Source organism: Saccharicrinis fermentans DSM 9555 = JCM 21142 (assembly GCF_000517085.1).
Lineage (GTDB): Bacteria > Bacteroidota > Bacteroidia > Bacteroidales > Marinilabiliaceae > Saccharicrinis > Saccharicrinis fermentans.
In genome coordinates this window covers 1,450,210-1,565,552 of record NZ_KI912107.1, presented here as the reverse complement: position 1 = coordinate 1,565,552, position 115,343 = coordinate 1,450,210, and the positions used below count along the sequence as shown (strand labels likewise).

At 35.8% G+C, this 115,343-nt stretch carries 92 protein-coding genes, 2 tRNA genes and 1 pseudogene (2 of these 95 only partly in view); 49 read left to right on the top strand and 46 right to left on the bottom strand.

What is annotated here, in order from left to right; all coding sequences use genetic code 11:
* From CYTFE_RS25270 to CYTFE_RS0106290, 5 genes are all read left to right on the top strand, one after another.
* Window positions 1-668 carry the 3' portion of a lipoprotein N-acyltransferase Lnb domain-containing protein gene (locus CYTFE_RS25270; protein ID WP_044212304.1) on the top strand. It extends 496 nt beyond the left edge of the window, so the window shows 668 of its 1,164 coding nt (coding positions 497-1,164); its start codon lies off the left edge, out of view; its stop codon occupies window positions 666-668.
* Window positions 669-670: 2 nt separating this feature from the next.
* Window positions 671-1,180, top strand: a complete 510-nt coding sequence (locus CYTFE_RS25265; protein WP_052343036.1) for a TlpA family protein disulfide reductase — start codon at window positions 671-673, stop codon at window positions 1,178-1,180.
* An 81-nt stretch (window positions 1,181-1,261) separates the two neighbouring features.
* Entirely contained in the window at window positions 1,262-1,852 is a 591-nt protein-coding gene (locus CYTFE_RS0106300; RefSeq protein WP_027471125.1) for a thioredoxin family protein, read from the top strand.
* Between the two features lie 200 nt (window positions 1,853-2,052).
* The gene (locus CYTFE_RS25260; protein WP_044212303.1) at window positions 2,053-3,375 is read left to right on the top strand and encodes a serine hydrolase domain-containing protein; all 1,323 of its coding nucleotides are present in this window, start codon (window positions 2,053-2,055) and stop codon (window positions 3,373-3,375) included.
* Between the two features lie 75 nt (window positions 3,376-3,450).
* Entirely contained in the window at window positions 3,451-3,933 is a 483-nt protein-coding gene (locus tag CYTFE_RS0106290; RefSeq protein ID WP_044212302.1) for a globin domain-containing protein, read from the top strand.
* A 122-nt stretch (window positions 3,934-4,055) separates the two neighbouring features.
* Here the strand turns inward: CYTFE_RS0106290 and CYTFE_RS0106285 are convergent, their stop codons facing one another.
* A complete protein-coding gene (locus CYTFE_RS0106285; protein ID WP_235208055.1) occupies window positions 4,056-5,222 on the bottom strand; it encodes a tetratricopeptide repeat protein in 1,167 nt (388 codons plus the stop codon).
* Window positions 5,223-5,266: 44 nt separating this feature from the next.
* The gene (gene gyrA, locus CYTFE_RS0106280) at window positions 5,267-7,837 is read right to left on the bottom strand and encodes a DNA gyrase subunit A (protein ID WP_027471122.1); all 2,571 of its coding nucleotides are present in this window, start codon (window positions 7,835-7,837) and stop codon (window positions 5,267-5,269) included.
* A gap of 342 nt (window positions 7,838-8,179) precedes the next feature.
* Here gyrA and CYTFE_RS0106275 point away from each other — a divergent pair, with 342 nt between their 5' ends.
* Window positions 8,180-10,711 carry an ATP-dependent Clp protease ATP-binding subunit gene (locus CYTFE_RS0106275; protein ID WP_027471121.1) on the top strand — a complete coding sequence of 844 codons (2,532 nt, stop codon included), beginning with the start codon at window positions 8,180-8,182 and terminating at the stop codon, window positions 10,709-10,711.
* A 123-nt stretch (window positions 10,712-10,834) separates the two neighbouring features.
* On the opposite strand, the gene CYTFE_RS0106270 is transcribed toward CYTFE_RS0106275, so the two are convergent.
* The gene (locus CYTFE_RS0106270) at window positions 10,835-11,788 is read right to left on the bottom strand and encodes a PhoH family protein (RefSeq protein ID WP_027471120.1); all 954 of its coding nucleotides are present in this window, start codon (window positions 11,786-11,788) and stop codon (window positions 10,835-10,837) included.
* 105 nt (window positions 11,789-11,893) lie between these two features.
* Between CYTFE_RS0106270 and mazG the strand changes: the two genes are divergently transcribed.
* Complete coding sequence (mazG, locus tag CYTFE_RS0106265) at window positions 11,894-12,667, top strand: nucleoside triphosphate pyrophosphohydrolase (protein ID WP_027471119.1); 774 nt, start codon at window positions 11,894-11,896, stop codon at window positions 12,665-12,667.
* A 122-nt stretch (window positions 12,668-12,789) separates the two neighbouring features.
* On the opposite strand, the gene CYTFE_RS0106260 is transcribed toward mazG, so the two are convergent.
* Window positions 12,790-15,105, bottom strand: coding sequence for a TonB-dependent receptor plug domain-containing protein (locus CYTFE_RS0106260; protein ID WP_027471118.1), 2,316 nt, complete (start codon window positions 15,103-15,105; stop codon window positions 12,790-12,792).
* 146 nt (window positions 15,106-15,251) lie between these two features.
* Window positions 15,252-15,749 (bottom strand): YfiR family protein, encoded by a 498-nt coding sequence (locus CYTFE_RS0106255; protein WP_161636230.1) that lies wholly within the window; start codon window positions 15,747-15,749, stop codon window positions 15,252-15,254.
* 296 nt (window positions 15,750-16,045) lie between these two features.
* Here CYTFE_RS0106255 and CYTFE_RS31050 point away from each other — a divergent pair, with 296 nt between their 5' ends.
* The 3 genes from CYTFE_RS31050 (at window position 16,046) to CYTFE_RS0106245 (ending at window position 20,649) form a co-directional block, all read left to right on the top strand.
* Window positions 16,046-16,330 carry a type 1 periplasmic-binding domain-containing protein gene (locus CYTFE_RS31050; protein WP_235208048.1) on the top strand — a complete coding sequence of 95 codons (285 nt, stop codon included), beginning with the start codon at window positions 16,046-16,048 and terminating at the stop codon, window positions 16,328-16,330.
* Complete coding sequence (locus CYTFE_RS25255; RefSeq protein WP_235208046.1) at window positions 16,308-17,039, top strand: sugar ABC transporter substrate-binding protein; 732 nt, start codon at window positions 16,308-16,310, stop codon at window positions 17,037-17,039. Before CYTFE_RS31050 ends, CYTFE_RS25255 begins: the two co-directional genes overlap by 23 nt.
* Window positions 17,040-17,358: 319 nt before the next feature.
* Window positions 17,359-20,649 (top strand): UvrD-helicase domain-containing protein, encoded by a 3,291-nt coding sequence (locus tag CYTFE_RS0106245; RefSeq protein ID WP_027471116.1) that lies wholly within the window; start codon window positions 17,359-17,361, stop codon window positions 20,647-20,649.
* Window positions 20,650-20,697: 48 nt separating this feature from the next.
* Here CYTFE_RS0106245 and CYTFE_RS30695 read toward each other — a convergent pair whose 3' ends face one another.
* Entirely contained in the window at window positions 20,698-21,774 is a 1,077-nt protein-coding gene (locus tag CYTFE_RS30695; protein WP_044212297.1) for a septation protein IspZ, read from the bottom strand.
* A 160-nt stretch (window positions 21,775-21,934) separates the two neighbouring features.
* On the opposite strand from CYTFE_RS30695, the gene CYTFE_RS0106235 reads away from it, so the two are divergent.
* Both CYTFE_RS0106235 and CYTFE_RS0106230 read left to right on the top strand, forming a co-directional pair.
* The gene (locus tag CYTFE_RS0106235) at window positions 21,935-23,143 is read left to right on the top strand and encodes a 6-phosphofructokinase (protein ID WP_027471114.1); all 1,209 of its coding nucleotides are present in this window, start codon (window positions 21,935-21,937) and stop codon (window positions 23,141-23,143) included.
* Window positions 23,144-23,320: 177 nt separating this feature from the next.
* Entirely contained in the window at window positions 23,321-24,307 is a 987-nt protein-coding gene (locus tag CYTFE_RS0106230) for a glycosyltransferase (protein ID WP_027471113.1), read from the top strand.
* Here the strand turns inward: CYTFE_RS0106230 and CYTFE_RS0106225 are convergent.
* Entirely contained in the window at window positions 24,304-24,516 is a 213-nt protein-coding gene (locus tag CYTFE_RS0106225; RefSeq protein ID WP_027471112.1) for a hypothetical protein, read from the bottom strand. The two genes, CYTFE_RS0106230 and CYTFE_RS0106225, sit on opposite strands and share 4 nt — an antisense overlap.
* 166 nt (window positions 24,517-24,682) lie before the next feature.
* Complete coding sequence (locus tag CYTFE_RS0106220) at window positions 24,683-25,273, bottom strand: RNA polymerase sigma factor (RefSeq protein WP_027471111.1); 591 nt, start codon at window positions 25,271-25,273, stop codon at window positions 24,683-24,685.
* 435 nt (window positions 25,274-25,708) lie between these two features.
* On the opposite strand from CYTFE_RS0106220, the gene asnB reads away from it, so the two are divergent.
* Window positions 25,709-27,349: an asparagine synthase B gene (gene asnB, locus CYTFE_RS0106215; protein WP_235208044.1), complete on the top strand. Its 1,641-nt coding sequence runs from the start codon at window positions 25,709-25,711 to the stop codon at window positions 27,347-27,349.
* Window positions 27,350-27,502: 153 nt separating this feature from the next.
* On the opposite strand, the gene CYTFE_RS0106210 is transcribed toward asnB, so the two are convergent.
* From CYTFE_RS0106210 to folP, 3 genes are all read right to left on the bottom strand, one after another.
* Window positions 27,503-28,363, bottom strand: coding sequence for a TIGR01777 family oxidoreductase (locus CYTFE_RS0106210; protein ID WP_027471109.1), 861 nt, complete (start codon window positions 28,361-28,363; stop codon window positions 27,503-27,505).
* 86 nt (window positions 28,364-28,449) lie between these two features.
* Window positions 28,450-29,220, bottom strand: a complete 771-nt coding sequence (gene cdaA / locus CYTFE_RS0106205; protein ID WP_027471108.1) for a diadenylate cyclase CdaA — start codon at window positions 29,218-29,220, stop codon at window positions 28,450-28,452.
* Window positions 29,221-29,249: 29 nt separating this feature from the next.
* Entirely contained in the window at window positions 29,250-30,215 is a 966-nt protein-coding gene (gene folP / locus CYTFE_RS0106200) for a dihydropteroate synthase (RefSeq protein WP_244880311.1), read from the bottom strand.
* A 303-nt stretch (window positions 30,216-30,518) separates the two neighbouring features.
* On the opposite strand from folP, the gene CYTFE_RS0106195 reads away from it, so the two are divergent.
* The 5 genes from CYTFE_RS0106195 to CYTFE_RS0106175 all read left to right on the top strand — a co-directional run bounded on the left by CYTFE_RS0106195 (window position 30,519) and on the right by CYTFE_RS0106175 (window position 37,001).
* Window positions 30,519-31,862 (top strand): TolC family protein, encoded by a 1,344-nt coding sequence (locus CYTFE_RS0106195; protein ID WP_162150072.1) that lies wholly within the window; start codon window positions 30,519-30,521, stop codon window positions 31,860-31,862.
* 33 nt (window positions 31,863-31,895) lie between these two features.
* Complete coding sequence (locus CYTFE_RS0106190) at window positions 31,896-32,966, top strand: efflux RND transporter periplasmic adaptor subunit (RefSeq protein WP_044212294.1); 1,071 nt, start codon at window positions 31,896-31,898, stop codon at window positions 32,964-32,966.
* Window positions 32,967-33,088: 122 nt separating this feature from the next.
* Window positions 33,089-36,334 carry an efflux RND transporter permease subunit gene (locus CYTFE_RS25250; RefSeq protein WP_044212293.1) on the top strand — a complete coding sequence of 1,082 codons (3,246 nt, stop codon included), beginning with the start codon at window positions 33,089-33,091 and terminating at the stop codon, window positions 36,332-36,334.
* 89 nt (window positions 36,335-36,423) lie between these two features.
* On the top strand, window positions 36,424-36,732 hold the full coding sequence (locus tag CYTFE_RS0106180; RefSeq protein WP_027471104.1) for a hypothetical protein: 309 nt from the start codon (window positions 36,424-36,426) through the stop codon (window positions 36,730-36,732).
* Between the two features lie 83 nt (window positions 36,733-36,815).
* Window positions 36,816-37,001 carry a YgaP family membrane protein gene (locus tag CYTFE_RS0106175; RefSeq protein ID WP_027471103.1) on the top strand — a complete coding sequence of 62 codons (186 nt, stop codon included), beginning with the start codon at window positions 36,816-36,818 and terminating at the stop codon, window positions 36,999-37,001.
* A 92-nt stretch (window positions 37,002-37,093) separates the two neighbouring features.
* Here CYTFE_RS0106175 and CYTFE_RS0106170 read toward each other — a convergent pair whose 3' ends face one another.
* Window positions 37,094-37,300: a (2Fe-2S)-binding protein gene (locus CYTFE_RS0106170; RefSeq protein WP_044212292.1), complete on the bottom strand. Its 207-nt coding sequence runs from the start codon at window positions 37,298-37,300 to the stop codon at window positions 37,094-37,096.
* Window positions 37,301-37,607: 307 nt separating this feature from the next.
* Here CYTFE_RS0106170 and CYTFE_RS0106165 point away from each other — a divergent pair, with 307 nt between their 5' ends.
* The 8 genes from CYTFE_RS0106165 (at window position 37,608) to CYTFE_RS0106130 (ending at window position 46,250) form a co-directional block, all read left to right on the top strand.
* Window positions 37,608-38,603, top strand: coding sequence for an AAA family ATPase (locus tag CYTFE_RS0106165; RefSeq protein ID WP_027471101.1), 996 nt, complete (start codon window positions 37,608-37,610; stop codon window positions 38,601-38,603).
* A gap of 85 nt (window positions 38,604-38,688) precedes the next feature.
* Entirely contained in the window at window positions 38,689-39,555 is an 867-nt protein-coding gene (locus CYTFE_RS0106160; RefSeq protein WP_027471100.1) for a DUF58 domain-containing protein, read from the top strand.
* Window positions 39,555-40,601: a hypothetical protein gene (locus tag CYTFE_RS0106155; protein ID WP_235208031.1), complete on the top strand. Its 1,047-nt coding sequence runs from the start codon at window positions 39,555-39,557 to the stop codon at window positions 40,599-40,601. Before CYTFE_RS0106160 ends, CYTFE_RS0106155 begins: the two co-directional genes overlap by 1 nt.
* Window positions 40,602-40,628: 27 nt before the next feature.
* A complete protein-coding gene (locus tag CYTFE_RS0106150) occupies window positions 40,629-41,621 on the top strand; it encodes a vWA domain-containing protein (protein ID WP_200871245.1) in 993 nt (330 codons plus the stop codon).
* A 16-nt stretch (window positions 41,622-41,637) separates the two neighbouring features.
* Entirely contained in the window at window positions 41,638-42,678 is a 1,041-nt protein-coding gene (locus tag CYTFE_RS0106145; RefSeq protein WP_027471097.1) for a vWA domain-containing protein, read from the top strand.
* Window positions 42,675-43,604, top strand: coding sequence for a tetratricopeptide repeat protein (locus CYTFE_RS0106140; protein WP_027471096.1), 930 nt, complete (start codon window positions 42,675-42,677; stop codon window positions 43,602-43,604). Before CYTFE_RS0106145 ends, CYTFE_RS0106140 begins: the two co-directional genes overlap by 4 nt.
* A 64-nt stretch (window positions 43,605-43,668) precedes the next feature.
* Window positions 43,669-45,492, top strand: coding sequence for a BatD family protein (locus CYTFE_RS0106135; protein WP_027471095.1), 1,824 nt, complete (start codon window positions 43,669-43,671; stop codon window positions 45,490-45,492).
* Between the two features lie 8 nt (window positions 45,493-45,500).
* Complete coding sequence (locus CYTFE_RS0106130; protein WP_027471094.1) at window positions 45,501-46,250, top strand: tetratricopeptide repeat protein; 750 nt, start codon at window positions 45,501-45,503, stop codon at window positions 46,248-46,250.
* Window positions 46,251-46,346: 96 nt separating this feature from the next.
* Here the strand turns inward: CYTFE_RS0106130 and CYTFE_RS0106125 are convergent, their stop codons facing one another.
* On the bottom strand, window positions 46,347-46,670 hold the full coding sequence (locus CYTFE_RS0106125; RefSeq protein ID WP_044212291.1) for an STAS domain-containing protein: 324 nt from the start codon (window positions 46,668-46,670) through the stop codon (window positions 46,347-46,349).
* Between the two features lie 15 nt (window positions 46,671-46,685).
* Window positions 46,686-47,165, bottom strand: a complete 480-nt coding sequence (locus CYTFE_RS0106120) for an Hpt domain-containing protein (RefSeq protein ID WP_027471092.1) — start codon at window positions 47,163-47,165, stop codon at window positions 46,686-46,688.
* A 331-nt stretch (window positions 47,166-47,496) separates the two neighbouring features.
* On the opposite strand from CYTFE_RS0106120, the gene gcvT reads away from it, so the two are divergent.
* From gcvT to CYTFE_RS0106080, 8 genes are all read left to right on the top strand, one after another.
* Window positions 47,497-48,579 carry a glycine cleavage system aminomethyltransferase GcvT gene (gene gcvT / locus CYTFE_RS0106115; RefSeq protein ID WP_027471091.1) on the top strand — a complete coding sequence of 361 codons (1,083 nt, stop codon included), beginning with the start codon at window positions 47,497-47,499 and terminating at the stop codon, window positions 48,577-48,579.
* Window positions 48,580-49,247: 668 nt separating this feature from the next.
* A complete protein-coding gene (serC, locus tag CYTFE_RS0106110) occupies window positions 49,248-50,318 on the top strand; it encodes a 3-phosphoserine/phosphohydroxythreonine transaminase (protein WP_027471090.1) in 1,071 nt (356 codons plus the stop codon).
* Window positions 50,319-50,465: 147 nt separating this feature from the next.
* Complete coding sequence (locus CYTFE_RS0106105) at window positions 50,466-51,386, top strand: 3-phosphoglycerate dehydrogenase (RefSeq protein ID WP_027471089.1); 921 nt, start codon at window positions 50,466-50,468, stop codon at window positions 51,384-51,386.
* A 319-nt stretch (window positions 51,387-51,705) separates the two neighbouring features.
* A complete protein-coding gene (locus CYTFE_RS0106100) occupies window positions 51,706-52,956 on the top strand; it encodes a DUF1015 domain-containing protein (RefSeq protein ID WP_027471088.1) in 1,251 nt (416 codons plus the stop codon).
* A 184-nt stretch (window positions 52,957-53,140) separates the two neighbouring features.
* Window positions 53,141-53,812 (top strand): YggS family pyridoxal phosphate-dependent enzyme, encoded by a 672-nt coding sequence (locus CYTFE_RS0106095; protein WP_027471087.1) that lies wholly within the window; start codon window positions 53,141-53,143, stop codon window positions 53,810-53,812.
* A gap of 75 nt (window positions 53,813-53,887) precedes the next feature.
* Window positions 53,888-54,874, top strand: coding sequence for a dihydroorotate dehydrogenase-like protein (locus CYTFE_RS0106090; protein WP_027471086.1), 987 nt, complete (start codon window positions 53,888-53,890; stop codon window positions 54,872-54,874).
* A 259-nt stretch (window positions 54,875-55,133) separates the two neighbouring features.
* Window positions 55,134-56,072, top strand: coding sequence for a hypothetical protein (locus CYTFE_RS0106085; RefSeq protein WP_027471085.1), 939 nt, complete (start codon window positions 55,134-55,136; stop codon window positions 56,070-56,072).
* A gap of 21 nt (window positions 56,073-56,093) precedes the next feature.
* Window positions 56,094-56,552, top strand: coding sequence for a hypothetical protein (locus tag CYTFE_RS0106080; protein WP_044212290.1), 459 nt, complete (start codon window positions 56,094-56,096; stop codon window positions 56,550-56,552).
* A gap of 132 nt (window positions 56,553-56,684) precedes the next feature.
* On the opposite strand, the gene uvrA is transcribed toward CYTFE_RS0106080, so the two are convergent.
* The 19 genes and pseudogenes from uvrA to CYTFE_RS0105980 all read right to left on the bottom strand — a co-directional run bounded on the left by uvrA (window position 56,685) and on the right by CYTFE_RS0105980 (window position 85,313).
* Entirely contained in the window at window positions 56,685-59,483 is a 2,799-nt protein-coding gene (gene uvrA / locus CYTFE_RS0106075; protein ID WP_044262621.1) for an excinuclease ABC subunit UvrA, read from the bottom strand.
* Window positions 59,484-59,679: 196 nt separating this feature from the next.
* A complete protein-coding gene (locus tag CYTFE_RS0106070) occupies window positions 59,680-60,615 on the bottom strand; it encodes a glycosyltransferase family 2 protein (protein WP_027471082.1) in 936 nt (311 codons plus the stop codon).
* Between the two features lie 18 nt (window positions 60,616-60,633).
* The gene (locus CYTFE_RS0106065) at window positions 60,634-62,277 is read right to left on the bottom strand and encodes an ArnT family glycosyltransferase (protein WP_027471081.1); all 1,644 of its coding nucleotides are present in this window, start codon (window positions 62,275-62,277) and stop codon (window positions 60,634-60,636) included.
* Window positions 62,278-62,516: 239 nt separating this feature from the next.
* Window positions 62,517-63,677, bottom strand: a complete 1,161-nt coding sequence (locus tag CYTFE_RS0106060; protein WP_027471080.1) for an iron-containing alcohol dehydrogenase — start codon at window positions 63,675-63,677, stop codon at window positions 62,517-62,519.
* Window positions 63,678-63,836: 159 nt separating this feature from the next.
* Window positions 63,837-64,525: pseudogene (locus CYTFE_RS25245) on the bottom strand (oxidoreductase).
* Between the two features lie 172 nt (window positions 64,526-64,697).
* Window positions 64,698-65,510, bottom strand: a complete 813-nt coding sequence (locus CYTFE_RS0106050) for a type 1 glutamine amidotransferase domain-containing protein (protein ID WP_027471079.1) — start codon at window positions 65,508-65,510, stop codon at window positions 64,698-64,700.
* 76 nt (window positions 65,511-65,586) lie between these two features.
* Window positions 65,587-66,168, bottom strand: coding sequence for a TetR/AcrR family transcriptional regulator (locus CYTFE_RS0106045; RefSeq protein WP_200871242.1), 582 nt, complete (start codon window positions 66,166-66,168; stop codon window positions 65,587-65,589).
* Window positions 66,169-66,652: 484 nt separating this feature from the next.
* A complete protein-coding gene (locus tag CYTFE_RS0106040) occupies window positions 66,653-67,345 on the bottom strand; it encodes a hypothetical protein (protein ID WP_027471077.1) in 693 nt (230 codons plus the stop codon).
* Between the two features lie 101 nt (window positions 67,346-67,446).
* Window positions 67,447-67,797 carry a helix-turn-helix domain-containing protein gene (locus CYTFE_RS25240; protein WP_044212288.1) on the bottom strand — a complete coding sequence of 117 codons (351 nt, stop codon included), beginning with the start codon at window positions 67,795-67,797 and terminating at the stop codon, window positions 67,447-67,449.
* A 50-nt stretch (window positions 67,798-67,847) separates the two neighbouring features.
* Complete coding sequence (locus CYTFE_RS0106030) at window positions 67,848-72,563, bottom strand: efflux RND transporter permease subunit (protein WP_027471076.1); 4,716 nt, start codon at window positions 72,561-72,563, stop codon at window positions 67,848-67,850.
* Window positions 72,564-72,835: 272 nt separating this feature from the next.
* Window positions 72,836-75,910, bottom strand: a complete 3,075-nt coding sequence (locus CYTFE_RS0106020; protein ID WP_027471074.1) for an efflux RND transporter permease subunit — start codon at window positions 75,908-75,910, stop codon at window positions 72,836-72,838.
* Between the two features lie 77 nt (window positions 75,911-75,987).
* Window positions 75,988-77,043 carry an efflux RND transporter periplasmic adaptor subunit gene (locus tag CYTFE_RS0106015; protein ID WP_027471073.1) on the bottom strand — a complete coding sequence of 352 codons (1,056 nt, stop codon included), beginning with the start codon at window positions 77,041-77,043 and terminating at the stop codon, window positions 75,988-75,990.
* Between the two features lie 10 nt (window positions 77,044-77,053).
* Entirely contained in the window at window positions 77,054-78,532 is a 1,479-nt protein-coding gene (locus CYTFE_RS0106010) for a TolC family protein (RefSeq protein ID WP_027471072.1), read from the bottom strand.
* A 20-nt stretch (window positions 78,533-78,552) separates the two neighbouring features.
* A complete protein-coding gene (locus CYTFE_RS0106005; RefSeq protein ID WP_027471071.1) occupies window positions 78,553-81,882 on the bottom strand; it encodes a golvesin C-terminal-like domain-containing protein in 3,330 nt (1,109 codons plus the stop codon).
* A gap of 75 nt (window positions 81,883-81,957) precedes the next feature.
* Window positions 81,958-82,857 carry an ABC transporter ATP-binding protein gene (locus CYTFE_RS0106000; protein WP_027471070.1) on the bottom strand — a complete coding sequence of 300 codons (900 nt, stop codon included), beginning with the start codon at window positions 82,855-82,857 and terminating at the stop codon, window positions 81,958-81,960.
* 198 nt (window positions 82,858-83,055) lie between these two features.
* Complete coding sequence (locus CYTFE_RS0105995) at window positions 83,056-83,634, bottom strand: Spy/CpxP family protein refolding chaperone (protein WP_027471069.1); 579 nt, start codon at window positions 83,632-83,634, stop codon at window positions 83,056-83,058.
* A gap of 156 nt (window positions 83,635-83,790) precedes the next feature.
* Window positions 83,791-84,330, bottom strand: coding sequence for a Spy/CpxP family protein refolding chaperone (locus CYTFE_RS0105990; RefSeq protein ID WP_027471068.1), 540 nt, complete (start codon window positions 84,328-84,330; stop codon window positions 83,791-83,793).
* Between the two features lie 9 nt (window positions 84,331-84,339).
* Entirely contained in the window at window positions 84,340-84,720 is a 381-nt protein-coding gene (locus CYTFE_RS0105985; RefSeq protein WP_027471067.1) for a hypothetical protein, read from the bottom strand.
* Window positions 84,721-84,734: 14 nt separating this feature from the next.
* The gene (locus tag CYTFE_RS0105980) at window positions 84,735-85,313 is read right to left on the bottom strand and encodes an RNA polymerase sigma factor (protein ID WP_044212286.1); all 579 of its coding nucleotides are present in this window, start codon (window positions 85,311-85,313) and stop codon (window positions 84,735-84,737) included.
* A 471-nt stretch (window positions 85,314-85,784) separates the two neighbouring features.
* On the opposite strand from CYTFE_RS0105980, the gene CYTFE_RS0105975 reads away from it, so the two are divergent.
* On the top strand, window positions 85,785-88,004 hold the full coding sequence (locus CYTFE_RS0105975) for a sensor histidine kinase (protein ID WP_044212307.1): 2,220 nt from the start codon (window positions 85,785-85,787) through the stop codon (window positions 88,002-88,004).
* 32 nt (window positions 88,005-88,036) lie between these two features.
* On the opposite strand, the gene CYTFE_RS0105970 is transcribed toward CYTFE_RS0105975, so the two are convergent.
* Window positions 88,037-89,035, bottom strand: coding sequence for a Smr/MutS family protein (locus tag CYTFE_RS0105970; protein WP_027471064.1), 999 nt, complete (start codon window positions 89,033-89,035; stop codon window positions 88,037-88,039).
* 459 nt (window positions 89,036-89,494) lie between these two features.
* Between CYTFE_RS0105970 and CYTFE_RS0105965 the strand changes: the two genes are divergently transcribed.
* A complete protein-coding gene (locus CYTFE_RS0105965) occupies window positions 89,495-90,727 on the top strand; it encodes an S-adenosylmethionine:tRNA ribosyltransferase-isomerase (protein ID WP_235208019.1) in 1,233 nt (410 codons plus the stop codon).
* A 187-nt stretch (window positions 90,728-90,914) separates the two neighbouring features.
* Entirely contained in the window at window positions 90,915-92,447 is a 1,533-nt protein-coding gene (locus CYTFE_RS0105960; protein ID WP_027471062.1) for an AbgT family transporter, read from the top strand.
* 335 nt (window positions 92,448-92,782) lie between these two features.
* Here CYTFE_RS0105960 and CYTFE_RS0105955 read toward each other — a convergent pair whose 3' ends face one another.
* Window positions 92,783-95,272 carry an AsmA family protein gene (locus CYTFE_RS0105955; RefSeq protein WP_027471061.1) on the bottom strand — a complete coding sequence of 830 codons (2,490 nt, stop codon included), beginning with the start codon at window positions 95,270-95,272 and terminating at the stop codon, window positions 92,783-92,785.
* 223 nt (window positions 95,273-95,495) lie between these two features.
* Between CYTFE_RS0105955 and CYTFE_RS0105950 the strand changes: the two genes are divergently transcribed.
* On the top strand, window positions 95,496-96,134 hold the full coding sequence (locus tag CYTFE_RS0105950; RefSeq protein WP_044212285.1) for a carbonic anhydrase: 639 nt from the start codon (window positions 95,496-95,498) through the stop codon (window positions 96,132-96,134).
* 145 nt (window positions 96,135-96,279) lie between these two features.
* On the opposite strand, the gene CYTFE_RS0105945 is transcribed toward CYTFE_RS0105950, so the two are convergent.
* On the bottom strand, window positions 96,280-97,227 hold the full coding sequence (locus tag CYTFE_RS0105945; protein ID WP_027471059.1) for a phosphoribosylaminoimidazolesuccinocarboxamide synthase: 948 nt from the start codon (window positions 97,225-97,227) through the stop codon (window positions 96,280-96,282).
* Between the two features lie 23 nt (window positions 97,228-97,250).
* Window positions 97,251-98,129, bottom strand: coding sequence for an outer membrane protein assembly factor BamD (locus CYTFE_RS28460; RefSeq protein ID WP_154665622.1), 879 nt, complete (start codon window positions 98,127-98,129; stop codon window positions 97,251-97,253).
* A 192-nt stretch (window positions 98,130-98,321) separates the two neighbouring features.
* Between CYTFE_RS28460 and CYTFE_RS0105935 the strand changes: the two genes are divergently transcribed.
* From CYTFE_RS0105935 to CYTFE_RS25225, 3 genes are all read left to right on the top strand, one after another.
* Window positions 98,322-98,394, top strand: a tRNA-Trp gene (locus tag CYTFE_RS0105935).
* A 12-nt stretch (window positions 98,395-98,406) separates the two neighbouring features.
* A tRNA-Ser gene (locus CYTFE_RS0105930) sits at window positions 98,407-98,493 on the top strand.
* A gap of 102 nt (window positions 98,494-98,595) precedes the next feature.
* A complete protein-coding gene (locus CYTFE_RS25225; RefSeq protein WP_200871239.1) occupies window positions 98,596-99,087 on the top strand; it encodes a tyrosine-type recombinase/integrase in 492 nt (163 codons plus the stop codon).
* An 8-nt stretch (window positions 99,088-99,095) separates the two neighbouring features.
* On the opposite strand, the gene CYTFE_RS0105920 is transcribed toward CYTFE_RS25225, so the two are convergent.
* On the bottom strand, window positions 99,096-99,728 hold the full coding sequence (locus tag CYTFE_RS0105920) for a TetR/AcrR family transcriptional regulator (protein ID WP_027471058.1): 633 nt from the start codon (window positions 99,726-99,728) through the stop codon (window positions 99,096-99,098).
* 113 nt (window positions 99,729-99,841) lie between these two features.
* Window positions 99,842-101,122 (bottom strand): aminotransferase class I/II-fold pyridoxal phosphate-dependent enzyme, encoded by a 1,281-nt coding sequence (locus CYTFE_RS0105915; protein WP_027471057.1) that lies wholly within the window; start codon window positions 101,120-101,122, stop codon window positions 99,842-99,844.
* Window positions 101,123-101,410: 288 nt separating this feature from the next.
* Here CYTFE_RS0105915 and CYTFE_RS30480 point away from each other — a divergent pair, with 288 nt between their 5' ends.
* The 6 genes from CYTFE_RS30480 (at window position 101,411) to tnpC (ending at window position 107,201) form a co-directional block, all read left to right on the top strand.
* Window positions 101,411-102,592, top strand: coding sequence for a hypothetical protein (locus CYTFE_RS30480; protein WP_152541691.1), 1,182 nt, complete (start codon window positions 101,411-101,413; stop codon window positions 102,590-102,592).
* A gap of 74 nt (window positions 102,593-102,666) precedes the next feature.
* A complete protein-coding gene (locus CYTFE_RS0105905) occupies window positions 102,667-102,936 on the top strand; it encodes a hypothetical protein (protein ID WP_200871237.1) in 270 nt (89 codons plus the stop codon).
* Between the two features lie 231 nt (window positions 102,937-103,167).
* Entirely contained in the window at window positions 103,168-104,112 is a 945-nt protein-coding gene (locus tag CYTFE_RS0105900) for a hypothetical protein (RefSeq protein ID WP_027471054.1), read from the top strand.
* 614 nt (window positions 104,113-104,726) lie between these two features.
* Window positions 104,727-105,077, top strand: coding sequence for an IS66 family insertion sequence element accessory protein TnpA (gene tnpA / locus CYTFE_RS0105895; protein WP_044262614.1), 351 nt, complete (start codon window positions 104,727-104,729; stop codon window positions 105,075-105,077).
* 5 nt (window positions 105,078-105,082) lie between these two features.
* Window positions 105,083-105,418, top strand: coding sequence for an IS66 family insertion sequence element accessory protein TnpB (gene tnpB / locus CYTFE_RS0105890; protein WP_027470460.1), 336 nt, complete (start codon window positions 105,083-105,085; stop codon window positions 105,416-105,418).
* 94 nt (window positions 105,419-105,512) lie between these two features.
* Window positions 105,513-107,201, top strand: a complete 1,689-nt coding sequence (gene tnpC / locus CYTFE_RS0105885) for an IS66 family transposase (RefSeq protein WP_044262612.1) — start codon at window positions 105,513-105,515, stop codon at window positions 107,199-107,201.
* Window positions 107,202-107,325: 124 nt separating this feature from the next.
* Here tnpC and CYTFE_RS0105880 read toward each other — a convergent pair whose 3' ends face one another.
* Both CYTFE_RS0105880 and CYTFE_RS0105875 read right to left on the bottom strand, forming a co-directional pair.
* Window positions 107,326-108,357 carry an L-dopachrome tautomerase-related protein gene (locus tag CYTFE_RS0105880; protein WP_027471051.1) on the bottom strand — a complete coding sequence of 344 codons (1,032 nt, stop codon included), beginning with the start codon at window positions 108,355-108,357 and terminating at the stop codon, window positions 107,326-107,328.
* An 11-nt stretch (window positions 108,358-108,368) separates the two neighbouring features.
* A complete protein-coding gene (locus CYTFE_RS0105875; RefSeq protein ID WP_027471050.1) occupies window positions 108,369-108,878 on the bottom strand; it encodes a lactoylglutathione lyase family protein in 510 nt (169 codons plus the stop codon).
* A 165-nt stretch (window positions 108,879-109,043) separates the two neighbouring features.
* Here CYTFE_RS0105875 and CYTFE_RS0105870 point away from each other — a divergent pair, with 165 nt between their 5' ends.
* On the top strand, window positions 109,044-109,322 hold the full coding sequence (locus CYTFE_RS0105870; RefSeq protein WP_044214208.1) for a winged helix-turn-helix transcriptional regulator: 279 nt from the start codon (window positions 109,044-109,046) through the stop codon (window positions 109,320-109,322).
* Window positions 109,323-109,370: 48 nt separating this feature from the next.
* On the opposite strand, the gene CYTFE_RS0105865 is transcribed toward CYTFE_RS0105870, so the two are convergent.
* From CYTFE_RS0105865 to CYTFE_RS0105845, 5 genes are all read right to left on the bottom strand, one after another.
* Complete coding sequence (locus CYTFE_RS0105865) at window positions 109,371-110,294, bottom strand: CapA family protein (RefSeq protein WP_027471048.1); 924 nt, start codon at window positions 110,292-110,294, stop codon at window positions 109,371-109,373.
* 18 nt (window positions 110,295-110,312) lie between these two features.
* Window positions 110,313-112,778 carry a DUF3160 domain-containing protein gene (locus CYTFE_RS0105860; RefSeq protein WP_027471047.1) on the bottom strand — a complete coding sequence of 822 codons (2,466 nt, stop codon included), beginning with the start codon at window positions 112,776-112,778 and terminating at the stop codon, window positions 110,313-110,315.
* Window positions 112,779-112,782: 4 nt separating this feature from the next.
* Complete coding sequence (locus tag CYTFE_RS0105855) at window positions 112,783-113,337, bottom strand: hypothetical protein (protein WP_052343029.1); 555 nt, start codon at window positions 113,335-113,337, stop codon at window positions 112,783-112,785.
* Window positions 113,338-113,644: 307 nt separating this feature from the next.
* A complete protein-coding gene (gene ybaK / locus CYTFE_RS0105850) occupies window positions 113,645-114,127 on the bottom strand; it encodes a Cys-tRNA(Pro) deacylase (protein ID WP_027471045.1) in 483 nt (160 codons plus the stop codon).
* 129 nt (window positions 114,128-114,256) lie between these two features.
* Complete coding sequence (locus CYTFE_RS0105845) at window positions 114,257-114,601, bottom strand: winged helix-turn-helix transcriptional regulator (RefSeq protein WP_027471044.1); 345 nt, start codon at window positions 114,599-114,601, stop codon at window positions 114,257-114,259.
* A gap of 28 nt (window positions 114,602-114,629) precedes the next feature.
* Between CYTFE_RS0105845 and CYTFE_RS0105840 the strand changes: the two genes are divergently transcribed.
* Window positions 114,630-115,343 carry the 5' portion of an NAD(P)H-dependent oxidoreductase gene (locus CYTFE_RS0105840; protein ID WP_211238152.1) on the top strand. 39 nt of this gene lie beyond the right edge of the window, so only the first 714 of its 753 coding nucleotides appear in the window; it begins with the start codon at window positions 114,630-114,632; its stop codon lies beyond the right edge, outside the window.

The following is a 115,343-nucleotide window of genomic DNA, read 5'->3' as shown; positions in this document are numbered from 1 at the left end:
ATAACAGCGCGCAGGAGGTATCTTTCAGAACTTATCTGCACCATTATTTGAGTTACTCTCCTTGGATTGAAACGGGGTTAAATTTATTATTAGGACTACCTGCGGATAAAATAGCAACGCGTAAAGAATCTACTTTTCTTCCGGATTTTTTATTGCAAGCTTTTGATCATGCGGTAATTAAAAGTGACAGTGCCACAAGTGCACTGGTCATTGAAAAAAGGGAACTATTGAGTCTGAATACACCTTCTAGTCTGCACAAGACCTTTTATACTCCCATGTTCATCTGCTCAGTAATTTTACTGGTGGTGCTGGTGCTTAGCTTTGTATTAAATAGTAATATTCTAGTTTATCTGGATCGTTTTTTATTTTTTATTACCGGATTGGTGGGTATACTGGTTGCATATCTTTGGTTTGTTACAGACCATAGTGTACCGGCCAATAACTTAAACATTCTTTGGGCATTGCCTACCTTTGTATATTTGGCCTTTTCTAAGTTTAATTCAAAGTTTTCAAAAATACTGATATATATTCATTTAGTTTGTCTTTGTGTTTTTCTATTAGGGTGGAAGTTTATTCCGCAAGCTTTTCCGATGGCAACAATTCCCATGGCTTTGTTGTTAGTGTTTAGATTGTATTTAAAACGGAATAGAAACACCAAATTTGTATAACAATGATTTTAAATTTTAGAAGAGAAAAAACAAGGCTTGTCGTATTTTTTATTTTTCTGGCAGCTGTTACTCATTCATTTGCACAAAATAATACTCCTGCGGTCATTGACTTTAAACAATTAAATCATAAGATTGAAGGCATTAGTCAGGATTCAATTTTGGTTGTTAACTTCTGGGCAACTTGGTGTAAGCCTTGTGTAGAAGAAATGCCTATTATTGAAAGTATTACCTCCTTGCAAGGAGAAGTACCTATTAAAGTCTTATTGGTTAGTCTAGACTTTCCTGAAAAAATTGAAAGTAAGTTGGTTCCTTTTATGAAAAAAAAGGTAATACTAAGCGAAGTAGTTGTGCTGGATGAAAGAAATCCCAATGACTGGATTCCTGAAATTGATGATAAGTGGAGTGGCGGTATTCCGGCTTGTTTATTTATTTATAAAAATAAAAGAATTTTTCATGAAGGACAGGTCACCCTTGAATTTATTGAAGATACATTGAACTCTTTATCGCTTTAGGTGTTTTTCTGCTAGTTTATTATGGTTTGATCCATAAGTATGTCTGTATATTAATTTCACTATTCACTAAAAGTAGTACACATGAAAAGACTAGTATTATTAGCCATTTTTGCCTTTGTTGTAATGATGGGCCATGCACAGTTAAGTATTGGTGATGTTGCACCTGATTTTAAACTTAAAAGTACCGATAACAAAAGTGTTTCTTTAAAGCAATATAGCGCTGAAAAAGGTGTTATATTGGTTTTTACCTGTAATCATTGTCCTTATGCTAAATTATACGAAGATAGGATTATTGCTTTAGATAAAGAATATAAAACAAAGGGCTTTCCGGTAATCGCTATTAATCCCAATAATCCTGAGGAATTTGAGGAAGATTCTTTTGAAAATATGATAAAAAGAGCCAAAGACAAAGGATTTACTTTTCCGTATCTGGTGGATGATCAAGGATTATATGCCAAGTATGGTGCTACAAAAACACCACATATTTATTTACTTAAGAATGATGCCGGTAAATTTAAAGTAAGTTATATTGGTGCCATCGACGATTCTCCAAGAGATGCTTCGCGCGTAAAAGAAAAATACCTGGCTCAGGCCATAGATGCCGAACTTTCAGGAAAAGAACCTAAAGTAAAAGAAACAAAGGCCATAGGTTGTAGTATTAAAGCATATTGAAAAATTGAACAAATTTGATTTTCGGTAAAACAATGCATAAATTAGTGATAATAACCTGTAATTCTGCTTGTTAAAATAACTTTTCAGAGAAGGCTACGTATATAGAACAAATTAATATTTGTTGGTAATGTTTAGGCATTGATATTTTGTGGTTTAGATTGCTTTTACTTATTTTTGCCTTCAATAAACGGGGAGATTGGATGAAATTTATATATAAGGCTAACCTTGCACTATTAGGGGTTATTTCATTAAGCATTGCTAATTTAACATTTTTTAATTCTGGTGATTCTTTCGGTGGAGATTTTGTTCCACCGACACCTTCTGTCGCTTCTCACAGAATTCCAAATGCATTTTCTGATCAAGAAAGATTCGAGGTCATTGATAATAATGTCACTCGTTTTCTTAAAAAAAATCAATTGGCCGGTGCCTCTGTGTCTGTAGTAAAAGACGGTAAACTTGTGTTTACCAAGGGGTATGGCTATGCCGATAAGGAAAAATCGATTCAAGTGCAACCGTATAATTTGTTTCGTATCGCTAGTGTTTCAAAATTAGTGACGGCTGTGGCGGTAATGAAACTGGTTGAAGATAAAAAGTTAACGCTAAATAGTTATGTATTTGGAAAAAATGGCATTTTGAATGATTCTATTTTTCTGGGATATAAAGACCCTAAGATGGAGCATATTACAGTTAGGCAATTGCTTAATCATTCTGCTGGATTTACCAATAGATATGGAGATCCAATGTTTATTCCAACAGTTATTGCCAAAAAAATGAATATTGATTTTCCCGTACAAAAGGAAGATATTATTCGTTTTATGCTGACTAAACGTTTACATTACCCGCCAGGAACAATGTCTTCTTATAGCAATTTTGGTTATGCTATCCTTGAGGAGGTTATAGAAAAAACTTCGGGTATGGATTATGAACGCTTTGTGAAAACCAATGTGTTGTATCCTTTAGAAATTTTTGATATGCAAATTGGAGGAAGTTATCCTTCGGAACGTCGTGACTTGGAAGTGAAATATTATGAGCCTGAGGATGCTTATTTGGTTGAGGATCACATGGGAAATGACCAAAAAGTACCCAGATGTTATGGAGGCAACGACATTAAAACTCTCGGAGCTGCAGGTGGTTGGATAGCTTCAACAACGGATTTGCTCAGGCTGATTGTTGCTATCGATGGATTTGATACTCCTAGTGACATATTATCCAGTAATAGTATTCATGAAATGAGCACAACAGAGCTTGTTGGTGGTAGTCCACTTGGATGGCGCGGTGTAAAAAAACATTACTGGTATAGAACAGGAACCTTGGCTGGTACATCTGCTTTGGTAGTTCGTCAGGACGATGGCTTGTCTTATGCCATTGTATTTAATACCAATTCATGGAAAGGGCCGAAATTTGCCAATGATGTAAAATACATGATGGATCATACACTTGCCAAAGTGAATGAATGGCCGGACTACAATTTATTTGATCTTAGAAATCAAGGAATACCACGTCGCAAAAGCATTGTCTTCTAAACATTTTCATTCTTCTCGGTGTTTACAATGCATCAAAAAGCTTTTGTTTTTTTGTATAGGGTAAAATAAGATCATATGGTAGATATAACAGAATTCAAAATAACACAATTACCTTTTGGAGAAAGAAGAACCAATCATAAACCGGATATAAGTATTTATCAGTATTTAGAGGAAGAGGGTGTTCGGAAAATGGTCAGTGATCATTACGAATTATTGGTAGATAGCGAGATTAAAGATATTTTTCCACCTCGCGGTGAAATGCTCGAGGGGGCTAAAAAGAGATCCGCAGACTTTTTTGTCCAGCGTTTTGGAGGTCCTGAATATTATAAAATGACTCGAGGTAACCCAATGTTGGCTAGTCGGCATTTACCCTTTAAAATAACACCTAAAACAAGATTGGTTTGGCTTGATTGCTATAGACAGGTGCTGTCGAAAATAGACAATGTACCTGATGATTTGATTTTATCATTCTGGCACTGGCTGGACGAGTTTTCTAATTGGATGGTAAATCAACATGATGAACCAAGTTTTAAGTTAGGTTTTAATATTCAAAAATAATGGATAAGCACCTGAAATACTGGTGCTTTTTGTTTTTATACATTTGTCTCATAGTTGATATTATGTTATTTTGATATATAAAAATATATCCGACCCATTTGAGCCGGATATATTTTTATACTTTATAATGCTTTCAATTTTTCATTTACTTCCTTGTACTTATCCATCATTTCAAAACGATAGTATAATGTTTTAAGACTTTCCAATACAGCCGCTTCATCTGGTTTAATACTTGTAGCTCGTTCAAAGAATGGCAATGACTCTTTAAACGTTGCTTCAGCAATGGCTTTCTTGGCCTCAAACTTTTTAAAGTCAGTTTCAGCATTCGCTACGTTCATTTGCTCAACTCCTTTATTAAAGTACATAACACCTAAATTATAAAGCGCATTAAAATACTCTGAATCAATTTCTAGGCATTTGTTATAGTCTGCTAATGCTGCATCAAAATTTTTGCTATTATCATTCAATACGGCCCTGGCATAGTAAAAAGACGGATTATTCTTGTCACTTTCAATGGCTTTATTTAAATAATCTAAAGCTTTATCATTTTGCTTTGTTTCAAGATAATAGTTGATCAACTGGGTTAAAATTCGGTTATCCTCAGGATAAGTTTCAAAACCTCTGATCAAGTTATCACCCATCTTGGCTGAATCCCCTTTTTCGGCATACATTTGGTGCATTAACAAAACTGCATCACCACCACCATATTTTACCGAGATGGCTTTATCAAAATATTTTTCTGCCATTTCCCAGTTTTTACCATTATAAGCTGCCAAAGCGGTATTAAATACGATGGCTGTATCCAGTTTTTCACCCTGAATCTCTACCATATATTCATTTTCGTTCAGTCTTAGCAAACCGTCAAAGGCAGTAACAGCTGTGGCAAAATCTTCTTTATTAAAGGCCTCAACACCTGCATTGGTCAATTGATTACCAAAAAACAATAGTGCTTGTCCAATTTCTTTTTTGTACTTGCCTATTTTTTTTCCTTTGGCATCACCTTTTTTATCCAATTCAATGGCTTTTTGGTAATACTCATAAGCTTTTATAATCCCTTTATCGTCTTTACCGTCCTGACCAAGTTTTGTATAAACTTTTGCAGCCACAATGTAGGTTTTAGGGTTGTTTTTACTTTTCTCGTGTACCATTGCTGCATCTATAGCCTCTTTGGCTTTAACCGCATCACCTTGATCCAGTAAGGTAGTAGCTGTAGTAATTTTTCCGTTCTGAGCTATCGCCGCAGAAAATGTAAGCACAGCTGCTAAAAATAAAACTGTTTTTTTCATCATATTAAGTTTTTATGTGTGTATTTACACCTCAAAAATAATATACTTTATTCTTGATCGTTGTTAATTGTTTCGTCGTTATTATCTGTGTTTTCTTTGTTATCTGTGTTTTCGTTTATTGGATTCTCTCCTGTATTTTCTTCATCCACATTTTCACTTATAACTTCCTCTTCTTTAAAAGCAGAAACTTTTGCTACAGAAGCAATCTGGTCATTGTTTCTCAAATTAATTACTTTAACTCCCTGGGTAGCTCTCCCGGTGGTTCTTAATTCAGACAAGGCCAAACGTATAGTGATTCCCGATTTATTGATAATCATTAAATCATTATCATCGGTTACATTTTTAATGGATATAAGTTCACCGGTCTTATCTGTAATTTTCATTGTTTTTACACCTTTACCACCTCGGTTGGTAATACGGTAATCTTCAATTTTAGATCTTTTTCCAAATCCTTTTTCAGATACTACTAGAACATCTTCTTGGGTTATATCTTTTACACATATCATGCCAACCACTTCATCCTTAGTTGTATCCAAAGCTATACCCCTCACTCCTAGGCCTGTACGCCCGATACACCTAACTTTACTTTCGTTAAATCGGATGGCCCGACCCGAACGAGTTGCCATTAATATTTCGTTTACCCCATTGGTTAATCTGGCTTGTATTAGTTCATCATCTTCTTTAATGGTGATGGCATTCACTCCATTTACACGAGGACGCGAATAGTCAGCCAACAACGATTTTTTGATAATACCTTTTTTGGTTCCCATTATAATATAATGGTTATTGATATAGTCTTGATCGTTTAATTTTTTGACTTTTATAAATGCTTTTACGCAATCATCAGGTTCAATATTCAATAAGTTTTGAATTGCTCTTCCTTTTGTATTCTTGGCTCCCTCTGGAATTTCGTATACTTTCAGCCAGAAACAACGTCCTTTTGCAGTGAAAAACAGCATGGTGTTGTGCATGGTTGCAGGATACAAATGTTCAATAAAGTCCTCGTCACGTGTTGTACTTCCTTTAGAGCCTACTCCTCCCCTAGATTGTGTTCTAAATTCTGCCAACGGAGTTCTTTTTATATAACCCATGTGCGAAATAGTAATAATCATTTCATCATCGGCATAAAAATCTTCTGGATTGAATTCTTCTGATGAGTAAACAATCTCCGTTTTCCTATCATCTCCATATTTTTCCCTGATGACGATTAGTTCATCGGTAATAATTTCCATTCGTCTGGGTTCGTTGGCCAAGATATCTTTCAAATCCGCAATTTCTTTTAATAAATCGTCATATTCACCGCGTAATTTATCTTGTTCAAGTCCTGTTAATTGGCGCAAGCGCATATCCACAATGGCACGTGCCTGAATGTCTGTTAGTTCAAAGCGTTCAATTAATTTTTCACGTGCAATATCCGGACTGGAAGCTGCTCTGATAATTTTGATTACTTCGTCAATATTATCACTTGCAATAATCAATCCTTCAAGTATATGAGCTCTTTTTTCTGCTTGTTCCAACTCATATTGTGTACGACGGATAACTACGTCGTGACGGTGTTCCACGAAATTACTGATTAAACCTTTAAGGTTAAGCATTTGTGGACGACCTTTTACCAGTGCAATATTATTAACACTGAAAGACGATTGAAGAGCAGTTAATTTGTAGAGATTATTTAAAACAACATTGGCAATGGCATCCCGTTTTAAATCAACAACGATACGCATTCCATCTCTATCGGACTCGTCATTAACATTGGAAATACCTTCTATTTTCTTTTCATTGACAAGCTCTGCTATTTTAATAATTAACTCAGCTTTGTTTACCAAATAAGGAATTTCTGTAACAACTATTTTTTCTCTGCCATTTTTATCACTTTCAACCTCTGCTTTGGCACGAACAACTACTTTACCCCTACCTGTTTCAAAGGCATCTTTTACACCTTTATAACCATAAATAATACCACCTGTAGGAAAATCAGGCGCTTTTACATATTCTAAAAGGCCATCTATATCAATATCATTGTTTTCAATATAAGCAATGGTAGCATTGATGATCTCAGTTAAATTATGAGGTGGCATATTGGTTGCCATACCAACCGCGATTCCAGAAGCTCCGTTAACCAAGAGGTTAGGTATTCTGGTAGGTAAAACGGTTGGCTCCTGCATGGAGTCATCAAAGTTCAATTGAAAATCAACAGTTCTTTTATCTATATCGATCAGCGTTTCTTCTGCTATCTTATTCAAACGTGCCTCAGTGTAACGCATTGCTGCAGGACTGTCACCATCAACAGAACCAAAGTTACCCTGCCCATCTACTAGCGGGTAGCGTAGCGACCAATCTTGCGCCATACGTACCATTGCATAATAAACCGATGTATCACCGTGTGGATGGTACTTACCCAGTACTTCCCCAACGATTCTTGCAGATTTTTTATATGGCTTGGAGGAAGTAACTCCTAAATCACTCATTCCGTAAAGAACACGCCTATGTACAGGTTTAAAGCCGTCCCTAACATCAGGCAATGCTCTAGAAACAATAACCGACATCGAATAGTCGATGTAGGCCGATTTCATTTCTTCCTCAATATTTATTTTTATAATTTTCTCTCCTTCAGCCATTTAATATAAAATTATGAATTAGAATATACAAACGAAAACAGGCCTATATAAGCCTGTTTTTTGGACGGCCTAATTTAGTCATTTATGTGCTAATAATAAAGCGAAAAAGTATACAATTTATTAACAGGGAATAAACATTCTGAAATTCGCATTATTATTGTTATTTTTAGGGTTAATTGTGCGGAAAAATTAAAATAAATTGTAATTTTAAATAAACAAGATATTACTTTTATAGACCAATTACGGTAAATTTGGCATGAGATCGTTAAATGAACCTGTTGAAATGTCAGGATTGAACTTAATTGTACGGTAATTGTAGTAAAACAAGAAAAGATATATTAAATGAATTTGAATTTTACCCAAAGAATTAACGATGTAATAGGTTTTTCAAAAGAAGAAGCCGAAAGGTTGGGTAACCCCTATATTTCTCCGGAACACCTTTTACTGGGTCTTTTAAGGGAAGGTGAAGGTACGGCCATAGAGATATTGGAACAACTAAGGGTTGATCTTCATAACCTAAAAAGCAGCATTGAATCAAAGTTAAAAACAAATGTAGTATTGGAGCATACAGAACATATACCTTTATTAAAATCATCGGAAAGAATATTGCGATTGATTTATTTGGAGGCTCGTTCGTTAAAAAGTAAGAATATTAATACGGGGCATTTACTTTTGGCTTTATTAAAGGACAACAATGGATTTATACCTGAACTTATGACAGAAGAAAAAATTAACTACGAAAAAGTAAAAGGATTAATGGCTAACAACGAACCATTGGCCAAGGCTGATTTGCCGGAGGACGATGATCAAGACAGTCCATTTTCCTCAGGAGGAGGTGCCGACGCACCTCGCTCATCTGGAGGATCCAAAGGTTCAGATACACCTGTTCTGGACAATTTTGGTATCGATATGACACAGGCTGCCGAAGAAGGGAAGCTTGACCCAATTGTAGGTCGTGAAGGTGAAATAGAGCGTTTGGCACAAATTTTAAGTCGAAGAAAAAAGAATAACCCCATATTAATAGGAGAACCAGGGGTCGGTAAATCGGCTATCGCAGAAGGTTTGGCTATTCGTATACACCAAAAGAAAGTATCACGTGTACTTTTTGATAAACGAGTGGTAACCCTTGACCTGGCATCCATCGTTGCGGGAACTAAATACAGGGGGCAGTTCGAAGAAAGAATGAAAGCTATCTTAAACGAACTATCTAAGAATCCGAATATCATCTTATTTATTGATGAGATACATACTATTGTAGGTGCTGGTGGTGCTACGGGTTCTCTGGATGCAGCGAATATGCTGAAGCCTGCACTGGCTCGTGGCGAAATCCAATGTATTGGAGCTACTACATTAGACGAGTATCGTCAGCATATAGAAAAAGATGGTGCCCTGGAAAGACGTTTCCAAAAAGTAATGGTGGAACCAACAAGTATTGAAGAGACCGTAGAAATACTAAATAATATCAAGGAGAAATACGAGGATCACCATAATGTTACTTTTACCAAAGAAGCAATTGAGGCTTGTGTAAAACTGACCGAGCGATATATCACAGACCGCCACCTGCCTGACAAGGCTATTGACGCTCTGGACGAGGCCGGATCACGCGTACATATTTCCAATATCATTGTTCCAGAAACCATATTAAAGCTGGAAGAGCAAATAGAGGAAACGAAAGAAAACAAAATTAAAGCTGTAAAAGCACAGAACTTTGAACTGGCCGCGAGCTTTAGAGATAAGGAAAAAACTTATCTGGAAGATTTGAACAATGCTAAGTTTAAATGGGAACAAGAGCTCCAGCAGCATCGTGAGATTGTTGATGTAGAAAAAGTGGCTGAAGTTGTTGCCATGATGACCGGCATTCCTGTTCAAAGAGTTGCGCAAGCCGAAGGTTTCAGACTTTTGCAAATGGGAGACCAGTTGAAAGGTAGTGTCATTGGCCAAGAAGAAGCTATTCAAAAAATTGTAAAAGCCATACAGCGTAACCGTGCTGGACTTAAGGATCCCAACAGACCTATTGGTTCTTTTGTATTTCTGGGACCAACTGGTGTTGGTAAAACTCACCTGGCTAAAGTACTGGCCAAGTATTTATTTGACTCTACGGATGCTCTAATTCGTATCGATATGAGTGAATATATGGAGAAATTTTCTGTTTCGAGATTGGTTGGTGCACCTCCGGGATATGTTGGATACGAAGAGGGTGGACAGTTGACCGAGAAAGTAAGAAGAAGACCTTATTCTGTAATTCTGTTAGATGAGATTGAAAAAGCACACCCTGATGTGTTTAATTTGTTACTGCAAGTATTGGATGAAGGTAGATTAACCGATAGTTTAGGTCGCAAGGTAGACTTTAAAAATACGATCATTATCATGACATCCAATATTGGTAGTCGCGAGTTAAAAGATTTTGGTAGAGGGGTTGGTTTCCAAACAAGTAGTAGAGAGTCTGATTCAGATCATGCACGCCATGTAATTCAAAAAGCCCTTAAAAAGGCATTTGCCCCTGAGTTTATTAATCGTATAGATGACGTTATTGTATTTAACACCCTTGATAAGGAGCATATCTTCAAAATTATTGATATTGAACTTAAAGGTTTGTACACGCGTGTTGAATCATTGGGTTATAAATTAGAACTGACCGAAAAGGCTAAAGACTTTATTGCCAAGAAAGGATTTGATACCAACTTTGGTGCTAGACCTTTAAAAAGGGCAATTCAAAAATATCTCGAAGACGAAATGGCAGAGGTTATTATTCAGGCTTCGGTTACGGAGGGAGATATTATAAAGGTGGACTTCAATGAAAAGGATGAAAAAATATTTACATCCATTGAAAAGAAGATAAAAGCATTAAAAGATTCTAATACGAGCGAAAATTAATTATTTGCGACCTATTTATTCGCAATAAATATATTAAAAGGCTGTCCGGCAATAAAATGAATGGACAGCCTTTTTTTATTTTATACATAAGACAACTCAAAACCCTTGATCTTCCAATTCTGACTATTCTTTCCTTTTTGCTGGTTTTTCTTTATCGTAGGCCTCTACAATTCTTTGCACCAAGGGATGACGAACAATATCCCGGACATCAAAGTTTATTATTTTTATACCTTCCACATCATTTAGAATTCGCATGGCTTGCACTAAACCCGACATGGATTTTCTTGGCAGATCAATTTGAGTAACATCACCAGTAATTACATATTTGGTGCTTTGTCCCATACGTGTTAAAAACATCTTGATTTGATTTACAGTGGTATTCTGAGCTTCATCCAGAATAACAAAGGCTTCGTTCAAGGTTCGTCCACGCATAAAAGCCAATGGTGCAATTTGAATGGTACCATTTTCCATATAGTCCTTTAGCTTTGCTGCGGGAATCATATCCTGCAAGGCATCATATAAAGGTTGTAAATACGGGTCAATCTTTTCTTTCATGTCTCCAGGCAAAAAACCAAGTTTTTCTCCGGCCTCAACAGCTGGTCTACTTAAGATTATCTTGCGCACCTCCCTCCTCTTTAATGCCCTAACAGCCAACGCAATGGCTGTATATGTTTTTCCCGATCCAGCTGGTCCTACTGCAAAAATAAGGTCGTTTTTCTCGTATTCCCTCACAAAAAGTTGTTGATTGGCAGTTCTACCTTTAATAGGTTTCCCATTTATGCCATAAAGGATTACATCATCATTTTCTTTACTCTTGCCAACAGTTCCACTTTCAATAATCTCTAAAATGGAATGTTCACTCAACACATTATATTCATTATAGTGATTAAGTAATAAGTGAACTTTTTCTTCAAAAAAAGCAACTTCTTCTTCTTCTCCCATCGCTTTGAGCCAATCACCGCGTGCAATAATACGTAATTTGGGATATTTGTTTCTGATTAAATCTAGTTTTACATTCTGAACGCCTAAAAATTCAATTAAGTCAACAGAATCAAGGTATATTAATTTTTCTATCATATATAATCTGGTAATAAAGAATACAAATTAACAACAATTATTAATAAAGTGGATGCTTATAATTACATTTGAACTTAATAATATGTCATTTTCAAATTTAAACAGATGCAAGATAAGTTAACAGCATTCGAAGAATTGCTCCATATAATGGATGAATTGCGAGAAAAATGTCCTTGGGATAAGAAACAAACCAAAGAAACACTGCGGACTCTTACGATTGAAGAAACCTACGAATTGGCCGATGCCATCATAAAAAATGATGCGACACTCATAAAAAAAGAATTGGGCGATTTATTATTGCATATTGTGTTTTATTCAAAAATTGGAGAGGAAAACCAGCAGTTTAGTATTAAGGATGTGATTGACTCACTCAATGAAAAACTGATATATCGTCACCCTCATATATTTAGTGATACAAAAGTAAAAAATGCCAAAGAAGTAGAAGAAAACTGGGAGCGCTTAAAATTGAAGGAAAAAGGTGGTAATAAATCTGTTTTAGAAGGAGTCCCCGAGTCCTTACCTGCCTTAATTAAAGCACATCGAATTCAAGATAAAGCGCGAGGAGTGGGCTTTGATTGGGAAAATCGCGAACAAGTCTGGGATAAAGTGCAGGAGGAACTACATGAGGTTAAAGACGAAATCAACAACGGTGACCAAGATAAAATAGAAGCTGAATTTGGTGATTTATTGTTTTCAATCATTAATACGGCCAGATTATATGGTGTAAATCCAGAAAACGCACTCGAAAGAACCAATCGCAAGTTTATACAACGATTTAATTTTCTGGAAAATAAAACAATAAAACAAGGTAGGGATTTAAAAACGATGACACTGGAAGAAATGGATCAAATTTGGGAAGAAGCAAAAAAACAGGAGTAATTAGTGCTTATTGAATAGCTCACTATTGTACCATCCCTATAATTATGTTTTATATAAGATTCTATATTACAGAGAGGCTGCTTAAAATGTTTTTCTTCTTTTTAAACAGCCTCTGCTTAGTTTTAAAATTTTATATGAAGCCCTCCCAAATAAGTTGCTCCGGTTTTATCAGTAAATAAAAATTCCTGTGAATCGCTATGGGATATATTCCGTGCATTCACATATAGTTTGATCCAATCATTTAATTGGTAAGATGCTTTTAGGTTACCACTCAGTTTGGGATCTATTTCAATATTGTAAAATTGATTTCCTTTGGTATAAAAGGATTTTTGCTTACTATATCCGTAAAACGAAACATTAAAATTCCATTTTGGAGTTGGGGCATAATTGATGAGTGCACCTCCATACCATTTGGGAGTATAGTCATGGTCGAATGATAAATAACTTGGATTTTCGGCCAGGGATTGCTGATCGATATTTTCTCCGGTTAGTGCTTCGTATTGGTCTGCATTACTTACCTCGTAATCATGTAGCGAGGTGTTTTGAATAGTAGCAAAAACTGCGGTATTAAATTTTTTATTCATCACATATTTTATACTTGCGGTAAGTCCTATTTGCTGCGATTTTAGATCCATATTTTGCATGGACTCAATGATAACCGTTTGTTCGGCTGCTTGCGTAGGTTCAGTAACTTCTTCCCCAGCAGTAAGCTTCTGCTCACTTACTAATTCAGCGTAATTTTTTGTTTTATTATAAAAAAGAGATACATCCACTTGCAGGTTTTGCATGAACTTATGCCTGAGCCCCATTTCAATCATTTTCATTTCTTGTGGGTCGAGCGCTTCGTTACCTATTTTTTTTAGGGTATTGGTTCCTGTTGATTCTTCTACACCTGTGGGCATTGGTATTTGGATAGTTTTATCCATATATGTATTTAAAACAAAAGGACTGGAGTTGGATTTAGAAGCGACCATACGTAATAATGTATTTTCACCCGCCTTATACGAAGTTGAAAATTGATAAGCACTGTAACCACGTTGAGGTTGATAAAAATAGCCTTGCATCCAAGCTCCTGCTAAGCGTAATTTACCAAAAGCCGTGTAGTCTAATCTTACGCTTCCTTGAACAGTCCCTAACTCAGCTGTGCCATTTAATAAACCTGTATTAGAATTCACATCTACATAGTCTTCATCCGAATAATGAGCATAGTTCGCATCAAAACCCGGATGAATATTCAGTTTTTTATATTTAAAAAGATATCCAACTTTAGCATTCACTTCTCTATAATCGTATTCATATCCTGTAAGACCTTGTACCGCATTTAATTTGCCAAAAACACTTGATAAATGCCCTTCAAATTTACCAATGTTGATATTCAAACTATTACTGAAGGATGATGATTTACGTGTTGAAAGCACTGATCCAATATCCATATAGGCCGTTTGTACCGAAGAAGACTGAAAAGAAGCATCATAGGCAAGACTTGCCTTTTCAGAAGGCGAAAAGCTGAGTCCTAAATTTAAGGCACCTTGTTCCTTTGCTTTAGCATAATCACGCATAAATTCGTCTGCAATAAAAGTAGTGTCCATCATCGCATTTAGCTCGCCTACTTCATCCCCACTAATATATTTCTGCTCTTGAGGAATGTAATAAGTATCTTGAAAGCGATCCATTTTCTGATAATTACCGGATAAACGAATTCCCCAGTTACTTTTTCCATAGACCATAGATGCAGATGTGATGGTTGAATGCTGGCTTCCTTCCTGAATATCAAAATCGGTATGAATACCTTCTTGCTTATTTTTTTTTGTAATAAAATGAATTACGCCAGATACCGCATTGGGGCCATAGAGCGCCGCTGAAGGACCATAGATAATCTCAATTTTACTAACATCATTCACACTGATGGGAAGATTTTCCCAAAAAGTAGCTCCCAAAAAATTATTATATACTGGTCTATTGTCAATCATAACCAAGGTTGTGGAGTTAACCGTATTTTCGAAATCGGAACCAGGGGATATATAATCGTTTCCCCGAATATGAACATCGTAATTTCCGTTTGTTTTTTCTCTAACGATTATACCAGGAGCGAGCTTTAAAGCCTCGGGGATAGAGCGTACACCTGATTTAGATAACTCATCTGCCGTTATAACAGTCGTAGCCAATGGCGCATTAAAGATGTCCTCCTCCATTTTGGAGGCCGTTGATTGTGTTGGGTTTAATATCAGGTTATATAATTCTTCGATGGAAGATAATTTTAACTCTTTCACCAATTGTATTAAATCTTCAAAAGGCAACTGTAATAAATCCTCTTGCGTCATTCCTCTCATTTGCTCCAGTGTCAATTCTTCTATATTTACTGTTTGTGAATGATCCTGGGCATAAACCACACACTGTGCGGTGAATACTGCAATAAAAAGTAATATGTATTTATTCATCTGTTTAAATTTATCTTTCAATGGTTATATGAAACTCGTCACCTTAGTCATTCTCTTGTGCAAGAAAAATTTTCTCATAGCTCATTTCATATTTTCTATTTTTTTATTACCTGCACCCAATTCCTTATTGAAGTGCACCCCTAAGCTTACTCGATAACCACGCCTAGATTTAGCAATGAACTAGAAATAGCAAGTTGATGTTCTTTGATTGTATTTGGATATATTTCGAACTTAATTTCTTTGGAGTTATCAATGAAATTAATTCCTGCTCCTTTTAAACCTGCTTTATCTCCGATAAGTAATACAGGTTTTGATTTAATTATCGTTTGGATATCTCCTATTTTGGAAGAAGAAGATCGTCCTAGATACAGTACATGAACTTCATTTTCTTGGATACTTGAGGGGGTTAAAGTGATAATTTCAATGGTCTTACCTCCAATCTTCTGTTTTTTAGATAAAATTTCCAATTCTTTTTGCAACTCTTTGGACCCAACCACTCCTATCTTAAAATTATCGGAACTTGGAGGCCAATTGACTCTTTTAACAATGTTGTAGATAAACAAGGCCTGAAATTTATAATTTTGAGCATTTACTGGTAGCAATGAACCAATCAGCAACAAAATTGCAAGTGTTTTTTTAATCATTTGATATCCATTTTTGTTTGTTTTTTTGTGTTCTTCTGATGAACAAAAGTTCATTTTTAGAACTAATACAAAAAACAATATCTATTAACTGCTCCGTTTTATCGACTATTAAGTTGTTTCTGATATTAAAAACAAAGCAACCTTTCGCCATTCAAATAAGCAGAATAGCTCCCTTTAAATGTTTTTCAAAATGCAGTTATGATCGATAGAAATTATATTTTCTTAGGTAGCCCTTTACTTTGTCTATCATTTTTTGTAAATTATTTAAATATATATATCCCTTAAACATCCCTATTATGAAGACTCTACAAACATTATTAATCATCGCTTTGGGAACATTACTGCTAAATAGTTGCCAACACAAGCCCAAAGTGGGTTTACTAATGGATACTTTAGAAAGGGATCGTTGGAAAAAAGATATGAAGCTGATTGAAGAAAAAGTTGGGGAGCTGGGGGGGCATTTTTTTGTGGCAATAGCCGATGCTGATCCGGACAAACAGGAAGAACAAGCCCGGGAGATGATTGAAAATGGCATCGAAGTCCTTATTATTGTTCCTGTTGACTCAAAAAAAAGCAGGTGACATAGTTAGGAATGCACACCAAAACTATGTACCTGTTATATCATACGACCGACTCATTAAGGATTGTAATCTCGATTATTATATATCGACTGATAATATTGCCATCGGTGAATTACAAGCCAATTATTTGACAAAAATAAAACCCATGGGAAAATATGGTATTGTAGGCGGATCATTGATTGATCATAATGCTCACCTCCTTAACTTGGGACAAATGAATATATTACAGCCTTTTATTGAAAAAGGAGATATTGAAATTGTTTTTAACAAATATTCCAATTCATGGTCGTTACATGAAGGTTATAGAATCACCAACGAATATTTGAACAATACGAATAGTGACTTAGATGCGGTTATTGCAGGCAATGATGCCATTGCCTCAGGCGTTATCAGTGCGCTTAAAGAGCACGATATGGATGGCAAAGTGCTGGTAGCCGGACAAGATGCCGATATTGAAGCCATCCGAAATATAGCCAGTGGACTGCAAACAATAACCATCTATAAACCCATTGAATCGATGGCTTATGCTGCTGCCAATGCCGCTATCAAAATAGCCTGCGGTGAGGCCCCTTCAAATATGAACATCACTATTCACAACGGAAAAAAGCTTGTCCCTGCCATCTTGTTGCCGGCCCAAATAGTGCACCGCCAAAACATTAAAATGACAGTAGTTTCTGAAGGTTTTGTTTTAGAAGAAGATATAAAGTAAGAACAGGAGATATTTAGTCTTTGCAAGAAAACTCCAAATACAACATTATTCGCATTTTTGAAACAGCCATTTACAATCAGTAAACTCCTTGGATTCAAAAAATGTCGAAAGTCTTGTCTTTAAAGCTTTCTTATCAAAGACAGAAAAAACACTGGTTTTCTTGCAGCCATTATTTAAAAGACAGGTAGTTATTTTTTTGCTGTATTCGTAGTAATCGAACTTAAAGAATAATTTGGTAGCAACACTTTGGGATGGTTTGCAACTACCTGTCTTTTTTTTAGAAAACAATTGCTACTTTAGCCATAAAATAGCAATAAACATGTCAAAACTTAAAATATACAAGGCTTCGGCCGGATCAGGAAAAACCTTCACCTTAACCAAAGAATTTCTTTTTCTTTTATATAAGAGTCCTACGAACTACATACATACGCTTGCGGTTACTTTTACTAATAAGGCTACCGCCGAAATGAAAAGTCGTATCCTTGAAAAATTGTTTGAAATATCTACAAACAAAACAGATGATTATGTAAGTGATCTAATGAAAGAATTTAAACTGGAAGATCAGGAAATAAGGCAAAAGGCCCAGGTTATATTAAGTTACCTACTCCATGATTTCTCAAATTTTTCGGTAAGTACCATAGATAGTTTTTTTCAGAAAATCATACGATCTTTTGCGCGTGAAGCTGGTCTGGAAAGCGGTTTTAAAATTGAACTTAACACCCCCAAGATATTACAAAAAGCCATTGACCACCTATTGATGAAGGTGGATTTACCAGAATATTCCCATCTCAAAGATTGGTTAGTTCAATTTGCAGAACAAAAGCTTAACCAAGGAAAAAGTTGGAATTTAAGCAATGACCTTCATAAATTGGGCTCAGAAATTTTCAATGAACTCTTTCAGTTAGAAAGTCGTGCCATCTTTGATGTTATTAGCCAAAAAGGAAAAATGCAGGATTACCTGAATAATATCCAAGCTATTGTGCATCAATTTGAATCAGAAATAAAATCGATTGGTGAGCAAGGAAGTGCCGCAATAATTAAAAGTGGATTGAAATACGATTTATTTACCGGTAAAAGTCGTACACCTCTCAAGTATTTCGAGAGGCTAAAAAATGTAGAAAAACCAGAACCTGGTGCATCGGTTCTAAAATTAATCGATGCATCCGAAAAATGGGGACGAAAAGATAATACACCGGCTATTAACCAACAAATTTCTGAAGTATATCCTTTACTCAACATGCTCTTAAAGAAAGCTATTGATTACATTGAACGGGAATATGAGAATTATACTACAGCCAAAGTAATTAGTCAAAATTATTTTGCCTTGGGCATTATTGCAGATATAGCCAATGAAGTTCGTGCCATTTGTCGTGATGAAAACATATTTTTGATTGCAGATTCATCCCACTTTTTAAACAAGATCATCGATCAAAATGATACACCTTTTATTTATGAGAAAATTGGAACACGTTATCAAAATTTTATGATTGATGAGTTTCAAGATACCTCCAAATTGCAGTGGTTAAACTTTAAACCTCTTGTTGATAATTCTTTATCAAGTGATGACACGAGTTTAATTGTGGGTGATGTAAAACAATCTATTTACCGTTGGCGTAATTCCGACTGGAACCTACTGGCCAGTAAAGTAGAACATGATTTTATTCAGCATGGAAGCGAGGCGCTTACCCTGAATAAAAACTGGAGAAGTCTATCAAATATTATAAGTTTTAACAATTCTCTTTTTGTATCCGGCGCAAAATACATTCAAAACGATTTTAATCAACAATTCTCAGGTTTACTCAAGGGCGAAGATACGATAGCCGAGTTTAGCTCCAAGATTTCCCATGCATATGCAGATGTTTTTCAGGAGCTACCGGCAAATAAAGACCTCAATAAAGGGCATGTGAAAGCCATGTTTTTCGATCGAGACAAAGAAAAAAGTTATGATGAACGCATGCTTTTTGAAATGGTGAAAAACATTGAAAATTTAGTGGACAAAGGCTATAACTATCATGACTTTTGTATTTTAGTACGAAAAAAGGGAGAAGGCGAAACCATTGCCAACGCCTTATTATCAGGGGCCTACTCTATTCAAGGCAAAGCCATTCCTGTTATTTCCAATGAATCATTGTTCTTGTCCGGTTCTTCAGCGGTTCATTTTATGGTGGCACAAATTAAATTCTTACAAAATCCCAATAATCTTATCCTGAAGGCCGAAATGGTCTTAAATAGACAATTACTGCATAATAAAGAACAAAAAGGGGCATATGAAGTAGGTAAGTATTTTGATTTTGAGACAGAGATTGGTTTTGCAAAACAAGAATTTGATTGGATCAATGAGTTGCTAACCCAACGCCAAAAACCCTTACTTGAATTGGTGGAACTGCTGGCACATAATTTACCAGAGGAGATTCAGGAACAACAGGGGGTTTTTATACAGGGATTTATCAATTGCACCAATCAATTTATCAAAGATTATTATCCTGATCTAACGGCATTTATTGATTGGTGGGATGATAAAGGAAATATGGAAGCCGTTGCTGTACCTGATGATCAGGATGCAATAAAAATAATGACGATTCACAAGTCTAAAGGTCTGGAATTTAAAGTTGTATTTTTACCCTATTGTAACTGGAAACTGGATACTGAAATAAAAAGTAATATTATTTGGTGCAGACCCGATATAGCACCTTTTGATGAAATTAAATTATTGCCCGTTACTTATACTTCAAAATTACAAAATACAATATTTAAAGAAGAGTATTTTCAGGAACGCCTATATCAATATGTTGATAGCTTAAATTTGCTTTATGTTGCACTTACCCGTTGTTGTGAGGTCTTAATAACCTTTGGCAATACACCATCTTCTAATAATAAAGATAAATTAAAAAGTGTGTCCGACTTAATGTATTTTACCATTCAAAATCATCATTTAACAGACACGGATAATAGAGGTTTTATTGATTTGGCCTCTTCATGGGATGCAGAAAATAATTGCTTTAGTTATGGTGAAATACCAGAGCAAATATCAAACACGAAGGACGAAGATATTATATTAGGTGAAATACTAAAACCTTTTACCAATAAGCTATTAAACGATGACAAGATAGCTATTAAAGCGGATAATGAAGGGTATTTTTCCAATACAGGTGGACAGAGTAAGATTAATTATGGAAAGCTAATGCATGAAGCTTTTGAATATATTCATACCAAAGATGATATTGAAATGGCTCTGACAAGAATGATTTTTGATGGTAAAATATCAGAAATGGAAAAAGAAATGTTGAAAAATCAAATTTCTGATTTGATTTCTAAACCTGATACACAAAAATGGTTTCATCCGAAACATCAGATAAAAGCAGAAAATACCATTTTATCCCCCCGAGGAACTTATCGTCCGGACCGCGTTGTGTTTTTAGAGAACGAAGTTCATATCATTGACTATAAATTTGGCGATATTGAAGAAGCAAAATATGAAAAACAGGTATTGCAGTATATCCGACAAGTACAAAACATGGGACATACATCTGTCAAAGGTTTTATTTGGTATGTGACACTGGATAAAATTATTCCGGTCTGCCATGAGGCAACGCAAGGCCGTTTGTTTTAGAATATTTTATTTATCCCATATTTATTTTTACGAGGTGCTTTTGCCAACCTATTTACTTTGTCTTTGCAAGTAGGTCTTAAGCATCTCGAATTCATACTCAAAGTTGGGTGTTAAAATGCCTTTTCCTAAACAGCGTTCAATTTCCCTGATGGTCCAGAACCTTCCTTCATCCACTTCTAAATGATTAACATTTATAGGCTTGTCAGTTATCGAAACAAAAGCAAAAACCAACTCCTGTTCTATTTCACTTTTCCATTTATACTGCTTAAAGGCTGTTACTGAAAAACCTTGCAATCCTATTTCTTCCTGCGCTTCTCTTTTCATGGCCGTATCAACCGATTCATCAGCAGCAACATGGCCTCCCACAGCTGTATCCCATTTTCCGGGCTGAATCAATTTATGATGCGCACGCTTTTGTAGATACAGCTCTCCCTTAGAATTAAGTACTTGCACATGAACTACCGGATGCAAAATCATAGAACCATTATGGGCGATACTACGAGGCATTTTGCCTTCTATTACTCCCTCGTTATTTACGATAGGCAGCCATTCTTCGTTTTTATATTTACTTTGTGCCCTACGTTTTTTATACAATTCAAAAATAAAATACAATCCAAATAAGATATAAAAACCAGGTCCACTAATAGTTACCCACATATTTTTACTCATAGCAATGGCCGCAACAAAAACCAAAATAGTATGTAGTACGAAAATCCAAAATAAAACCTTCATACTCTTCAGCATTTCATACTGTTGCCATTGATTTATTTGAATACCTTTTAAATACCGACCACTCATGGCCATCATTAAATTGTGTTTTCCATAAGCAGAAATACCAAGTAGCGCGCATAAAATACTTCCAATGACACCGGGTTTAAGTTTAAAAAACAAATCATCTTCTAACAGCAAAGATATTCCGCCCATAATTACCAGTAGACCAACATCAAATAAAATAAATTTATCTGGTTTTTGCTTTTGAATGAAGCTGTAAACAATTTCTATTATCCCTAAACCGATGGCAAACAGTAAACCAATTTCTGTACCCCAAATACTATCTGCAATAACAAAAATGATGAGTGGGGCTAGTCCGGGTAGTAGTTTTTTGATAAGATCAATGACATTCATGTACAATTCTATTTGGGGACCAAAAATAGTGAAATCAGTCCAATATATTCAACAACAGCCACAAATATATATTGCACGATGTATGATGTCATATAATTATTTTATACCTTTAAAAAACAAACAGTTACAAACACTATCACTTTCATTAAATCATTTGAATATGAATAAAAATAAACTAACCATAGGTATACTTACCGGAGGAGGTGATGTGCCTGGTCTTAATCCTGCCATTAGAGCAGTAACACTGCGAGCTATTCGTGAAGGTTATAAGGTAATAGGAATTAAAAATGGATGGAAAGGAGCTATAAGTATTGACCGATCTAAATCCGTTGAAGAACAAACATACTGTATTCCTCTAACAGAACTGACGGTCAATAAAATTGGTCGTACTGGAGGTACCTTTTTGCATTCCAGCAGAACCAAGGCCACTAAGGTGGCATTGAATGAAGTACCCGAACACCTAAAGTCCATTTATAAAGATGAGTTTAATGATCTAACAAATGAAGCCGTTGCGAATTTAAAACACATCGGTATTGACTATCTGATTCCAATTGGCGGAGATGACACCTTAAGTTATGCGGTTCGATTGCATCAGGAGGGTATCAAGGTAGTTGGCATTCCCAAAACTATGGATGGTGATGTACCTGGAACTGAATATTGTATTGGTTTTAGCACTTGTGTTACTCGAACCATTGAATTAACCCATGAACTAAGAACATGTGCAGGCTCCCACGAGCGTTTTTTGGTTTTAGAAGTATTTGGACGAAACGCAGGATTTTCAGCTTTGCTCCCGACAATTGGTGGTGCTGCCGACCGTTGCGTGATACCTGAATATTCCATAAACACCGAAAAGTTAACCGCATTAATGGTAGAAGATCGAAGAAATAACCCCAGCAATTATTCTGTTGTCTTGGTATCTGAAGGCGCATCTTTTGATGGCTCCGAAATTGTATACGCCAATGCAGAAACAGATGCGTTTGGACATAAAAAACTTGGAGGAATAGGTGAGCAGATAGGTAACGAACTAAAAAAACACTCTTCTAAGTACAATAATGGACACGAAATCAATATCATACATCAAAAACTAGGATATCTTGTTCGTTCAGGGCAACCAGATGCTTTAGATTCGATTATTCCAACAACTTATGGCAATATGGCACTTGACTTAATAAAAAAAGGAGTGTCTGGATGTATGGTTTGTGTAAAAGATGGAAAATTTGATTATGTTCCCATTGAAACGGTTCAAAAAAATGAAAGAGGAGAAAGCATAAAAAAGGTAAACGTAGCCAAATATTACGACACCAATAGATATAGACCTATTTACCAAGACATAATAGGCTCTCCCATGTTATTCTTAACCAAAGATTGATGTGCCTTACATGTTGTTAACCAATAGAGTGTAGGGCAATTTAGGTTGCTGATAAAACAGTAACCTAAATTGCCAATAAACGAAGAGTATTTTCTTCACACACTATAAAAGTAACTTTCCCTTTGTGAATATGCATGGTTAGTTTACATTTGTTACACAATTAACAATAAAGTACCCATGCCCAAGTATTCTGTAATTATTCCGGTTTATAACCGCCCTCAGGAAATAGATGAATTACTACATAGTTTAACACGCGTTCACTATAAAGATTTTGAAGTGATCGTTATAGAAGATGGTTCCACATTATCTGCAGAAAGCGTGTGTATACAGTATCAACATCAACTCCATTTAAGGTATCAATTTCAAGAAAATACGGGGCCTGGTCCAGCTCGAAATAAAGGAGCAGAACTGGCTACAGGTGAATATTTTTTATTTTTTGATTCAGACTGCCTGATTCCTCCTGCGTATTTTAACTATGTGGACAGTCATCTGAATAAGGTAGATTGTTTTGGAGGACCTGACAAGGCACATGCATCATTTAATACCATTCAGAAAGCAATCAGTTATTCCATGACCTCCACATTAACAACAGGGGGCATTAGAGGAGGGGAAAAAAAATTAGATACGTTTTATCCACGTAGTTTTAATATGGGTATTAAAAAGGATGTTTTTAGAAGCCTAGGAGGATTTGAACGACTTCGCTTTGGTGAAGATCTTGATTTTAGCATGCGTATTTTAGAGGCAGGATACAGCACTAAACTCATTAATGAAGCAGCAGTATTTCATAAACGCAGAAATAATTTCCGATCATTTTTTAAACAAGTCTTCAATTCTGGAATTGCAAGAATTAATTTACAATACCGTCATCCGGGATCACTAAAATTGGTTCATGCAATCCCTGCCATGTTTACTTTGGGTTACGCTATTTATATCCTAATTGGATTCTTTGTACCTATTCTACTGCCACTTACGCTACTACCATGGCTTATTTTTTTTATAGACGCTGCCATTCAAACAAAAAGTATAAGAGTTGCCATGAGTGCCAGTGTAGCCGCAATGGTTCAGATTGTTGGATATGGATCAGGATTTTTGACCGCCATATTCAAGCGTATGATCTTCAAAAGAAAGGAATTTACTGCCTATGAGAAAAACTTTTATAACTAATTAGTGCCCCACCGAAATAGTTTAGTTCCATTGTACAACGAAGAAGATTGATGATTTTTAGAATATTGTAATATTGAATCTACTATTCTTTGAGGAGGCTCTAAACTTTCATCATCGAAAAAACTATCAGGTAATTTGTCGAAGAAATCGATCATAGCCAGGCTATACTCCTCCAGCTTAGACAAATCTTGCGTGAAAATTGAATTCATAGGCGTTTCTTTCTCATTTCAAATCGTACAATTTGTTACACCACAACACACTATTATGTAACAAAATAAGTGAGCTTTAAAGAAGCTTTAAAGCAAAAATAATATCGGTATCAAACTTAACACACAGTTAAAAAACGCCCTTTACACTAAATTTATTGTAAAAAAATCAAATTGTTAGTGAAATATTTTTTTCTTCCACCATGGCACGCATATTAATCAAGGCGTAGCGCATTCTTCCAAGCGCAGTATTTATACTCACTCCGGTCTCTTCAGCTATCTCTTTAAAGCTCAAGCCCATAAAATGCCTTAAACGCACAACTTCCTTTTGTTTGTCTGGCAATTGCTCCAACAATTCCACCACCTCAGTTAAAACCTGAGAATATACCATTTTATCTTCTACATTGGCCTCTGAATATTTGGCAGAGTTTAATAGATCGTAATTGTTGGCATCATTACTTACCACTTGCATGTGCTTCTGCTTACGATAAAAATCAATGATTAAATTGTGAGCAATTCTCATCACCCAAGAAGGAAACCTACCATTTTCAACATATTTTCCCCTTTTCAGGTTTTGAAGCACCTTAATAAAGGTGTCCTGAAAGACATCTTCGGCCAATTCTTGCTGCTTGACCATCATTAAAATATACGAATAGATTTTATTCTTATGCCGACTCATTAGAACGTGCAAACAATCTTCTTGCCCTGACATGAACGACTTTACCAATTCATCATCAGACATTCTCTGAATGTTTTTCATGCTTAAAAAATTTATAAATTAAGCGTAAACGTATGCAATAGGCATTTAATTTTAGGGTGAATATTACAATTTGAAGTTTACAAAAAACTAAAAAAATATTTAAAATCCAATTCTTTGTGTCTTTTTCTTTTCTTTTTATCAATATTAAACAACAAATACAAACATGCTTGACATGGTTCAAATATAAAATCCTATAGCTAAAAAGATACAGGTTTAAATATTTCTAGACCAACCCCCACCCTATCGGCTATCTCATTCGATAAAATGGATAATTATTAAGTACACCCCTTTAAATTATGTATATATACATTTAATCATACACTTTTTACCAGCACCACCCCAGTATGATCTCAACTACTATATTGATAGCATTATTAGCAATGTGGTAATAAATCGTAATTTTATATTGCATATTTATTATAAATAGTTACTTTTATGCCCACATTAATAAAATACAACAACTATAATATATTAAAATCATCAGACCATATGTGCGGATTTGCAGTTTACACAGGAAGTGATATGATGGACAAACTATTGTTTGCCAGTGAGTTTAACAGAATTGAATACAGAGGTCCGGATAATTCTATCATCCGAGACCTGGGAAAAGAAGGATGGATGGGCTTCCATCGCTTGAGTATTATGGATGTTTCAAGCAACGGAAATCAGCCCCTTGTGTACAAAAATATTAATTTAGTATGTAATGGTGAGGTTTATAATTTTCAACAACTACGCAAAAAGTATGAACATAAATATGAATTCAAATCAACGAGTGATTGTGAAGTAATCATTCCTTTATTCTTAGACAAAGGAATTGAAGAAACAGCAAAATCTTTAGATGCTGAATTTGTATTTGTGATATATGATTCTGTGGCAAAGAAATATTTTGCAGCCAGAGATCCCATTGGAATTCGCCCTTTGTTTTATGGTTATTCGGCACAGGGTGAAATTATGTTTTCCAGTGAAATGAAGACATTACATCCTCTTTGTCAGGAAATAAAACCATTTCCTCCGGGGCATTATTATGCAGACGGAAAATTTGTTTGTTATAAAGATATATCTAAAGTTGAAAAATTCGTAGATCACGATTTAGACGAGATCTTAAAAAACATCAACAAGAAATTAACTGTTGGTATTGAAAAAAGATTACAGGCAGATGTTCCGGTGGGTTTTCTTTGTAGTGGAGGATTGGACTCCAGTTTAGTTTGTGCTGTTGCGGCGAAAATGCTAGATAAGCCTATCAAAACCTTTGCTGTGGGTATTGAAGATGATCCCATTGATACTAAATATGCCAGAATAGTAGCGGATTATCTGGGTGCAGACCATACTGAAGTATTGTTTACACGACAACAGATATTTGATACGTTAAGTACGCTGATATATAATACAGAAACGTGGGATATCACCACCATTAGAGCATCTATGGGTATGTACCTAATTTGTAAGTACATTAGTGAAAACACGGATGTAAAAGTATTGATGACAGGTGAAATTGCAGATGAGATTCTGGGTTATAAATATACTGACTTCGCTCCCACCCCTGAGGCTTTTCAACAAGAAGCCGAAAAGCGAATTCGTGAAATCCATATGTACGATGTACTAAGAGCTGACAGATGCATTTCATCCTGTGGCCTTGAAGCGCGTGTACCATTTGGAGATTTAGATTTTGTGGATTATATCATGAGTATTGATCCCGCCAAAAAAATGAATACATATGGAGAAGGTAAATATTTGTTACGTGCAGCCTTTGAAGGTGATTACCTGCCTCAGGAAATTCTACATCGCGACAAGGCGGCATTCTCCGATGCTGTTGGACATAGTTCGGTTGATTATTTAAAAGCATATGCTGAAGAAATGTACACAGACGATGATTTGGAAAATGCAAAAACAAAGTATCCAAGCAATACTCCTTTCACAAAAGAATCTTTGATGTATCGTGATATCTTTGAAAAACATTTCCCAGGAAGAGATCAGGTCATTAAGTCATTTTGGATGCCTAACAAAGAATGGGAGAACTGTGATGTGGACGATCCTAGTGCACGTGTTCTTCCGAACTACGGTAAGAGTGGTGAATAATTCAGGAAATTGATATTTAAAATATGAAAAGGGAGATCATAATGGTCTCCTTTTTTTATATTTAGCCCGAAAAATCATAATAAAATCGATAACTATTTTCAGATACAGTTTTAGGATAATGATCTTCCTCTTAATATGATGGATGATCAACGCTCACTTACTTACCAAATCGTTTAGCATATCATCTACAGTAGGAAATTGAAAGGGAAAATTCAAATCCAGCAAGCGCTGAGGCTTTACTTTTTGTCCCTTTGTTAGTACGCTAGCTCCATCTCCCAATACCAACTTCATCATAGAGGCAGAAGCTTTCATAAAAACAGGACGCTTTAGTTTTTCACCTAATTTTTTTGAGAAATATCGATTAGAGACAATATCTGGCGCCACTAAATTATAAACACCATTTGATTCAGGATTTTTAAGAATATACCAAATTGCAGAAAGAAAATCATTGATATGAATACAAGGAAAAGGCTGCAATCCATTCCCCACAACAGCACCCAATCCCATCTTAAAGCTAGGTAACATCTTGGCTAAAGCTCCTTGCTTATGGTCTAATACTACGCCAATACGCATAACGGCCAACTTAATATCCATGGACAATAATGGCACCAAAGCTGCTTCCCACTCCTTACAGACTGATGCTAAAAAATCATTACCAAATCTGTCTGAAAATTCATCATGTTCATATATGTCATCATATATGCCCACCGCAGAACAAGAAAGAACAATTGCGGGTTTGTGATTAACCAATCCAACAGCTTCAACCAGTTTTTGGGTGGTATGCACCCTGCTGTCGTGAATAATCCTTTTGTAACGAGATGTCCATTTTTTAAAAATAGGAGCACCAGCCAGATTAATTAACATATCTGCCCCTTCAATAATATTGGCAATTGCGTTGGGACTTTCCTTAAAATCTTGACGGGTTATATTTACTACCTCAAATCCATTTTCTTTAAAAAAAAGACTAATTCTGGAACCTAAAAAACCAGTTCCTCCGGTCAAGCAAATCTTCATAACAGCACAGAGATTTTATATTTTAGCAATGCTTAAATGTAGAAAATATTTTTAACATAAGACTTGCGAATCTATAAAATATTTTTTTAATATTCTTGGGCTAAAAGCTTTTCTAATTCATCTGGGGTTACACCATGGTTTATTTCGCCTGCATGAAAATAAGAAATTTTACCTGTTTCTTCTGACACCACAATTGCCGAGGCATCAGTTGCTTCCGTTACCCCTAGTGCCGCCCGATGTCTTAAACCTAGTTTTTTAGGCAAGTCAAAGCTCTGCGAAACAGGCAATATACAACCTGCTGCTTTAATTTTATTCTGAGCAACAATGACCGCTCCATCGTGTAATGGACTATTTTTAAAAAATATATTCTCTAATAGTCGACTTGAAATCACGGCATTAACCAATTCACCGGTCTGCACATAATCCAGCAATTCTGATTTTTTAGAAATAACAATCAGTGCTCCTGTCTTTGTTTTAGCCAAATTCTGACAAGTTCGCACAATGGGTTTGTTATAAATATTCATCACACCTGTTGAGGGTGTCGAAAATATTTTTTCAAATGAAAAACGGTTGGCTATATTATATTTGGTTCCTAAAAGTAGAAAAAAACGTCTTATTTCTTGTTGAAATACCACAATTAAAGCAATAACACCAACGTTAACGATGTTATCAATAATAGCGGTTGACAGCTCCATATTCAAAAACTTGATAAAGAGCCAAAATGCAATAAAAGCAAACAATCCAAAAAAGATATTTTGCGCCACCGTACCTCTAATCAGCTTATAGAGCCGATACATCAAGTATGCCACAAGAGTAATATCAATTAAGTCAATGAAGCGTATATCTAAAAATGTCATGTTATCCTTTTGTTTTTGATTGTCTTAAGTTAATGCAAACTCTTTAATTTTTCATATAGACCAATACATTCTTTGGCTTCTTTTACATCATGCACTCGTAAAATATTGGCTCCCTTCTCCAAAGCCAACATATGCAAGGCAGTGGTTCCGTTTAAAGCTTCTTGGGGTGAGCTATTCAATAGTTTATATATCATTGATTTTCGCGATATACCAACCAATATGGGTAGCCCCAACAATCTAAACTCATAGAGTCGATTAAGTAATTCATAATTATGATCCAATGATTTCCCAAATCCGAAACCAGGATCAATGATAACATCGTGCACTCCCAGTAAATCTAGCCTCTTTTTCTTTTCTGCCAAATAATCAATTACCTCAAAGACAACATCATTTTTATACCTCACATTTTGCTGCATATTCTGTGGTGTTCCTTTCATATGCATCATAACATAAGGCACATTCAGCTTGGCAATGGTAGAAAACATCTTATCATCCATTTCCCCTGCCGAAATATCATTAATAATATCCACCTGAAAAGTTTCCACCACCCCTTTGGCGATTCCAGAACGAAATGTATCCACTGAAAGAATAATTTCAGGAAACTGATTTCTAATTAATTCCAAAACAGAAAACAATCGCTCTTGTTCTTCTTTCTCCGTAATATCCAAAGCTCCGGGACGGGATGAATATGCCCCAATGTCAATGATATCAGCTCCTTCCTCCAACATACCATTGATCCTTTTCAGAACAAACTTATGATCATTGTATTTACCACCATCAAAAAAAGAATCGGGCGTTATATTTAAAATACCCATTACCAACGGGCTCGATGTATTTATAAAGCGACCATTACAGTTTATGGAATGAGCGGTGCTTAAATATTGTGCTTTTTTATCCATGTACGACAGTTCTATGATGTAAAAGTAGTTTAATCGTGATAATTTAAAAAATGCCTGGTCATTACTATTGGAACGATCGGTCAATATGACTTCCAATTTCCTTCATATTCACTTAAATATTGACATTTTGGCAGATTTTAATTTTTCTTTTTATTCATGAAAGTTTAAGTATTTTCATTACCTTAATAGTACTTTAAATCCTGTAAATGAAAAGACTACGATTTTAAAAATATACAATCTACATTAATACATATCTAATTATTTGGATATATGTATTTATGGATTTATATTTGAACCCAGAAAAACAACAAATTTGAATATAATTTAAGATGAGCCATCGCAACAATTTCTTTACAAAAGGAATCTATGGACATTAACATAAAATTTAAACCAAATATAATGATGGATACAAAACAAACAATAATCGTTACCCTATTGCTGTACTTTATCACGAATTTATCAGTAAAAGCGCAGGATTCAGCGAGCATTTTCACGCTGCATGAAATTTTAGAAATAGCGAATAATAACAACACAGAAATACGAAAGAGTTTATACGACATCGAAAGTGCAAAGGCTGATAATCAAAAAGCAAGAGCCACCTATTTACCTTCAGTGGAAGTTTCAGGCACCTATTATTCTACGACGGATCCTTTGAATGCTTTTGGATTCAAATTGCAGCAAGCCATTGTTACGCAAGCAGATTTTAACCCCGATGAATTAAATGATCCGGGAAATATAAATAATTTTCATACACAAATTAAGGTAGAGCAACCATTCATTAATGTAGATGCATGGATGGGAAAGAATGCCGCTATAAAAAAAGTAAAAGCGATCCATTTAAAAAGTGAATACACTAAAAAGCATATTCATTATGTATTGAAACAAACGTATTACGCCTTACAGTTGGCAAAAGGAAGAATAACAGTAATTGAAAAAGCACGCAAAGCTTCGGAGGCTTATTTAAAAATGGCACAAGACAACATGGAACAAGGGTATATGAAAGAAGCGGATGTATTGGCCATAAAAGTAAGGACCTTGGAACTGGAGGCACAATTAAAAGCCGCAATAAACCAAGAACAATCCATGAAAGAATCCCTTAACTTTCTAATAGGAAGAGATATTCATTTACCCTTAGAGGTTGCTGACTCAATTCACAAAGTAGATTTTTCCTTTACTGGCTTTAACTCGGTAAATAACAGAGCAGATGTACTGGCAATGCAGTATGGCATGGAAGCCAGACGGCTGATGAAAAAAAGCGACGCATTTAGCTTTGCCCCCAGGATTAACGCTTTTGCTTTATATAATATGTACGATGCAGATCTGGGTGGTTTTGATGCCGACAGCTATATGTTCGGTATTCATCTACAGTGGAAATTATTTAATGGCGGAAAAAACATTGGTAAATTCAATAAATCAAAGGCCGCGTTTCATAAATCAGAAATAGAATATAAGGAATACCTGGACAAAGGAAATATGGAACTTTTGCAGGCTCAAAGAGATATTGCAGTAAACGAAAGTCAATTAATAACTTATAAAACAGCAGCAGAACAAGCGCGTGAATCATTACGAATTAGAACGAATCGCTATAAAGAAGGAATGGAAAGAACTTCTGACTTATTAATGGCTGAGGCTACATCAGCCGAAAATGAGTTGAAACACTTGAACGCCATCTATAATTATAATATTTCTGTATTCCGGTATGAGCTACTATCTTCGGAATCAACACAATATACTAACAATTAATAAAAATAGTAAATAATAAAACTCAATATAACTATGAATCAGTCTAAATTATTCATGCTAGTAACAGTTGTAGCAATAATACTACACGGTTGTGGCAGTCACGAAACAGAAGAAAGCAATAAAGCAGGCGCTTTGGTTAAAACATCACAGGTTAGGGCATCAGAGGTGCCTAAAACGTACCAATATTCCGGCACTATCGCAGCTGTAAAAAAATCAACAATAAGTACTCGTATTATGGGGCAAATAGATCAGATATATGCACACGAGGGAGATCGGGTAGAAAAGGGACAATTGTTATTGGCCATAAGAAGTAATGATATAATGGCAAAAAAAAGTCAGGTTGAAGCTGGTATTATTGAGGCTGATGCGGCTTATAAAAATGCAGAACGGGATTACAATAGAATAAGTAATTTGTATAAACAAGCAAGTGCTACGCAAAAAGAATTGGACGATGTAAGTATGCATTTTAATATGGCAAAGGCCAGACTAGAAGTGGCTCAAAAAGCAAAAGCTGAGGTAGAAGAAATGATGACATATGCCCATATACGTGCCCCCTATGCTGGTGTAATTACCAATCTTTTTGTGGATGCAGGTGATATGGCCAATCCTGGCTTGCCTTTGTTAGCTGTGGAAGCGCTCGGTGAGTTTGAAGTAATGACCCGGATACCGGAATCTGAAATTGACTTGGTGAGCAAAGGTGATACAGTTTATATAGCGCTAAAAAGCTGTGAAACAAACATCAAAGGATTTGTTTCCCGGGTAAGTAGTTCCAGTATATTGTCTGGTGCTCAGTTCGAAGTTCGCATTTCATTACTTCCAACTAAAATGCAGGAAAAAGCTTTAAGAAGTGGAATGTTTGCGCAAGTGAAATTGAGAAAGGGAAGCAATGAGAAAATCATGATCTCAAAAGATCTAATTGTCAATCGAGGTCAGTTAACTGGAGTCTGGACTGTTGGAGAATCCCAAGCTGCTCTTTTAAGGTGGGTACGACTGGGTAAAAGTGATGCCAATCAGGTGGAGGTACTTTCTGGTCTTTCGGAAGGTGATCTATTGATTGTTGAATGCCAAGAGAGATTGTATGATGGGATGGCTGTAAGATTATAGCATAGCTCAAGCAAATAACTATATTTTAAACACTTGAAACGGACCATTAATAATTGTTCTCACACAAGAGGAGGACATGTACGGTTTGTTACTTGTGCCCATTGAAAATTAAATTTAATCACATGAAAACAGGATTTGCAGGGTCATTGGCCCGAATGTTTATAAAATCAAAACTGACACCTCTTTTAATGGTTGCATTCGTAATCATTGGAATGTACAGTTCATACCTGACCCCTCGTGAAGAGGAGCCGCAAATAGATGTTCCTATTGCCGATATTTTTTTAGGATATCCAGGAGCCAGCCCCCAGGAGGTTGAATCAAGAATTGTTGCTCCCATTGAAAAAGTTATCTCTAACATAAAAGGTGTTGAGTATGTTTATTCTCAATCTATGCCGGAGCAAGCTATGTTGATTGTTCAATTCTATGTAGGTGAAGACATTGAACGTAGTTTGGTGAAGCTTTACAATGAGATCATGAAGAACATGGATCAGATGCCTGCGGGAATTACGCTTCCTTTAATTAAAACAAGGTCTATTGATGATGTTCCTGCCATGGGACTCACATTGTGGAGCGAAACATACGACGATTATCAGTTAAAAAGAGTAGCCCAAGAATTAAATGGGGAAATAGAAAAGATTACCGATATCTCAGAGACCAAAATAATAGGAGGTCGAAACCGTGAGATACAAGTTATTCTTAACAGGGATCGTATGACTGCTGTTCATATGGATCCTTTGATGATTGCTCAACAACTAAAAGCTTCTAATTTACAATCATCATCTGGTTCTTTTAATGAGTATAACAATGAATACTTGGTAACTACAGGTAAGTTCTTGCAGTCGGCCGAAGAAGTAAGTAATTTAGTTATTGGTGTATACCAAAATAGTCCTGTTTACATGCACCAAGTGGCTACAATTAACGACGGACCGGCCTTGCCTAATTCTTATGTTTCTTTTGGATACGGTAAGGCCAGTATGCAAAAAGAGGTTAATCCTGGCGAATATAGTGCTGTAACTATTTCTATTGCCAAAAGACGCGGTGCGGATGCTATGCGATTGGCCCAACAAATTGAGCATAAAATAGACATATTAAAAGGGGAATTACTTCCTAAAGATATCCATGTGGAGGTAACGCGCAATTACGGAGAAACAGCTTCAGAAAAGGTATCTGAATTATTGATGCACCTCCTGGGAGCCATTATTGCTGTAACATTTGTGGTGATGTTGGCCATGGGATGGCGCGGTGGTTTAGTAGTGTTTATTTCGGTACCTATCACTTTTGCTTTAACCATGTTCAGCTACTACTTTATGGACTATACACTCAATAGGATAACGCTCTTTGCTTTAGTTTTTGTAACTGGTATTGTGGTTGATGACTCTATTATTATCGCAGAAAATATGCACCGCCACTTTAAAATGAAACAACTACCATTTTTTCAGGCAGCTCTTAAGTCTATTGACGAAGTGGGTAATCCAACTATATTAGCCACCTTTACGGTGATTGCAGCAGTATTACCCATGGTTTTTGTTTCGGGTATGATGGGGCCTTATATGAGCCCAATGCCCATAGGTGCCTCCATCGCCATGATATTCTCCTTATTGGTTGCCTTAATGATTACGCCTTGGTTGGCATATCGCTTACTAAAGCATGATGAAAGCAACGAAGATGAGAAAGATTATTCTCTGGAGAAAACACTGATATATAGAATCTATGATAAAACCATGCGCCCTATGATTGAACATAAAACCAAACGTTGGGCATTTATTATCACGGTAACCCTTATGTTATTTGGTTCTGCCAGTTTGTTTTTGTTCAAGGCTGTTACTGTCAAAATCTTACCTTTTGACAATAAAAATGAATTTCAAGTTATTGTGGACATGCCAGAGGGAACAACATTGGAACAGACAGCCAATGTGACAAAAGAACTGGCTGCTTTTTTAAGAAATCATGAGTTGGTAACCAATTATCAAACTTATGTAGGTACCTCTGCCCCCATTAATTTTAATGGCTTGGTACGTCATTATGACTTGCGAAAAGGTTCTAATGTGGCCGACATTCAGGTAAATCTCGTTTCTAAAAAAGAAAGAGACCTACAAAGTCATGATATTGCCAAAGCATTGCGTCCTCGATTACAAGAAATTGGAAAGAAATTTAATGCCAATGTAAAAGTAGTGGAAGTTCCTCCCGGACCTCCGGTTATGTCAACTATGGTAGCTGAAATATATGGTCCTGATTACGAATCCCAAAAAGATGTCGCCTTGCAGGTGAAAAAACTATTTGAAACCACTGAGAGTGTAGTTGATATCGACTGGATGGTAGAAGATGATCAAGATGAATATAAATTCAATGTAGATAAGGAAAAAGCCATGTTGGCTGGTATTTCTACACAGCAGATTGTGCACGCCATCCATATGAACCTAAGAGGTACCAAAGTCACCAACTTGTTTGCTGAAAATGATCATGATCAAGTGGGCATTACCTTACGTATGGCTGAGGAAGATCGTAGCGGAATAGAAGATCTGAAAAGTATAAATCTAAAGTCTCAGTATGGTCAAATGGTTGCAATTGGTGATTTGGTGAATATTGAAAAAGCCACGAAAGAAAAGAGCATCTTCCGTAAAAATCAAAAACCTGTTGTTTACGTTACTGCTGACATTGCAGGCAAATTAGAAAGTCCTGTTTATGCCATCATGGATATCTCTGATCGAATGGATGAGATCGTAATTCCGAAAGGATATGAAATCGAAGAATTTTATAATGGGCAACCTTTTGTGGAAAATAATTATGGCTTAAAATGGGATGGTGAGTGGCAAATAACTTATGAAGTATTTCGAGACTTGGGTACCGCATTTGCTGTAGTTCTTCTGATCATCTATATGCTTATTGTGGGCTGGTTCCAAAATCTAAAAGTTCCTTTTGTAATGATGGTAGCCATACCTCTTTCACTGGTTGGAATTGTTGTGGGACACTGGATGCTAAATGCCTTTTTTACTGCAACATCAATGATTGGAATGATTGCATTAGCAGGCATCATGGTCCGAAACTCCATCTTACTTATTGACTTTGTTAATATCCGACTCGCAGAAGGAGCTCCCCTCAAAGAAGCCATTATTGAAGCTGGTGCAGTACGAACAACCCCCATTTTATTAACAGCTGGAACAGTTGTGATTGGCGCTGTGGTTATTTTATTCGACCCTATTTTTCAGGGTTTGGCTATTTCTTTAATGGGAGGTACCATTGCTTCCACATTCCTTACCTTACTTATAGTGCCTTTGATTTACTATATGGCAGAATATAAAAACCATCAAGCCAAGGGAGAGAAAGCTTCCGTTAATGTGGATCCTAAGAGTCATGCTAAAGCAGAATGAATGATCAATTCAAAAACAGCCTTTTAAATATTTAAACACACAATATGTATTTATTTACTTCATTACTAATTACTTAACACTCAAGTCATATGAAACTATTATTTGTTATAACGATAGCTGATTATCGCGAAAAATTGGAAGAGTTTTTTACCAAACAAAATATTAATTCATACAATCTTTTTGACGTAACAGGGGTGAAAAAACCCGATAAAACGCCTCATAGGGCAGGAAACTGGTTTTTTGGTAACAACGCTGCTTCCACCGATAATATTGCTTTTTTTACCGTTGTAGAAGACGCACAGGCCCAAAATATTCTTGAAGATTTGAATCGCTGTAAGGATGAAATTCCTGATTGTAATATCCAAGCTTATGTTTTAAATATTGACAGTAGCTTGTAAAGCATTTATATGTCTACCATATATTAATGGTTACAACATACAGTGCATTTATTAAATAACATTATTAATATAAAATAAAAAAAATGCAAGAAAGAATCGTAAGGGCCATTGCAGGAATATTTATAATAACCAGTGTTCTATTGGCCGTTTATGTAAACATTAACTGGTTATTTTTCACAGGTTTTGTAGGACTTAACTTACTACAATCTTCCATCACCAAATGGTGTTTGATGACTGATATCTTATCCAAATTAGGGGTCCCCAAATAGCAGGTCTGGGTCAAACATAAACTATATTTTAAAAGCGGCTGTCTCAAAAGTATTTTATATAGACGAGACAGCCGCAATACATATTTTTTATTTTACTTTTTTTCTTTTTTCTTTTTTAGCTCTTCCTGCAAAATATCTTCCAGGTCATCATAACAGGAACCACATATTGTAGCAGCATTGGTTTCATCCTGAATATCTTCCACTGTTTTTAGATCCTTTTCATGAATGACCTTTACTAAATCTTGTTTTCTTAACATCATGTGCTTACACACAAAATCTCTATCTTCAAATTTACTCATTTTCTTTTATTTTTTATTTTTAAAATCTCGTAGGGAATTATTTCTTTAATCACCTATTCTTTAATAAATAGTTTATCTTTCTGTACTAAATTCTTGAACAACTAAAACCTCCAGTCACTAATTTGGTTCAATTCGTTAAAGCATACCATATAAAAAGTTAAGGAACTGTTAAAATAGCGTATTTATGGTTTGTTTACATTGTTGATTAACGTTTTTTAACAACCTTAGATTCATGACTGCTCTTTAAAAAACTAATTTTGGAGACCACAAGAAAAAGTAAATTTAATAAATTATAATATTAAAAATCATGGAGCAATCTGTTGATATAAGAGAGTTAAACGAGAGGATCAAAAACGAGAGTTCATTCGTGGATTTATTAACCATCGAAATGAATAAGGTAATCGTGGGCCAGAAACACTTAATAGAGGGTTTGTTAATCGGGTTATTGAGCGATGGACACATTCTTTTAGAAGGGGTTCCTGGCTTGGCAAAGACCTTAGCCATTAACACATTGGCTACTATTGTAGATGCGGATTTCAGCAGAATACAGTTCACTCCGGATTTATTACCTGCTGACTTGCTGGGTACAATGATTTACAGTCAAAAAAATGAAGAATTCATCATTAAAAAAGGACCTATCTTCACTAATTTTGTATTGGCCGATGAGATTAACCGTGCCCCGGCAAAGGTTCAAAGTGCTTTACTTGAAGCCATGCAGGAGCGTCAGGTTACCATTGGTGAAACTACCCACAAATTACAAGAACCCTTTTTGGTGATGGCCACCCAAAACCCTATAGAACAAGAAGGAACTTATCCCCTACCCGAAGCACAGGTAGACCGTTTTATGCTAAAAATTGTCATTGATTATCCTCAAAAAGAGGAAGAACAAATGATTATACGCCACAACTTGGCTCAATCATTTCCTAAAGCATCCTCAATATTAAAACCTGATGATATTTTACGGGCACGCGAAGTGGTCAAAGATGTGTATATGGATGAAAAAATAGAGAAATATATTGTTGACATTGTTTTTGCTACACGTTTTCCGGAACAATATAACCTGGAAAAGTATAAAGAAATGATTTCCTATGGCTGTTCTCCACGAGCTAGTATCAGCCTGTCTATGGCAGCCAAAGCATATGCTTTTATTAAACGCAGAGGTTATGTGATTCCCGAAGATGTACGTGCCGTTTGTCATGATGTAATGCGTCATAGAATCGGCCTGTCCTATGAGGCTGAAGCTAACAACATTACGTCAATAGATGTGATTAATGATATATTAAATACCATTGAAGTGCCATAGTAAATTTTAGCATTCAAGTTAAAATTTAAAAGGTTTATAAAATGCTTTCTCATTTGATAAAGCATCCTAAAAAACAACAAACACTATGGAAACAGCAGAGCTTTTAAAGCGGGTTCGACAGATAGAGATTAAAACCAGGGGGCTGTCCAATAATATATTTGCAGGTGAGTACCATTCTGCCTTTAAAGGAAGGGGTATGACCTTTAGCGAAGTACGTGAATATCAGTACGGTGACGACATCCGCAATATTGACTGGAATGTAACAGCTCGTTTTAATCATCCTTACGTAAAGGTTTTTGAAGAAGAAAGAGAACTCACGGTTATGCTTCTTATTGATGTGTCAAGCTCCAGAGATTTTGGCACATCCTTTAAATACAAAAAGAATATTATCACTGAAATTGCGGCTGTCTTGGCCTTTTCGGCCATTCATAACAATGACAAGATAGGTGTTATATTTTTTTCTAATAAAATTGAGAAATTTATTACGCCACAAAAGGGTCGTAAACATATATTACATATCATTCGGCAACTAATTTCTTTTACACCAGAAAACAAAACCACCAATATTGGTGAGGCATTGAGATATTTGACCAATGCCATTAAAAAGAGATGTACAGCTTTTGTTATTTCTGATTTTATTGACGAAGATTTTGAAAATCCGCTGAAGATTGCCAATCAAAAGCATGATGTGGTGGCTTTAAAAATTTATGACAAACGAGAAACAGAAATGCCTTCGGTTGGCCTGGTAAAAATGAAAGATGCAGAAACAGGTCAGTACTCCTGGATTGATACGTCCAACATGAATGTGAGGAAAGCTTTTTATCGATGGTGGAAAGAGAATGATGAAAATACAAAAGCTATTTTTAGAAAGTGTGGTATTGATAATACTTCAATTAGAACCGACGAAGATTATGTAAAGTCACTAATGTATTTATTTAAAAAACGAATGTAATGAAAGGATTGACACTTGTGATTACAATCAAGCGTTTCTGTCTCAGGATTTTGATGGTGGCATCACTATGGGTATTGCTCGGTTATAACGCTATTTCCCAACAAGTAAGTGTTACCGCTACCTTGGATTCTGCCATGATATTGATTGGAGGACAAATGGATTTAAAACTTGAGGTGAGTCAACCTGCTGGTTTACTGGTCAACTTTCCGCATCTTACAGATACGATCACAAAAAACATTGAAATAGTTGAAAAGGGACAGGTAGACAGTTTAAAGCTCGACAATGACCGTTTGGTACTTTCTCAACTTTTCAGAATTACCTCATTTGACAGTGGCTTACATTATATTCCTCCCATTGAATTTGAAGTCATTCAAAACGAAGTGAGGAACGTTGCTGCATCTAACGCTTTAAGTTTGATGGTAGTAAATCCTTTTAAGGAGGTAGACCCCGAAAAAGGGGTGACAGATATCAAAGGGCCGCATGGTGCTCCTTTTAAAATAGAGGAAATTCTCGATCTTATATACTTGTATGGAGGTATAGCTCTGGCTCTTGGATTACTCATTTGGCTCTTTATATATTTACGCAAAAAACGCAACGGAGAAGGACGAACCTTTATCAAAGCAAAACCCAAAGAACCTGCGCATATTATTGCCCTTCGTGAGTTAGATAAGATAAAGGATGCAAAACTTTGGGAGCATCATAAGGTTAAAGAGTTTTACACCCAGGTTTCCAATATTATTCGTGCTTATATTGAGCACAGGTATGACCAACCAGCCATGGAGTTAACATCCATTGAAATTTTTAATGCAATCAAATATTTAGATATCGATAAAAAATCGATGGAGCAACTTAGGCAGGTGCTGGAATTAGCCGACTTGGTAAAGTTTGCAAAGTTTGATCCTTTGGCAGATGAAAACGCATTGACCTTAATGAACGCCTATTTCTTTGTGAATCAAACAAAAAAAGAAGAAATGAAGACATTGGAAGAAGTAAAGGAAACAATGTTAGAAAACAATGCGGAGGAGAACAGCTCGGATAAAAAGTAAAACAGGTTATTGCATAACAATCATATAATGAATAATATTAATTTTTTACATCCGGATTATTTTTACTTATTACTGGTATTAGTACCTATGATAGGTTGGTATATCTGGAAACATAAAAGTGCCCAGGCTTCGCTACAAATATCTACTTTAAAAGGCTTTAGCGCAGCGCCCACATCTTGGAAAGTTCATTTACGGCACTTGCCGGTTGTTTTGAGGTCGTTGGCCATTGCTATGATTGTAGTGGTATTGGCGCGCCCACAGTCTACCAATAGTTCCAGAGACGTCATCACGGAAGGAATAGACATTGTGATGACGATGGATATTTCATCGAGTATGGAAGCCTTAGATTTTAAGCCCAACCGATTAGAAGCCGCCAAAGATGTGGCCTCACAATTTATCTCGGCACGTGAAAACGATAAAATTGGAATGGTCATTTTTGCTGGTGAAAGCTTCACCCAATGCCCCTTAACCACAGATAAAGTGGTATTGATAAATATGATGAAGGATATTAAAACACATATGGTGGAAGATGGAACCGCCATTGGTTTGGGGCTGGCAACGGCGGTTAATCGTATTAAAGACAGCCAAGCCAAATCAAAAGTAATTATTCTATTAACGGATGGAGTAAATAACCAAGGGGAGATAGCCCCACTCACAGCTGCCGAAATAGCCAAAACATTTGGCATCCGGGTTTATACAATTGGAGTTGGAACCAAAGGTATTGCCCAGCGTCCTGTACAAACGCCCTATGGTACACGCTTAATAGAAGAAGAAGTTAAGATTGATGAAGAGATGATGCAAGAGATTTCTAATATCACAGGCGGACAGTATTTTAGAGCTACTAATAAAGATGGGCTAAAGCACATTTACGAAGAAATTGATCAACTGGAAAAAACCAAGATTGAGGTGAAGGAGTACACCAAACGTTCAGAAAAGTATATGCTCTGGGCAATTCTCGCAGCCTTATTTATATTGTTGGAGGTGTTTTTAAAAAGCACGGTGTTACGTAACCTACCATAAATAAAAGAAAATCATCATGTTTAGATTTGAACATACAGAATTATTATATCTATTGGCTATTATACCCATTTTAGCCTTTGTCAGTCTGATCATCGGACGAAGAAGGAAAAAAGCACTGGAAAGGTTCGGAAATCCAGCATTACTAGAACCTCTTATGCCTGGTGCTTCTTCGGTGCGTCCTATCATTAAGTTTTACTTGATGTTGTTGGCTTTGACAGCCATCATACTCACATTAGCAGGACCTCAGTTTGGCACTAAATTAGAGACCGTGAAACGCAAAGGGATAGAAATTATCATTGCTTTGGATGTTTCCAATAGTATGAATGCACAAGATATTCAACCCAGTAGATTAGACAGAGCCAAAAGAGCAATTTTTCAATTGGTTGATAAGCTACAAAATGATAAAGTAGGTTTGGTTGTATTTGCAGGACAAGCTTATACACAGTTACCCATAACAACCGATTATGCCTCAGCTAAGATGTTTATCTCATCGATTAATACAGGCATTATTCCAACGCAAGGAACGGCCATTGGCGCGGCTATAAATCAATCTGTTCGTTCATTTACTTCACAAGAAGATATCAATCGGGCGATCATAGTTATCACCGATGGAGAAAATCATGAAGATAATGCTATTCAAGCAGCACAAGCAGCCGCTGAAAAGGGCATTAAAGTATATACGGTTGGAATGGGACTTCCTAAAGGATCTCCAATTCCGGTTCCTGGCGGAAGTAAAAACACCTTTATGAAGGATAACCAAGGCAATGTGGTCATCTCAAAACTTAACGAAGGAATGTTGGTTGAAATAGCGAATGCAGGTGATGCAGAGTTTATCGCTGCCAATAATATCCGAAAAGGAATGAACGATTTGGTTGATCACCTTTCAAAGTTAGAAAAGTCAGAAATGGAAGCTAAAATTTATACTGACTATAAAAATCAGTTTCAGTATATGGCTCTATTTGCTCTTCTTTTTCTGTTAATCGATTTCATTGTATTAGAGCGCAAGAACAAATACTTGAGTAAAATTAAACTGTTCGAAGAGGAGGACGAGAAATGAGAACTTTATTGACCATTATTATACTATTATGTGCAGTTACAATCTTTGCACAAAAAGAACGTAAGTTTATTCGTAGCGGAAATGATGAATATGACAATGGCAAATTCATTGAATCTGAAATTGAATACAAAAAAGCTTTGGAAAATTTAAAAGAAGGAGAATCCTCTTTTGAAGCAGAATTTAACTTGGGAGATGCCTATTTTAAACAGGAAAAATTCGAGGAGGCTTTGAATCAGTTCAAAGGAATCAATCAGGAAAATTTAAGCAAAGAGCAAAAAGCGCAAGTACAACACAATATGGGCAATGCCTACTTAGCAAAGAAGGATATAGATAATGCCATTCATTCTTACAAGGAAGCTTTAAAAAATAACCCTTTGGATGATGAAACACGATATAACCTGATTGCTGCCATGAAGATGAAACAGGAACAGGAACAAAACAAAGACCAGGATAAAGACCAAAACAAAGATCAGAATAAAGACCAGAACAAAGATCAAAATAAAGACCAGGACAAGCAGAATCAACAAAAACAAGATTCCGATGGAGATGGTATTCCTGACCAGAAAGAAAAAGAGGATCAAAACGGTCAGCAAAATAAAAACCAGGATACGGATAAAGATGGTATACCCGATTATCAGGACAAGGATTCTGATAATGATGGCATACCTGATAAGAAAGAGGCCGGAGAAAATCCAGAAGAACCCAAGGATTCAGATGGGGACGGAATTCCAGATTATAGAGACACCGATTCCAACAATGATGGAACACCAGATAGTCAAGATCAGCAAGCTCAACCGAATGACCAGATATCCAAAGAGGATGCGCAACGAATTTTAAATGCACTAAATCAGGATGAACAGGAATTACAGGATAAGATGAAGAAAATAAAAGGTGAGGCGAACAAAAACATTGAAAAAAACTGGTAAGCACCCAGCAGCGTTTAACTAGATAAATATTCTATTTTTGCACAAGAATTTCAATTTTGAGATAATGCACAAATTAAAAAACATATTATTTATGGTTCTTCTGTTTTCCATTTATGGAAACATGGGAGCTCAGGATGTTCAATTTACAGCAAAGGCAAAGCAATCTGTATTAGCCGGAGAGAAATTTCAGCTCATTTTTTCAGTCAACGAGGAAGGCGAAGATTTCAGACTACCTCCTTTATCTGATTTCACGGTGTTAATGGGTCCCAGCGTTATGACCAGTTCAAGTACACAAATCATTAACGGGAAGGTATCCAGAAACAGACAGTATACTTATACTTACATTTTGAAAGGGGATAAAGTTGGTAAATACACCATTAATCCCGCACAAATAACCATAAAAGGTAAGAAGTATACCAGTAATAAAATTAATATTGAAGTCATTAAAAATGACGGCTCTCTTCAAAAACAACAGCAGCAATCATCAGATGCTAATTTTTCTAATGATGACTTATTTATTAGGGTTATTAACAATAAAAAAAGCATTTATCAAGGCGAGCCACTCGTACTAACTACTAAGATTTATACCCGCATTGACCTGGATAATGTTTCAGATATCAAACATCCTGATTTTAGAAATTTTATTGTTCAAGATCTGTCGGATGCAAGTAATATTGAATGGTCGTATGAGTATGTTAATAACAAACAATACAGAGTTGGAACTTTTGAACAAAAGGTACTGTATGCACAAAAAACAGGCGTGCAAAACATCTCTCCCACTGAGATTGAGTTTTTGATTAAACAAAGAGTACGCCGAAGGTCAGCAAATATATTTGACGAATTTTTCGACAATAATTATCGAATTGTTAAGAAACGTGTAAAATCAAAACCTATACAAATTACGGTTAAACCATATCCGGCAGGCCGACCTCGGGATTTTTCCGGCGCAGTAGGTCAGTTGAATATGAAAGTACTTACCTCTGCCAATAAAGTAAAGGTAAATGATGGTATTACTATCAAAGTAGTAATATCTGGCACAGGGAATCATAAGTTAATGTCATCTCCGACTTTTAATTTCCCTACCGATTTTGATGTATTTGACCCAACTCCTAAAAACAATTTTAAGAACACGGTGGCTGGTATGAAAGGAACAAAGACCTTTGAGTATCTGATAATACCAAGATTTCCAGGTAAGTTCACCATAGATCCGTTGAACTTCTCATACTTTGATTATAAATCGAAGAGTTTCAAAACTATTTCATCTCAACCCATTGTTATTGAAGTAGAAAAAAGTGGTGAAGGTGAAGAATATACCGGGGGAACATACAGTCCATCTGTAGTGAATCGTGAAGATGTAAAATTTGTAGGAAAAGACATCCGTTTTATTAAAACCGGTAATCCAAACTTGAAACCCAAAGGAACCTTCCTATTTGGTTCTATGTTGTTTTATCTGGGATACATTATTCCGGTACTAATATTTATGATAGTTTTTGTATTATACAGGAAGCGTATGCATGAAAACGAAAACTTACATTTGGTTAAAAATAAAAAAGCCAATAAAATGGCGCAAAAACGGTTAAAAAAATCTTCGGCTTTTCTGAAGGCCAAAGATCATGAGGCATTCTATGATGAAGTTTTAAAAGCTCTATACACCTATTTAAGCGACAAACTATATTTACCTGTAAGTGAATTGAACAAAGACAAGGTAAGCATGCTCATCGAGGAACGTGGAGTTGAATCGGAAGTAAAAGATGAACTGATATCCATACTTGATACTTGTGAGTTTGCTCGCTTCTCGCCCGAATCAGGAGCCAGCGAAGAAATGGATAAGTTGTACAAGAGGGCTTTAAGCAACATCAGTAAGTTGGATAACCAAATAAAAAAATAGCGAGTAACATGAAAAAACTATTTATATATTTATTCATCTTTGTTGCCAATGTTTATGCATATGGCCAGGATATGAGATTTGATAAAGCCAATAGCTTATTTACAGAAAGTAAATACGAAGAGTCCATCACATCTTACAATGAAATTATCAATACAGGGGTTGAAAGTGCCAAACTATATTACAATTTGGGTAATGCTTATTATAAGTCTGGTAATTTACCCCGTGCAATATTGAACTACGAAAGAGCCCTCTTATTGGCGCCTCATGATAAAGATATCAGGTATAACCTAGAAATGTCGAATATGCAAATTACCGATAAACTGGAAACTGTAGGTGATTTCTTTTTGACAGCATGGTTTAAAGGATTCAAAAACAAAACAAAATCGGATACTTGGGCCATCATATCGATTTTAAGTTTTGCTATCTCTATTTTAGGTTTAGGATTGTTTTTATTTTCACGCAAAAGAGCTATCAAACAGGTTTCTTTTAGCACTGCATTGCTTATGTTCATCGTTGCATTCATAGCATTTAATTTTTCAGCATCTCAAAAAGACAAACTGATTAATAGAAACAGTGCCATCATTTTTGAACCATCCGTAAGCGTTAAGAGCTCCCCCTCTGCTGGAGGTACGGATCTTTTTATTTTGCATGAAGGAACAAAAGTTAATATACTGGAGGAGCTTGGTGAATGGAAAAGAATTGTTATTAGCGATGGTAACGAAGGATGGATGCCTGCATCTGCAATGGAAGTAATTTAACAGAAGCTGCATATTTAACACAAAAAAGCCTGATTCTAGAGAGTCAGGCTTTTTTGTTACAATTGAATTGTAACACTTGTAATGTCCAAAAATATTTTACAACTTACTATCGTCACTACAAATTTCAAAAATTTTATCCAGTTTCATCAAGGACAATAAGCTCATCACATCTTTCTGTATTTTGCATAAAGCAAAGGAGGTATCACTTTGCCTGGCTGTTTTTAAGGCAGATATCAATACGCCTATTCCTGTACTGTCAATAAATTTAATATTTGATAAATCAAGTATTACTTTACCGTTACTTTCAGATACAATACTCGTTAAATCGCTTTTTACGTCATCCGCTACAGCCGCTGTAAGTCTGTCCGATCCCTTGATACCGGCGATTACAAATCCGTCGTTTAATCTTGTCTCAACCATAAGAATATGTAAGGTTTAATAGGTACTAATCACTTTATTTAACTCGTCAACTGCTTTTTCACAAACAGTTGTAAATTTTTCTATCAGACTTGTCAGCATTTCCAAATTTGCGTTCTTCATAACCCAACTTACCCGTTCTTCCGGATAACTATCCAGGTTTCGTTTGAGACTGTTCATCTCTTCTTTTTGAGCTTCCGTTACACTTACTTTACTCAATAGTTCATTGATCCGCAATTGTTTTGCCAACAACTCCATATTTTTCAGATCAATATTGCCGAGCTCTTCCATTCCCATTGACATGACCGAAGATTTCGCCTTATGTGCAATGGCAGCTATCTTTACCCAGTCTTTATCTCTGATACCTTCGTCAAAACCATCAGTAAATTCAGGCATTTGATCCAGGAATATCTCAACCAACTCTTTAATAATTCCCTTGTCTCCTTCTGCAATTCCTTCCAGATAAGATAAGTCAATATATTTATAATCTTCTACCATAAGGTCTGGTATTAATTATTTGTTTAAAATACAAATCTAGTTTTTTTTATGAAACCAGCATGCAATTCTCGAGTAAATTCAGGAATTTCATGCACTCATAGCGTGTGGTTTTAGTTTTTTTAACATGAATATACCTTTTTAAGGGCATCTAACTCGAGTTAAAGATATACATATTCTTTAAATATTACATGAACGAATATCTGCTTTTTTTTGGCAATTTGGGTAAAAATAAGACAAAAAGAAAGTAATTATCATATTTGCCAACATAACATTTACATACATTTGTGCTTATTCATCATTCGTAATTATTAAAATTTCAAGTATACATACAATGAAACAAACCGCATTTAACGCAATCCATAAGGAACTAAAAGCTAAGATGGTAGAATTTGCAGGCTTTGAAATGCCCATCGAATATACCGGCATTAACAATGAACATATGCAGGTAAGAAATTCGGTCGGTGTATTTGACGTATCCCATATGGGTGAATTCTGGGTAAAAGGCCCCAATGCACTATCATTCGTACAAAAGGTAACTTCTAATGATGCATCTAAACTTAAAGTGGGCGATGCTCAATATTCATGCTTTCCCAATGGAAAAGGAGGTATTGTGGATGATTTACTGGTATATTACTACGAGGATCAGAAATACTTATTAGTGGTAAATGCATCCAATATCGAAAAGGACTGGAAATGGTGCGTTGAAAACAATACCATGGGTGCAGAACTGGAAAATGCATCTGATCAGATTTCACAATTGGCAATACAAGGACCTAAAGCGCTCGAAACGCTTCAAAAACTTACAGAAATAGACCTGTCGCAGATTCCTTATTATAGTTTTATTACAGGTAGTATTGCGAACATAAAAGATGTTATCATATCTAATACGGGTTATACAGGTGCTGGTGGGTTCGAATTATATATGCACAATGAGGACGCTGCACTTGTTTGGAAAGCTATTTTTGAGGCCGGAGCGGAATTTGATATTCAAGCTATTGGTTTGGGAGCCAGAGATACACTTCGATTAGAAATGGGTTATTGTTTATATGGGAATGACATCGATGACACGACCTCTCCTATTGAAGCTGGTTTGGGATGGATAACAAAGTTCACTGAGGACAAAGATTTTATAGATAAAGAAATCCTCTTTGCGCAAAAGTCAGAAGGGATTAAACAGCGACTCAGAGGTTTTAAAATGCTCGACAGAGGTATCCCGCGTAAAGATTACCCAATAGTAGATGAAAATGATAATGTCATTGGTAAAGTAAGCTCAGGAACACAATCTCCAGTATTGAAGCAAGGTATTGGTATGGGATATATTCATACTGATCAAGCAAAACTAGGGTCTGTAATCTACATAAAAGTAAGAAACCGAAAACTTAAGGCTGAAATTGTAAAAACGCCTTTTATATAGTCTTAGTTAGTGGCTGCAAGAAAACTACTGTTTTTTTTTGTGTCTTTGATAAGAAAGCTTCAAAGACAAGGCTTTCGATATTTTTGAAACCAAGGAGTTGACTGATTGTAAATGACTGTTTCAAAAATGAGAATAACGCAGTATTTGGAGTTTTCTTGCAAAGACTAGTTAATAGATGTACTCAACGACAAATTAAGAAGATGGGATGATCGCGTTTTGTAAATAACAAACTCTAATCTCTGTATATTTATTCATTAATAACACAAAGTAGTAGATGTTTTTTACCGATTGCATATGACTAAGGTCATTTATTAAAGATTTTTTTCATGATTAATATCAGATTTAAATGGTCGTCGAATGGATATCCATATACTTTAATCACAATATATTAAGCGCTAAGAGCAGCAAAATAGATTGTTGTGACTATAACATTTCATTATAATGTATAACTATGTTTTATGGAAAATAGTGGATTTAAGTGGTAGAATTTTCTAAATTTGCGGCACACTTCATAAGAAAGGCATAAGACTGAATACTCTGAGCGTTTCAAGGTTTTTTTTACGAACCAGAAGCTATATTTTTTAAGATAATTAATTGTTGTATAATAATACATATCCATTAACAATTCTAAGATTGACAATGGCTATAGTGTAAAAAATAAATAAAACATGAAAAAACACAATTTTTACGCCGGACCATCTATTTTACCGGAATTTACGATTAAAAACACGGCTGAAGCTGTTGTAAATTTTGCGGGAACAGGTTTATCTGTTATGGAAGTATCTCACCGATCCAAAGAATTTGTTGAGGTAATGGAAAAAGCGATTGCTCTTGTTAAAGAATTGTTGGATGTGCCTGCTGGTTATGAGGTTATTTTTGTCGGGGGTGGTGCTAGCACCCAATTTTGCACTGTGCCATATAACCTTTTAAATAAAAAAGCCGCCTATTTAAATACAGGATCTTGGGCTGCCAAGGCTCAAAAAGAAGCAAAGTTATTTGGTGAAGTGATTGAAGTGGCATCTTCAAAAGATAAAAACTATAATTATATTCCCAAAGGATTTGAGGTTCCAGCGGATGTAGATTATTTACATATTACTTCTAACAATACCATTTACGGCACCGAGATAAAAACAGATTTAGACCTAGGTGTTCGTTTAGTTGCGGATATGTCATCAGATATTTTTTCACGTCCTGTAGATATTTCAAAATATGATATTATCTATGCTGGTGCGCAAAAAAACCTGGCTCCTTCCGGTGTAACTGTAGCTATTGTAAAAGAAGATGCATTAGGCAAAGTTGATCGTGCCATTCCTACCATGTTGGATTATCGTACACACATCGACAAAGGCTCTATGTTCAACACACCTCCTGTACTACCTGTATATGCTGCCTTACAAACATTAACTTGGCTTAAAGATAATGGCGGTATTCAGGCCATGAACAAGAAAAATGTTGAAAAAGCCACTCTTCTTTATGATGAAATAGATAATAACAAATTTTTCAAAGCCACTGTTGAAGCGCAAGAAGATAGATCGATCATGAACATTTGTTTTGTGATGAATGAAGAATATGCCGAACTAGAGAAAGACTTTATGGAACTAGCCACATCCAAAGGCTGTGTAGGTATTAAAGGACACCGTTCGGTAGGTGGATTCAGAGCCTCTACATACAATGCACTTCCAAGAGAAAGTGTTGAAGTATTGGTAGCTGCTATGAAAGAGTTTGCTTCTAAACACTAGAATAATTGAATATACTACAAGTTATTTCTTCCCTTTAAGTACAAGTTAAAGGGAAGAATATATTTTAGGTGTGCCAGAAAAATAGCAAATGCTATTTTTTATACGTTAGCCTAATTAGAATAACCTAAAAAACACAAATCTTTTATTATGTCAAAAGTACTTGTTGCCACAGAAAAGCCTTTTGCAAAGGCTGCTGTTGATCAAATTAAAGCTGTTGTAACCAAAGCCGGATTCGACTTTGCATTACTTGAAAAATACACCGATAAATCCGAACTTTTAGAAGCTGTAAAGGATGCTTCAGCACTGATTGTTCGTTCCGACAAAGTTACTGCTGAAGTAATAGAAGCAGCAAAAGAACTTAAAATAGTTGTTAGAGCTGGTGCCGGTTACGATAATCTTGATCTCGAAGCGTGTACATCAAAAGGCATTGTAGCAATGAATACACCGGGACAAAACTCTAATGCTGTTGCGGAGTTAGCTTTTGGTATGATGATTTCTATGGCTAGAAATGCTTATAATGGTACGGCAGGAACCGAACTTAGAGGAAAAAAAATCGGTATTCATGCCTATGGTAACGTAGGTTTATATGTTGCCAAAATTGCTCAAGGAATAGGAATGGAGGTATATGCTTTTGACCCATTTGTGGATGCTGAAAAAATTAAGGCAGATGGGGTAACTCCTCTAGCTTCTGTTGAAGAATTATATGCCACATGTCAGTATGTATCCTTGCATATTCCTGCTACTCCTCAAACCAAAGAATCCATCAATTACGACTTATTACGTAAGATGCCTAAAAATGCCGTTTTAGTGAATACTGCTCGTAAAGAAGTTATTCACGAGGCAGATATCATTAAATTAATGAACGAAAGAGCAGATTTTGCTTATATATCGGATATTGCACCCGATAATAAAGATGCATATACTCCTTTTGAAGGAAGATATTTCTTTACTCCTAAAAAAATGGGCGCACAGACAGCCGAAGCAAATATTAATGCTGGTGTTGCTGCTGCTGAGCAGATTGTTGATTACATTAAAAATGGGAATACTACTTATAAAGTAAATAAATAATTTCAAGCATTTAATGGCTCATTTATAATGGGAGGTAGTTATATAACTTCCTCCCATTTTTTATTTCAAAATAATAAACGCTTAGCTATTAAGTTCTTTGCACTTCGAAACATCAGTTATTACATACTTATATAACACTTATAATAAGATATTTAAAAGTGTATTTAAATTGTTCGTACCTGAATTAATTTACCACTTTTGATAAGGACTGCTAAAAATCAGTGTAACTGCTTTATACTCCTTGATAAAAATCACTATTCAAAACAAAAATTAGTGTTTATATTGTATTCAGTTAATAATCGAGATAAAACGGAATACTATGGCTACAGTAAAACCCTTTAAAGGCCTTCGTCCACCACAAAACATTGCCAGCAAATTGGCATGTTTGCCTTATGATGTTATGAACCGTCAGGAAGCAGCAAAGATGGCGGAAGGAAAACCAGAATCGTTGTTACATATTACCCGGAGCGAAATAGATTGTTCGGCCGATACGGACATTCACTCTCAGGAGGTATATGACAAGTCGATTTATAATTTCCAAATGTTTCAGGAAAAAGGTTGGTTATTTCAGGAAAAAGAAGCCCGGTTTTATATATATGCGCAAACAATGGACGGACGTACGCAATATGGTATTGTTGGTGCTGCCTCGGTTGATGATTATTTAAATGGCATCATTAAAAAGCACGAATTAACCCGTAACGAGAAGGAAAAAGACCGTATGGTTCATGTAAAAATAAACAATGCCAATATCGAACCTGTTTTTTTTACCTATCCTAACGTACAAGAAATAGATGACATCGTTGAATATTATGTAAAAAACAACACCCCCGAGTATGATTTTGTTGCAGAAGATGGTTTTGGGCATCATTTTTGGGTTATCAGAAACAGTGCTACAAATCAACGCATAGAAGAACTTTTTGCTACAAAAGTTCCTGCCACCTATGTGGCCGACGGACACCACAGAACAGCAGCAGCAGCGCTCGTTGGTCAAGAGAAAAGGCTGCAAAACCCCAGGCACCGAGGAGACGAAAATTACAACTATTTTTTGGCAGTTCATTTTCCTGACAATCAATTAAAAATAATTGATTACAACAGGGTTGTAAAAGATTTACACGGACTGTCCAATCAAGAGTTTATGGCGCGACTTAGAGAATGTTTTGAAATAAGCAGAGCTTCCAAAGCAATTATAAAGCCCAATAAACTTCATGAGTTCACCATGTACCTAAATGGTAACTGGTACAAGCTAAATGCTAAAGCAGGCACTTACAATGACAATGATCCCATTGGGGTTTTGGATGTTACCATTCTTTCAGAATTGGTACTAGATAATATACTAGGGATAAAAGACTTACGTACAGACAATCGAATTGATTTTGTTGGAGGTATACGAGGCTTGGGAGAACTATCACGCAGGGTAGACAGTGGAGAAATGAAGGTAGCCTTTGCTATGTATCCAGTATCCATGCAACAACTCATTGATATTGCAGATACGGGTAATATCATGCCACCCAAAACCACCTGGTTTGAACCGAAACTACGTTCAGGCTTAGTAATTCATAAATTAGATTAAAATTTTAAGCTGGCTCATTTATAAATAATGTCTTATACATTGAGTAGCTGCCAATCAAGTCGACAATTAACTAGTTTGATTGCACTTATAATGCTCATGACGAAGTTCTTACTAAAAGAGGTTGCAATAGATAGGCAATCTCTTTTTTTATTGATATTTTTGTGGTGCTAAAAAAACGATATCCATGGCAATTGCAGAGAATCTAAACAACATTAAATCCTCCCTACCCGATTCAGTAACACTGGTAGCTGTATCCAAAACAAAGCCCAATAGCGATATAATGGAAGCTTATGATGCCGGGCAGCGGATTTTTGGAGAAAACAAAGTACAAGATTTAACCAAAAAATACGAAGAACTGCCCAAAGACATTCAATGGCATTTTATTGGCCATCTGCAAAGCAATAAGGTAAAATACATTGCTCCATTTGTGAGTCTATTACACGGAGTGGATTCACTGAAGCTTTTATCTACCATTAATAAAGAGGCCCAAAAGAATAATAGAATTATAAAATGTCTGCTACAATTTCACATAGCCGAAGAGGACAGTAAATTTGGGTTCTCCATTAATGAAGTAGATGCGTTAATAGAAGATAATACCATCGAAAAATTTGAACATATTGAGATTTGTGGAGTAATGGGCATGGCTACCAACACAGATAATAATGAACAGGTAGCAAGGGAATTTTCGATGTTGACAAATATTTTTGACCAACTCCAAAAGAAGTATTTTAACTGCCATCCTAATTTCAAAGAGATATCAATGGGAATGTCAGGCGATTACAAGATAGCTATTCAACAAGGAAGTACCATGGTACGCATTGGCAGCTCAATATTTGGCCAACGAAACTATCATTGATATTGATTAAATGCAGTTTTTAGAAAAAAAATATCTAAAAATATTATATTTGTTCTGATAAATAAATAAGAGTCTATGACAAGTTTAAATACTACCTATCTGGGACTAAAACTAAAAAACCCAATCATTGTTAGTAGTTCCGGTTTAACCAATACCGTTGAAAAAATTCAGAAACAGGTGGATGCTGGTGCAGGCGCTATTGTTCTAAAATCTCTTTTTGAAGAGCAAATTAATCATGACATTAATAGGGAAATCAAGGCTGGAGAAGGTTTTGATTATCCTGAAGCAATGGATTATATTGCTGGTTACACCCAAAATAATTCCGTTGGAGAATACCTTCAACTTATCACTGATGCAAAAAATAAATTTGATATTCCTATAATTGCAAGCATCAACTGTTTTTCGTCCAATCAATGGATTTCATTTGCCAAACAAATAGAAGAAGCAGGAGCCGATGCTATTGAACTGAATATTCATGTGGTAAATAGCGACAAAAACGTTGAGGCCTCTGTTATCGAAGGTCTTTATTACTCTGTGGCAGAAAATATTAACAAGGTATTAAACATCCCTTTTTCAATGAAAATAGGCGATAACTTTGCTAATATTGTGGGAGTTGTAAATAAATTGTATGCATTGGGTGCTAAAGGCGTTGTATTATTTAACCGTTTTTATCAGCCTGACATTGACATCAATGCGTTAAAATTGACTTCTGCTTCGGTATTTAGCACTCCTGATGACATCCGAAGATCGTTACGATGGGTTGCCATTGTATCTGACAAGATAGAACAAATAGATATTTCAGCCTCCACAGGTAATCATGACGGAGAAGCCGTTATCAAACAATTATTAGCAGGTGCATCTACTGTGCAGGTTTGTTCTGCTATTTATCAAAAGGGAGCCGGAGTAATTTCAGATATGCTCAATGAATTATCGTATTGGATGGAAGAAAAGAAATTTGAGTCCATCGATTCATTCCAAGGATTAATGAGTTATAGGAAAATAAAAGATCCAGCTATGTACGAAAGAGCTCAATTTATGAGGTATTTTTCGAACCTGGAATAAGATTCATCAAAAAAATACATAAAAAGCTTTTGAAAATTTGCATATCAGAAGCTTTTTATGGTTATTTCATCAAACAATACCAACAATAAACATTGCTTTTAAATTATATTTAATATTTTTAAGGTGATATTTTTTTAAAAGTAAGTTGATTCTTTTATTTTAAAATCATTTGGTATCAAAACTTTTAAAGAACCCTAGCAGTTACAGTCTACATTTTTGGTATATACCCGATAGGTGGAGGCATTAAAAATTAACGAAAATGAGAAAAACTTTTCATCTGTTTCCAAAAACAGTTTCAATATTATCTATTGCGGTTAGCATATTAATTGTATCGTGTCAATCCAGCGACCAGAAAAAGTCATCCAATGAACAAGATGAATTAATAGAATCAGCAAAGCAAGATATTGATCCACAGATAATGGATAATTTTAATAAATCAAAACTGATTTTTTATTCTTTGCCATCACCTCTAGAGACGGCTATGTTGATTAAAAGGTCTGGTGCTCGTTATGACGAGGAGATTTTAAATCCAACATCAAATATTTCCAATTACAATACCAATTTAAAGATGGCATTAAATTTAGGCATCTATAGTGCTGACTTAAGCTACACAAGCCTTTTTGATCAAACGCAAAGCGCCATTAAATATATGGGTTGCGCAAAAAAAATGGCAGAAGGTTTAAGTATTATTGATGCTATTGACGAAAATACAATGAAGAAGCTGGAGGACAACATGAACAACAGAGATGCGGTTCTTGAAATAATCTCCGAAACTTTTATGAATTCCAATGCCTATTTAAAAGAAAATGACCGTCCTGCTATTTCAGTAATGGTTTTAGTGGGAGGCTGGGTCGAAGGCTTATATTTAGCCTCTGAATTAACCAATGGCTCTATGGAAAACAACAAAAGGCTATTGGATAGAATTATTTACCAAAAGCTTTCATTGATTACCGTTCTGAATCTATTGGAATCATATCCCGAGAATGAAGATATTCAATATTTACATGCTAAGATGAATGAATTAAAAGGCATTTTTGAGCAAGTAAAAATAGTTAACACTTCAAATGTTCAATCTGAAACCGATGCTGCTAATAGAGTGACAACGATAAAGGCAGATTCAGAGACACATATTTCTAAAGAGGTATTTGAATCTTTGGTGAAGAAAGTGAAAGAGATTAGAAGTGAATTTATATCGTAATTACCAACTTTGCAACAAAAAATGAAAAAAATGAAAAAAGCCTTCTTACTTGGGCTGTTGGTATTTGCACTATATCTGACACCAAATTTATGTATGGCGCAATGTGCAAGTTTCGCTAAAAATGTTGGTAAAGTTAAGTTAGGTGAATTTATCCATGACGGAAATTATAATGCCACAGTGCTGGGGACGGGTGAAACAGCAGAATTGTATAAAACGTTTTTTGCCGGTCAAAAATACCGTGTAGCAATCAGTAAAATAGAAAGTCTTCCTAACATACATTTTCGCTTGGTTGATAAAGACAATCATATTCTTTTTGATAATAAGGAGCATGATTTTACGGATGTATGGGATTTCACTGTTGAAACAACACAAATGTTAATTCTAAAGTTGAAAGTACTGGACGATTTTAGTAACAATGAAAATACAACCAAAGGATGTGTAGCCGTTCTTTTCGGAATAGAAAAAGATAAAAAGAAATAAGTCCCAGATCTACTTCTAGTTATTGAATAGCAGATTTATAGCTATAAAAATTAGAACAGAGGATCTAGTAATTGTCAAAAAGATATAGTATAGTAAATACAAAAGCTGTTCCTTGAGGAGCAGCTTTTTTTTCTATTGCAAATAAGGCTTTAAAAAACGAGCTGTATAAGAAGCATCCACATTCACCAGATCTTCCGGCTTTCCTTCAAAAACCAAATATCCTCCTTTGTCTCCTCCTTCCGGCCCCAAATCAATCACCCAATCGGCCGATTTAATAATTTCCATATTATGCTCAACAATCACCAAGGAATGCCCTTTTTTTATCAAAGCGTCAAATGCTTTTAAGAGTTTTTTAATATCATTGAAGTGCAGTCCGGTGGTAGGTTCATCAAAGATAAATAAAGTAGGTTCGTTTTTTTCCTTAGCTAAAAACGAGGCCAGCTTAACCCGCTGACTTTCACCACCAGAGAGCGTGCTGGACGATTGACCCATTTTTATATATCCCAAGCCAACGTCGGCCAGCGGTTGTAACTTATTTACTATTCTCTTTTCAGTATTTGTGGCATCGCTGGCAAAGAATTCGATGGCCTGTTCAATGGTCATCTCTAAAATATCATGAATATTATTTCCTTTGTATTTCACGTCCAGAATATCATTCTTAAATCTTTTGCCATGACAGCTCTCACATGTCAGTACAATATCGGCCATAAACTGCATCTCCACTTTCACCGTACCCTCGCCCAGACACTCTTCGCAGCGACCACCGTCGATATTAAAAGAAAAATGAGAAGCCTTATAACCATTTATTTTGGATGCTTGTTGCGCAGCCATCAACTTACGTATCTCGTCGTATGCCTTTAGGTAAGTTGCAGGATTAGAACGAGACGATTTTCCGATGGGGTTTTGGTCTACAAATTCCACATCCGCTATCTGTTCTATATCCCCCCCTAATAGATCAAAAGATCCTGTTTTATCGGCATAGCCTCCCAATCTCTTCTTTATGGCAGGGAATAGCACTGTTTTGATCAACGATGATTTACCGGAACCACTTACCCCCGTAATCACATTAAGAACATTTAATGGAATTTTCACATTAATATTTTTGAGGTTATTTTCCCTTGCCCCAACTATTTCCACGAAATTATTCCAATTTCTTCGTGATGCCGGTAATTCTATTTTTTTTGCACCATATAAATATTGGTGTGTCAAACTCAAGTTGGCATTTGCATTATCATCCAACTTACCTTTAAAGACCACCTCACCCCCTAGACGCCCTGCTCCAGGTCCTATATCAACAATCTCATCTGCTGCACGCATAATATCTTCATCATGCTCCACTACAATGACCGTATTACCCATTCGTTTTAATTCTTTCAACACGCCAATGAGTAATTCAGTATCTCTGGAATGCAAGCCAATACTTGGTTCATCCAAAATATACAGAGAGCCAACCAATGTACTTCCCAAAGAAGTGGCCAGATTGATTCGCTGGCTTTCTCCACCGGAAAGAGATGATGATAAACGATTTAAAGTAAGATAGCCCAAACCAACTTCAAATAAAAATTTTAGTCGTGTATTGATTTCTCTAAGTAAACGGAGACCTACTTTTTCTTCATATTTTGTAAGTTCAAGATGTTTAAAGAAAGCCATTAGTTCAGTGATGGGCATCAGTACCAATTCGGAGATACTTCTCCCTCCTACTTTCACATTCGAAGCCTCCTTTTTAAGTCTTGTACCATTGCAGTCGGGACACTTTGTTTTACCTCGATAACGAGATAACAGCACCCTGAATTGAATTTTGTATTGCTGCTCCTCTACATGTTTAAAGAAGGTATCTATGCCATGAAAATACTTATTCCCTTTCCAGAGCAACGCTCTTTCTTTATCGCTAAGTTCATAATATGGTTTATGTACTGGAAAATCACAACGGTGAGCTGCGGAGATCAACATTTTTTTATATTCACCCATCTTCTCTCCTTTCCAGCATGCTACAGCATCCTCAAAGACAGAAAGAGATTTATTGGGGATCACCAAATCTTCATCAATACCTATAACACTTCCAAAGCCCTCACATTTTCGACAAGCTCCCACGGGATTATTAAAGGTAAACATATGTTCGCTGGGCTCCTCAAACTCAATACCATCCAATTCAAAGCGGTTGGAGAAGCTGCGTGTGTTCACTTGATCTTTTACGTAAATACGAACCATGCATTCTCCTTTGCCTTCAAAAAAAGCTGTTTGAATTGAGTCGGCCAAACGAGAAAGGTTATCTTCACCCTTCGATGCAGTGGCTCTATCTACTACCAAATGAAATGTTTTTCCAGCGGAAAGTAATTGTTGATCCTGAAGAATATCTTCAATTTTATAAAATGCATCATTGTATTCCACCCTTACAAACCCCTGCTTCATCAATACTTCAAGATGCTCGGCACAGCTTCTCCCCTGAGGGATATAAATATTGGACAGAATGACCAATTTACTCTTTTCATCATGTGCCGTAATATAGTTGACCACATCCGAAACATAATGACGCTTCACCTCATTTCCAGAAATCGGAGAAATTGTTTTACCAATGCGAGCAAACAAAAGCTTCATATAATCATATATCTCGGTAGAAGTACCTACCGTAGAACGCGGATTTCGGGTATTTACTTTTTGCTCAATTGCGATGGCAGGTGGAATTCCCTTAATAAAATCGACTTCCGGTTTGTCAATCCTTCCCAAAAACTGTCGGGCGTAAGAACTTAAGCTTTCCACATAACGCCTTTGTCCTTCAGCATATAGTGTATCAAAGGCAAGAGATGACTTTCCAGACCCGGAAACACCAGTAATAACAATAAATTTATTTCGGGGAAGCTCTAGATCAATCCCTTTAAGATTATGTACTCGAGCTCCTTTTATTTGAATGTTCTTAGAAACAGCGTTGGCCATAAACAAAATTAATTAAGCTACAAAGATATTAAAATACGAGACATGAAGCCGGATAGCTCTGGCAAATTATACATGTAAAAACAAAAATAGCCTACAGAAAATAATGACTGTAAGCTATAACATTCGCAGACAAACACGAATCAAGTAGCATTTCCAATATGTGTAATCCAGGTCCTAATATCCACTTATATGGGTTCTATATGGCTTCTCTTTTACGTACCTTATAAATTTTCTTTTCTTGGGATTCGTGATTCGTTCTCATTAATAAATCCAGTGTAATACCAGACATGATAAGCTGAAAACCACCAAAAAGAAATATAATAGCCGCAAAAATCAATGGTCTACCCCAGATATCCTGCCCCATTAATTTCACAATCAACAAGTAAAACATCAAAATTACACCAATCGTAAAACTTCCAGCTCCAATAGGGCCAAGAAAATGCATGGGTTTCTGTGCATATTTATTGGTAAAGCGCATTAATATCAGATCACTAACCACTTTAAAAGTACGTGACAATCCATATTTCGATTCTCCTGCCACTCGTGCCCTATGATTAACAGGAATCTGTTCCACCCTTGCACCTTCATTAATAGCAAGAATAGCAATAAAGCGGTGCATCTCTCCATATAAAGGAATGTCTTTTGCTACTTCACTTTTAAAGACTTTGATGGCACAACCATTATCGATGATAGGTGTGTCCGATACTTTGCGAACCAGCGCATTGGCAATCTTAGAAGGTATCTTTCTTAATAACATGCCATCCTTACGCTTAGCCCTAATGCCAGTAACCACATCACAACCAGTCTCTTCCATCACCTCCATCATCTTAATTAAATCAGCAGGATCATTTTGTAAATCACCATCCAACGTAGCAATGATATCTCCGGTAGCATAATCAATACCAGCCTTTAAAGCAGGACACTGACCAAAGTTTTTTCTTAGATCGATTAAAACAACATTTTTTCCTTTTTGCTGCTTTATTTCTTCAACAGTCTTATCCTTGGATCCATCATTGATCAATATGGTTTCAAAATCGTATTTTGATGGCTTTAATGCTTCATACACTTGATCTACCAATGGAGTAATATTACCCTGCTCATTATATACCGGAATAACTACAGATATCTTCATGTTATATATTTTATAATCTTAATCTACTTTTAGTAAATATACTTTTTTTAGTGATTTTTCACGTGTAGCGGGATTCAGAAAGTCCCATGACATTCGGGAAATTAAGCGATGTGGAAAAATCTTTTCATAGCTAATACGATCACCCACCATCTCCTTTATCTCCTGAATTCCTTTTTCATCTGTCACAACCCAATAATGATTATTATTCATCACCTTTTCAAAATCTTCTTTTTCTTTATACCAAGATGATATTTTTGAAGGGTAAAAATAAGTTTCAAATTGTCTGAATTTATAGGTGTATAGGTCTTCGTTTTCATTGGCTAGTTCACTATAAGCATCACTGGCCCTTATTCCACCGTGATATTGAAATGCAGTGGGTAAGAAATGAGCATTGAGCACAAAATTCAATGCAATAGAAGCTATCGCTAAAGGCACAATGATTTTTTTGTATAACTCATGTTTAGGCAAAACAAAATAAAAAGTTACCACCATTGCAAGTACTACAGGAATCCAAATGATCAATCGATCTGTTTTAAAAACAAAGGTGAGTATAAAAACTAAAACGGCAGCAATAATAAACAGCATAACATTTCGTGCTCCCAACAGCCACTTTCCCAGTCGATTATTTCGGTCTTCCACAACACCTTTATAAACAAAATCAGCAACAACAACCGATAAAAAAGGTATGACGGGATATAAGTAATGCGGAGCCTTTTGGTTGGCCACCGATAGTATCAATGTATAAACAACAATAACGGCATAACTCATGTACTCGGGACGCTTAAATCGATCATTTCCCTTTTTTATAAAAAGGCCTTTCATTTGATTTACAATGGTAATGAGGGTATAAAAAGACCATGGCAAATAAATATAAATCATGGTATGCAGGTAAAAACTCATGTCCCCATCAACAGAACCACCTTTATTAAATTCTCCTTGTATCCTTCCTACATTATTAGACCAAAAAAAGAATTTGATTCCTTCCCAACCAAAATTGTTATAATTGCTTTTTAAGGTAGGATACAGCACCAAAGCTAAAATTGGAAAAGCCAATAACCAAAGCGGATTAAACACATTTTTCCAATCTTTTTTCATAAGTAAGTGGCCTCCCACTGCAAAAACAGCAACTGCCAACCCAACAGGACCTTTGGTAATCATGGCCAAACCAATAAATACAAAACCTAAAATAAAATTAACCGCTCTTTTATTATGAAGATAGTAAGCCAAAAAAGATACTCCTATCACAATATTGGCTGTTAACAAGGCATCTGTATGCAAGTCGTTATGGTACAGAAACATCATTTCTGATGTGGCATACATCAATACAGCCAACCATGCTGTTTTAGTACCATAATATAGTTTTGTCATTCTGTAAAGTGCAACAACACTAACTATGGAAAACAATAAGGAGGGTAACTTAAACGCAAACAAGGATAAGCCCCATAGGTGAAAGGAAAGGCTGCTTAACCAAAACATTAAATGGGGTTTATGCAAATAAGGATGACCATGAATTTGAGGTGTCATCCAGTCGCCGTTCTCAAACATAATGCGGCTCACCGCCGCATACTTTCCTGAATCAATACCTACCTCAGGAAATAAACCTATAATATAAACAACGAGGGTTGCAATAAAAATACCAATCCCTAATCTTTTATAGTGCATTTTGCGATAATGTTTTTTAAATGAAAAAATAAATCACAAATATATTACTTTAATCGACAACGGAATTATAGCTACGCAATAAACCGGCTAATCCCGATGTTGAAAACTACACTTTAAGGATTGAATTTTGTTCGGATTCTATTTTCAAATTAATAAGGGATGCGAAAGATATTTGAAAAAGCTAAAATTTCCTCAAAGGTGTGTCCCCCTTGAGGAAATGTAAGTCATACTATAAATTATTAATAGCTCATCTTAATAATGTTGGCTACATCGCCAGGTGAAACTTTTCCATGCTCACCAATGCCTTTCCAGCCACGTTCTATAAATCTATTTTCAATAATTCCGGCGGCATTTTCATAATCTTCAGTATATTCTGAAAGTTTAGTTTTAATACCTAAAGAGTGGAAAAAGTCCTCAGTTTTTTCAATACCCGCATTGCTCTTTTCCTCTATAGTTCCTTCTGTAATACCCCAAACGCGTTCGGCATATTGAGCCAATTTTTCTTTTTTACTTTCAATATTATAACGATAATGACTTGGTGCTACTATTGCCAAAGTTTGCGCATGATCAATACCAAACAAAGCGGTGAGTTCATGTCCCATCATGTGTATGGCCCAATCTTGAGAAACACCTTGTCCAATCAATCCGTTCAATGCCATTGTACAGCTCCACATAAAATTAGCAGCAGCATCGTAATCTGTTGCATCATTCATAATTACAGGAGCTACTTCCACAATTGTTTGCAAAATACTTTCGGCAAATCTATCTTGTAACAATGACTGGTTTGGAAAAGTCATATATTGCTCCAGAACGTGCGTAAATGAATCAGCCAGTCCGTTTGCAATTTGATTTTGAGGAATAGAACTTATCACTTGTGGATCGAGAATAGAGAACTGAGGAAACAATGCCGGTCCACCAGTTGCCAATTTCTCTTTTGTTTCTCTACGTGTAATCACAAAACCACCATTCATTTCAGAACCAGTTGCTGGCAAAGTCAGTACAGTTCCAAAGGGCAAGCCATTAAAAACTGGTTTTCGTTGCGCTAACAAATCCCATGGTGTTTCACCTTCATATTTTGCGGCAGCAGATAAAAACTTTGTTCCATCAATTACGGACCCTCCACCAACGGCTAGTAAAAAAGTAATATTTTGTGCTTTAATAATTTCCAAAGCCTCCATCAATATTTCATATTCAGGATTAGAAGGAATACCAGCAAATTCAACTATATCAAATACAGAAAGTGCATCTTTAACTTGTTTATAAATTCCATTTTTTTTGATACTACCACCTCCGTAAAGCATTAATACTTTAGCATTGTCTGGAATTTCATTTGCTAGTTTAGCAATTTCATCTTTTCCAAAAATAATTTTTGTTGGGTTTTTAAATTCAAAATTATTCATATCCTAATATTTTTATTTCGTTCAAATTATATGCCTTAGTCATTTTTGCCTTTCAAAGGCAACCAACCAGTTCTATTCAAAAGCAAATTCCATAATGGAATAGGAATGCTCAATAAATCCTGGTTTTCAATACCAAGCTCTGTTTGTATTTGTTCCGGCTTAAGGTCTTTTACTTTTTGCAGCAAGTGCTTTTACCAATTGCATGGTATCATCCATACTAATTCCTGGATTTTCCATTTCCTCAGGTGAAATACGATACCCCACCATAAATGGCCGAGCAGCTCTTGCAGCTGCATTCTTTACCGAATCAACCACTGCCAAAGGAAATGTCATTCTTTTAATTAGATCTCCCCCCATTTGTCAGTTCTCCTGTTCGAATGAGGCGAAAAAAATTGCTGAATCAGATATGTATTTGCACCGTGAATTTCCACGCCATCAAAACCTGCTTTAATAGCCCTAAGTGTTGCTTGTCCAAACGCTTTGATTGTTTCAACAATCTCATATTCAGTCATTTCTTTCGGAACTTGCGCACCTTCTCTTTCTGCAGCTACTGCACTAGCACTCAATGCTTGACCATCAACAAGTTCTTCTGGTGGCGACATTCTGCCACCATGTTGAAGTTGGAGAATCGCTTTTCCGCCATTTTCTTTCAATGTCTCTGCAATGCGGCTAAGACTTGGAATCATTTCATCGCTGTCGGCTCCAAACTGACCATGAAAAGCTTTACCATGTTTTATGACATAAGCACATGCAGTTATAAGTAAACCCGCTGATTCGTTTCGTTTTTTATAATAGGCTACTTCCTCGTCGGTGGTTGTACCATCATCATTACCTGAAAAAGTGGTCATAGGTGCCAGTACAATTTTGTTTGGGATTACTATTCCAGATACAGGAAATGTAAAAGGCGTCAGTATGTTTTTACTATTGATATCCATTTTGTACTTTGATATTTTTTTATTTCAGATTAATTCATCTAGCCATTGGAGAATTATACTTTTACAATCATTTTGGATGCCAACTTTAGTTAGACTCAGAAAACAATCTTTTAAATAGTAGTTCAGCAACCAATTCTGAAGAAGCTGGATTTTGTCCAGTGATTAATAAACCATCTTCAACCGCATAAGGTGTCCAATTCTCACCTTTGGTATAAACACCTCCATTTTCCTTTAACATATCTTCCACTAAAAAAGGAACAATGTTTGATAATTGAACGGCATCTTCTTCACTATTTGAGAATCCGGTAACTTTTTTCCCTTCAACCAAAAAAGTACCATCTGCATTTTTTGTATTTTTAAATATGGCTGGGCCATGACAAACTGCACCTACCGGTTTGTTATTTGCATAAAATGCCTGGATAAGTTCAATAGAATTTTTGTCTTCAGCTAAATCCCATAATGGTCCATGACCTCCAGGATAAAATACAGCATCATAATCAGCCTGATTTATAGTTTCTAATTTTTGGGTTTTAGACAAAATTTCTTGGGTTTCCTTATCTTCATTGAATCTTACCGTAGCAGGGGTTTGAGAATCAGGAGATGAACTTCTTGGGTCAATGGGCGGTTGACCTCCTTTAGGTGAAGCAATGGTTATTTTAACACCATGGTCTTTCAAAAAATAATATGGTGTCGCGAATTCTTCAATCCAAAACCCTGTTTTATGTCCTGTATTTCCTAATTCATCGTGACTCGTTAATACAAACAATACATTTTTAATTGTTGTGTTACTTTCTGATTTAGTACTTGCTTCTTGCTCAGTAACTTTACTACCTTTTGAACCACTATTGCATGAAGAGAATAAAGCAAAGACTAATACTACTATTGAAATTTTTTTCATTTCTATATGATTTTAACTTATTACTATGGATATTTATAAATGAATGTTCATTCTTAAAATTAGCTAAAAAAAAGGTTTACACCTTTATACTATCCCAGGCAGCTTGAAAAGCTTCCTGCAATACCTTTTTATTTATTTGAAAAGTCCCTCTACATTGCGCATTCATAAGAAAAGCCATTGGATATATGGTATAAGCATACAATAAATGAGGAGAAAAACTTTTAATAATCCCTTCTTTTTGTCCCCGTAACCATAAATCGAACAGGGGCTGTAAATGCTTAAGCCCTTCTTGTCTTGTTTGTTCATCAATCAGAGGTATATTGTCACATTGCGATAAAAAAGACGCTTTTTCTTTATGCCTTAGTTTAAATGCTGCCATATTAAACCAAATTTGTTCAAAACTTTTTTTTACAGGATTTTTCACCTCATATCCTTCAAATGCTTTTTCAGTAAACGATCCTTTAACCTCAAGATATAATTTATTAACCAAATCTCTTTTGTTCTCAAAATATAAATATATAGTGGCTGGCGAAACCCTTGCAAGCTTCGCAATCTTTGCCATAGAAGCTTCTTGAATACCTCCATTGTTGATAAGATTTAAGGTTGCTTCTAATAAAGCTCTTTGCTTATCGATACTTTTCTGAAGTTTTGCCATCATACTATACTTTCAATAGATTTTATTTCTTATTAAATAAAAATGTTATCTTTTTTATCAAACTTATTTCAGTTGGCAAAGATATATAAAAGAATGAACGTTCACTAACAAATATCATTAAGATTATAATTGATATTTCATTTTACCATAAAGATTATGGCAAACAAAATAAGTATACGGTCTGCTACATATTGCGAAAGAAAAAAGCACAATGCTAAATATCAATTTATGAGTTAGGATTCTCAAGGTTCCATTGGAATTGGTTGGAGTTTTCTGAAAAATTCAGACAACTGTTATACTTTTTATAACAATGCGACAAAAGATCAGCTAGATGCGCATTACAATCACTGTTGTATGATACGATTTCAGAAAATACAGCACTAAGTCATTGTCGGTGATTCACATCACTGCTTTTGCATCGGCCAAATAATAAATACATACCATCTGCATTCTGTTCTACATCCTAACCCACGGTATATACAACACATTATTTAATGAACCCTTCTCTCCCTTGTAAGTTAATCAGTCCCCAAAGAACAGACACCACAGAAACAGCTACAATTATTAGTCTGTTTTGAAATAACATAGTCTGAAACACTGACTCACTAATATTAGTAGGTGTTAGAAACGGATTTAGAAAAACATTCCATTTAGAAACCCCCATGAATCCATGCAAAAACCAAAGAGCCAGGCCAACAATAACCATCACCACGGCTGTACCATTACCATTTTTCACCATGGTACTAAATAAAAAGCCCAGTGTACCAAATAATATAAGCACAGTCATCAGTTGCACACCCATCTCAAGCACAGGTAACTCAACTAATAGGTAATTATTAAGAAAAGCCAATATGGTTACTACAACAAATACCATGACAAATATGATGGACAGGCGCACTAACCAGACCTTATAACGATAGTTAGGTATACCAAAAAGTATTTCTAAAATTCTTGCATCCTCGTCATTTTGTATACCAAAAGCAGTGGGAAAAAAAATCAACAATATACCTGGAAATATCAATTGATAATAAACATCTTCCACGGAAATCATATCACCCGAGAACAAAGCTATGCCCGTAAAAAGAAGGTAAAAAATAAGTGATGCCCCTAAAAAATAGACAAAACGATTGCCGAATATAATTTTTAAGTTGTATTTAATGATGTGGATTATGTTCTTCATAAAATAATTATCAAGTGTTTTGTATTCAGTTATATGAATCACAAAACTATTCAAGAATTAATACTAAAAATCTTTATTGACATCAGTCAATCATTCTCGCTTTACTTTCCGAGATGCTCCTTTAAGAGGCGATTCAACTCTTCCAATTTTCCCAGAGGTACCTCGCTCAATGTTTTAACAAAATCGACCTCATTTGCAGGTTTTTTCAAATCATTCATGGGATGTTTTTCAGACAACTCAGTATTAGGATCCGGCATCCATTCCATAAAATCATTGGGGGTACAGCGCAGTAATAAACATAATTTCTCAAGCTCTTTTAAGTCCAGGCGTTTAATATTATTGTTTTTCACCTTGGTGGCAAAGTTCACCGAAAAGCCTGCTTTACGAAGGTAAGCATGTGGCTTTTCAATACCCCGAGCCCTAAATATTCTTCTAAAGTTATATTTTAACATAGTCATTTATCATTGAAAATGCATAAAAACAAATCAAATAAAGCACCTTATCATTTACTCACTTCATTTCTTAATAACCAAAGGTACGAGTCTTCCAGGCTTGAGTTGACAAGTTCTGCATCCGCAACAGGTTTTTCTGAAGCCAAAACCCTAACCCGAACAGTTTTACCAGTACCAATATGATGAACCACCTGATACTTACTATTTACCTGTTCAAAGGCATCAGTAGGCACTTCGAAGGTCCATACTCTACCCTCAGTTATTTGTGACAACTCCGAAGGTTTACCCCAATATTTGAGTTCACCTTTTTTCATGACAGCCACTTGGTTACACGAACTGGAAATATCTTCGATAATATGTGTAGAGAAAATAACAATTCTGTCACGGCTCAATTCCACCAGCAGATTCCGGAAACGTATCCTCTCCCTAGGGTCTAATCCAGCAGTAGGCTCATCCACTACCAAGATACGTGGTAGATGAAGCATTATCTGAGCTATTCCAATACGTTGTTTCATTCCTCCTGAAAAAGAACCAATGGGATTATCTTTTCTGTCCCACATATGCACCGCCTTTAAAACATACTCTACTCTTTGGTATCTCTCCTCTTTTTTACGAAGTCCTTTGAGTAAAGCCATATAATCCAAAAATTCAAACGAAGTCATATTTTCATAAGACCCGAATTCTTGTGGAAGATAGCCGATCAGACCTTGTAATTCTTCCCTGTAACGAAGGGAGTCCATTCCATTTACGAATATCTTACCATAACTTTGATCAAGTATACCGCAAATGATACGCATGATTGTTGTTTTACCTGCTCCATTGGGTCCCAAAAGACCAATCATACCACTTTGCATAGTTAAGGTAAGACCTTTCAATGCTTTAAAAGGTTGTTTTTGTTTTCCTATTACAGGAATAGAACGTACAAAAATATACCACGTCCTACGGACTCCTGCAAAACGACCTTTCAATCGCTCCACATTAATATTCTCAGACTGTATTTTTTTACCTGTCACATAAATATAAATACCCAAATACCACAGAGATGCCCATACGATAGCAGAAGCCATACTGTCGAATTTGACAACAAACAAAGCCAATGATATAACAGGATAAATCCATAATATTATTTTATAAATCACGCTACGCTCTGAAAACCAACGTTTAAATACGTCTTTTTTATCGGGCCATTGTCTGAGATAAGCTGTATAGGATAGAAAAATAAAATAACTAACAAAGGCGAAAATAAAGTTCCATAAAGAAGTCTCCAAATAAAACCAGGTCATCCAAACCAGAAAACCCAATAAGGGTATTTGCCATATTATACCTTCCTTATAACTTTTTATTCCCTGCATAGCCTGTTCTCGAGCTCCATAAAGCTTAGCCGTTTTCCATTCTCGCATAAATCTATTACTACGGTCATATACTTTCACGACACTCTGTAAACGAATGGTAATAGGCTCATCGGGTTTAATCAATTGGGTATTGGCTTGTCGCAAGCTGGTAAGAGCAAAATACAGAACAGCAGGTACACCCACCAGGCAGGCAAAATACTCAACCAGCATCCAAATAAAAGCATGATTTAGCACCAGATGAATTAGCAGGACTCCTCCGATCCAGGAAGTAAAGATGACCAATTTATATGTGACATTTAAGGAACGGATCCAATCCAAGGCCGTTTCCAAACCAAAACTAAAAGTTGGAATAAAAACCAGGGTCAACAAAGTACTAACCAAGAGTCCTCCCACAACGGTGATCGCAAAGGGTGCACCCAAACTACCCACATATTCTGATTTTCCCATTGCCAAAGGTAACATCGCAATAATGGTGGTAGCTGCAGTAATAAGGATGGGTCGTACCCGGGAAATTCCAGCTTGCAACAATGCACGCGAATGTCGCATCCCTCTTTTTCGCAAAATATTGGCATAATCGATTAAAATAATACCATTGTTGACCACGATACCCAATAAAATAAGAAAGCCAATGAGTGTATTAAGGTTAAGCCATGAATTCCCTGTAAAAATAAGTCCTAAAAAAGAACCAATAGCAGCCAAAGGAATGGAAAATAACATCACAAAGGGTGTCACAAACGATTCAAAGACAGAGGCCAGAATCATTAATATCAAAACAAAGGCCATTCCTATCAAGAAGTAAAATTCTTGAAACTGATCTTCTTCATGTATAACCTCCAGAGCAGTTCCTGAAGGTAGGTTAACCTCTGCCACCAAATCGTCAACATCTTGGCGTGCTTGCTCCAAAAGAGATTTTGAGTCGTTGATTTCCTGATCAAAAGAGTATCTCACAGTTATTTCTTTTTGTTGATTTACCCGCAATATTTCAGCGCGGCCACTGGCATAAATAATATCAGAAAAATCACGCAAAGCAACTAAAGCCCCTGCTTCAGAAATGATATTCAACTCTTGCAAATCATCATATGTTTTAGGAGGTAATTCCTGATCATCATAAGGATTTTCCTCCTTCATCACAATATCGTATTCTTGGTTATCTACCTTCAGCATGCCACCAGAGCGTAATTCACTTTGGAAGGTAGATAATTCGGTAAGCACATTTTGGGGTGTTACACTATACATACTCATTAAGCCTGGATCAAATTCCAAATGAACCTCAGGACGTGGAAATCCAGCACTGACACGTACAGATTTCATCTCATCCATATTATCTTCCAGTATATACTTAATATCTTCGGCCAATAAGAGCATCTTATCAAAATCCTCTCCTTTAATCACAATACTTTCCTGTTGCTGGCCTATGCCAAACATACCCATCATACTCATACCTGGATTATCTCCAAAGCCAGAACCTCCTCCGGTGGTTGTGCCTCCCTGTTCAAGATTAATTTCTGAGTCATCAAAACCATAAAGCTTAGATTGAATATCGGCCTTGATCTCTCCCAATGTACGATCTGACTCCTTCTTATAGTCCTCTTTGAGCTGAACCACCAGACTGGCTTTTTCTTCATACACCTGGCTGATGATTTTATCATGCTCAACCACATTCGCCATTCTCTTTTCCAATTCTTTTACCATCTCATCGGTAGCCTCCAATGTAGATCCAGAGGGACGTTCTATATCAATTACATACTCAGGTGTTTCAACTTCTTTACTTACCTGATAACTCACCACCAGACTAATAAATATGGTTAAAAAGAAGCCCAGTACAGCGATATTAATAGTACGTGCAGGCAGGCGAAGTGCATTTTTTAGCAATACCAAATAAGATTGAATCATGCGGTTATGTAAAGGCAAACGTCTCAATCGTTTCTGAACGTTTGATTTACCATACCAAAGAATACTGTGCGTCATCATAGGCACCAAGGTCAAGGCCACAGCCAAGGATATGATTAAAGTACCCACTATGGAAACACTAATATTTTTGGCTACCATTTTAAACATTATATTCGATGAGAACACAAAAGGAAGAAAAACAGTAATGGTAGTCAGTGTAGCAGCTAAAATGGCTCTCCAAACCTCACGGGTTCCCATAATAACAGCCTTGTCTCTGTCTTTTTCGGTGGATGCCACCCGGTAGATATTCTCCATCACCACAATACTATTATCAATAAGCATCCCTACTGCTAGTGCAATACCTATTAAAGTTAAAGTATTGATGGTGATATCAAATGCATAAAAAATATTAAAAGCCGAAAATACAGATATGGGAATAGAGAGCATTACCAAAGATACCAGCGGAATATTTTTCAGGAATATCCATAGTATAAAAACGGCCAGGATGCTTCCTATCAGTGCCAGGTCAATAATTTGGGAGATATTCTCCTCCATGGTTTCCGCTGTGTTGGAGGTGATAGAAATCTCAACTCCTTCAGATTTGAGCTGCTCATTTAATGCTTCCACCTGTTTCTTCACCCTGGCCGAGAGCTCAATTTGATTCACGGTTGATTCTCTGGCCATACGAATCGTAACCGCCTCTTTGGCATTTACTCTACTATAGGATGTTTGCTCTTTCACCCCAAATACAATTTCAGCTATATCTTTTAATAAGATGGGGCCATCAGCAGCAATAACTACATTCTCCAAATCTTGTATATCATTGTACTCTCCTTCAACATTTACAAACAGATACTGATTATCATCCACCACTCTACCGGCAAACGTTTTCTCACCTTCGTTATTAAGTATTTTTTTACGTACTTCGGAAGTGGTTATACCCAGTGCTTCCAGTTTATCTTTATTCAAGGTAATCTCTACTGTTTTTTCTCTACCTCCGTACACTTCTATACCTGCAACTCCATCAACACTTTCCAGTTTATCACTGATACGCTCGTCGGTAATAGAGCGCACCCTATCCACATCACCCTCACCCAGCACCTGCAACTGCATAAACTGATTGGTTATTTGCTGCATATCCACTTTAATAACAGTGGCTCTAAAGTCCTCTGGCAATAAACTTTGCGAAGCACTCACCTTTTCTGCCAATTTTAAATAAGCATATTTAAAATCAACATCCTTACTTAAATAAACAATAATGGTACCCCGTCCCGGATTAATACGAGACTCCATTTTTTCGATGCCCTCAAGTGTTCCCACAACACCTTCCATAGGTATTACAACCTCCTGTTCCACATATACAGGATCAGATTCTGTTTCTCCTACAATCTGAACATACAAAACGGGAAATTCCGTATCGGGGTATAGCTCTACCGATAAGTGGTTGTACGACACAATCCCTAACATGGAGAGTGCAATAAACAACATGCTTATCAATACTTTTCTTTTTATTATAAAGTTCATGTCTCAGTCAGCTGTATTCAGTTAGCAGTGATCAGTTAACTATTGATTTGTAAAATATTTATTCGAATGCTGTAAGCTATATGTCATTTTTTAATAAACAATATAGCATTGGTTTAATCGTTTTATATGCGAGAATTTATGACTTTCCCGAGGCCTTTTTATCATCTCCTCATTACATAGAACAAACGCCCCTCCTTCTTCCTTTTTTTTCACATCCACAAGGATCATTTCTGTGTTATCTCTGCAGAGATGAATGTCAGGAGATGTCATTTTTATGTATTTTTCTTTTTAAACAATCCATCAAAGATGTAATACACGCAAGGTATTACCAGCAAGGTTAAAAGCGTTGATGTTACCAACCCTCCTATGACTGCAATAGCCATGGATGAACGAATAGCAGAGCTTTCTCCAAAGCCAATTGTCAACGGCAACAATCCTAAGATGGTGGTTAAACTAGTCATAATAATAGGGCGCAAACGATTATTAGCTGCAGTAATCACCGCATCCTTGAGCTTTGCACCTTCTTTTTTCAGCTGATTAATGGCATCCACCAGTATAATAGAATCATTTACCGCAATACCTGCCAGCATAACCAGTCCAATGTAAGCCATAATATTCAATGACTTACCCAATATTAAGAAAGCTGCAATGGCTCCTACTCCTGCCAAAGGTATCGTCAGCAAAATGGTAAAAGGATGAATCAATGACTCAAACTGAGAAGCCATCACCATATACACCAATATAACGGATAACAACAAGGCAAATGAAAGACTGCTAAAAGATTCCCTTCGCATCATCTCATCACCTTTTATTTGGTATCTATATCCAGTGGGCATGTCAATTTCCGACAAAACACTTTCAATCCTCAGCGCCAATTTATCCACAGGAATATTCCCTTTCATATGAGCAGATATTCGTCCCACACGGTTTTGGTTATTACGAATCACTTCCTTAGGTGACGAACCTATGCTGATGCGAGCAAGTTCGCTAAGTCGATAAGACTCATCACCATTTTCAATCACAAAATTATTCAGATCTTTCAATTCATAATCGGGCATTTTTAGCGTGATATCTGTTAGTTCCCCCTCACTTTCAATGCTTCCAGCATCCTTACCCATCAAAAACTCTTGTAACTGCGTGATAATAGAAGAAGCTGTAATATTAAAAATACCCGCTCGATACCGATCAATAACCACATTTACTTCCGGCACACCTTCCTCAAAAGAACTTTTTACATTATATAATTCTTCCTCATTTATTAGGCTTTCATATACCTGATCTGTCAGTTTATCCAACACATCCAAATCATCACCAATCAACTCAACGATAATGGGTGCAGAATCATTACCTAAAATCTCACCCAAAGCAGTTTCGTCCTGTATATATTCCAGTTCCAGACCAGAGATTCCAGAAAACAAATTATTTAAAATAGGAATAAAATCATCCGTTGAATAAGGAGTATCCTCGTTTAATATAATCTTTATAAAACCAGTATTTTCACCTTCAAAAACACTTTTATCAGTTCCCGACAAATCTGTTTGAGGTCCGGAATGTGCATAAACATGTGCCCAATGCCCATTCAGTCCTTCTCTTATCATCTCTTCCATGGAGTGCATGGTAGAAGCGGTCCTTTCCAGACCTGCTCCCGCAGGCAAGGTCACTTCAATAGAAAACTCACGTGTTTTAGCCTGGGGCATAAATTCGCTTCCTACCAATGAAATAGAAAAATAACTTAGGACCACCAATACAGTCGCGCCCAATATCACCCAATATCTATGATCGATCATTCCGCTTAAAAAGCGTGAATAACGAGGATATGTTTTATGCTGCAATTTAATTTTATCAGGACGTCTGCCCAGCAATAATACACTTAGTATAGGGATAATTAAAAGAGCCACAAATAAAGAAGAAAGAAGAGAAAAAGCAACCGTCCATGCCTGATCTTTAAATAATTCACCCGAAGCGCCATGCAAATAAACGATGGGAAGAAAAACAACGATGGTAGTTAAGGTAGAGGCCACGAGAGCGCCTCCCACTTTGGCGGTTCCTTCAACAGCGGCTTCACGCAATGACCTACCTTTTTCGAGCAGACTAAAAATATTCTCCACCACAATTATAGCATTATCCACCAACATACCAGCTCCCAGGGCCAGTCCCCCAAGTGTCATTATATTTAATGTTAATCCATTGAAGTACATTAAATTAAATGTTGCAATAATAGAGATAGGGATGGCGGCACTCACCACCAGTGTTGTTCCAATTCTGCGAAGGAATAAAAACAGTACCAAAACAGCAAACACAACACCAATCAGGGCACTGTCTTTGACCTCACCGATGGCATCGTTGATAAACTTACCCTGATTTTTGATAATAGTAATTTCATAGCCAGGTAAGGCCTTTTTCACCTTCTCAAAACCTTCATTAAGAGCATCAACAGCCGCAACCGTATTATATTTTGTTTCTTTATAAATAGATAATCCGATACAACGTTTACCATCCAAACGAACAATATTTAGCGGATCCTGATTTTTATAGGAAACCGTTGCCACATCTTTCAACAACAAAGGCACTTCTTTAGACTGACCACTTTCGTCACTCACCAAAGTTTGTCCCACAACCAGGTTACCCAAATCCTGTGGTGATTGATAAATACTTACACCCTTGATAATATATTTTTGTCCCAGATCTTCAATGGAACCTCCGGAAACATTTCGGTTATAATTTTCAATTTTGGTAACGATCGTAGAAGAGCTAATGTTATGCGACTCCAAGATATAAGGATCTGTTTCGATAAGGATCTCTTTGGTTTCATCCCCAGATAAACGTACATCAGCAATACCATCCACTCTAATAAGCTCGTTTCGGATATAATTTTGGGCTACTTTTCTCAATTCGTCCATATCAGTAATATCCGGGTTTGAAACGGCGGCAAGCATCACAGGTGAAGCATTGGGATCGTTTCGGTAGATATTCAATTCTTCGATATCTTCGTCCTGGCTATAACTGGTCAACGCCTTTTGTAAATCCAAAAAGGCCTCGTCCATGTCCTGATCCCAATTATACTCAACGGTAATTTGAGCAGATCCTACTTTGCTCAATGAACCCACATTGGTCACTCCACTTTGTCGAATGATTGTACCTTCCATGGGTTCTATAAATTGTTTCTCGATTTCTTCCGGAGGACGTTCTCCCGCCTCAATTTCAACCACAATACGTGGATTATTCAAGTCAGGAAACAAATCCGTTCCTAAACGAGAAAAGGATATAAATCCCAATAATACGATGCCTAGAACGATCATGGCTACCGTAACGGGATAATTAACAGAAAACTGTGCAAGCTTTTTCATTAAACAGATATTAGCTGAACGACAAAAAGACTCATATGAAGTGAGAATATACTATTTCGTCATTTAATTTTATTAACTTATTTATTAAGCACCTTAATCTTAGAACGATCTTTCAGCGTTTCAAAGCCTTTGATAATTAATCGATCTTCTGGTTTTAATCCATCCAGAACCTCTACTCTTCCGTTATTTTCCATGCCGGTATTTATTTTAACTTCTCTGGCTGTTTCTCCGCGTGTAACAAACACCGCTTTGCCATCAGTTCTGACCACAATAGCGTCTTTGGATATAACCACCACACTATCTTTTTTATCCACAATTATATCGGCTTTCACAAACATGCCTGGACGAAGTTTAGCCTCCCTATTATCAATGACTAACCTTCCTTTAAAAGTTCTGGAATCCACATCAATCGCCGGAGATATTTCACTGAGCATCCCTATAATGGTATCTTCAGGTAAAGCATAATTGGTGATCCATGCTTTTTGTTTGAGCGACACCTTGGTAATTTGACTTTCAGGTAACATTAAATCCATCACCATCTCCTTATAACTCATCAGCTGCAAAACATCTTCACCTTGTTCTATTTCAACCCCTTGCGAGAAATAGGGCAAATCGGTTATAACCCCATCAAAAGGAGCGGTCACTTTCATTTTATTCAATTGTATAATGGCATTTTCGTAGGTTTTTTTGGCTGTTACCAGCTGTTTTTCACCAGTCACTAATTCACGTAAGGTTACACCTCCTTTTTCGTACAAAGCTTTTTGCTTTTCATATTCCATCTCCGAAATATCCAAATCTATTTTCGCACCTTCCAGGTTAACCTCATTCTCGTACTCCAGGTCTTTAATTTTAATAATTATCTCTCCTTTTTTTATCTGATCACCCATTTTATAATACTCACCAGTACGCGGATTCACTTGTAAGTAATATTCTCCGGATGCCTCACTGGTCACCGTGGTTTCATACTCCGACATAATGGTTCCTGTAGCAGTAAACACCTCCTGAATATTATCTAGTTTTACTTCTTCCACCGTAACCGGAATGGCAATATCAGCTGAGAATTTATTTTGTTGGTCGTTGCAGGCCATCATGACTAGGCCTAAAAATGCTATTGGAATATACTTATTAAACATAGTTATAGAATTATTTCTTTGTGAATTGAGGTGTTACAGGAACATTATTTTCGAAATCGTACATACTTTGAATTTTCATATTCAGCAGCTCCAATTTGTAGCTAATAATAGAATTGGTGAGTTGGTTCTTTTTGCTTGTTAGCTGATTTTGCACCAAATTCAAATCCATACTTGTTAAATCGCCATTTTTATATTTTTCAAGATTTATCTCATAGGTCAACTGTGCATTTTCCAAGTTTTTACGGGCTATCTCTATTTGACGTAAATTATTTTCCAGACTTCTAAATACTTGTCGTATCGTCAACTTAATATCGATCTCTTCATCTCTCAAATCATTGTGTTTCATTTCCAAAGCAGCTTGTGCAGCTTTAAGGCGTGCTTTCTTCTCACCCCAATCCCACAGTGGAATGGTTAATCCTACCGATATATTTTGACTATTGGTAGGATCTTCAAATACATTATGTACATCTTCATTTTCGCCAAACAAACCAAACTTCAAAGTCAGGTCACCTTTAAACTCATTTAATGCATTTGTTCTAATTAAATCAAACTGTCCGTTTTCAATAGCTATTTCACGTTGTCTAAGCTCCATTCTATTTGTCAATCCGTGTTGGATGGCAGCATCAAGTTCCACATCAACAGGTACCACAGATATATCAGCCAATACCATAATCTCTTCTTCCAGATCAATCCCCAACATCTGCTTAAAATTATCTTTGTCATTTTCAAAGGTCACCTCATTGTCTTTCATCGTAGACTCGCTGGTCATTAAATCTAGTTCTGCCTGATACAGCTCTTCTTTGGCTGTTAATCCACCTTCCACTTTATTTTTAATAATCTCATAACTTTGTTTACGATTTTCGTACTCTTCGCGCGAGATATTAAGTGCCATTTGCGACTGATAAACCTTATAAAAAGATTGTGTCACAGAATTTTCTACACTTAACTCTTGCAACGCATAACTCATTGCTGCATTTTCATAGCTCAACTCCAACTCCTGCAGTTCAACTTTGGTTCTATTGTAGGTAAAAAGAGGCTGTTCCAATGTTAAATCCAAACTATTGCTAAATCCTTTTAATCCACCCCCCGAAGCAAAACCACTTGTACTTGAATTGTCTCGGTACTGCAGGGTATTATTTAATGACAATACACCATCTGTCCATAAAATAGGCTGTGATATATTTAAATTACCTAGGCTACTATAACTTTCCACAGTATACCATTCCGAGAACTGATCACTAAACAATCGCTCATGGGTATAGTCCAACGGATTTACATTTAAACTAAAATTAGATTTCAGGGCAGCCCGCTGGGCCTTCAGGTTTTCTTCGCTTTGCGTTAGCGACAATCTAGAAGACTGAATAAGCGGACTTGATTTCATAGCTTGCTCGATAGCTTGTTGCAATGAGAGTATCCGTTGCGAAAAGATTCCTGAAGCACAAAGCAATCCGGATAATACAAGCGTTATTCTAAGTTTGTTGTGGCACATATAATTTAAGTTGTAATTTTTTAAAGTTTAACCCATTTAACAGCATCGGCAATCACCACTCTTTTGGTTGTTTTATCAGATAATTCAACGATGGCCTCCCCTTCCGAAAAATAATATTCTCCAAGGAACGCCCATTCTGATTCATCCTGATCAATAGGCACTTCTACCAAATCCTCACCATCATCATGGTGTACCGTAAAGATATAGCTTGCATCCTTAGGATCACGACCACGGAAATTACCCAATCGTTGAGAAGGGATCATCGCATAAACATTATACCGTCCTGTAACATCCAGTTTTGCCTTAAACTGGGCGACAGCATTTCCATCCCCTGCTTTTTTATAATATACAGATTTGGTAAACTCACCAAAAGACATAGAATTTAACACTGGTGTCCATCTGGTGGCCGGACGATAAAAAGATAATGTTTTGTATTCTGAACCATTTTCAACATTTTCTTCATCCTGCATTGTGAGGATGACCTCTTTAAGCGTTTTTCTGCCCGATGTATTCACTACCGAAAACCCTTCATCTTCGTTATCCACTATCGTTTCGTTGGCTTGAATAATTGATACCTCTTTATCCAAGGGCATTTTACCCACATGCGCCTGAAAACCAACCGGAGCTTCTTTAAAATCAGCCACTGGAAAACGAGTATCCGAGGGAACATTTTTGGACAGGTAAGTATGGATAGACATCATGCGTGGCGCATTGTCTACAACAATACCTATTCTTACATTCTCTCCTTTTTCAATCAGGTAAATTTCCTCAAAGCTAGTGGACATTCCTCTACGACCTCCACCGCCTCTGCCTCCTCTGCCGCCTCTACCTCCCTGTAAAGAGGCTTTTATAATGCCGTTCGTTTCACCTTTATTGGCCACTTCTATACTTACATAATATCTTTTTCTATTACCATCAATAAATTCATAAGCTTGACTTTTTCCAAACAAAAAAGAAGGTAATTCCACATTGGCATTGGTATTGATAGTACTTTCGGCTCCATCATCTCCTGTAATCAACTTATTAACTGACGCTTGCCCTATAAGTTGCATTTGGTGTGTCCTTAGCAAACTATCTATATAAATACTAAAATTATCTACTCCAACTCTGGATTGAGCTATGGCAAACTGATTATTCCCGACTGTAACCATTATATCAGCAATACTAATTTCCAAGTCTTCCTTATCTGCCAATTCTTTTAAACTTCCCTTGTTTTTATTTAAGAATAAGATAGATTTATCGGTAGAACTCATCCTACCGAAACGACCATTAGAATCATGCACCCGATTCAGCATATATGATTCCAAACACATATTTAAAAAAGGAAGATCATCTTCATTTAAGCTATACACATAATTATAATACAAAGGAAAAACAGAATAAGCACTCCAGCTATCTAAGGTTCTTCCCACATTGCTTTCGCTCCTAAAAAAACGTCTCCCCTGAACAGGTTGAGCAAAAGTATTTCCGATTAAGTTCATAAAAACATTTGTTTCCATTTCCTTATCCAATAGCTCTTTATTATCGCGCTTGGCTCTTTGCTGCTCGCTCTGAACCCTACTGGATAAGTTAAAGTCTCTTATTCCTGCTCCCACTTCGGGTACAAATATCATTTCTGGTTGTGTATTGTCATTACTTATAGACCAACCTCTAAAATGTGCATAAAAATGTAAGGGAATTTCTACCAGCGACAATCGTTTATAAGGATATTTCACCCCTAACTTTCTTTCGTAATCTTGTTTTATTTCCTGAATTAGTGAAGGTAGGGTATCTCCTAAATTTTCAAAATACTTTTCAAAGAAGAAGCCATCATTACGCACCGAAACAGCAAATTGAACACTATCTACTTCCACTGATTTGGTAAGATAAGGACCTCCAATCAGGCTGACTTTAGTATAGGGTTTATCTCCCTTAAAATAGGTCCACCCGTCTTTTTCCGTTTTTTTTCCCTGCGATATAAAATGAAGCCCGCTGGATGATTTTATCTTCAAGTTATAAGTGAAGAATTTTTGTATTCTGAAAGCATTTCGTTCAGCGACTACCGGATACCAGAAACTCTCTTTGGTTAATAATAAATAACCGGAGGTTGAAAAGCAACTTTTTTTACCGGCGACCAATGGATCATAGCGATGCAGACCTTCTCGTTCCTCTCTACTTAAGTCGAAATAAGCCAACTTATCATTGGGTGTGCCACTAAAGGAAACTTTAAGCGAAAATATTTTTTCTGGTGTTTTTATACCATGAACATATAAAAAATTTAATTTCTGAGAAAAGCTTGCTTGGCTCCCATTAACCAAAACTTCATTTACTTTAAGTCCATTATTAAAGAAAAACTGTAATTGTTTAATAACTTTATTTTGAGCTGTATTAACTACATTAAAAGAGACATCTCCGGTTATTTTGTTTCCTTGATGTGCTAATACTATATCATAATTAGAGATTTCATAACCAGCATTAATCGGAAGTGCTTTTTCTTGTTGTGCCTGCTGTTCTATTAATGATTCATTATGCACATTTTGAATCACGTGATAAGCAAAACCTGAAAGCGCTAATAGCATAATAATAATAGCAGGAAATATCATTACTTTACTACCCAGCTTAGTCTGGGATAAACGAGGCAACTTAAAAATTGTTAACAGAATAAATGAAAGGCCCATTAAAAAATAGCCTCCCCTAATTAAAACTAACTGAGAAATGTTTGTAAAACCAACATACGATGAATAGGCCAAGGGAGTATTAAAGGTGATAAAGTCCCACACTCCAAAATGCTTCCCTTTGAGATAAAAAATAGTAGTGGCAATATACCCCAATACCAATATAAATGTAACTGCCTGATTTCTCACTAATTGCATAACAAAAAAAGACAATCCAAGGATAAACATTAAAGTTGGAAAGGAAATAATTAGAGGATACATAACATAGGTCACGATGTCAAATCCAGCATCGGGGCTTACGAAATTAATAACAAAAGTAATGGCCAGCACAAGCAAATTCAGTCCGCCGAAAACCGAGAGAATACCCAGTGTTTTACCTGCAACATACTGAAAATTAGACATATTCCTCACATATATAACTTCAGTTGTGTCTAGTTTTTTATCCCTACTTAAAAAGTCGGCCGAAAGAAATACGGCAATAATAGCCTGTACAATATTCAGGACCCATAAATTCATATATGGTAATCCTCCAACCATCATTCTATCAGGCCAATTAGCATTGCCTATTTCTGTAGCAGCACCGATATTAAAAGCTAACAATAGGCCAACAGCTATCAGCGAGAAAATTCTAAAAAACCAACTTCGTAATAATGTTTTGACTTCGAAACGAGCAACTGTAAATAATGGCTTATGCATTTCTATTCATTTTTCTTTGATTTACTATGTTAACGATTCACTTTTAGCACATGACATATGCATTCATACCCCCAACTATGGCTGCATGATTTTCTCCTGTCCTGCCACATACTCCATAAAATAAACATAAGCATGTTCCAAGTTTGGTTCAATGGACAAACCTTCAAAATCGTCTGAATTTGGAGCGATCAACTCCACCTCATAACCTTTCGCATCAGGAATTGTCGTAATCACTGGATATTTTTGTTTAAACTCTTCCATCAAGTCAAAATTCACATGTGTCCGCCAAACCTTTCCTCTGGACATTTCTAAAAACTGATTGGGGCTACCTTTGAAACCTATTTTACCTTCATTAAGTAGTGCCATCTGTGTACATGTACTGGATATATCTCCCACAATATGCGTGGATAATATAATGATAACATCTCTTTGACTGAGGTCGGTCAGTATATTTCTAAAACGAATACGTTCTTCTGGATCAAGTCCGGTGGTAGGTTCATCCACTATCACCATTTTAGGATCACCCACAATGGCTTGCGCAATACCCAACCTACGTTTCATCCCACCTGAAAGCTTATTGGCATAACGATTGCGAACTTCATATAAACCCACTTGTTCCAGTAGTTTCTCCACTTCGTTTCTTCTCTCTTTTCGGCTAGTAATACCTGCTAAAGAAGCGGCGTAATCTAAAAACTCATAGGTTTTTAACTTAGCAAAAAAACGAAAATCCTGCGGTAGGTACCCAATCATTGACCTTACCTCTTTTCTATTTTTACTCAGTGGCATACCATTCACCATGATTTCACCAGTGGAAGGGCTCAACAAAGTAACCAGAATTTTCATTAAGGTAGACTTTCCCGCACCGTTAGGTCCCAGTAAACCGAACATTCCTGGTTCAATATTCAAGTTAACATCAGTAAGCGCCTGATAGTTATTACCATATACTTTGTTCAGATTTTGAATAGATATATTCAATGTAGATATTTTTAACGTTATATGATTATGACTAAATATAGATAAAAGCACTATAAAATAGCGCTGTAATATGAATAGTGTTAAAAGAATAATTTTTGCATACTTCACAAAAAACTACAAGGGAGCAACTAGCCTGACCTATTCATGAATAAATCAGGCTAAAACAGACACTCCCCTTGTAGCCTAACCAAATCACCCTTATCCTTGAATATTATTTTCTAAATCCACATCACAATTGGCATCAGCGCCTCCAAATCTTCTATCCTGACCTCCTTGTCTCCTCATTCCTTTATGAGCTGCACCTTGGCGAGGCTGTTTACCCTGGCGCATGGCTTTACCATGTCTTCCTTTATGTCCTCTTCCGGCATTGGCATCAAACATAACTTTTTGATCTTCAGACAATAAACTACGAACTTTTAGTCTGTTAGTAAAACTTTTTTTAGCTACTTCAGTTTTAAGTTCACCTATTTCTTCCAACAATTTATTGACTTTTTTGGTATCTACATTATCTCCAGTAGAAGCAGCTTTGAGTTCAGCCATTTTAATACCGATCTTATTTTTTACCGGAGTCATTTCCTTGGTAAAGGAAATTCTCAGAGCTTTTATTTCCTTCATCTGTGCATCTGTCAAATCCAACCCCTTTTGTGCGTCAAATCTACCATGTCCTGTTCTATCCCTTCGGCCATCCTGATCGTTATAACCCCATGCGCTTCCAACAATCAATACCCCTACTAGGGCAACGGCAATCATTAATCTTACTATTTTATTTGCTTTCATCGTTCTTTTTTTTTTATAAATAATCACTCAATCTGTTAATAAGGCTAAAATCGTTTCCCGACTTCAAAAGTTAATATTCACATAAGACACTAGTAATCGAATATGCATATAAACCTGAGCGTTTTCATTGTTACAACACGCTTCTAGCCTGACATTTTAGTTTTTCTGGGGATGCTCCGTTCCCTCACCTCTTTTGCGATTACGGAATTTCCCACGTTCTTTATGTCGAGCTGAAGGATCCATAATTCGGGTCATCAGCTCATCAAACATTCTCTTTTGTTTCTCATTACATAAACTTCTCATATTTACAAAGTACTGCATTGTCAACTGCTCCATCTGTAATTTATAGCTAGCCATGTCTTTAAACAATAGCTCACTGGAAGCATTGTGGCTGGTATCGGTAATAGTGCTTAACAAAAGCTTTCGAACAATATTCATGCTGTCCTTAACAGCCTCCACATTAACTGAGTAGGATGCTTTTAATTTAGCAAATTCTATTTTTTGTGCAGGACTTAATTTTAGTTTCTCGGCAAAAAAGTTCTTACTATCTTTGCCGCCTCTCCGTCCGGATCCATTACCAACTTGTTCTTTGTCATTATTACTCTTAGGAGTAGGTGAATCCCACCAAATCCTCCATGAAAAGATATTCAAGACAACCAGAAAGGCAATGATAATGATATAATGTTTTTTATCCATCTTAAATTATTAATTATCAAGCAGAACATCATCTGTCAAAATAAAATCGCTATTCCAGGCTGCATAATCATTTGCAGCTAATTCCACACCACTTTCGTTGGAAGTATCCATGGCCATCGAAGCATCATAGACGTAGTAATTAATTACATTAACGATGACCAGCAAAACTAAAGCTGGTCGCAAAATAGCGGATAATCTGGGTAACCATACAGATTCTGTTTCCAACTGTTCAACCTTACCCATTACACGTGTTGTAAAAAAAGGAGACGTCTTTACCCTATCTTTTTTCACACCGCTTTGCAATATAAGGTCAATTTCGTTTTCTATATTTTCATTAAGCTTCTTCATGATCGTTCTCCTTTCTTTATTAGACGTCAACATTTTATTCATCCCTCACTATTTTTTTACAAATATTCTTTTATTTGCTTTTCAAGTATTGCTTTCAACTTTTTACGTGCTCTCATAACCAGCGATTCAACACTCTTTACAGAGGTATTCATCATTTTGCTAACCATCTGTTGATTCATTCCTTCGATCTGCGTGAGCACAAAAGCCTCTTTTTGTCTACCTGAGAGTTTTGAGAGGCCCTTATATAACAGTTCTTTCCTTTGATTTTGCATCATTTCTTCATCCGGATGATTCATATGATCTACGGACCAATCATTATTTTTAAAATCATTGATATAAGATGTTAATCCGGCTCCCCTTTTTGTCCTTTTTTGCTTACGAATATGATCCAGTGATTTATTAGAAGCAATTCTAAACACCCATGTTGACAAGGAAGATTCTCCTTTGAACTTTCTCAATGATTTGAAGATCTCAACAAACACCTCCTGCGAAATATCCTCAGCATCGCTTAAGTCGTTGGTGTAGGAATAGCAAATATTCATTACCCGCTCCTTAAACTCATTCACCAAGGTTTCAAAGCTTTGGATATCGCCCTCCAATATTTGATTTACAAGCTCTTTATCTGATTGCACCATATGGTTGTAATGCTATTTTGAAATTTAGACGACATATTCTAAAATACCCCTCATTTAAAAGTAGTATAAAAAGGCATATCTTTTAAATATTTATTATTCTCATACACGTCACTACGCATTTAATATATCTTTTGCTTCCACAAGAAAGACATTTCGTTGTTTTCTGATTCATTTTTTCGTACAGCTCATTCCAACTTTTTTTATATCTTTAGTAAATCGATCGTTTATAATGTCTTAATCATATACAATCAATAAAATTGTGCAGCCTATGAACTGGCCATACCAAGAAATTATAACACATGGGTGCCTATTTTTTTACTTAAACTTATATATACATTGAAAATGAATTTAAGCATATTGAATGTGTATCTCATTTCTTTAATGGCAGAACAACGGTCATATCTTTTTCTATAGCTCACTAACATGAATGAATACTTGATACCTAAACCAACGATTTTTCAGCTAAAGAACATGAAATTATTTTTAACAATCTTCCTATTGCTATTATCCTGCCTAGAAGTTCAGGGAGAAAAAATAACGAATATTCTGCTACTCCACTCCTACCATACCGGCTATGAATGGACAGATCAATTAACCCAAGGCGTAATAAATGGCATGCAGCCCAAACATAAAACACGTGTATTTGTAGAATACATGGACTATAAACGCTTTCAAAACAAAGGCTTCTTCTATGAACTGGAAAATCTGTACAAATACAAATATAGTGATATAGCCTTAGATGGAATTATATGTGCCGACAATTATGCTTTCGACTTCTTTTTAAAAAAAGGTGATCACATATGGAACAAAAATATTCCAGTAGTAGTATGTGGTGTCAACAATATTCATCAATTAAAGTATAATCAAAACAGAATAAAAGGGGTAAAAGAAGAATTAGATGTTCGTAATACACTGAATGCCATCTTTCAGCTTCAACCATCCATCGATTCACTTGTGGTCATATCGGATCAAACTCTTTCAGGAAAAATATTTTTACAACAATTTTTAGATGTTTTAAGCCAATACAAACCACAACAGCCATACATCATTTTGGATGGCAGTAATTACAATGACTTTAAAAAAAGATTAAAAAATATAATTCCAGAACGCAAAGCCATCGTTCTATTAAGCCTATATACAGACAAATACAAAATTCCTGTAGAAATAAAACATGTAGGAGAAGAATTATTGAAGGACATACACATACCCATCTATAGCTTTTGGGATTTTTTGTTGGGAGATTTCATTGTAGGAGGAAGTCTTATATCATCCTACGATCAAGGCTATGATGCCGCTCATATATTAAAAAAACGCATTGAAAATCCGAATCAACATATAGAAAATTTGATGGATACAAAATACAGGTTAAAATTTGATTTCAATCTTATTAAAAGATACAAACTGAATGAACAACACCTACCCTCTAATGCTGTTTTTGAGAACAAGACTATCCCATCATATATTAAATTCAAGAAGCAATTATTATACTTTTTAAGTGCATTAATTATATTGATTATCATTATTCTATTTCTGATGACCAATATTATTAAACGAAAAAACATAGAGTTAAAGCTGATAGAAAGTGAGGAAAGACTAGAGTTGGCTTTAAATGGTGCCAATGAAGGATTGTGGGATATTCAGTTACGATCAAGAAATATGATTTATAATAATAACTTCGCTACACTTTTAGGCTATCGGTCTTCCAGAGAGTTAAAAATAGACATCAGTAACTGGCGAAAATTGTTCAAGCCAGATGATTTACCTCAAATAAAAGAAGCTTTAATTCTTCATTTAAAAGGTATTGAACCTATTTTTAAGTTAGAAATTCAGATGTACACTAAAAATGGCACATTACGTTATTTCTCCATCAGTGGAAAAATAACAGAGCGCGATTTAAATGATAAACCCTTGCGACTCACCGGAATTATTATGGAAATATCATCACAAAAAGAATTTGAAGCACAACTAAAAATAGCCAAAGAAAGAGCCGAAGAAAGTGACCGTTTAAAATCGTCATTTCTTGCAAACATGAGTCATGAAATAAGAACACCCATGAATGCCATACTAGGTTTCTCCGATATTTTGATGTGTCATGAATTGAAAGAAGATGAAAAATCAAACTATTTGTCCCAGATAAAGAATAGCGGGGAAACCCTGTTACATCTGATCAATGATATTGTGGATCTTTCTAAAATAGAATCAGGACAATTAATGATTCGAAAAGAAAAATTCGATCTTCATAAGATATTAAATAACATACAATTTGCCGGCAATTCACTTATTAAAGCAGGAAACAAATCCATATCATTGATTGTAGACAAAGAATCAAATACACCCACTAATTACATCTATTCTGATCCATTCAGACTGCAACAGATTATCTTAAATCTAATATCTAACGCCGTTAAATTTACCCACGAAGGAGAAATTGTACTTATGTACAAACAAAATAAAAACCATATTCTCACTATCAGTGTATCCGACACTGGCGAAGGGATATCCCCTGAAGATCAAGCTATTATATTTGACCGTTTCAGACAGGCAGAAAAAACCACCAAGAAACTACTTTCAGGAACAGGACTCGGCTTATCCATATCAAAAAGTTTGATTCACCTTTTGGGTGGCGAAATATATGTAGAATCAGATCTCAACAATGGATCTACCTTCACCTTTACAATTCCAACTATTTAGTCTTTGTAAGAAATGCATTTTCAGACTTCTTTTTATATGGTGACCATGGTCGCTCCAAAGCCGTATTGTTCAAACGAGGCATCTTGATAACTATGCCAAGTATAATTTTTTTTCAAATTTTTAATGATTTCTGATTTAAGAATTCCGTTACCCTTTCCATGAATAAATACAATTTTGCGATTGGCTTGATTTTTATTTTCTTTCATTATTTCGTGAAACTTAGTCAACTGATACTCCAGCATTTCTTTATTTGACATACCTCTTGTATCATCCAAAAGCTCATGGATGTGTAAATCTACTTCCAAAATTTCTTTATCATTCCTTCGTACAGCCTTTTTCCCTTTTGGCTTTTGTTCTTTTTGAGCCACCACATTTTTAATATCCTTGGCAGACAACTCCTCCAGTTTTTTCTCAAAGGTGTCTTTCACTAAATATACCAACAGGGCCTTATCGTCCATATAGTCATTGCTCACATAACTATTGTCTTTTAACAGTTTAGAACCTGATAATTTAATTTTTTTCACCAAAGGTTTATAAGGCGTATACTCCTTACTTTTTCGGAATAGCATTAGCTGACATTCATATTCAACCCCATCCACATAATGAATAGCCATATTATCCAGCGCTATTTTGGTGTTAGGTTCAACAACGCCATGATAAGCATTACTTATTTTAGCATTGTTATAACGACCGATCGTATAAAAAACAAAAAAGTTTGAATCATTTACTAAATACAAACGAATATTACCTGTTAAACTCTCATCTCTGGTGCAAGCTAGCATTAACTTGGGTTCTCCTTCTTCAGGACTCTCTTCGAACTCATAACCGTCTGGTTCAACTTGGGAAGTTTGATTAGCTGGTGTATCTACTGTCGCTTTTTTACCAACAATAACCACTTCTGTTCTGAGGGCCGGGACTTCAAATCCATCTTCATCCAGCACATATATCATTTTGTCTCCTTCTGTACGACTAACAACTCCTCCGCCTACTTCATTTAAAAATCTTACTTTATCTCCGACCGAAATTTTCATTTGTATATATTGTTTGTAATTTATCAAAATCTGATTAGCTGTAAAACACCCATCCTTTACCTGTGTCGTCTGACAATGTTTTACAGTCATCCTGGTTTATACTTCATTTGTACATTTCATCTTATCCTTCTTCATCAATGATGATTTCCTAAGACATCATCACAAGCAGACACTTACTACTGAACAATAAGGATATACATACTTAACAATAAACCAATTAGCAACAACTAAATTAGATTCTGTCTTTATAATACAGACCCCAATCTTATACAGCATCAATCGTACTTCCTCCCCCCTCCTGTATTCGCTGCTAATATCTCGTGGCCACCCCCTGATGTAAAGCCCCTATATAATAACAAGTATTATTGCTTGCGCATCACAAATATAGGTTTATTAAATTCGAATACCTAAGTATAAACCGGGCTAATTTTTTATTTTTGCATGCGAAATAATTTAAGAATGATGAATACACAGGCCATAAGGATTGAAGATTATACATACGAACTACCCGAAAATAAAATTGCCAAATACCCCTTACAAAACAGATCAGATTCAAAACTACTGGTTTTTAATCAAAACATTAGGGAATACAGTTTTAATGATATATCCTCATTATTACCCCCTAATAGTCTGCTGTTATTCAACAATACCAAAGTAATACAAGCCCGTTTAAATTTTCAAAAACAAACCGGAGCAAATATTGAAATATTTTGTTTGGAGCCTGTGGAACCATCTGACATTGCCATGATTTTTCAGGCAAAAGAAAAAGCTACATGGAAGTGCATTGTTGGAAATTCAAAAAAATGGAAAGAAGGAAGCTTATCAAGAGACATCTATGTAAATGGAACTGAAGTCCACCTAAGTATTTCACGTGAAAAAAATATGGAAGATACTCAACTTATCCAATTCTGCTGGAATAGCAAAGATGTGAGCTTTGGTGACCTGCTTGATGCCATAGGCAACATTCCAATTCCGCCATACTTGAATCGTAAATCAGAAGCAATAGATACTTTTCGTTATCAAACCGTTTACTCAAACCATAAAGGCTCAGTAGCGGCACCTACGGCAGGACTCCATTTTACAGATGAGATATTAGCCCAAATAAGAAAAAACAATATACACACAGCTCCGGTTACCTTACATGTAGGAGCAGGCACTTTCAAACCTGTGAAGTCTGCATTGATAGGTGAGCATGAAATGCATATTGAACATTTTTTTGTGGATATGCCAACACTGGATCTTATTTTAAAATACGAAGAGGATATTACTAGTGTAGGAACCACTACCGTTCGTACACTAGAGAGTTTATATTGGCTGGGTGTAAAATTATTGGAAAATAAAAACGAACTATATGTTAATCAATGGGATGCCTACCACCTGCCACAACATTACAATTTACAAGAAGCGATTGGCAGACTGAAACAATATTTAATTGATGAAAAAAGGAACATTCTTGAAAGCCATACAGGAATTTTAATTGCTCCTGGCTACGATTTTAAAGTCGTTAACAGACTGATCACCAATTTTCATCAACCAAATAGCACCTTATTATTGCTTGTTTCTGCCTTTACCAAAGGAGATAATTGGAAAAGGATTTATGATTATGCCTTAACTCATGACTTTAGGTTTTTAAGCTATGGTGACAGCTCATTACTCTACAGAGGAGAAGAATCAACACAGAGCAAATACTAAAGATAAGGAGCAAGACAAATACCCCTTTCTGGTTATACAATTATAAGAACATATTAATGTCGCAAAAAAGTCAAAACCTATGTAACACCTGGTAATTGGCAAGATAATATTGGATTATAGGCTACTAGAAAGCACATTAGCAATTATTTTCTTATATTGATTACTATTCAATTTAAACCAATAAATTATGAATGGTACACCTCCGAAAGGTATATTTGAAAAGATGCTCAATTGGACAGAAAGAGCAGGAAACGCGCTTCCACATCCGGCTACCCTTTTTGCCCTATTTGCATTAGCCGCCATATTGTTTTCTGCGCTAGGAAGCTTTCTACAATGGGAAGTGATTCATCCTGGCACCAAGGAAACCATTGTTCCTGTCAATCTGCTTTCCCGCGACGGACTACACCGCATTATTTTAGAAATGGTAGATAACTATACCGGCTTTGCTCCATTGGGCATTGTATTGGTAGCTATGCTAGGAATTGGAATTGCGGAACAAAGCGGACTAATTAGTGCCATAATACGCTTGCTGGTGCTCAATACAAAAAAACATCTTCTCACTTTTATCTTAGTTTTCACAGGCATACTCTCTAACCTTGCCTCCGATGTGGGGTATGTATTATTAATTCCCCTGGCAGGGGTTATTTTCATGGCCGTAGGTAGACATCCCATTGCTGGTATGGCAGCAGCTTTTGCTGGCGTATCCGGAGGCTTCAGCGCCAATCTAGTATTAGGTACGGTAGATCCATTATTAGCCGGGCTTTCACAGGAAGCTGCACATATTTTGGATGCCAGTTACCAAGTAAATGCCACCGCCAATTATTATTTCATGGTGGCCTCTACGTTTGTCATTGCTTTTGCTGGGACATTGGTAACAGAACGTGTGGTAGAACCAAGGTTAGGCCCTTATGTACAAAACCAAGAAGACAAAGAGGAAAATTTTGAAAAACTAAATGTATTAGAAAAAAAAGCGCTTAAATATGTACTGTTGGGCTTTACCCTGGTATTTTCGCTCATATTAATAGGAATTATTCCATCAAGAGGTTTTTTACGTGGCGATGATGGCGGCATACTTAATTCTCCTTTAATAAAAGGTGTAGTAGCCATGCTATTTATCGTGGCTGGTGCATTGGGACTGGTATATGGTTTTATAACCAAGACCTTTAAAAATGATGCGGACATCATGAATGGGATGGGTAAATCCATGAAAACCCTGGCATCGTATCTTGTTCTTGTGTTCTTTGCGGCACAGTTTGTTGCTTATTTCAAATGGAGTAACTTAGGCATTATACTTGCTGTCAAAGGAGCCGACCTGCTCATGTCCACCAATATTGGTCTGATACCACTCATGATATTATTTATATTACTTTCTGCGGTGATCAATATGCTCATGGGCAGTGCCTCAGCCAAATGGGCTATTCTTGCCCCTATTTTTATTCCTATGTTTATGATCATGGGCTATTCTCCGGAACTTTCGCAGGTGGTCTATAGGATTGGAGACAGCGTGACCAACGTGATATCACCCATGATGAGTTTTTATGCGCTCATCATTGCTTTTGTACAAAAATACAATCCTCAAGCTGGAATAGGAACGATTATCGCTACCATGCTTCCATATACAATTGTATTTTTAATTGCCTGGATATTACTATTGGTGGTGTGGTTATTGACAGGTCTACCCCTTGGACCAGGAGCCGAAATATATTATCATATGCCTTAAACAAAATTTCCATCCTCGTTGTACACTGACCATTCAATTGTAATTGAATGGTCAGTGTCTAAAATTCAACCCAATGGGGAATAAGGTTAATACTGAACCCGGAAAATGTATTAGAAAATCTATTACGAATTAATTAATTTTTCAGTAATAGTCTATCTTGCTATTACTTTTATCACCTACTAAATCATAGGGTTCTTTAACTATTGTAAATATGTCATTTTTTGAGAATCTCATAACCTTAATGAATAAAACCTTCTAATGCTTTTATCATCCGGGTTAAATCAAATGAAACATAAAAAAAACTCGTTAGGATGATATCCCAACGAGGTTTTTTATTATTTCTTTTTAAAGAAACCTTCAATGGCATTTTTTACCTTATCATCTTTTAAAATCTCCTTCACTACCTTTCCTGCTTCCTTTTCCAACTCCTTCCCTACTTGTTTTTGCGCCTCGGAAAGATCTAGACTCAGTTTTGGATCCATAGCCGTCCCTTTTACAATCACATCGATAATTACATCTTCGCCGGAAGATGCAAAACTACCGCCCAACAAACTCATTGCTCCTGCTATATCCTTGCGAGAAACGGGTGCTTTCACCACATAATTTAATGATTGATCAAAGCCTTGTTCTCCACTCACCTCTATCTTACTATCAAACACCTTGGCCGTAAAAGGCTCAACAATGATTTTACCATCTTTCATGATAAAATTAATGTTCAAATCTTCTGCTTTCATTGTCCGGTACTTATCCTTTTTAAGCAGATCAGCCATATTATTCAGCACTTTGGAATTGCTTACCTCAATAGATTTTGATTTGAGATTTCCACCTCCGGTAATAGAGGCAATAATTGGCATCATCGTACTATCAAGCAAACTATTGTACTTAAAGTCCGCAGAAACTTTTCCTTTGGAGTTTTTAGCAATGGGCATCAAAGAATCAATCACACTAAATGAATTAGCTGTTTTTGTAATATCAATATTACTCGCATCAAAATTAAAATCAACGAAAGGTTTCTTTACATTTTGCGTATTGTACTCGCCGACCATCTTCATTCCTCCATCAAGTAGGTCCATTGATACTCCATTAAGTACCACTTTGCCATCTCGCACCGTAACCTGCCCCTTCGTATTATCTATGGTAAGTTTATCATATAAGATCTTTCCAAATGTAGATGTAAAAACGAAATCAATATTTTTCGGTACCTCCATTAATTCGAGTGCCGTTGTATCTTCTGCACCTACAGATTCTTCTTCATCCATACCAACCAAAAACTCATTCACATCCAACAGCTTCGAAGAATGCTTTAAAGAACCCCTAATGGTTTCATCTTTAAATATATAAGGCAAATAATTTTCTATTTTGCCACTTAAAGCAAAATCGGATCTCCCCACCTTACACTCAAATTTATTTAAAGATATTTTTTGTGGACTGAATGACATCAACGCCTGACTAATGATTACATCAGGTAAATCGGCACTTGAATAGTAGAAGTCGTCCAGTTTCATTTGTCCATTCACTTGCACCGCCTCATAGTTTTCCTTTTCGATCATGGCCATGTTACCATCCAAAGTCACATCCGCATCTACAATTCCTTTTATATCGAAGCTATCCAATGGAATAGCGTCTTTTAATGATCCTAAATCAATCACGCCAACCATTCCTCCTTTAAATTGTGCATTACTTACAGGAGTCATTAACATTAGAGAAGCATCAAAAGGATTTTGGCCCAACTCAAAATGAAATTTTTCAATATTTGTAATGGTATTATCCGGCGATCCTCCAGTGTTATGGGCAAGTACTGAGATATTGATATCGTTAATGGACTTAGGCAGGTCGGGATACTTAATTTGACCATTCTCAACCCTTAAAACAGCATCAAAAGCAGGTAAATTATCTGCGTCTTTGTAAATTCCTTTTGCACTCGCCTCTAAAGCCAGCGTTCCTGTTGTTTGAACATTTTCCAGATCTGTCAAAAACTCCTTGGGAATCAAAGCCAACAGTGATTTAAATGTCGTTTCTTTTGCAGCGAGCTTCACATCCAGCTGATAACCTTCATCAAGCATACCCACACTCCCATCAAAGCCTAGATTTAGATCGTTTACCATCAAATCATTTTCCTCAAAGGAGAACACCATATTAGTCATATCTGCAAGTATTCCAGCCACCAGACTAACTTTTACCTTATTCATATACTTGGTATTTTCCATTGTGACATTCACTGCATCAATAGAACTTTCTAACTGTAATTGAGTGGTAGCTGCCGACATATCGCCAGATAGATCTAAATTGAGATGTTGAATTTCAGCATCTAGATCCATGGTTTGATCTTCATAACTTATGACCGCATCATTGATTTCAAAACTTTTTAAATTAATGGTAAAATCACTATTCTCACTTTCTAATGTATCAATTTCTTCCTCAGCTAGTTCACTGGCCTTAACAATATCCCAGTTAACGGTAGAGTCGGCCAACACCTTTGCTCGAACCAAAGGCTTATCAATCAGAATATGCTCTACCGACAGACTTCCTCCAATAGCACTCATCAAATCAGCAGATAAAGAAAAGTCATCCAGGTATAGCAAGGTATCGCCCTGAAATTTTTCAACACCAACAACACTTAACTCCGACATCCCCACCGACACATTGGGAAAATGCTTGATCAACGAAAGAGAAAAATTACCCCAATCGACCTGAGCCGCTAGTTGATTATTAATTTCTTCTTTCACCAATCGTTCGATCTTCCCTTTAAAAAACAAGGGCGTAACAATTAATAATAATAGAATAAAAAGAAATATTCCAACGGTGATTTTTAAAAACTTCTTCATTGTACTATGTGGTTTTATTATGCTATTAATAACAAATTCATTTTCGAAAATTACGTAATCAAAGTTAACTAATTAAACTTATCATCTAAAGTAGAATATTAATAATTTAGTTTTGAACTAAACAATTTTTCTTATTATCACTTAAATAAACTACTTAGTGTTATATTTAGTCAGACAATAGGTAAAAACTATACATGTTACATTTGACCATTATATCAAAACCATGCGAATAGATAAAAATCACGTTGAAAAAAGAATAAAATCGTACGACGATATTTTAATAGCTAATAAAGTTTGGGCACAAACCATGCTAAAGGAGGATAAGGATTATTTTAAGCGTCTGGCCTTGGGACAGTCTCCTGATTATCTATGGATTGGTTGCTCAGACAGCAGGGTTCCAGCTGCTGGCGTTTCTCAAACAGAACCAGGAGAGTTATTTGTTCACAGGAATATTGCCAATCAAATAATCACCAACGATTCAAACATCATGAGTGTTATTAAATATGCGGTTGATTATTTAAAAGTTAAACACATCGTAGTATGTGGTCACTACGGTTGTGGTGGTGTTATTGCAGCCATGGAAAGGAATAACGATGAATACCTGGGAGACTGGCTGTCGGGCATTAAAGATTCTTATAAAAAAAACAAAGCCGAAATCATGGCTCTGGATGACGAAAAACAAAGAATCAACCGCCTATGTGAGATAAATGTAGAACGACAAATTGAAAAACTTGCTTTGACCTCTATTGTGCAACACGCTTGGGACAAGGGCCAAGAATTGCAATTGCATGGCTGGATATTTGACTTGGAAACTGGATTGATCAACCCGCTTACCGAAATACTGTCCAACGAGCGTCAATAACTCAAACCCTATATAACCATCTATTTGTAAGTGAGCAATATCCATGAGGAATGCAAACTATCAATCATCAAATACAGAACGATAAAACTAAAGGATGTTCCGAACAAATCGAAACATCCTTTTATCTTTTTTAAGGTATCAACCATTATAAGCTAGCCAGATAATCATTTACATTTTTTTCGATACGGGCAGCTATATTATCACCCTCAGCCTTTACAAACTTATCTCCTGTAATTTGTTCATATAGTTCAATGTATCTTTCCGAAACACTTGATACATATTCAGGAGTCATTTGTGGCACTTGTTGCCCTTCCTTACCTTGGAAACCATTTTCAATAAGCCATTGACGAACAAACTCTTTTGACAATTGTTTTTGCTGCTCTCCCTTATTTAAACGTTCCTGAAATCCTTCGGAATAAAAATAACGTGATGAATCTGGTGTATGAATTTCATCGATGAGATATATTTTACCATCCTTTTTACCGAACTCATATTTGGTATCCACTAAGATAAGTCCTTTTTCGGCTGCCATCTCAGTGCCTCGCTGAAATAACTCTTGTGTATATTTTTCCAACATAAGATAATCCTGCTCACTCACCAATCCTTGCTTTAAAATTTCTTCACGAGAGATATCTTCGTCATGTCCCACATCGGCCTTCGTAGTAGGTGTGATAATGGGATGCTCAAACTTCTGGTTTTCTACCATTCCTTCGGGTAATGGAATACCACATAGCTCTCTTTTTCCGGATTTATATTCTCGCCAGGCATGCCCGGTCAAATACCCACGTATAACCATCTCCACCTTGAAAGGTTCACACATATGACCTACAGTGACCATAGGGTCTGGTGTCGCAATCTTCCAGTTGGGAACAATATCTGCGGTAGCATCCAAAAACTTTTCTGCAATCTGGTTCAAAACCTGTCCCTTAAAAGGAACTCCTTCGGGCAGGACCACATCAAAAGCTGAAATCCTATCCGACACTACCATCACTAAATACTGGTCGTCGATATTATATACATCACGAACTTTTCCCACATAATGCCCTTTTTGCTTTGGGAAATTGAAATCGTTTTGAACAATTGCCTTACTCATCTCTCAAAAATTATAATTTATTACTATAAAAGTTTTTCCATTGCTGAAGCTTCTCGTTTCATCTCTAATCTTAAATAAATGTTTTTAAGATATTTGATATATTTTTTCTCAGATGGATATTGTTTTCTTATATCCTCAAAAAGACCTTTCGCCACTCTATAGTTGGCCGAAACCTTTTTTAAATCACGTTTTAGATAAACGTAGGCTGTATAGTTTTTGTTCTTATTATACTTGGCCATTTCTCTCTTATATCCTTCTTCTGCTAAATTATAATAATATATAGCTTTCCATTCTTTGGCCCGGTTATAGTCCGGATTTTCTTTTATCAGATGATTGCAAAAAGTCAAAGCTTCTTTATTTTTATTGGCTTTTTCTAAAGCTAGCAAATAGGCCATACTTTCTTCCTCATTGGGCTTCTCTAAATCTGGGTACACTTTTAATATGGACTCCTGATCATTCGTACGCAACGCAGTCGCAAATAACTCTTTAGCAAGATAACGTCCTTCACCATTTTCATTTAAAAATATAGCATATTGGTTTAATGCGGATGCTAAAATATCAATGTTACCTCCCGCTTTGCTATTTTCGATATAACCTTTAACTCCAGTCATTGTGATGCTATCCGCTAATGATTGCGAAAAATAGTCGGAGGCAACATCGTATTTTTTTAATTGGGCAGCACAATCGGCAGTCTTCAATAGAATATCAACAGGCACCTTTAACTTGGCACTTTGGTAGCTGGTAATTAATGCCGTTAATTGCTCATAGGCCTGTAAATAATTATGTTCGGCGTAAGATGCCATGGCAACAGATTTGCCACTCTCTATCTTTTTTAAAGGACTACAACTATATACGACTCCTAATAATATGCTTACTGCAATAAAACCCTTTATTAATCTCATAAAAATCTGTTTAAAATTAAATACTGTTTTTTTATATAGTTCTAGTTCTTTTGATAGTGGCAAAGATAAAAAAAAGCCTATTGTAAACCAGCGCAATTCATTTTTAGACGCATTTTTTTCGGTAGGACGTGTGTAATTGTAAAATAAAATTCTATTTTTGTGCTCGCTTAATCAACGGCTTATTATTTACACACGGAATTAGCTCAGTTGGTAGAGCACTGGTCTCCAAAACCAGGTGTCAGGAGTTCGAGTCTCTTATTCCGTGCAAACAAAATTTGGAGAGGTGACAGAGTGGCCGATTGTGCACGCCTGGAAAGCGTGTGTACGGGTGACCGTACCGGGGGTTCGAATCCCCCCCTCTCCGCTGAGTGCAAAAGCAATTTAAAGAAAAACCCTGTAAGTCGACACTTACAGGGTTTTTTAATGCACAAAAGAGTGCATTAAAAAGAAAAAAAATAATGTATGGTTGATTTCCTTTTATTTTGCTGGTATTCGTATTTTAGATGTTGTAAAATTAAAATGGTCTGATTTTAAGGATGATAGGCTGTATTACGTTATGAATAAGAACGAGAAGCCTTTAAGCCTTAAAGTTCCCGAAAAAGCGAAAGCTATTCTAGATTTTTACAAAATGAACAGAAAAAATAATGGTGGATATATCTTTCCTTTTTTAAATGAAGTCCGGCCAAATGATGATGAAGATTTTTTTACTAAGACTAGAAATGCCACTAAACTCTTCAATAAATTTTTAATTAGAATCGCTGCCCAATGTGATATTGACAAAAGCTTATCTAATCATATTGCGCGTCACACTTTTGGAAATATTGCCGGGGATAAAATCCACCCATTAATGTTACAGAAGCTTTACAGACATAGCGACTTAAAAACTACTTTAAACTATCAAGCAAACTTTATTCGTAGAGATGCTGATGATGCTTTGGATAGTGTAGTCAGTTTTTGAAACCTGAATTAACTATTATACGCATTATCTAATATATCACTAATTGCATTTCTAATCCTCTCCATTCCTTCGGGTGTGTTTATGTCTATTTCGCAAAAAAGGGTATCTGTCGATTTGGCGTGCAATACCATATAATAGACGCCAGCTACCAATAGTGCTGATATCGCTCTTATATCAATATTCTTCTCTTCCAGTTCTTTATCGGTCAGCTCAAAAATCTTAGAACCAAGTCGTTCCCTATCTTCACAAACCTCGTACATAATCTGTGTTTTTTTGCTAATTTCCCATAAAATGAGTTTTTGCATTTCTGCATTATTATAAAAATAATCCAGTTGGTTTTGCAACATGCAATCGATAATTTTTTTAGTATCCCGACCATTATTTTCTACAATCAATTGCTTAGTATTCCCCGATGCAGCAATCCAATAATCCTTATTTCTAACATAGGTTTCCACTAAGTCATCAACCGAATCAAAATAAATTGTTATAAGGCGACGACTCAAACCAGCTGCTTTTGCAATATTGGTTGCCGTTAACCCAATGTAACCTTTGCTTTTGAGCACCTTTCCAACTGCATTTATAAGCTTCTCTTTTGATTTTTCCTTATCATTTATCTCCCCCTGATATTTCTTTCTGGCCATAGTTTCGCTTGTTCCGTGTTTAGGTAATAAAAATATGTTTTTTAATGTAATAAACGGCCTGTATAGGTAAAAGACCTCCTGTTTTGAGTATTCAAGCCCCTAAATAAAGTTTATTAGCTTTTGGAAATACCCAACTTTCGATTGACATAATCGAATCCGTTTAGAGCCTTGTCCAGATGTTCTTTGGTATGGGTAGCCATTAAACTTGTTCGGATACGGGCATCTTTACGTGAAACACCAGGGTATATAATAGCATTGGCATAAACCCCTGCCTTAAGAAGTAGTCTTGCAGCAATGCCTGTTTTGTGAGCATCGCCTATTTTAATTGGAATAATTGGGGATTCAGTGATTCCTACATCTAACCTCATATCTAAAAGTCCCTTTTTAAAGTACGTTACATTTTCTGAAAGCCTAGCACGCCATTCGGGCTCTTCATCAATTAAATCAAGTGCCACCAACAAACCATTCATTGCTGGCGTGGAATTAGAAGAAAAAACATACTGACGGGATTGGAATTTAAGGTAATTGATGACTTCTGGTTTAGAAATGATAAAGCCACCGATGTGTCCAAAAGCTTTGCTTAAAGTTCCAGATATGATATCAACTTTATTCAACAAATCAAACATTTCAATCACACCTCTACCTCTTTTGCCTAAAACACCAATACCATGCGCATCATCAACCATAAGGAAAGCACCATAGTGTTTTGTGAGTTTATAAATTTCATCCATTTTGGCAAGATCTCCATCCTGGGAATACACCCCATCAATAATTACAATTCGTGTATGATATTTCGATTGGACTTCAGATAAAGCCCGCTCCAAATAATCAAGGTTGTTATGAGGGAATCTTTTGATATTCGTTTCCAATAATCCTTCATAAACACTTGCGTGTACAGCCATATCCACAATGGCACAATCGTTATTTTTCAACATGGACAGCAAAGTGGCACTATTTGCTGTATAACCCGTTGTGTAAACCATCGAAGATCCTTTAGACCTATCAAAAAAAGTGGACAGTTTATTTTCTAATTTGGTATGATATTCATGATGCCCACCAATCAATGGCGATGCACCTGCTCCTGTTCCATATTTTTGAAGACCTTCAATAGCAGCAGCTTTAACTTTAGGATGTTGGGTAAAGCTTAAGTAATCATTGGACACAAGACTGATACATCTTTTAGGTGTTTGCTGAAAAGGGGTGCTTAAAAATATTTCAGGTCCACAACCATCATGGGTTACAAAACCATAATTCATTCGCCCTTCAACTTCCATGTAATCGGTAAAATCCTTAAAAAACCCTGCCCTTTGAAAAACGTTCATATCAGGAATGCTTTCAAAATCTTTAAAACTTGCTTTACTGAAATCAATATTGTGGGTATGTGTCAATTCCATAGGTTGAGGATTTAAAGATATTAAATTTCCCGTACATGGGATAATTTTTTCAATGAAAAGTTTTAAATAAAAAAAACTCTATAAACCCAAATACTTAAAGGCTATTTACATGTATTGAAAATAATATTAAAATTTTAACACTAAATTTTCCCACTATCGGGAAAATTAATTAAATTTGTATTGACCTTGAATTAAGATCCTTAATAAATAAGCATTATTATTTCTTCCTGTTCGTCTGATGAAGAATTCTCAACTATAAACGATACTATTGAAGCGAATGCTAAAAATGTGAATTTAAAAACAACTATGGAGAATGACACGACCATAGTAAATGATATTATTTTACCTTTAAAAGGGAACAGGGATACGCTGAGAAAACCAGCGGCATTAAAAAGTCTATCTTTTACAGATCGTTATGAAATTGATCAGTTGAATGAAATTCCAATATATTTAAAAGTAATGGGCAATTCTACTAATAAACAGTTCATCACCGCTTCGACTAGAGGGGCTGAATTAACTATGGATACATACAGAGGAAATATATCGCAACAATATTATATTAAAATTTTACCTGCATCTACTGGGATTCCATATTTGATATATTCTAAAATTACTAATACCCCTTTGAGTGTTGGTTCATACCAAAGTAATCCAGATGTGAAAGTACTTTATGCTAGAAGTGATGCAAGTGGTTCTCTGTTTGGTTCTTCTTGGGACTTCAATAAAGGAGAGTATACTAATAACTCCTTTGTAATTGAAAATCAAGATTTTCCAGAATCGGGTGGAGGTTCTTGGTGGGACATCTATTATAATGTAATCACGGTTGATAATAGTAAAATTTTATTTTCAAAATATAATAATAGCCCTCGTCAAGAATTCGAGATTATACCTGTCGAAACGTTTGTTGTTGAAGAAATTCAATTTGACGTCGACGCTGGTTCAATATTGTCAAATGTACCATTACAGGTTTACAAAGAGGGATATACTAATAATGGACCCATAGAGCAAACGTATACATTTGCTGTCAACAAGTCATACACCCAATCTTCTGACTTTAAAAGATCTACATCATACAAGGTCTCACTTTCAACTACAGTCGAAACTGGAGTCCCATTTATTGCTAAAGGAGAGATATCTGCTTCTACAGAGTTCGGACAAGAGTTCACCTATGGTGAAAGTGAATCCACAACTATTGCTGTCAATCGTAGTTATCCAGTAAAAGTACCTGCCAACTATAGAGCAGATCTTTCCTTAACTTTCATTAAATACAATATGGATGTAGATTATATTGCTACCTGTAGAGGGCTCACTTCTGGAAAAATAATAGAAATAAAGGGAGTTTGGAGCGGTGTTGATGTCGAGGAAACAGATGCAAATCTTACACTCACCCCACTTGATGGAGGCACTATACAAAAAATGAAAATATCACAAGAAATGCTGGATTCAAAGAAAGTGATTGAATTGAAATGAAATATTTTATAAGTATTATACTATTACTAAGTTTGTTCCTCTCTTGTGTTGGTTACAGGAAAACAATATTTACCTTGAATTCAGTAAGATTAGGGGATAGTATTGACTCAGTAACTAAAAAATATGGCAACCCTTTTAAGAATGATGTTTATAATCAAAATGATATTTATTTAACGAAAATTTATTATAAAGAAGTTGTTGACGTATCTACTTATATATATATGCTGACAACTGTATTAACTTTTAAAGATTCTATTTTAATAAACATTGAACAAAAAGAGAATTATCTGCCAGATGGAAAGAATATAATTAGTGTAGAACCTGTTAATGACAACACCCCTTAAAGTATTAATGATTAATAGCAAGAACAAGGAACCTTATACAAAGATTTAATATCATCTTAATACCTCCTAGATTAGATACACGAAGATTATTCTTTTCGGAGTTCTACATCCCTGTTTGTTTGAAAGGACTATGACAATTAAGTTGATCGTTTCGGTCTCGTTATTTCTCAATAAACAGCTATCTTAGTATCTTAAAAAAGTGATGTTAATTTTATCAAAACATTAAAAAAAATGAAATTACTGCGTTTATTTACCCTGTTTTTTTTACCTATTTACTTTATCTCGTGTAACAGCGATGACGATGATAATATATCTCAGATACAGCCCTCTACAAGCTTGATCCAAATGGAAGGGGAAGGGGGAAGCATAGAGGTGTCCTTTACAAGTGGTGATTGGAGGATCACTGGGGTAACGAATACAAATGGAGATGTCGGAATAAGCGGAGACCGTTACTCCGTTGATGATGAACTTACTCGCGAAAACTATAAATTATCGCTGGAAGGGCTCGGAAGAATGGAGGCTTTTGGCGGAAGCAAGGGTTTTGTCATCACCAGAAATACCCCCACTTCCCTCAATATCGAATTGAAGGAGAACAGTTCCGGTGTGGACTTCAATTTTACAATAGACCTTCAATCCGGGGATGAATCAAAAAAGATCATTGTTGAACAAAAGAAATCACAGGGTTATAATTTCAAAAGCATTGAATACGCCCTAAAGGAAAATGATGGCGATTCGCTTTTTATAAGAAATGGCGCAGGTTACAAATTCAGCATCCCTTCACCTCAAGAGTTTTCCTTTTCCCCTTTCAACGGAATAGAGATCAACAGGAAGACCTATTTTAAGAGCAATGAGAAGGACGCATTCGTCTGGCTTAAAAACGACTCCGTCAGGGTCAAAGTTCCATCCTCCATCGATAATGCGAATATTTATATCACCGAGCAAAAAGAGGTCTATACAAACCTGACAACTAAGTTTGACCATGGATTTGAGCAAACGGAAACGGTAACTATACCTTCAGGGCAGTCCGAGTTCTATACCCAGATCCAATTCCACAAACGCACGGTCTCCTATACTTTATATCTGACCAATAAAAGGACGGGAGAAGAAAAGACGATAGAAGGTAAATGGGTCGAGATTGCCCCAACAGGTAAATATGATATAAAGTGGAAAAACTAGGTCGAGCAGTAAATAACAGAAAATATATATAACGAATTAAGATACTTCTTTTTAGAAGTTAAATTATTTGATAATTAGTGATTTAAAGTGAAAGCTTGAAATAAAACTGGCTCTCCCATTCAACTACCTCCTAAAATTAGGATAATTCCTTTTATAAATTATTTTTTAACAAAACAAAAATTCTACCTACTAAAACAGGAAATACCAGATTTGAGAAGTATATATCAAGCTAATATGTAAGGCATGGAAGTTTCTTTAGAAACGTTCGTACAGATAATAAAAATCTACATTTTTCATTAGCTTCTAGCTATCTTCTTGTGATTTACTATGCGGAAGCTAATTGGAATTTAATAGATGTATTTGAACATTCTTTGAGTTTCTATCATACTCCAAAAGAATCTGGACCTGGGTATTGATATAATGTGAGGAAGCAGACTGAATCGTGTGTTCTCGATTATTTTAAATACCTCGGTAACTACTACGACAATTGGAAAAGGGATAGATACCTCTTATCTCGCCAATGGTAATGTGGTTTCAACGCAATTTAATGGTAAGTCTTCGGTCTTTCACATATTGCGACCTTCATACTAGCGCTGTTTCTTTGATGGCAAAAAATGAGAATGACATTAACAACATTTAAGCGTTTGTATAAGGATTACCAGGAATCAGATTTGAACATAAAAGATTTCTGTACCAACCAAGATTTGGCTCCTTCCACTTTTTATTACTGGCGAAACAAATTGGAAGAGGCACTAGCACATGAGCCAGATAGCTTTGTTCCACTAGAATTTGACAGTAATCCGTTAGCGACGAACAACCAATCGAGTCCATCTATCATCAAGAGTAAGCCTACTTTAAATAATGATGCTCCCATTGAATTCGTATTTCCCAATGGCACCAAGATGCTACTAAGAGATAATATAAACACGCAAGTATTAAAAACAATTGTTCACTTATTTGATTAAGTCTGATGTTTCATTTACACGATAAACTTAAATACTTTCTATATCCGGCACCAGTGGATATGCGTAAAAGCTTTTACACACTCAGCGGCATTGTAAGCTCCTTGATGAAGCGTAATGTTCAGGACGGTGAAGTTTTTATATTTGTTAACCGTAGGCTGACCACCATGAAAATACTTCATCTAGAACACGGCGGGTTGGTAATTTACCATAAGAAGCTCGATAGTGGTGTTTTCAAACTTCCTGCATTTGATGAAAGCCTCACATCTCACATTATAAGTTGGCACGATTTAATGTTGATTGTAAAGAATGTGAAGCCTAAAAAAAGGCTCTTAAAGAGGTGACAAAAAGAAGCAATTTTTTAGGATTTTTAGATTGATAAAATTGGCTATAAGCCTTGATTTTACTATCTTTAAGCTCGTAATCAAGCAGTGATAAATGAGCGATTTTTCAAGCAATAAAGATGTGTTAATACAGGAGCTTCTCCAGGAACGTGACGAGATGTTTCAGGAGCTTTCCCGCTTGCGAAAAAATGACAATAGGGTTCTGGACACTTTGGAAGCTAAAAACAAAAAATTAGAGGCTATAGTCGCTAAAAAAGAGCAGCAAATTAAAAAGCTGATCGACCAGCTTGCTTGGTTTCGCCATAAGTTTTTTGGCAATTCTAGTGAAAAGCATATTGCCGAAGATCCCGATCAACGAAAGATCGATTGGGACGGACTGGAGGTCGTTGCAGAAGAGAAAGCTATCATTGAAAACGCAGAAAAAGAGCTTATCGAATATGAGCGCCGCAAGCCTGTAAAAAACAAGCAGAGGCCAGTTCGTCAACCACTTCCTGACCACCTTAGACGAGAGGTAGAAGTTATTGAACCGGAAGGTAAACAAGATAACTGGGTGCGTATTGGCGAAGAAGTAACAGAAATACTCGAACACAAGCCCGGAGAGGTATATGTACGTCGTATAGAACGTCCTAAATATGCAGTAAAGCAAGAATCAGTATCACCGGATATTGCTACAGATCAAAACACCGAAGAAGCATCAGCTATCCGTATTGGTTCAATGCCATTATTGCCTTTGCCACGCAGCAATGCAGGGCCTTCTTTATTGAGCGAGCTGATGATGAATAAATATTATTTCCACCAGCCTTTTAATCGCCAAATGGCCATGTTCAAAATGATTGGTATAAAATTACCTGCATCCACCATTAATGGTTGGTTTCAAGGAAGCTGTGATTTACTAAGAGCTCTTTATGCACGTTTAAAAGAAATCGTTCTAAAATCTGATTATATTCAGGTTGACGAAAGTACCATTCCTGTTATTAGCAACGAAAAGCACAAAGCACAAAAGGCTTATCTGTGGATGGTTCGATCAGTAATGAATAACTTGGTTTTCTTTCACTACGACAAAGGCTCCCGAGCACAAAAAGTGATACTTCCTTTATTAAAGGATTTTCAGGGAGCTCTTCAAACCGATGGATATCAGGCATATTCAATCTATGAGCAAAAGAAAGGTGTTTTGCTTCTGGGTTGTTGGGCTCATGCGCGCAGGAAATTCTCCGAAAGTCTAAAAGAAGACAAAACGGGGGCTGAATACGCATTGGCACAAATTGCTAAAATCTATCAAGTTGAGCAAATGGCCACCGATCAGAACATGAATTACAAGCAAAGAGCTGAACTACGAAAGCGCTTGGCTTATCCAATCATGCGTGCTTTTGAAAAATGGATCGAAGGCTATTACCCCAAAGCGCTACAAGGAGGAAAGATGAGTAAGGCGCTGGCTTATACATACAATCTTTTCTTACGTCTGTCTCGCTATCATCTTGATGGCCGATATCTGCCTGACAACAACGGAGCTGAAAATGCAATTAGGCCGGTAGCTGTTGGAAGAAAAGGCTATCTGTTTTGTGGCAACCATGATGCCGCAGAAAATGCAGCAATTATGTACTCACTACTGGGATGCTGCAAAGCCAGTGATGTAAATCCTCGCGAATGGCTTACAGATGTATTTTCTAAGATTGCGTTATATAACAGCAATTATGATTTAGACTTGGCTGATCTTTTGCCGCACAATTGGAAAAAGTCTAATAGTTGTCAGAATATTCCAAAAAACACCCACTCATTTCGATGAATTCCAAAAGATTCCAGTAAAACTTGGAGAATTCCAACGCTCCAATCGACGTCCCGCTTGGAGCTTCTTTTACTTTTGTAATATGTTGTAGACCGCATATTTACCATATATTTACTATGTGTTTTTATTTTAATTTTATTTTATTGATACTAAACTCCATTTTACTAATATCATTTTGGGCTTCATTAATTCTTGAATTAGTATAATACAATGTATTATCATAAATACTAAAAGAGTCTGCCCATCTAATTTGTTTACCTTTGGCAACAACACTTATTTTACCATTAGAAAGATTTAGTTTGTTAATTGAATTATTTTCCAAATCTGCATAAAACAGGTTTCCTGTATTACCCATAATCATTCCGTCGGGTGCTGCTGTTTTTGATACAAATTTTACACTTTCTTCAATTTCTTGAAGATTGTTTGATATTAGTTTATCTGTTGCAATAGCATATAAATCATAGCCAGTAAGCGCATGGAAGTATAAAATGTCATTTTGAGTGTCTAAGGCTATTCCGTCTGAATGTACAGTATTATTCCACACGCCATTATCAAAAGTGAGTTGATTTACCTCCGCTAATGTAGATTTATGATTATCTAATACCCTAACTGATTTTCCAGAGTTCATATCAAGCACAACAAGTCCAGCATGACCAGAATCTGTCAGATACATTTTTCCATTTTTCTTATCTACACGTAAATCATTGATATATGAATCTTTATGAAAACTAGCTTCGTTTAATTGAAAGGTTTTTTTGAGTTGATTCGTATTTAAGTCAAAAGCAAAAACCCTTGGGTTCTCTATAACACCATTAAATAAAGGATTTCTAGTATCCAGAACATATAACATATTTTCAAAAGCTACAACGGACTGTATTGCTACAAACACGCTGTCTGAGGTAGGTGTTTCTAATTTCCAACTGTTCCATTTTTGATTAGGAAAAGGAATTGATTCTCCATTATGGAGCACTTCAACAACTGAATTTTCAACTCCTGCTCTCCAACGTGGAAAATTAGCAAACATACGTCCTTTATCAGAAACTGATACACCTGTAACTTGCTGTCCTTTAAAAGCTACAATAGTTTCAATATTTACTTTGTTTGACTTGCAACTAAACAATGCTATAGTAACAAATAAGATTATAATTTTTTTCATTTTAAGGATTATTAATTTTGATATGCTCCAGAAGAATAAGTTAACTCATAACTGTGTGTGTATATTTCAAATATAATTCCAAAAGGATCTTCTACATAAACCATTTTATAAGGCTTTTCTTTTGGATAATATTCTCTAATTGGCATTCTTTGTTTTCCTCCAGCTTCTACAATTTTATTCGTTAAATCTTCAATATCGGGATCTTGTATACAGAAATGGAAAAGTCCTGTATTAAAAGGGTTAAATTCTGGTGCTTCTTTTTTTCCGTGTAAAAAAGAAAAAAGTTCAATCCCAACACCATCAGAGGTTGACATATGAGCTATCTGAAATTCTTCCCATTCATTTCCAAAGACATCAATGCACATCTGTCCAATTGCTGTATCGGTTTCTTTTTTTACCGTAGAAGGCTCCATTATAACGTACCACCCCATTACTTCTGAATAGAATTTTACGGCTTCTTTAATGTTAGGTACTGTAATTCCGATATGAGAAAAAGACTTTGGATAATTTTTTATATTCATAACATGTAATTTTATAATTTACACTTTAAAATTAAACTATATTTGCATAGCAAACAATAACTTACTAAAAAGTTACATAGTTACTCAAATGAGTAAAATACTGATTTATAACATTATAAAATATACATTTTGAGTTGTATTAACACTTGTCCACTATATTACACAATGAATTTAATTGGAACAAAATGGAAGCCTTTGGTTTTATTTCATTTGTTAGATGGAGCTTTACGTTCTGGAGAGTTACAAAAAAAAATTCCAGATATTTCAAATAAAATGTTTACCCAAACAGTGAGAGAACTGGAAGAAGATGGACTAATATGCAGAAAAGTTTATCCTGTAGTACCTCCGAAAGTAGAATATTATTTAAGTGTAAGAGGCAAATCACTTGAAGATATTCTATATCGTTTAGATAAATGGGGGTCTGCGCACCGTTTGGTTGATTAAATATTTACAACAAGTAAAATTGACCATCTTTGCATCATAGGAATTGATTTATTTTACAATTTCAGGACTACACTTTTCAATCTCAAACCTTTTATAATCAACACAAAACTCATTCTTTGTTACTTTTATTTGTACTAAAATTCCATTCTTATTTTTTGCTTTGTTTGCATCAAAGATAAAATTACCAATACTGTAAAAGATAGGTTTATTATCGTAATATTCTATAGTTTGAATTGTATGGGAATGATGACCAATAATCATATCGGCGCCTGCATTTATTAACTGATACGCCTGTTGTTTTTGAGAGACAATTGGTTTTAAAGTATTCTCTGCACCCCAATGTAACTGCACTAATACAAGAGCTGTTTTCTCTTTTGTCTTTAGGTTTATAATTTCCTGAGCTATTTCACTAATAGAAGCTTCACAAACACATGGCTTATCTTGCATATAAGTCCAATTTTCAGAAGGCACTAACAAAGAGGATATTAAGTAAACTTTCCTTGGATTTTCACATATCATAACAGGTTTACATGCAGAAGATGCATTTTCTCCTGCTCCAACGGCAACCATTCCGTTGGCTATAATACTCCTCTTAGTATCTACAATTCCTCTTCTACCTTGGTCCATAGCATGGTTATTAGCCATATTTAAATGTGTAATACCATGTTCTTTTATTTTTTTTAACCACTCAGGTTCACCTCTAAAAATATATTTTTTATAAATAGGTTGGTGAATCTTTGTAACAGGACACTCTAAATTAGCAACAACAAAATCACTATTGGAGAATATAGAATCGATACAAGGTTTAAATAAACAATCAACCCCAACCCTTTCTATTCTTTTTCGCACTCCTCTATCCAGTAGTAAATCACCAACGAAAGTAATTGTTGTTGATGATTTATCTGCCACACACGAGCAAGCAATAAAAACTGCACCCAGAATACCGATACCAAGAAATTTAGCTTTTACCATATTTTAAACCGCTTTTGATTAACAACCTGAGCTATAAAATATTTTTTGATTTGATTTAGGAGGAATTATAGGCGTCATTATCTCCTTCATCCAATTCGGCATATCAGGAACATTACCTGAATCTAAGAGTGATTGCCACTCTTCATCTGTTAACCTTGTTCCTAATCCTTTACTAAACTCATGGTATGACAACACAGCTCCCTTAGTTAGATATAGATATCCTTCTATTTCCACAACAACATATATATCATTCACATTTCCTGTAGCTACATGTAAAATTCCTTTATTAGGATTATTTGATGCGTTGGCTGTATAAATATCAGCAACCACGGCAACAGACTTATCCGGACCTTGTACGTTGTGCCAACCATCTAAATATTGATCCTTTTGCCTAATCAAATCCAAGGTCATCCATTCAAAAGAGCTACCAATATATTCTATCTGCTGATATTCTTTTTCTGAGAGGCTTATACCATTTAATTCTTTTTCACTAGCAGCTAAAAGAAACTGAGCATTTTCTTCTAATTGAGAAGTAACGCCAGCAATAGCATCATTCCAAATGTTATTTTTAATAAAAACATTTTTGGTTAATGCCAAAAGCTCTAATGCAGCATTCCAATATGCCACGTTGGGCTCAACATAACCTACAGTAATTGGTTCTGGCGGCCCACCACCTCCACATTCAGCAGCCATAGGTTGTTCTGCATACAGAATAGCATCATGTTTAAGTTCTGCCCAAGAGGCTAAGGAAGCCATCAAATTCTTTTTGTCCCATTGCTGAGTTTGCATAAAATAAGGGTACTTATCATTACTTTTCTGTAATTCTAATAAACTCTTTATCCATTTATTATATACAGTTTTATCCCCATCCACACCACGCATTTCCACTTGAAGCTGAGCAAGTTTTTCTGGGTATAACTCCCATTTCTCTTCTGCAAATAATATATTTTCAGCAGTCTTACTACCAAATGCAGCCATTACGTCTAAGCCTTTAGGAAAGGCTCTTTTACTAACTTCGCTTTCTACATCTACCAATTCTTGTAAAACTTTGTTATCTGCAAGATACCTTTGAGGAATAAAATTAATTTTATCTACACAAGTCAATGATTCTTTTGGACTTATTTTATTTTTTCCTTTTACAATTTCTCCCAAATCCTGTTTGTATGCCTTTAACGTGCTCTTATTTAAAAGTAAGTCTTTCAACGAATAATCATTCTGTTCTAGCTTTTGGGCTAAATCTAAAAACGAAATATTATCAGGTTGTCCAATTATAAAACTTACAGGCTCCATTATTGACCTATATTTTTTAAGAGTCAGAGCATTATTATTTAATACAAAGGCACTCATTAAAGAGCACTGTAATTGAAAATCATTATCTAAGCAAAAAGGTGCAGTTTGCAACCACATCATAGCTTTAAAATATCTTTTCAAGTTTTCATTTCGAGTGTAGTGACCTCTTACCTTAAACAAGCTATATGGAAAAAAGTAATCCTCATAATCTAAAAATTCCGAAAATTCATCTTGAGCTTCGTTTATATGTTTGATTTCGTCCTGATACATTAAGCCATAAGCTTCTGGAACATTAATAGTTGTATCGTTTAATACAGAATATGCAACGGCATAATAAGTAGCATTAAAATTGGCTGCATCAATAATACTTTGTTCATTATTATTATTCGCTATCGTCTGCATTTCCTCCAACATCTCCAAACATATATCCGATAATAAAGGTATAAACTGATCCTCCTCAATAGTTCTCAGTACATAACTAAAATACATATGAAAAAGTTGCATATACATATCTGTTGTAACAAAACTCGGAAATTGTTGATAGTCATTTTTCTCGTAAACATGAAACAACTGAATATTTGAATTGGGAACAATCGCGAAACCATTTTCAGCTAATTTATCCATCAATTTAGGATCACTATTTTCTAATTGAAATAAATTAATAATGTTTTCAATATTAGGTTTTATTCTCTCCCCCTCAATTAAAAAATTCCTCGACATTAATTCTTCTTCTCTTTCTCTTAACCTTTTAATAAAAGACATTTCCGCATCAGAATAACTAATAGGAGGTATAGAATCACCGCTTTCTTCTGCCCAAAATCTATCTTCCATTCTTTGTGAATACCAACTGGTACTACCAAAGACTCCGCGCAAATCAGCTTTCATAAAACAATATCCTTGTCGTGCAGCAAAACTGTTTCGCAACAACCTTATATCTGACAAACTAAGATTCGAAATATCCATATTCAAATCTATATTATCCTTCAACGTTTCAACATTTAACGTATTGCTAAGATCCTTTTTAATAATTTGGGTTTTTGGATATTCAATGGTCTGTTTTGCTATACTTTGATCGATACGTTTTTCTTGTTCTTGAACCTTCGCTTTGGTATTACTTTTTTTCTTACTTTGACATGAGCAAAGAAGAAGAAGAAGAAGTACGAGTATAATAGAGAAAAATTGTAAGGATTTCATAATATTATCGGTTTAGGAATTTATATGCTTCTTTTAAAGGTATTTCTTTTTTTATGTGTTTTGTATAGTCTAGTCCGAATGAATGCCATTTATATTCAACTACTTGATAGGTGTCATCTTTATCTAATTCAACACTCCAAATTCGAGCACCCTCATGAACGTTTACAAACTTAAAATCAATCAATGGATTACTTAATCGGGATCCTAACCATAGAGGACGAACGCAACCTTGGTAATTTTGAAATATGAATAAACGTTTTGAAAACAAACGATCAAATCGAGTAGTTTTTATCACGCCCACCATCAAGTCCTGTATTCCATTATTATCAATATCTCCCACTTGAAATTGATAAATCGGGTACGGTAACTCCCATTGATCAAATGTTGAGTCCGTTTTAATTTGTAGATAATGTAAAGTATCTGTTATCGATGAAAGCTGATAAATCCCATCTTTTGTCTCAACGATATCACTTGTGTCTTTGCAACTGAAATGGGTTAGCCCTATCGAGAAAAAAGTAAAAAATAATAGGATTAAACTTTTAACACTTTCCTTTCGCATGGTTGGCTATATGATTGAAAAAATGAATCTGGTTAAAAAAATCCAAATATATATTATTAATACCAATCAATAATTAAACAGAAATAAAAAATCTGTTTAATTATTTGACAAATAAAACTTAAGGATTGTTTTAACTCTTAATAATCAATGTTTTATTATAATTTATAGGATTGCATTTTTCAATCACAAACTCCTTATGGTCAGCATAGACATTAGGGCTAATACCCTTTTTACCGATAAAATTAAATAACAACACAACAACTAGGCAATGCCTGCTAAGGATGTTATAAGGATTTGGTAACAATGGCTAATTCTTATGCAGATTAGCTATCTCTCCATGAACGACATCACATAAAGCACTCACTTTTAGTTCGACTTGCACCCCTATTTTTCCGCCACTCACAATAATAGTATCCGATTTGCGGGCATCCATATCGATAAATGTTCTATACAATTTCTTCATCCCAATTGGAGAGCAACCTCCTTTTACATAGCCTGTATAGCGATTTAAATCTTTATGCGGAAGCATTTCTATCTTTTTCTCAGATGTTACATGAGCTGCTTTTTTTAAATCCAGTTCCTTTAAAACAGGTATAATAAAAACATAAAGCTCTTTACTAACACCATGCGCTACCAAGGTTTTAAAAACCAACGAAGCATTCTTTCCATATTTATTTACAATGGCAAGGCCGTTTACGACACCTTCCACACTGTCCGAATGCAACGCTTCATATTCAATTTTGCACTTATCTAAAATGCGCAACGCATTCGTTTTAATTCTCTTTCCCATACCTTAGTAACAATAATTACTCTTTAATGAAGAAAATCCAGTCTGAACTATTCTAGCTTATCTACTCAATAATAAATACGCTAGAATGACATATAGATTTAGTCACCTATAGAACTACCCAAGTAGATATTAATTAGCTCCTTCCAAGTGATTCTCGACTACAAAAACACCCCAATTCGCAATCGCTTGTATTACGGGTATTAACGTTTTTCCGAATTCTGTTAGTGAATATTCCACTTTTAGGGGTGGCTTTGAAGTATGAACTGTTCTTTTGATTACTCCATCCTCTTCTAATGTTTTTAACTGTAAGCTCAACGCTCTTTCGGTGACAGTAGGCATTTCTTTTCTTAACTGATTGTAACGTAATCCTCCTTCTATGAGATGAAATATAATTACGGACTTCCATTTACCACCTATCACTCCCATCGTTAAACTTGCACAGCATGGGTATTCTTTTCCTTTAAACTTATACATAACTCAGATTAAAATTATACTATCCTTTTTGACAGATATTGCAAAGTTAAAATACTATACTTACTTTTGCAACTATAAAAATAATAGTAATAATTTTAATAAGAACATGAATACACCAAATATTGCGAAAGAGGACATAATAAATGCGTTTCAATTCAGACACGCAACAAAAGAATTTGATTCAACGAAGAAATTATCGGATGATGATATACATTTCATTTTACAGACCGCCAATTTATCTCCTAGTTCATTTGGGTTTGAACCCTGGCATTTTATTGTAGTTCAAAATAAAGAATTACGAGAATTATTAAAACCTGTGGCTTGGGGGGCTCCGTTGAAATTAGACACGGCAAGTCATTTTATTTTAGGATTAAGCATGAAAGCTTCAATGACGAAATGGGATACAGATTACATCATGCATATGATGAAAGATGTAAAGCAACTCCCTGATGAAGCAATTGAAATGTATTCAAAATTCTACAGAGAATTTCAGGAGCGTGATTTTGATTTAGACACAGACAAAAAACTTTTTGATTGGGCATCAAAACAAACCTATATTGCCTTGGGAAATATGATGACTGCTGCTGCTTTAAGCGGAATTGACAGTTGTCCAATTGAAGGATTTCATCAAGAAAAAGCAGAAGCTTTATTAAGAGAAAAATTCGATGTTGATACCGAAAAATATGGATTATCTTTTATGGTCGCTTTCGGTTATAGGAAAGAACAACCAACTCACGCAAAA

Bases quoted from the DNA above. Each gene is read 5' to 3' on its own strand.
- CYTFE_RS0105955 (WP_027471061.1), bottom strand. From the start codon at position 95,272: ATGAAGAAGTTTTTAAAAATCACCGTTGGAATATTTCTTTTTATTCTA.
- CYTFE_RS0105960 (WP_027471062.1), top strand. From the start codon at position 90,915: ATGAATGGTACACCTCCGAAAGGTATATTTGAAAAGATGCTCAATTGG.
- CYTFE_RS0106145 (WP_027471097.1), top strand. From the start codon at position 41,638: ATGTTTAGATTTGAACATACAGAATTATTATATCTATTGGCTATTATA.
- CYTFE_RS0105990 (WP_027471068.1), bottom strand. From the start codon at position 84,330: ATGGATAAAAAACATTATATCATTATCATTGCCTTTCTGGTTGTCTTG.
- CYTFE_RS25250 (WP_044212293.1), top strand. From the start codon at position 33,089: ATGAAAACAGGATTTGCAGGGTCATTGGCCCGAATGTTTATAAAATCA.
- CYTFE_RS0106290 (WP_044212302.1), top strand. From the start codon at position 3,451: ATGGTAGATATAACAGAATTCAAAATAACACAATTACCTTTTGGAGAA.
- CYTFE_RS0106285 (WP_235208055.1), bottom strand. From the start codon at position 5,222: ATGATGAAAAAAACAGTTTTATTTTTAGCAGCTGTGCTTACATTTTCT.
- CYTFE_RS0105920 (WP_027471058.1), bottom strand. From the start codon at position 99,728: ATGGCCAGAAAGAAATATCAGGGGGAGATAAATGATAAGGAAAAATCA.
- CYTFE_RS0106195 (WP_162150072.1), top strand. From the start codon at position 30,519: ATGATGGATACAAAACAAACAATAATCGTTACCCTATTGCTGTACTTT.
- CYTFE_RS0105975 (WP_044212307.1), top strand. From the start codon at position 85,785: ATGAAATTATTTTTAACAATCTTCCTATTGCTATTATCCTGCCTAGAA.
- CYTFE_RS0106225 (WP_027471112.1), bottom strand. From the start codon at position 24,516: ATGAATTCAATTTTCACGCAAGATTTGTCTAAGCTGGAGGAGTATAGC.
- CYTFE_RS0105880 (WP_027471051.1), bottom strand. From the start codon at position 108,357: ATGAAAAAAATTATAATCTTATTTGTTACTATAGCATTGTTTAGTTGC.
- CYTFE_RS0106010 (WP_027471072.1), bottom strand. From the start codon at position 78,532: ATGTGCCACAACAAACTTAGAATAACGCTTGTATTATCCGGATTGCTT.
- CYTFE_RS0106020 (WP_027471074.1), bottom strand. From the start codon at position 75,910: ATGAAAAAGCTTGCACAGTTTTCTGTTAATTATCCCGTTACGGTAGCC.
- CYTFE_RS28460 (WP_154665622.1), bottom strand. From the start codon at position 98,129: ATGAGATTAATAAAGGGTTTTATTGCAGTAAGCATATTATTAGGAGTC.
- tnpB (WP_027470460.1), top strand. From the start codon at position 105,083: ATGTTTCATTTACACGATAAACTTAAATACTTTCTATATCCGGCACCA.
- CYTFE_RS0105985 (WP_027471067.1), bottom strand. From the start codon at position 84,720: ATGAATAAAATGTTGACGTCTAATAAAGAAAGGAGAACGATCATGAAG.
- CYTFE_RS0105860 (WP_027471047.1), bottom strand. From the start codon at position 112,778: ATGAAATCCTTACAATTTTTCTCTATTATACTCGTACTTCTTCTTCTT.
- CYTFE_RS0106170 (WP_044212292.1), bottom strand. From the start codon at position 37,300: ATGAGTAAATTTGAAGATAGAGATTTTGTGTGTAAGCACATGATGTTA.
- CYTFE_RS0106235 (WP_027471114.1), top strand. From the start codon at position 21,935: ATGAATAAAAATAAACTAACCATAGGTATACTTACCGGAGGAGGTGAT.
- CYTFE_RS0106015 (WP_027471073.1), bottom strand. From the start codon at position 77,043: ATGTTTAATAAGTATATTCCAATAGCATTTTTAGGCCTAGTCATGATG.
- CYTFE_RS25240 (WP_044212288.1), bottom strand. From the start codon at position 67,797: ATGTTAAAATATAACTTTAGAAGAATATTTAGGGCTCGGGGTATTGAA.
- CYTFE_RS0106150 (WP_200871245.1), top strand. From the start codon at position 40,629: ATGAATAATATTAATTTTTTACATCCGGATTATTTTTACTTATTACTG.
- CYTFE_RS0106100 (WP_027471088.1), top strand. From the start codon at position 51,706: ATGGCTACAGTAAAACCCTTTAAAGGCCTTCGTCCACCACAAAACATT.
- CYTFE_RS0106045 (WP_200871242.1), bottom strand. From the start codon at position 66,168: ATGATGGCAAAACTTCAGAAAAGTATCGATAAGCAAAGAGCTTTATTA.
- serC (WP_027471090.1), top strand. From the start codon at position 49,248: ATGAAAAAACACAATTTTTACGCCGGACCATCTATTTTACCGGAATTT.
- tnpC (WP_044262612.1), top strand. From the start codon at position 105,513: ATGAGCGATTTTTCAAGCAATAAAGATGTGTTAATACAGGAGCTTCTC.
- CYTFE_RS0105845 (WP_027471044.1), bottom strand. From the start codon at position 114,601: ATGTATAAGTTTAAAGGAAAAGAATACCCATGCTGTGCAAGTTTAACG.
- CYTFE_RS0105950 (WP_044212285.1), top strand. From the start codon at position 95,496: ATGCGAATAGATAAAAATCACGTTGAAAAAAGAATAAAATCGTACGAC.
- CYTFE_RS0106135 (WP_027471095.1), top strand. From the start codon at position 43,669: ATGCACAAATTAAAAAACATATTATTTATGGTTCTTCTGTTTTCCATT.
- CYTFE_RS0105855 (WP_052343029.1), bottom strand. From the start codon at position 113,337: ATGCGAAAGGAAAGTGTTAAAAGTTTAATCCTATTATTTTTTACTTTT.
- CYTFE_RS0106230 (WP_027471113.1), top strand. From the start codon at position 23,321: ATGCCCAAGTATTCTGTAATTATTCCGGTTTATAACCGCCCTCAGGAA.
- CYTFE_RS0106275 (WP_027471121.1), top strand. From the start codon at position 8,180: ATGAATTTGAATTTTACCCAAAGAATTAACGATGTAATAGGTTTTTCA.
- CYTFE_RS0106245 (WP_027471116.1), top strand. From the start codon at position 17,359: ATGTCAAAACTTAAAATATACAAGGCTTCGGCCGGATCAGGAAAAACC.
- CYTFE_RS0106130 (WP_027471094.1), top strand. From the start codon at position 45,501: ATGAAAAAACTATTTATATATTTATTCATCTTTGTTGCCAATGTTTAT.
- CYTFE_RS0106255 (WP_161636230.1), bottom strand. From the start codon at position 15,749: ATGATTAAAAAAACACTTGCAATTTTGTTGCTGATTGGTTCATTGCTA.
- CYTFE_RS0105970 (WP_027471064.1), bottom strand. From the start codon at position 89,035: ATGAAAATTTCGGTCGGAGATAAAGTAAGATTTTTAAATGAAGTAGGC.
- CYTFE_RS0105870 (WP_044214208.1), top strand. From the start codon at position 109,044: ATGAATTTAATTGGAACAAAATGGAAGCCTTTGGTTTTATTTCATTTG.
- uvrA (WP_044262621.1), bottom strand. From the start codon at position 59,483: ATGGCCAACGCTGTTTCTAAGAACATTCAAATAAAAGGAGCTCGAGTA.
- CYTFE_RS31050 (WP_235208048.1), top strand. From the start codon at position 16,046: ATGAAGACTCTACAAACATTATTAATCATCGCTTTGGGAACATTACTG.
- CYTFE_RS0106300 (WP_027471125.1), top strand. From the start codon at position 1,262: ATGAAAAGACTAGTATTATTAGCCATTTTTGCCTTTGTTGTAATGATG.
- CYTFE_RS0106220 (WP_027471111.1), bottom strand. From the start codon at position 25,273: ATGAAAAACATTCAGAGAATGTCTGATGATGAATTGGTAAAGTCGTTC.
- CYTFE_RS0106070 (WP_027471082.1), bottom strand. From the start codon at position 60,615: ATGAAGATATCTGTAGTTATTCCGGTATATAATGAGCAGGGTAATATT.
- CYTFE_RS0106160 (WP_027471100.1), top strand. From the start codon at position 38,689: ATGGAAACAGCAGAGCTTTTAAAGCGGGTTCGACAGATAGAGATTAAA.
- CYTFE_RS0106210 (WP_027471109.1), bottom strand. From the start codon at position 28,363: ATGAAGATTTGCTTGACCGGAGGAACTGGTTTTTTAGGTTCCAGAATT.
- CYTFE_RS0106175 (WP_027471103.1), top strand. From the start codon at position 36,816: ATGCAAGAAAGAATCGTAAGGGCCATTGCAGGAATATTTATAATAACC.
- CYTFE_RS0106040 (WP_027471077.1), bottom strand. From the start codon at position 67,345: ATGAAGAACATAATCCACATCATTAAATACAACTTAAAAATTATATTC.
- CYTFE_RS0106140 (WP_027471096.1), top strand. From the start codon at position 42,675: ATGAGAACTTTATTGACCATTATTATACTATTATGTGCAGTTACAATC.
- CYTFE_RS30695 (WP_044212297.1), bottom strand. From the start codon at position 21,774: ATGAATGTCATTGATCTTATCAAAAAACTACTACCCGGACTAGCCCCA.
- CYTFE_RS0106270 (WP_027471120.1), bottom strand. From the start codon at position 11,788: ATGATAGAAAAATTAATATACCTTGATTCTGTTGACTTAATTGAATTT.
- mazG (WP_027471119.1), top strand. From the start codon at position 11,894: ATGCAAGATAAGTTAACAGCATTCGAAGAATTGCTCCATATAATGGAT.
- CYTFE_RS0106090 (WP_027471086.1), top strand. From the start codon at position 53,888: ATGACAAGTTTAAATACTACCTATCTGGGACTAAAACTAAAAAACCCA.
- CYTFE_RS0106085 (WP_027471085.1), top strand. From the start codon at position 55,134: ATGAGAAAAACTTTTCATCTGTTTCCAAAAACAGTTTCAATATTATCT.
- CYTFE_RS0106030 (WP_027471076.1), bottom strand. From the start codon at position 72,563: ATGAACTTTATAATAAAAAGAAAAGTATTGATAAGCATGTTGTTTATT.
- CYTFE_RS0106095 (WP_027471087.1), top strand. From the start codon at position 53,141: ATGGCAATTGCAGAGAATCTAAACAACATTAAATCCTCCCTACCCGAT.
- CYTFE_RS0106005 (WP_027471071.1), bottom strand. From the start codon at position 81,882: ATGCATAAGCCATTATTTACAGTTGCTCGTTTCGAAGTCAAAACATTA.
- CYTFE_RS0105965 (WP_235208019.1), top strand. From the start codon at position 89,495: ATGATGAATACACAGGCCATAAGGATTGAAGATTATACATACGAACTA.
- CYTFE_RS0106260 (WP_027471118.1), bottom strand. From the start codon at position 15,105: ATGAATAAATACATATTACTTTTTATTGCAGTATTCACCGCACAGTGT.
- tnpA (WP_044262614.1), top strand. From the start codon at position 104,727: ATGAGAATGACATTAACAACATTTAAGCGTTTGTATAAGGATTACCAG.
- CYTFE_RS0105995 (WP_027471069.1), bottom strand. From the start codon at position 83,634: ATGAAAGCAAATAAAATAGTAAGATTAATGATTGCCGTTGCCCTAGTA.
- CYTFE_RS0105900 (WP_027471054.1), top strand. From the start codon at position 103,168: ATGAAATTACTGCGTTTATTTACCCTGTTTTTTTTACCTATTTACTTT.
- asnB (WP_235208044.1), top strand. From the start codon at position 25,709: ATGCCCACATTAATAAAATACAACAACTATAATATATTAAAATCATCA.
- CYTFE_RS25260 (WP_044212303.1), top strand. From the start codon at position 2,053: ATGAAATTTATATATAAGGCTAACCTTGCACTATTAGGGGTTATTTCA.
- CYTFE_RS0106125 (WP_044212291.1), bottom strand. From the start codon at position 46,670: ATGGTTGAGACAAGATTAAACGACGGATTTGTAATCGCCGGTATCAAG.
- ybaK (WP_027471045.1), bottom strand. From the start codon at position 114,127: ATGGGAAAGAGAATTAAAACGAATGCGTTGCGCATTTTAGATAAGTGC.
- CYTFE_RS0106190 (WP_044212294.1), top strand. From the start codon at position 31,896: ATGAATCAGTCTAAATTATTCATGCTAGTAACAGTTGTAGCAATAATA.
- CYTFE_RS0105915 (WP_027471057.1), bottom strand. From the start codon at position 101,122: ATGGAATTGACACATACCCACAATATTGATTTCAGTAAAGCAAGTTTT.
- CYTFE_RS0106120 (WP_027471092.1), bottom strand. From the start codon at position 47,165: ATGGTAGAAGATTATAAATATATTGACTTATCTTATCTGGAAGGAATT.
- CYTFE_RS0106065 (WP_027471081.1), bottom strand. From the start codon at position 62,277: ATGCACTATAAAAGATTAGGGATTGGTATTTTTATTGCAACCCTCGTT.
- CYTFE_RS0105980 (WP_044212286.1), bottom strand. From the start codon at position 85,313: ATGGTGCAATCAGATAAAGAGCTTGTAAATCAAATATTGGAGGGCGAT.
- CYTFE_RS0106060 (WP_027471080.1), bottom strand. From the start codon at position 63,677: ATGAATAATTTTGAATTTAAAAACCCAACAAAAATTATTTTTGGAAAA.
- CYTFE_RS0106080 (WP_044212290.1), top strand. From the start codon at position 56,094: ATGAAAAAAATGAAAAAAGCCTTCTTACTTGGGCTGTTGGTATTTGCA.
- CYTFE_RS0106155 (WP_235208031.1), top strand. From the start codon at position 39,555: ATGAAAGGATTGACACTTGTGATTACAATCAAGCGTTTCTGTCTCAGG.
- gyrA (WP_027471122.1), bottom strand. From the start codon at position 7,837: ATGGCTGAAGGAGAGAAAATTATAAAAATAAATATTGAGGAAGAAATG.
- CYTFE_RS0106180 (WP_027471104.1), top strand. From the start codon at position 36,424: ATGAAACTATTATTTGTTATAACGATAGCTGATTATCGCGAAAAATTG.
- CYTFE_RS0105865 (WP_027471048.1), bottom strand. From the start codon at position 110,294: ATGGTAAAAGCTAAATTTCTTGGTATCGGTATTCTGGGTGCAGTTTTT.
- CYTFE_RS0106105 (WP_027471089.1), top strand. From the start codon at position 50,466: ATGTCAAAAGTACTTGTTGCCACAGAAAAGCCTTTTGCAAAGGCTGCT.
- cdaA (WP_027471108.1), bottom strand. From the start codon at position 29,220: ATGACATTTTTAGATATACGCTTCATTGACTTAATTGATATTACTCTT.
- CYTFE_RS0106165 (WP_027471101.1), top strand. From the start codon at position 37,608: ATGGAGCAATCTGTTGATATAAGAGAGTTAAACGAGAGGATCAAAAAC.
- CYTFE_RS0105945 (WP_027471059.1), bottom strand. From the start codon at position 97,227: ATGAGTAAGGCAATTGTTCAAAACGATTTCAATTTCCCAAAGCAAAAA.
- CYTFE_RS0106050 (WP_027471079.1), bottom strand. From the start codon at position 65,510: ATGAAAAAAATTTCAATAGTAGTATTAGTCTTTGCTTTATTCTCTTCA.
- gcvT (WP_027471091.1), top strand. From the start codon at position 47,497: ATGAAACAAACCGCATTTAACGCAATCCATAAGGAACTAAAAGCTAAG.
- CYTFE_RS25265 (WP_052343036.1), top strand. From the start codon at position 671: ATGATTTTAAATTTTAGAAGAGAAAAAACAAGGCTTGTCGTATTTTTT.
- CYTFE_RS0105875 (WP_027471050.1), bottom strand. From the start codon at position 108,878: ATGAATATAAAAAATTATCCAAAGTCTTTTTCTCATATCGGAATTACA.